At 45.0% G+C, this 115,343-nt stretch carries 86 protein-coding genes and 1 pseudogene (2 of these 87 only partly in view); 80 read left to right on the plus strand and 7 right to left on the minus strand.

Annotated features, from left to right (window positions below; translation table 11 throughout):
• The 29 genes from C558_RS0107195 to glnA form a co-directional block, all read left to right on the plus strand.
• Positions 1–1,457 carry the 3' portion of a response regulator gene (locus C558_RS0107195; protein WP_018755577.1) on the plus strand. Its footprint begins 160 nt before the window's first position, so only the last 1,457 of its 1,617 coding nucleotides appear in the window; its start codon lies off the left edge, out of view; the stop codon is at positions 1,455–1,457.
• Between the two features lie 118 nt (positions 1,458–1,575).
• Positions 1,576–2,919 (plus strand): ABC transporter substrate-binding protein, encoded by a 1,344-nt coding sequence (locus C558_RS30600; protein ID WP_018755578.1) that lies wholly within the window; start codon positions 1,576–1,578, stop codon positions 2,917–2,919.
• Positions 2,920–3,007: 88 nt separating this feature from the next.
• Positions 3,008–3,898 carry a carbohydrate ABC transporter permease gene (locus C558_RS0107205; protein WP_018755579.1) on the plus strand — a complete coding sequence of 297 codons (891 nt, stop codon included), beginning with the start codon at positions 3,008–3,010 and terminating at the stop codon, positions 3,896–3,898.
• Positions 3,895–4,731, plus strand: a complete 837-nt coding sequence (locus C558_RS0107210) for a carbohydrate ABC transporter permease (protein WP_018755580.1) — start codon at positions 3,895–3,897, stop codon at positions 4,729–4,731. The genes C558_RS0107205 and C558_RS0107210 overlap by 4 nt, the downstream gene beginning before the upstream one ends.
• 214 nt (positions 4,732–4,945) lie before the next feature.
• A complete protein-coding gene (locus C558_RS32440) occupies positions 4,946–9,379 on the plus strand; it encodes a glycoside hydrolase family 2 (protein WP_018755581.1) in 4,434 nt (1,477 codons plus the stop codon).
• A 368-nt stretch (positions 9,380–9,747) separates the two neighbouring features.
• Positions 9,748–14,178 carry a discoidin domain-containing protein gene (locus C558_RS32445; protein ID WP_018755582.1) on the plus strand — a complete coding sequence of 1,477 codons (4,431 nt, stop codon included), beginning with the start codon at positions 9,748–9,750 and terminating at the stop codon, positions 14,176–14,178.
• A 437-nt stretch (positions 14,179–14,615) separates the two neighbouring features.
• Positions 14,616–20,123: an endo-alpha-N-acetylgalactosaminidase family protein gene (locus C558_RS32450; protein ID WP_245583742.1), complete on the plus strand. Its 5,508-nt coding sequence runs from the start codon at positions 14,616–14,618 to the stop codon at positions 20,121–20,123.
• A 512-nt stretch (positions 20,124–20,635) separates the two neighbouring features.
• Positions 20,636–26,248 (plus strand): endo-alpha-N-acetylgalactosaminidase family protein, encoded by a 5,613-nt coding sequence (locus tag C558_RS32455; RefSeq protein WP_018755584.1) that lies wholly within the window; start codon positions 20,636–20,638, stop codon positions 26,246–26,248.
• 197 nt (positions 26,249–26,445) lie between these two features.
• Entirely contained in the window at positions 26,446–30,843 is a 4,398-nt protein-coding gene (locus C558_RS32460; protein ID WP_245583760.1) for a discoidin domain-containing protein, read from the plus strand.
• 126 nt (positions 30,844–30,969) lie between these two features.
• Positions 30,970–35,868 (plus strand): glycosyl hydrolase family 95 catalytic domain-containing protein, encoded by a 4,899-nt coding sequence (locus tag C558_RS32465; protein ID WP_018755586.1) that lies wholly within the window; start codon positions 30,970–30,972, stop codon positions 35,866–35,868.
• 271 nt (positions 35,869–36,139) lie between these two features.
• Positions 36,140–37,138, plus strand: a complete 999-nt coding sequence (locus C558_RS0107245; RefSeq protein ID WP_018755587.1) for an ABC transporter substrate-binding protein — start codon at positions 36,140–36,142, stop codon at positions 37,136–37,138.
• An 18-nt stretch (positions 37,139–37,156) separates the two neighbouring features.
• On the plus strand, positions 37,157–37,942 hold the full coding sequence (locus tag C558_RS0107250; RefSeq protein WP_018755588.1) for an ABC transporter ATP-binding protein: 786 nt from the start codon (positions 37,157–37,159) through the stop codon (positions 37,940–37,942).
• Positions 37,942–38,751 carry an ABC transporter permease gene (locus C558_RS0107255; protein ID WP_018755589.1) on the plus strand — a complete coding sequence of 270 codons (810 nt, stop codon included), beginning with the start codon at positions 37,942–37,944 and terminating at the stop codon, positions 38,749–38,751. The genes C558_RS0107250 and C558_RS0107255 overlap by 1 nt, the downstream gene beginning before the upstream one ends.
• Before the next feature lie 80 nt (positions 38,752–38,831).
• Positions 38,832–39,779 (plus strand): aromatic acid exporter family protein, encoded by a 948-nt coding sequence (locus tag C558_RS0107260; protein ID WP_018755590.1) that lies wholly within the window; start codon positions 38,832–38,834, stop codon positions 39,777–39,779.
• 112 nt (positions 39,780–39,891) lie between these two features.
• Complete coding sequence (locus tag C558_RS0107265) at positions 39,892–40,452, plus strand: outer spore coat protein CotE (protein WP_018755591.1); 561 nt, start codon at positions 39,892–39,894, stop codon at positions 40,450–40,452.
• Positions 40,453–40,645: 193 nt separating this feature from the next.
• Positions 40,646–42,172, plus strand: a complete 1,527-nt coding sequence (locus C558_RS30635; RefSeq protein WP_018755592.1) for a putative amidoligase domain-containing protein — start codon at positions 40,646–40,648, stop codon at positions 42,170–42,172.
• Between the two features lie 57 nt (positions 42,173–42,229).
• Complete coding sequence (gene mutS, locus C558_RS0107275; protein WP_018755593.1) at positions 42,230–44,941, plus strand: DNA mismatch repair protein MutS; 2,712 nt, start codon at positions 42,230–42,232, stop codon at positions 44,939–44,941.
• A 25-nt stretch (positions 44,942–44,966) separates the two neighbouring features.
• A complete protein-coding gene (gene mutL, locus C558_RS0107280; protein WP_018755594.1) occupies positions 44,967–46,958 on the plus strand; it encodes a DNA mismatch repair endonuclease MutL in 1,992 nt (663 codons plus the stop codon).
• 43 nt (positions 46,959–47,001) lie between these two features.
• Positions 47,002–47,790, plus strand: coding sequence for a class I SAM-dependent methyltransferase (locus C558_RS0107285; RefSeq protein ID WP_018755595.1), 789 nt, complete (start codon positions 47,002–47,004; stop codon positions 47,788–47,790).
• Positions 47,771–48,754 (plus strand): tRNA (adenosine(37)-N6)-dimethylallyltransferase MiaA, encoded by a 984-nt coding sequence (gene miaA, locus C558_RS0107290; protein ID WP_018755596.1) that lies wholly within the window; start codon positions 47,771–47,773, stop codon positions 48,752–48,754. The genes C558_RS0107285 and miaA overlap by 20 nt, the downstream gene beginning before the upstream one ends.
• A gap of 18 nt (positions 48,755–48,772) precedes the next feature.
• Positions 48,773–49,012: an RNA chaperone Hfq gene (hfq, locus tag C558_RS0107295; protein ID WP_018755597.1), complete on the plus strand. Its 240-nt coding sequence runs from the start codon at positions 48,773–48,775 to the stop codon at positions 49,010–49,012.
• Positions 49,013–49,168: 156 nt separating this feature from the next.
• Positions 49,169–51,757 (plus strand): PBP1A family penicillin-binding protein, encoded by a 2,589-nt coding sequence (locus tag C558_RS0107300; protein WP_018755598.1) that lies wholly within the window; start codon positions 49,169–49,171, stop codon positions 51,755–51,757.
• A gap of 28 nt (positions 51,758–51,785) precedes the next feature.
• Positions 51,786–52,454, plus strand: coding sequence for a peptidylprolyl isomerase (locus C558_RS0107305; protein ID WP_018755599.1), 669 nt, complete (start codon positions 51,786–51,788; stop codon positions 52,452–52,454).
• A 172-nt stretch (positions 52,455–52,626) separates the two neighbouring features.
• Positions 52,627–53,211 carry a ribonuclease FAU-1 family protein gene (locus tag C558_RS0107310; RefSeq protein WP_018755600.1) on the plus strand — a complete coding sequence of 195 codons (585 nt, stop codon included), beginning with the start codon at positions 52,627–52,629 and terminating at the stop codon, positions 53,209–53,211.
• 26 nt (positions 53,212–53,237) lie between these two features.
• Positions 53,238–53,834 carry a YdcF family protein gene (locus C558_RS0107315; RefSeq protein ID WP_245583743.1) on the plus strand — a complete coding sequence of 199 codons (597 nt, stop codon included), beginning with the start codon at positions 53,238–53,240 and terminating at the stop codon, positions 53,832–53,834.
• Positions 53,835–53,915: 81 nt separating this feature from the next.
• Positions 53,916–54,917, plus strand: coding sequence for a stage V sporulation protein K (spoVK, locus tag C558_RS0107320; RefSeq protein WP_018755602.1), 1,002 nt, complete (start codon positions 53,916–53,918; stop codon positions 54,915–54,917).
• Positions 54,918–54,969: 52 nt separating this feature from the next.
• Entirely contained in the window at positions 54,970–56,223 is a 1,254-nt protein-coding gene (locus tag C558_RS0107325) for a methionine gamma-lyase family protein (protein ID WP_018755603.1), read from the plus strand.
• An 80-nt stretch (positions 56,224–56,303) separates the two neighbouring features.
• On the plus strand, positions 56,304–56,714 hold the full coding sequence (locus tag C558_RS0107330; protein ID WP_018755604.1) for a MerR family transcriptional regulator: 411 nt from the start codon (positions 56,304–56,306) through the stop codon (positions 56,712–56,714).
• 34 nt (positions 56,715–56,748) lie between these two features.
• Positions 56,749–58,077 (plus strand): type I glutamate--ammonia ligase, encoded by a 1,329-nt coding sequence (glnA, locus tag C558_RS0107335; RefSeq protein ID WP_018755605.1) that lies wholly within the window; start codon positions 56,749–56,751, stop codon positions 58,075–58,077.
• 439 nt (positions 58,078–58,516) lie between these two features.
• Here the strand turns inward: glnA and lexA are convergent, their stop codons facing one another.
• Entirely contained in the window at positions 58,517–59,143 is a 627-nt protein-coding gene (lexA, locus tag C558_RS0107340; RefSeq protein ID WP_018755606.1) for a transcriptional repressor LexA, read from the minus strand.
• Between the two features lie 208 nt (positions 59,144–59,351).
• Between lexA and C558_RS0107345 the strand changes: the two genes are divergently transcribed.
• The 6 genes from C558_RS0107345 (at position 59,352) to C558_RS0107370 (ending at position 62,612) form a co-directional block, all read left to right on the plus strand.
• Positions 59,352–59,681: a LysM peptidoglycan-binding domain-containing protein gene (locus C558_RS0107345; protein ID WP_169445318.1), complete on the plus strand. Its 330-nt coding sequence runs from the start codon at positions 59,352–59,354 to the stop codon at positions 59,679–59,681.
• 114 nt (positions 59,682–59,795) lie between these two features.
• A complete protein-coding gene (locus tag C558_RS0107350; RefSeq protein ID WP_018755608.1) occupies positions 59,796–59,996 on the plus strand; it encodes a DUF896 domain-containing protein in 201 nt (66 codons plus the stop codon).
• Positions 59,997–60,044: 48 nt separating this feature from the next.
• Complete coding sequence (locus tag C558_RS0107355; protein WP_018755609.1) at positions 60,045–60,563, plus strand: hypothetical protein; 519 nt, start codon at positions 60,045–60,047, stop codon at positions 60,561–60,563.
• Positions 60,564–60,601: 38 nt separating this feature from the next.
• Positions 60,602–61,399, plus strand: a complete 798-nt coding sequence (locus tag C558_RS0107360) for an HAD family hydrolase (RefSeq protein ID WP_018755610.1) — start codon at positions 60,602–60,604, stop codon at positions 61,397–61,399.
• Between the two features lie 178 nt (positions 61,400–61,577).
• On the plus strand, positions 61,578–62,141 hold the full coding sequence (locus tag C558_RS0107365) for an SCO family protein (protein WP_018755611.1): 564 nt from the start codon (positions 61,578–61,580) through the stop codon (positions 62,139–62,141).
• A 36-nt stretch (positions 62,142–62,177) separates the two neighbouring features.
• Positions 62,178–62,612, plus strand: a complete 435-nt coding sequence (locus C558_RS0107370; protein ID WP_040674607.1) for a FixH family protein — start codon at positions 62,178–62,180, stop codon at positions 62,610–62,612.
• A gap of 70 nt (positions 62,613–62,682) precedes the next feature.
• On the opposite strand, the gene C558_RS0107375 is transcribed toward C558_RS0107370, so the two are convergent.
• Positions 62,683–63,225 (minus strand): 1,2-dihydroxy-3-keto-5-methylthiopentene dioxygenase, encoded by a 543-nt coding sequence (locus C558_RS0107375; RefSeq protein WP_018755613.1) that lies wholly within the window; start codon positions 63,223–63,225, stop codon positions 62,683–62,685.
• 155 nt (positions 63,226–63,380) lie between these two features.
• Between C558_RS0107375 and metH the strand changes: the two genes are divergently transcribed.
• The 26 genes and pseudogenes from metH (at position 63,381) to C558_RS0107500 (ending at position 91,593) form a co-directional block, all read left to right on the plus strand.
• Positions 63,381–66,818 (plus strand): methionine synthase, encoded by a 3,438-nt coding sequence (gene metH / locus C558_RS0107380; RefSeq protein ID WP_018755614.1) that lies wholly within the window; start codon positions 63,381–63,383, stop codon positions 66,816–66,818.
• 68 nt (positions 66,819–66,886) lie between these two features.
• On the plus strand, positions 66,887–67,819 hold the full coding sequence (gene rnz / locus C558_RS0107385; protein WP_018755615.1) for a ribonuclease Z: 933 nt from the start codon (positions 66,887–66,889) through the stop codon (positions 67,817–67,819).
• A gap of 26 nt (positions 67,820–67,845) precedes the next feature.
• Positions 67,846–67,977 carry a hypothetical protein gene (locus tag C558_RS34945; protein ID WP_018755616.1) on the plus strand — a complete coding sequence of 44 codons (132 nt, stop codon included), beginning with the start codon at positions 67,846–67,848 and terminating at the stop codon, positions 67,975–67,977.
• A 173-nt stretch (positions 67,978–68,150) separates the two neighbouring features.
• Positions 68,151–69,236, plus strand: a complete 1,086-nt coding sequence (locus C558_RS0107395; RefSeq protein WP_018755617.1) for a Gfo/Idh/MocA family protein — start codon at positions 68,151–68,153, stop codon at positions 69,234–69,236.
• Positions 69,237–69,326: 90 nt separating this feature from the next.
• On the plus strand, positions 69,327–70,133 hold the full coding sequence (locus C558_RS0107400; RefSeq protein WP_018755618.1) for a TIGR01457 family HAD-type hydrolase: 807 nt from the start codon (positions 69,327–69,329) through the stop codon (positions 70,131–70,133).
• A gap of 60 nt (positions 70,134–70,193) precedes the next feature.
• A complete protein-coding gene (locus C558_RS0107405) occupies positions 70,194–71,021 on the plus strand; it encodes an Fpg/Nei family DNA glycosylase (RefSeq protein ID WP_018755619.1) in 828 nt (275 codons plus the stop codon).
• 24 nt (positions 71,022–71,045) lie between these two features.
• The gene (locus C558_RS0107410) at positions 71,046–71,396 is read left to right on the plus strand and encodes a cyclic-phosphate processing receiver domain-containing protein (RefSeq protein ID WP_018755620.1); all 351 of its coding nucleotides are present in this window, start codon (positions 71,046–71,048) and stop codon (positions 71,394–71,396) included.
• On the plus strand, positions 71,380–71,706 hold the full coding sequence (locus C558_RS0107415) for a thioredoxin family protein (protein WP_018755621.1): 327 nt from the start codon (positions 71,380–71,382) through the stop codon (positions 71,704–71,706). The genes C558_RS0107410 and C558_RS0107415 overlap by 17 nt, the downstream gene beginning before the upstream one ends.
• The gene (locus C558_RS0107420; protein ID WP_018755622.1) at positions 71,703–72,479 is read left to right on the plus strand and encodes an ABC transporter ATP-binding protein; all 777 of its coding nucleotides are present in this window, start codon (positions 71,703–71,705) and stop codon (positions 72,477–72,479) included. The genes C558_RS0107415 and C558_RS0107420 overlap by 4 nt, the downstream gene beginning before the upstream one ends.
• 3 nt (positions 72,480–72,482) lie before the next feature.
• The gene (locus C558_RS0107425) at positions 72,483–73,547 is read left to right on the plus strand and encodes a 23S rRNA (cytidine(2498)-2'-O)-methyltransferase RlmM (RefSeq protein ID WP_018755623.1); all 1,065 of its coding nucleotides are present in this window, start codon (positions 72,483–72,485) and stop codon (positions 73,545–73,547) included.
• Positions 73,548–73,731: 184 nt separating this feature from the next.
• Positions 73,732–75,249 carry a serine/threonine protein kinase gene (locus tag C558_RS30640; RefSeq protein ID WP_018755624.1) on the plus strand — a complete coding sequence of 506 codons (1,518 nt, stop codon included), beginning with the start codon at positions 73,732–73,734 and terminating at the stop codon, positions 75,247–75,249.
• Positions 75,236–76,234 (plus strand): SAF domain-containing protein, encoded by a 999-nt coding sequence (locus tag C558_RS30645; RefSeq protein WP_018755625.1) that lies wholly within the window; start codon positions 75,236–75,238, stop codon positions 76,232–76,234. Before C558_RS30640 ends, C558_RS30645 begins: the two co-directional genes overlap by 14 nt.
• Positions 76,234–76,929, plus strand: a complete 696-nt coding sequence (locus C558_RS0107440) for a hypothetical protein (protein ID WP_018755626.1) — start codon at positions 76,234–76,236, stop codon at positions 76,927–76,929. The genes C558_RS30645 and C558_RS0107440 overlap by 1 nt, the downstream gene beginning before the upstream one ends.
• 4 nt (positions 76,930–76,933) lie before the next feature.
• Positions 76,934–77,767: a hypothetical protein gene (locus C558_RS0107445; RefSeq protein WP_018755627.1), complete on the plus strand. Its 834-nt coding sequence runs from the start codon at positions 76,934–76,936 to the stop codon at positions 77,765–77,767.
• Positions 77,768–77,770: 3 nt separating this feature from the next.
• Positions 77,771–79,597 (plus strand): Flp pilus assembly complex ATPase component TadA, encoded by a 1,827-nt coding sequence (locus tag C558_RS0107450; RefSeq protein WP_018755628.1) that lies wholly within the window; start codon positions 77,771–77,773, stop codon positions 79,595–79,597.
• Positions 79,587–81,671, plus strand: a complete 2,085-nt coding sequence (locus tag C558_RS0107455; RefSeq protein WP_018755629.1) for a hypothetical protein — start codon at positions 79,587–79,589, stop codon at positions 81,669–81,671. Before C558_RS0107450 ends, C558_RS0107455 begins: the two co-directional genes overlap by 11 nt.
• Before the next feature lie 12 nt (positions 81,672–81,683).
• Entirely contained in the window at positions 81,684–82,169 is a 486-nt protein-coding gene (locus C558_RS0107460) for a hypothetical protein (protein WP_018755630.1), read from the plus strand.
• An 83-nt stretch (positions 82,170–82,252) separates the two neighbouring features.
• Positions 82,253–82,615, plus strand: coding sequence for a hypothetical protein (locus C558_RS0107465; RefSeq protein ID WP_156826013.1), 363 nt, complete (start codon positions 82,253–82,255; stop codon positions 82,613–82,615).
• A gap of 14 nt (positions 82,616–82,629) precedes the next feature.
• Entirely contained in the window at positions 82,630–83,181 is a 552-nt protein-coding gene (locus C558_RS0107470; RefSeq protein ID WP_018755632.1) for a hypothetical protein, read from the plus strand.
• On the plus strand, positions 83,168–84,133 hold the full coding sequence (locus C558_RS0107475) for a hypothetical protein (protein ID WP_018755633.1): 966 nt from the start codon (positions 83,168–83,170) through the stop codon (positions 84,131–84,133). The genes C558_RS0107470 and C558_RS0107475 overlap by 14 nt, the downstream gene beginning before the upstream one ends.
• Positions 84,134–84,356: 223 nt before the next feature.
• Positions 84,357–85,643: an S-layer homology domain-containing protein gene (locus C558_RS0107480; protein WP_018755634.1), complete on the plus strand. Its 1,287-nt coding sequence runs from the start codon at positions 84,357–84,359 to the stop codon at positions 85,641–85,643.
• A 20-nt stretch (positions 85,644–85,663) separates the two neighbouring features.
• Positions 85,664–86,365: a hypothetical protein gene (locus tag C558_RS32470; RefSeq protein ID WP_018755635.1), complete on the plus strand. Its 702-nt coding sequence runs from the start codon at positions 85,664–85,666 to the stop codon at positions 86,363–86,365.
• A 96-nt stretch (positions 86,366–86,461) separates the two neighbouring features.
• A pseudogene (locus tag C558_RS34620) lies at positions 86,462–87,310 on the plus strand (DUF5704 domain-containing protein); the annotation flags it as partial.
• A 12-nt stretch (positions 87,311–87,322) separates the two neighbouring features.
• Entirely contained in the window at positions 87,323–89,035 is a 1,713-nt protein-coding gene (locus C558_RS30650; RefSeq protein WP_245583745.1) for a hypothetical protein, read from the plus strand.
• Between the two features lie 169 nt (positions 89,036–89,204).
• Entirely contained in the window at positions 89,205–90,764 is a 1,560-nt protein-coding gene (locus tag C558_RS0107495; RefSeq protein WP_018755637.1) for an ABC-F family ATP-binding cassette domain-containing protein, read from the plus strand.
• A gap of 109 nt (positions 90,765–90,873) precedes the next feature.
• On the plus strand, positions 90,874–91,593 hold the full coding sequence (locus C558_RS0107500) for a response regulator transcription factor (protein WP_018755638.1): 720 nt from the start codon (positions 90,874–90,876) through the stop codon (positions 91,591–91,593).
• 47 nt (positions 91,594–91,640) lie between these two features.
• Here C558_RS0107500 and C558_RS0107505 read toward each other — a convergent pair whose 3' ends face one another.
• Complete coding sequence (locus C558_RS0107505; RefSeq protein WP_018755639.1) at positions 91,641–92,171, minus strand: C40 family peptidase; 531 nt, start codon at positions 92,169–92,171, stop codon at positions 91,641–91,643.
• Positions 92,172–92,529: 358 nt separating this feature from the next.
• On the opposite strand from C558_RS0107505, the gene C558_RS0107510 reads away from it, so the two are divergent.
• A complete protein-coding gene (locus tag C558_RS0107510) occupies positions 92,530–92,985 on the plus strand; it encodes a hypothetical protein (protein ID WP_018755640.1) in 456 nt (151 codons plus the stop codon).
• Between the two features lie 65 nt (positions 92,986–93,050).
• Here the strand turns inward: C558_RS0107510 and C558_RS0107515 are convergent, their stop codons facing one another.
• Positions 93,051–93,704: a thiamine diphosphokinase gene (locus tag C558_RS0107515; protein ID WP_018755641.1), complete on the minus strand. Its 654-nt coding sequence runs from the start codon at positions 93,702–93,704 to the stop codon at positions 93,051–93,053.
• Between the two features lie 178 nt (positions 93,705–93,882).
• On the opposite strand from C558_RS0107515, the gene C558_RS0107520 reads away from it, so the two are divergent.
• On the plus strand, positions 93,883–94,521 hold the full coding sequence (locus tag C558_RS0107520; protein WP_040674614.1) for a trimeric intracellular cation channel family protein: 639 nt from the start codon (positions 93,883–93,885) through the stop codon (positions 94,519–94,521).
• 31 nt (positions 94,522–94,552) lie between these two features.
• Positions 94,553–95,026: a low molecular weight protein-tyrosine-phosphatase gene (locus C558_RS0107525; RefSeq protein WP_018755643.1), complete on the plus strand. Its 474-nt coding sequence runs from the start codon at positions 94,553–94,555 to the stop codon at positions 95,024–95,026.
• A 91-nt stretch (positions 95,027–95,117) separates the two neighbouring features.
• Here the strand turns inward: C558_RS0107525 and C558_RS0107530 are convergent, their stop codons facing one another.
• On the minus strand, positions 95,118–95,846 hold the full coding sequence (locus C558_RS0107530) for an alpha/beta hydrolase (RefSeq protein ID WP_018755644.1): 729 nt from the start codon (positions 95,844–95,846) through the stop codon (positions 95,118–95,120).
• A 249-nt stretch (positions 95,847–96,095) separates the two neighbouring features.
• Between C558_RS0107530 and pdhA the strand changes: the two genes are divergently transcribed.
• From pdhA to C558_RS0107580, 10 genes are all read left to right on the plus strand, one after another.
• Entirely contained in the window at positions 96,096–97,163 is a 1,068-nt protein-coding gene (gene pdhA / locus C558_RS0107535; RefSeq protein WP_018755645.1) for a pyruvate dehydrogenase (acetyl-transferring) E1 component subunit alpha, read from the plus strand.
• A gap of 90 nt (positions 97,164–97,253) precedes the next feature.
• A complete protein-coding gene (locus C558_RS0107540; RefSeq protein WP_018755646.1) occupies positions 97,254–98,231 on the plus strand; it encodes an alpha-ketoacid dehydrogenase subunit beta in 978 nt (325 codons plus the stop codon).
• Positions 98,232–98,265: 34 nt separating this feature from the next.
• Positions 98,266–99,546, plus strand: a complete 1,281-nt coding sequence (locus C558_RS0107545) for a dihydrolipoamide acetyltransferase family protein (protein ID WP_018755647.1) — start codon at positions 98,266–98,268, stop codon at positions 99,544–99,546.
• Positions 99,547–99,549: 3 nt separating this feature from the next.
• Positions 99,550–100,965: a dihydrolipoyl dehydrogenase gene (lpdA, locus tag C558_RS0107550; protein ID WP_018755648.1), complete on the plus strand. Its 1,416-nt coding sequence runs from the start codon at positions 99,550–99,552 to the stop codon at positions 100,963–100,965.
• 98 nt (positions 100,966–101,063) lie between these two features.
• Positions 101,064–101,537: an acyl-CoA thioesterase gene (locus C558_RS0107555; protein WP_018755649.1), complete on the plus strand. Its 474-nt coding sequence runs from the start codon at positions 101,064–101,066 to the stop codon at positions 101,535–101,537.
• A gap of 113 nt (positions 101,538–101,650) precedes the next feature.
• Complete coding sequence (gene thyA, locus C558_RS0107560) at positions 101,651–102,445, plus strand: thymidylate synthase (protein ID WP_018755650.1); 795 nt, start codon at positions 101,651–101,653, stop codon at positions 102,443–102,445.
• 13 nt (positions 102,446–102,458) lie between these two features.
• Positions 102,459–102,950: a dihydrofolate reductase gene (locus C558_RS0107565; protein ID WP_018755651.1), complete on the plus strand. Its 492-nt coding sequence runs from the start codon at positions 102,459–102,461 to the stop codon at positions 102,948–102,950.
• A 117-nt stretch (positions 102,951–103,067) separates the two neighbouring features.
• A complete protein-coding gene (locus tag C558_RS0107570; protein ID WP_018755652.1) occupies positions 103,068–104,555 on the plus strand; it encodes a glutamate synthase subunit beta in 1,488 nt (495 codons plus the stop codon).
• Positions 104,556–104,683: 128 nt separating this feature from the next.
• Positions 104,684–106,951, plus strand: coding sequence for a type IA DNA topoisomerase (locus C558_RS0107575; protein WP_018755653.1), 2,268 nt, complete (start codon positions 104,684–104,686; stop codon positions 106,949–106,951).
• Positions 106,952–106,964: 13 nt separating this feature from the next.
• On the plus strand, positions 106,965–107,480 hold the full coding sequence (locus C558_RS0107580; RefSeq protein ID WP_018755654.1) for a DUF1648 domain-containing protein: 516 nt from the start codon (positions 106,965–106,967) through the stop codon (positions 107,478–107,480).
• A 24-nt stretch (positions 107,481–107,504) separates the two neighbouring features.
• Here C558_RS0107580 and C558_RS0107585 read toward each other — a convergent pair whose 3' ends face one another.
• Together C558_RS0107585 and C558_RS0107590 are read right to left on the minus strand one after the other, a co-directional pair.
• Positions 107,505–108,251, minus strand: a complete 747-nt coding sequence (locus C558_RS0107585) for an HAD family hydrolase (protein ID WP_018755655.1) — start codon at positions 108,249–108,251, stop codon at positions 107,505–107,507.
• A 52-nt stretch (positions 108,252–108,303) separates the two neighbouring features.
• Positions 108,304–109,218 carry an ArsR/SmtB family transcription factor gene (locus C558_RS0107590; RefSeq protein WP_018755656.1) on the minus strand — a complete coding sequence of 305 codons (915 nt, stop codon included), beginning with the start codon at positions 109,216–109,218 and terminating at the stop codon, positions 108,304–108,306.
• A gap of 126 nt (positions 109,219–109,344) precedes the next feature.
• Between C558_RS0107590 and C558_RS0107595 the strand changes: the two genes are divergently transcribed.
• The 6 genes from C558_RS0107595 to C558_RS0107620 form a co-directional block, all read left to right on the plus strand.
• Positions 109,345–110,073, plus strand: coding sequence for a phosphonate ABC transporter ATP-binding protein (locus C558_RS0107595; protein ID WP_018755657.1), 729 nt, complete (start codon positions 109,345–109,347; stop codon positions 110,071–110,073).
• A gap of 153 nt (positions 110,074–110,226) precedes the next feature.
• Positions 110,227–111,195, plus strand: coding sequence for a polysaccharide deacetylase family protein (locus tag C558_RS32475; protein ID WP_018755658.1), 969 nt, complete (start codon positions 110,227–110,229; stop codon positions 111,193–111,195).
• A gap of 32 nt (positions 111,196–111,227) precedes the next feature.
• Positions 111,228–112,508, plus strand: a complete 1,281-nt coding sequence (locus C558_RS30660; RefSeq protein ID WP_040674431.1) for a hypothetical protein — start codon at positions 111,228–111,230, stop codon at positions 112,506–112,508.
• A 6-nt stretch (positions 112,509–112,514) separates the two neighbouring features.
• A complete protein-coding gene (locus tag C558_RS0107610) occupies positions 112,515–113,216 on the plus strand; it encodes a response regulator transcription factor (RefSeq protein ID WP_018755660.1) in 702 nt (233 codons plus the stop codon).
• Positions 113,209–114,648 carry a sensor histidine kinase gene (locus C558_RS30665; protein ID WP_018755661.1) on the plus strand — a complete coding sequence of 480 codons (1,440 nt, stop codon included), beginning with the start codon at positions 113,209–113,211 and terminating at the stop codon, positions 114,646–114,648. The genes C558_RS0107610 and C558_RS30665 overlap by 8 nt, the downstream gene beginning before the upstream one ends.
• Before the next feature lie 375 nt (positions 114,649–115,023).
• Positions 115,024–115,343, plus strand: the start of a protein-coding gene (locus tag C558_RS0107620; protein WP_018755662.1) for an ABC transporter substrate-binding protein/permease. Its footprint extends 1,126 nt past the window's final position; 320 of the gene's 1,446 nt are visible here — the first part of the coding sequence; the start codon lies at positions 115,024–115,026; the stop codon falls past the right edge of the window.

Below are 115,343 nucleotides of genomic sequence, written 5' to 3' on the forward strand. Positions count from 1 at the left end.
TTACGGATTTGAAGATGCCTGTGATGGATGGTCTAGAGCTGATTGATGAGCTTAATCAGTTGAATGGAACTTCTCCGCATGTCGTCATTTTGAGCGCGTATGATGATTTTGAATTCGTAAGGAAGGCGTTCAAGAGGGGGGTTCAGGACTATATTCTAAAATCGGAGATGGATCCGAATATTGTACTGGATCTCTTTAATCGGATCAAGCATGACTGCGAAGTGAAACAGAACATGTCAAGGAAATCGATAGAAATTCGCAATGGGGAAAGGATGCGGCTGAAACAGCAAACCATTCGTGAATGGCTTGAAATTGGCGTAAATTCGCAGTTCGATCCTTTTGTTCTAGAAGATTTGAAAATGAGGCTGGAATGGACGCATATAACCGTTTCAATGATTCGAGTAGAGGGCTTTGCTGAGGTTCAGGAGCGGTATGGTTCGGCTATTGGGGATTTTGTAAGTTCAGTATTAAAGTCTATCGATCAGGTGCTCGCGGAGGCCGGAACAGGTGAAGTCATTAGCTGGAACACGTATGAATACGTGGTGCTCTTATCGTTTGCAACAAACAGTTTAATGTATGTCAGGCAGAGTATTTCGCAGATCATGGATCAAATCATATTTGTACTGAAGGAATACATCAATATTCAAGTCACGATCGGAGTGAGTGAGCTGTGTGAAGAATTAAAGCAAATCCCGGCGTTTTATCTTCAAGCTCGCAAAAATGCGGATTTGCGCTTTGTAATTAATAAGCATCGAGTCATTTACCCAGAGGATGCTAACCATTTCTTGAAGCAGTCGGGAGAGAGCCTGATCGGGAAAGAGCAAGCCTTGCTGGATGCATTGAAGGAGCGTGAAGAGCAAGCGGTTCTGCAAGAACTAGACCATATGTTTGCATTGATCAAGCGTTCTGCTTCGATGGGAAATGAGGTGCTGCGCGCCCGGTATATGGAACTGTTAATGATATTGGTAAAGTTCATGTATGATAACGAGTTCGTCAATAGCCTGGAAATGGACAAAATCGAAGATGTGTATCGCATGGCTTGGCAGGTTGACTCAGCTGATAGCTTGCAAGACTCGATTTCAAATTTTGTACTTCAGCTTCTGCAAGAGAGTGATAAAAAGGCGGGCCAGATGAATCGGGTTGTGGCCATTGCGCAAGCTTATATCATGGAACACTATCGGGAAGAAATCACGCTAGGGAAAGTAAGTGAAATGGTACATTTAAGTGAAAGTCATTTCAGTACATTGTTCTCGAAGGCAGTAGGAGAGACGTTTAAGGAATTTGTTACCAAAGTACGCATGGAAAAGGCCATGGAAAGCATGAAGAAGGAGCCTTATCTCAAGATCTATGAGATTGCAGAGCGTACTGGATATGCGAGTACGGAGCACTTTAGCCGGGTTTTTAAAAAGGCGACTGGCATAAGTCCCAATCAGTTCATAAGATCGGTTGCCAAATAGCCTAAAACTTTATCATGATTTCGAATGTTTTATCATTCTGACCGCTTTTTGGAAGCGCTATAATAGAGACAGCAAATGAGCAATAGCTTATATCCAATAAGTATAGGAGGAATGTTATATGCAACAAGTTCGACCACGTATAACACGCATTTTATGTACGCTAATGATCACAGCCCTAATGGTGCCAATGTTTTCCGCTTGTGGATCTAAAGGGAGTTCAGACGAGGGGAAAACTGCTCAGCCAGATACGAAGCAACAGGAGCAGAAAGTAGATGAGAAGGAACCTGTAACGTTAAAATTCCCAATTTGGTCTACGATTACAGAGGATTTATTTACGAAGCTGGATCTTGTAAACGAATACAAAAAGGAACATCCGAATGTCACCATTGAATTGGAGCTGTTAAAGGACACAGAGTATGAAAATACGATGAAGATCCGGAATTCAGCGAACGAATTGCCGGATATTCTGCCTCTGAAATCGTCTTGGTTGATTAATTTCAAGGATAATATCTTACCTCTTGATGACTTGGATGCAGCCAAGAACAATATGTTCGCAGCTGATTTCAAGGTGGGTGATCATATTTATGGTGTACCCGAAAGCCAATTCAATGAGTTCGTCTGGTATCGGAAGAGTATCTTCCAGGAATATGGACTTGAGATTCCTAAGACCTGGGGAGAGTTCGTAAGTGCAGCTAAAAAGATTAAAGACGGCGGCAAATATATGCCGTTCGCCATGGGCGGTAAAGACGCTTGGCCGAATTATCCTTTCAACGAATTTATGCCTTCACTTGTAGCAGGAGATGGGGATTACTGGTCAACGATGGCGACGATGGATGAACCTTTTACGAAAGGTCAAGCCTTCTATGATGCTTATGTTAAAATTCAGGAACTGTATGATGGTAAATTGATGGGTCCTGATCCCCTCGGTGTTGGCTTTGACCAATCCAAGTTGATGTTCGGTTCCAAGCAGGCGGCGATGATTGCACTTGGTCAATGGTTCGGCAGTGATTTGAAATCGATGAAAGATGTGGATCTGAATGATGTAGGTGCTTTCTTGTTACCTGTTCGTAATTCCGAAAGTGATCCGTTTAATACGATTTCGATGGTAGATACGTTCTTCACGATTCCAAAAACGTCGAAGTATCCAGACGAAGCGAAAGAATTCATTAACTGGTTCTTCAGTGATAAATGGTATTCGAAATATTTGACTGAGGCTCAGCTTCAATCGACGATGAAGGATGTTAAGATTGATCTAGGTACAATGTTCAAGGGTGCTTTTGACGTGTCCAATCTGAATTATGTGCTGTATAAAGGCGGCAGTGAGGGTTATAAGAAGATTGAATCGGCCATTAAGTTCGATGTGAAGAAGATGGGTCAGGATATGATGGCAGGCAAAGATTTCAATAAGATGATGCAGGATATGAATAACAGCTGGAAAAATGCCCGTTCCAAATTAAAATAAATCTCAATGTGAAAGTTGAGTAATGAGGAAGGTGGCTACCATTTGGATTAGCCACTTTCCTTATATATAAAGAAATGGAGGGGTAGGAATGAAAACGATTTCTATGCAAAGAAACATACTGTTATTCAGCTTTTTGTTTGTTCCTGTATTGCTGCTTTTGATGTTCGTGTTGTACCCGCTATTCGAACTTATTCGATTAAGTTTTACCGATTGGAATGGAATGGATGCGAAGCAAGTGTACATTGGTTTCGACAATTACATCAAGATGTTTACCGATTCATCCGATGTATGGCTGTCCCTTCGCAATAACGGATTCTACTTCCTCTTTCATTTCATTATGATTCCGCTTGAATTAGCGATTGCGGTTGTATTGGACAGTAAGATTCGTGCCAGCAAGTTTTTTAAGACAATCGTATTCATGCCTTATATTATTAACGGGGTTGCTATTTCGTATATGTTTGCCTTCTTTTATAGTCCTATTAATGGTGGGTTAAATGGCATTCTTGAAGCGCTGGGGCTAGAGTCGCTCATACAGAACTGGTTGACGAATGAATCCATCGTGAACCTTAGCTTGGTGTTTGTATCGATCTGGCGATTCTCAGGCTTCCATGTCATCTTATTCCTAGCAGGCTTGCAAGCCATTCCTCAGGATCAATTCGAGGCAGCCAAAATCGATGGCGCGAACAGCATTCAGAATTTTTGGTATATTATCGTTCCAGGTGTGAAAAAGGTACTAGAGGTTCTTTTGTTCTTAAATGTCGTTGGGGCGCTGCAAGTGTTCGATATTCCATATATTATGACACAGGGCGGCCCGGGTCATGCGAGTAGTACATTCACATTATATACCTTGGAGACAGCCTTCAAATTTAACAACTTCGGTATGGCTTCAGCGATGGGGATTACGATGTTAGTTCTCATTATTGTCCTGAATAGTATACAGAAGAGGCTGTTCAACCTGAAGGGAGTTGATGAGGAATGACGCCTCGATTGGGAGTAGCAGTGAAGAAGCTCGCCGTGTATGTCATTCTAATTGCGATTTGTCTAATCGTCTTCCTCCCCTTACTCATAACGTTATTCGCTTCATTTAAAACTTCAATGGAGATTGGCTCTGAATTTTCGCTCAAGCTGCCAGCAAGTTTTAATTTCGATAACTACGGCGTTGTATTGGAGAAAGGGAAGTTTCTACAGGGGTTTGGTAATTCGATGTTCCTGGTTGCAGTCAGTGTTGTCATTAATGCTTTAATAGGAACAATGACAGCCTACGCGATTAATCGATTTGATTTTCGCTTGAAGAAGATCATTCTCGGTCTTTTTGTAGCCGGTATGATCATGCCCGGTATGATTACTGAAATTTCACGATTTACAGTTATTAAAAATCTTGGACTTTATAATACGATTTGGGCCCCAATCGTAATTTACGCAGCAGCGAATTTGGTTCAACTCTACATTTATACACAGTTCATCAATGGTATTCCCAAAGAATTAGATGAGAGTGCAATGCTCGATGGATGCTCATACTTTTCAGTCTTCAATAAAATGATCTTCCCGCTTCTGTTACCGGCAACGGCAACACTCGGTATTATTAAAGCGGTTGATGTGATGAACGATATGTATGTTCCATATCTGTACATGCCTTCAAGCAGCCTTAGAACGTTGACGACGACCTTGATGTATTTCAGTAGTTCAAAGTTTGGAAGTTGGGATTATCTCAGTGCTGCGATTATCTTGGTCATGCTGCCGACACTTTTGATTTATCTTCTATTTTCAAAGTATATCTTCAAAGGGATCGTTGCAGGTGCAGTGAAAGGATAAGAAGGATAACAGTTGGGCAGCTAACAAAAACGGATACCGTCTCAAAGGATGGTATCCGTTTCTACTTATATAGGGCATAAGTGCATGGCTATTCACCCATTTATACACACCCTAATGTGGAGGTGAAGTAATATAAGAACCTAATTAGATGGCCAGAGGCTGCAACGGCATCCTAATTCCTAAAGCTTATATTATATGTTAAAGAGGTGTAGTGATGAAGAGAATAATGATATGCCTTCTAGCTTTCTCATTTATTTTCGGAATGGAATACCCAAACACAGTTGCACACGCGCAGAATGGGAGTCGTGATCAGACAACCGAGAATACAAATGGCAGAACAGTCCTGAATTTTAATAGTGATTGGGGCTTTTACAGAGGCGAGTTAGCAGGGGCAGAGGCCGTTGACTATGATGATCAGGCATTTGCTAATATTACGATTCCACACACCATGAGACTGGAGAAGAAGCATGCGAATGGTGGGCGAGCCGTATATCAAGGAATAGGCTGGTACAGACGTTATTTTACGATTGACGAGATGTACAGAGGAAATACAATCAATATTGACTTTGAAGGTGTCATGATTGACAGTGATATCTATTTGAATGGAGAAAAAATTTATACGCGTAATGGTGGTTATGTCGGATTTTCTGTAGATATTACAGATAAAGTGAAATTCGGTGAAACAAATGTTTTAGCTGTAAAGGTATCTAGCAATGATAGTCCAGATACTCCGCCAGGAAAGCCAATAGCAAATCTTGATTTCCATTATTACGGTGGTATTTACAGAGATGTAACCATGAGAATTACGAATAATTTACATATTTCAGATGCATTACAGACTGACAAAACAGCTAGTGGCGGAGTTTTTGTAACTTATCCAGAAGTGAGCAAAACTCATGCCAAGGTGAATGTAAAAACGCATGTTGTAAACCAAAATAATACGTCAGCAGATACGAAGGTTGTAACTAAGCTTGTAGACAAGAAAGGAAATACAGTTGCGCAGGGTGAAGCTGATGCTGCAAGTATCCCAGCAGGTGGGGATAAGCAGTTTACTCAGGATTTAACGGTAACCAATCCCAATTTGTGGCATCCCGATTCACCTTATCTTTATTCCTTGGTTAGTGAAGTGTACAATGGGCCAACTTTAGTGGATTCGGTTACGACTAAGATCGGGATCCGAACTATAGAGTACAAGGCTGATGGATTCTATATCAATGGTGAGAGATTATATTTACGCGGAGCCAACCGTCATCAGGCATATCAGAATATTGGAGATGCAGCCCCTAACGCGATGCAATACCGTGATGTCATGCAAATCAAGGAAAATGGATTTAATGCGGTTCGTGCTACGCATTATCCTAATGATCCGGCCTTTTTAGATGCAGCTGATGAATTAGGGTTATTAGTTATTGAATGTCAGCCCGGCTGGCAGAACTTCACCAAAAGTCAAAAGTTCTATGATCTCACATTAAGAGATACCCGTGAAATGATCCGACGTGACAGAAACAGACCGTCCGTCATCCTATGGGAAACTTCACTGAACGAGACGGGCTATTCAGCCCAATGGGCAAAAGAAGCTACTGCGATCGCTCATGCAGAGTATCCTGGCAATCAGATGTATACAGCAGCGGACCACGGGCTTCAGGGATCTTTTTATGATGTGAACTACAAAGCCGTTGATACCAATTGGCAAGCAGATCCTAGCAAATGGACGGATTTTGATCCCAAAAAGCCGTTCTTTACTCGTGAATGGGGCGATTTTGAAGAATCGAGCAAGGCGCTGAGAAAAGAAGGCGAAGGCGCGATGAATACTCAGATTTTGACACGTCAGAGATATTTAAATGGAGATGGTTACTCGGACTGGGGTGGCCTAGATGCAAATGACAGAATCGGTGGATACTTCTTATGGAGCTGGAATGACTACGCACGCGGATCAACAACGAAAACGTTAGGAAGTGGAACGGTCGATATCGACAGATATGAAAAATATGATTACTACTGGCTGCAGTCCATGCAATCGGCTAGAAATTCGGCTGTTGGTCCAATGGTGTTTATCGCAAGCACATATTCGCAGGCCTCGAGCCTCAATATTAACGTATTCAGTAACTGTGACCTTATTAAGCTGTATCAGAATAATGAACTGGTGAAAGAAATGACGAGGGAAGAGGCTCTGAAGTCTGTTCCGAATATCGCTAAAAAAGGCGGCAGCCCTATATTTACATTTACATTAAACAAGTTTGCAGCTGGCGAGCTTCGAGCCGAAGCGATTTTAGATGGAAAAGTTGTCAAAACGCATACGGTTAAAACACCGGGTCAAGCTGCTAGAATCGAAATAGAAGTACGTGACAAGGGAATCATGCCAGTCGCAGATGGATCAGATGTAATCCCTGTATACTTCAAAGTGGTTGATGAGAATGGAACAGTCGTACCGAACTACGAGGGAAAGGTTATAGTTTCTGTAACAGGTGATGGGGAACTCGTTGGTAAAAATATTGAAAGAATCGGTGTTGAAGAACAGAGTGTTGAAGGTGGTATAGGTTTTGCATTTGTAAGAACTGCACATGTCAGTGGAGATATCAACATTCATGCTGTGGCAGAAGGACTCCAAGCTGGAGATAAGACAGTAAGTACACAACCCTACGAAGGCCAGTTTGTTCCTGATGGACAGCATCGGCCATGGGTTGGTGGCGTTGATAAACTAGAAACCACAGAACAGACCTATAAAAATATTGCAGTGGGTAAACCCATTACAAGTTCTTCGGAACAATCAGGTAACTATGCAAAAAATGCAGTAGATAATGACGAAGGTACAAGATGGTGTGCCAATGGATCATCCTTACCGCAGTGGATACAGGTTGATTTACAACAGAGCAGCTCTATAGCTGGGTTTCAGATCATGTGGGAGCGAAGTACAAATGTTTACAAGCATGATATTGAAGTATCAGAAGATGGGACCCATTGGCAAAAAGTGATTGATAGAACATCGAACACCACACCTAATGGATATGAAGAGACGATGTTGACGGAGACAAAAGGGAGATATGTAAGATTAACGATTGTTGATCGGATTACCAATGGAGATTGGGCTTCTTTATATGAATTTAAAATCATCCCTTCGGACAATGAAGAACCTGGTGACATCATTACGGATGCAAAAATTGAATCCATCACATCATCTTCAGCAAGTGAAACTGACAGAGGTACCGATAAGCTTAGAGATGGTATAACGACAATAGGAACAGGCTGGTTGTCCAAGGAACTAACTCTTCCTCAGTCCGTTACAGTCAAATTTAACAAACCTCAATCGGTTGTTGGAAGCCGCATTTTCTGGGAGAAGGACAGTAACTGGTACACGTATGATTTAGAAGTATCTAGCGATGGTAAAGCATGGCAAAAGGCGCTCGATAATCGTTACGTCGGTGGACAGCATTTCACACCCGAAAAATTTGCTAAGCCGTATGACAACATCAAATATGTTCGTATAACGATGAAGGACATCACTGCCGGCGGCGGGTTCAGAATTGGTATGGCGGAACTGGTGTTATATGGTCAGGACTATACAGAACCAGAGAAAAAAGAGTATGACTATGCTAGCGATCTGGAATGGGTTTCGGCGCACAGTGATTATAATGCGGTACTTAAGGATAAGCCACAATATGGCGGTTCCACCCTTGACTTGAACGCTGCAACAGGAGTTAAGACCTTTACCAAAGGATTATCAGCAGATACCAATTCAGAAGTCGTCTATCAAGTCGATGGTCGTGGTTATGCAAGATTTCAAGCCTATGTGGGCATTGACAAGAAAGCCCCTAAAATGGGTGGAGAAGCGATATTCAAAGTATTTAAAGATAATGAGCTCATCTACACAAGCCCAGTAAAGATGAGAGATAACAACTGTGAATGGATCGATCTAGATATCACAGGCGCCATGCAGATTAAGCTTGTTGCTGAATGGAATAACAATCCTGGCAATCCAGAAGCGAGGTACAATACGCACGTTGACTGGGCAGATGCCAAATTCATCTATGGTGTAACCGTAACAACACCGTCTGGCACCATATCGGCGCCGGCTACAGCGACTGCTGGCAAAACGTTCAACGTGCAAGTCGGTATCAGCAGCGTAACGCAAGGGGTATATGCGCAGGATCTATCGGTCGAGTTCGATCCGGCTACGCTCGAGTTCTTGTCTGCGAGATCTCTCGTTTCAGGGGTTAGCATCATCGATAAGAAGACGACGCCGGATGGCAAGCTGCGGTTCATCGTCGCAAGCGTTGGTCCAGGCAATGCCGTAACAGGCACGAAGCATGTCCTTGAACTGACATTCAAAGCAAAGGAAGTCGCTGAAGCGACGGTAAATAGTGCCATCTCGATCACGAAGGCGATGATTTCGGATGCCGCAGGAGCAGAGATGACCATCGGAAATGCGAGCTCTACCGTACAAGTCGTGAAGGAGCAACCGCCGGTTGCGAGTGGCGACTTGAACGGCGACGGCAAAGTAACGATCGGTGACCTTGCGATTGCTGCTGCGAACTATGGCGCAACCAAGGATAGCCCGAACTGGAGTAAGCTGCGCATGGCTGACTTTGACAACAATGGTGTCATTGATATCAGCGACTTGGCGGCGATCGCGCAGAAGATTATTCAATAATGAAATAACGTCACTGTAAATTTGTAATGGATGACGAGATGAGAGCAGTTCGAGGAGATCTTGGGCTGCTCTATTTTCGATATAGCTATCTTTCCGTAAATTTGATCATGAAATCCAAATTATCATCATTAACCGTTCCATGGCTTGAGAGTAAGATGTAGACATAAATCGTTTTTTTATTATCTTTCCTCATTTATGAATCACACTTAAATAGGGGAATAAGATGATACCCCAATTTTACATATCAACCAGTGACCAGTGACTTACTTCAACTATATATTCAGTTTCTAGAGGAAATAAGCAGTTCTCTTATTCCGGGATTATAGTTTTTTATAATCATATATCTAGTTTGAAGGAGGTAATTTATATTGTTTAGTTCCAGACAAAAAGCAAGAAAAGCAATCATTCTGGCAGCATTAATTGCACTACTTGTCAATTTTCCAAGCTATTCCAGGGCTGCAGACAATGGGAACGGTACGTACACAAATCCGATCATGTGGGGAGATTATCCAGATAACGACGTGATCAGGGTGGGAGACACCTATTATATGTCATCCACGAGTATGCATCTCTTTCCCGGTAGTCCCATCATGAGTTCCAAAGATTTGGTGAGCTGGAAATACGAGAGTTACGCTGTCGACAGAATGGAAGGAGACATGTACGATCTCAAGAATGGACAGAATGCCTACGACGAAGGCCCATGGGCGACAAGCTTAAGGTATCATAATGGGAAATATTACTTGATGTATAACATTAATCGTGACGCAGCATTTGTAAGCGTTGCCAATAGCGCGGAGGGCCCTTGGACAATTTACAAGCTGGAGGATGAACTCTACGATCCCGGTCTATTTTTTGACGACAATGGTAAGGTGTACGTTGTACATGGTCAAGGTCAACTCTACCTAAGCGAATTGAAAATCGTGAATGAAGAAACGGGTCAACTTTCTATTACTTCCAAAAGAGCCCCCGGCGCATCAAGAAATGGAAAGATGATCTACGATTATAAGGGCGGTTATTACAACGAAGGATCACATGTTTATAAAATTGGAGAGTATTATTACATCCTCAGCACGCCTACCTGGAATAAAGGCTCGAAGAAGGAAATTGCCATCCGCACGAAAGACTTGGCTAACGGTCCGTATGAAGTAAAGGATATTATGACCAGCTTTATGAATTTTACGGGCAATGGCATTCATCAGGGTGGGATTGTAGATGTCCCTCAAGGTGAAGGCAAGGCATCGGAGTGGTGGTCGGTCATATTCCAGGATCGAGGGAAGCTGGGACGTGTTCCAACCTTGCAGCCCGTGAACTGGAAAGATGGATGGCCGTATATGGGAGAGCTGGATGGAGAAAAAGCGGTTGTTACTTTGAAGAAACCTAATATACCAGGTTTGGGTACAACGGAGCCAAAGGCGCCTGCAACATCAGATGATTTCAGCGGCAGTGCGTTAGGTCTGCAATGGCAGTGGAACCACAATCCTGACGATGCAAAGTGGAGTCTTGCAGAAAGACCAGGCTTTATAAGACTTAAGACATCCAGCGTAACCAATGCTCTGGCCTATGCAAGAAATACACTGACGCAGCGAATCATTGGTCCGGATAGCACGGCAACTGTAAAGATGGATATCAGTCATATGGCGGATGGAGATCAAGCTGGGTTGTCTGTCATCCAACGAGATTCCAATTTCATTGGCATTAAGAATGAAGATGGAAAGAAGAGAATCGTTGTGCAAGACTTATGGACAGAACAGGCATCCATTGATCTTCCAGATGGAACTTCGAATATCTGGTTCAGAGCTGAAACTCCAAGATTTGAGTATCGAACGGAATTCTCATACAGCTTAGACGGCGTAAACTTCACGAGATTAGGCGGAAGATATGACATGCGTTACGGAACCTATGTTGGGATGAGGTTTGGTATTTTCAACTACGCAACAAAGGCTCTAGGCGGATATATTGATGTGGATTCATTTGAACTGACAACGACGGAAAATCAAGGGAATTTATTTAGCATAAATAAGAAGATTGATGCTGAACGTTATGATGATCAGAACTATGTTACAGATAAGAATCTAACGATCAACGCAAAAACAGAGTGGACAAATGATGATGTAAACGACGGATATGACCAAAGTATGGCGAATATCAAGAATGGCGATTGGCTGCGTTACGACCAGGTAGATTTCGGGAACAGTGAAGCAAAATGGTTTAACGCTAGAATAGCGAGCAACAAAACGGGCGGCAAGATCGAGGTTAAACTGGCTGATGCGGAAGGAAATCCTGCTCAGACGATTGCGACGCTGCAAATTCCGAATTCAGGGGATATGAATGGGTATGTAAATGCCAAATCAGAGCTTACCCAAATCGTGACAGGAAAGCAAAAAATATTCCTGGTATTTAACGGTGCAGATAAGGAAATATGCAAGCTCAACTGGTTTATGTTTGGGTCAGGCGATTATCCAGCGATTGCAGCAGTTCCAGCTCATGTTCAAGTGGGTTCACCAAAGAGCTCAACGATCGATATCGCATGGGATGCCGTACCTGGGGCATTGCAGTACGACATTAAAATTGATAATAAGATCATAAGCAATGCGACAAGCTCATTTTCGGAAACAGGCTTACTTCCTGGAGCAACGTATACCGTACAGGTTCGGTCCAAGAACTTTGCGGGGTTCAGTGAATGGAGTGAGGGTGTAAAGATAACAACCAAAGCTGACCCGGAAATGATTCCTTCCAGTGGCATGACAGTAACTGCTTCAAGTGAGGAAACGCAAGCCGAAGATAATAAGGCAGCAAATGTCTTAGATGGAAACCTAGATACGATCTGGCATACCAAGTGGAATGGTGGAAATACGCCTCCTCATACATTGGATTTCAACTTGGGCCAAACCTATGACGTTTATAAGCTTAAATATATTCCAAGACAGTCCGGCGGAGATAACGGTATTGTAACCAAGTACAACGTCTACACAAGCCTGGATGGTGTTAACTATACTTTGGTCAAAGAACAAGGAACATTTGTAAACGATTCCATGCCGAAGACAGTAACATTTAGACCCACTCAGGCTCATTACCTGAGATTTGAAGTAATGGCTGGTCATAATGGTTTCGGTTCCGCCGCTGAGATCAATATTTATCAAAATGCAGACTCCATGCCAGTCGTGTCTGGCAAGAAGCCAGCTGCAGCAAGCAGTGAACTAACAGGATATGAGGCTTCGAAGGCTAATGATGGTGATCTAGCTACCGCATGGAAAGCTACCATTGAAGATCCGAAGAAGTCTTGGATGGTAGACTTGGAAGAAAAGTATGATTTGACTGGGATTGAGCTCGAATGGGCTGCAGAAAATACAAGCAAGTACAAGGTTGAAGTGTCGAGTGATAACAAGATTTGGACGCAAGCCGTTGACAGAACGGCGGATACAGTATCCAGCAAGGTCAAAAAGGACAGCGTTTCAAGTAATGCAGTAAGGTATGTAAAGGTAACATTTACAGAAGGGATCGCAACCATTGATGAAATTAGAATTCGCGGTACCAAGAGTGTAATCGTACCGGAATCTAACAACGTTGTATTAAACAAACCTGTTGTTTCTGACAGCCAGCAGAGCAGCAATCCCGCATCCGCAGGTAACGATGGGGATGAGTCGACGCGTTGGTGTGTTGCGGATGATAAGCGTCCGCACTACTGGCAGGTGAATCTTGGCGACAAATATGATGTAACGGGCTCGAAAATCATCTTTGAAAAAGCCGGTAAGGCGATGATGTATAAAATCGAGGTGTCAAGCGACGCTGCAACGTGGACGACAGTGCTTGACCATATGAGTAATACGACGAACACGGAACAAGTCAGAACAGATAACTGGACGGCGAAGGGTGCCCAACAGATCAAGGTAACGGTCATGGGATACCCGGAACTATGGGGAGGTTTCCGTGAGTTTGAAGCTTACGGTGCTAAATCTCCGGTCGTGGATACAACTGCGCTGACAGCAGCGATTGCAGCCGCTCAGGTCAAAGTTGACCATGCCGTCGTCGGTGATCAGCCAGGACAATATCCGCAGGCTTCAGTAGATGCACTGAAAACAGCGATCGCAGCAGCAGAGCTTGTTGTAGGTACAGCAACCACACAAGCAGAAGTGACAGAAGCGATCGAAGCGCTTCAAGCCGCGGTTCAAGCTTTCGAGAAGGCCGCAACGGCTGCGCCGTCAGGCTCCATCACAGCGCCAGCTACAGTAACTGCTGGTAAAGGGTTCAACGTGCAAGTCGGTCTTAGCAGCGTAACGCAAGCGGTATATGCGCAGGATCTATCGGTTGAGTTCGATCCGGCTGCACTCGAGTTCTTGTCTGTAAGATCCCTCATTCCAGGGGTTAGCATCATCGATAAGAAGACAACACCGGATGGCAAGCTGCGGTTTATCGTTGCAAGTGAAGGTCCAGGCCATGCCGTAACAGGCACGAAGAATGTCCTTGAACTAACGTTCAAAGCGAAGGAAGTAGCTGAAGCGGCGGTAAATCGTGTCATCTCGCTGACGAAGGTTATGATTTCGGATGCCGAAGGGACAGAGATGACGATCGGAAATGCGAGCTCTACCGTACAAGTAGTGAAGGAGCAACCGCCGGTTGCGACGGGCGACTTGAACGGCGACGGCAAAGTCACGATCGGTGACCTTGCGATTGCTGCTGCGAACTATGGCGCAACCAAGGATAGCCCGAACTGGAGTAAGCTGCGCATGGCTGACTTTGACAACAATGGTGTCATCGATATCAGCGATATGGCGGCGATCGCGCAGAAGATTATTAGTTAGAGAAGAGTCGCTAGTATAGTTTAATAGATTAATCCCCTTCAAGCACATAACGCGAATGCAGCTTTTTGAACGCATGAGCTGAGAGTGCGCTGGAGGGGGTTTTTCATGTTCTACGATACATAAGAATCGATTTAGGCTTACCTTAAAATATATCAAAAAACCGAAAATTACATCATTAACCTACAATTAACGGGAGAGTAAGATGTAATCATAATATAAATCGATTGATTCATCGATCTTCACACCAAAGATTTGTCGTGTTTTGTCAAATCTTCCTTCCCATCAATATCCCGTAAAATTGTAAGCGATTCCAGTTAAATGAACGAATAAGGAGGTGATGCTGATTAATAGCTATTGTGCACGAAAGTTAATTCATAGTATTTGGTAAGAAGCAGACTGCACTCGAAGGGAGTACAAAAATGTCACTATCAAAGGTAATGAAAAACGTAGCAATCGTGGTAGCCTCTGCTCAGCTGATTAGCATTGCAATTCCTACATTTTCTGGGAATGCGAATGCTGCTGCAGCTAATGATGGAATCATTGAATCCAATCAAATGAAAGTTCAAGTCGATCCGAATTTCCCAAGAATCATAAAGTATACGTTAAACAATAACGTGTTGAATGGCTCTGAAGACGTAATAAACACAATAAGAATTAATGGAACAGACTATATACCAAAAGTAGAGTATTTTGAAAGCGATAACAAGGCTGATTATACACTAACGATTGACGAATTAAAGGTAGTCATAAAGCTGTCAATAACCATTAAAGACAATACACTTGATTTCGAAGTAACAAAGGTAGAAGAAAATGGTACAGCAAGAATACATACCATTGAATTTCCGAACCATAGCTTGGTGTCCGTAAGAAGTACAGATTCGGTTGCCAAATTTGCCGGTTCCCGAATGGAAACCGCTGTTTATAGAAAAGGTGACGTGTATCAAGATGTATCAGGTACGCCTACGGTAGATAGTACACCCAAAAACTATATGTACGCGTTCATCAACAATGATCAACTGGCAGCAGGTGTTTGGTCGAATGCATTCGGTGATACCGGTGCTGATGCAGACAATGACAACCACCGTATTGTGAAGCAGACGACCAAGAAAGCGGATTACTCCCGTACAGCTCTGTGGAGTGCTTCATGGGTATATCGTGGTAATAATATGCCAGATAACATAACAGAATCATTACCACATAGTAAGGTCGTTATTACAGCGGATGCAAATGCGGACGCTAAAATAGATTGGCAGGATGCAGCTGTTGCATTCCGTGATATCATGAACAATCCTGTAGGCAGCGATCGCATGTCCGAACTTGTTGTTCACCGTATACCGATGAACTTTGGCAGCCAGGCAACCAACCCATTCTTGAAATCACTCGATGAAACAAAGCGAATTTATCTCTCAACGGATGGGCTCGGACAGTGGGTGGAATTAAAGGGTTACCAGGCTGAAGGGCATGACTCTGCACATCCGGATTATGGCGGGCATATCGGTGTACGTCAGGGCGGACAGAAGGATATGGATACGCTTGTAAGAGAAGCGCAGAACTACAATGCTTTCATGGGTGTACATATTAGCGGAACAGGTGCTCATCCGGAAGCAAAGGCATTTGATGATCAGTTGGTTAATATCAACAAAGGCGGTTGGGACTGGCTTGATCCATCCTATGATTTTGATGATCCGACATACCGTAGAGAAGTCTATTCTGGCAACAGAAAGAACCGTTTACAGATGTTAAAGGACGATGCGCCAACACTTGATTTTATTTATGCCGATGCATGGTATGAGCAGGGCTTTAACGGAAGAAGATTTGCAAGAGATGTGAATTCTTTTGGCTGGGCGCTTATGACGGAGTTCCCAAATGTATTAGAAGATGAAGCCGTATGGAATCACTGGTCGGTTGACTATGATTATGGCGGTAAGCATACCAAGGGTTATAGCAGTGATATCGCAAGATTTGTGCGAAATCACCAGAAAGATACATGGATTGTTCGCCATCCCATCCTAGGCGGTACGGAGGCAAATGATGCTGAAGGATGGCAGGGTAAAGTAGATTACGATGAAATGATCGATGAAGTATTCAAAACCAATCTGCCAACGAAATATCTACAAAGCTTCCCTATGACGAAGTACGATGTGAAAAATAGTGTAGGAAGAGTGGAATTTGAAGGAAATGTTGTTGCAGAGAGGGCATCAGACGGAACGAGAACATTTACGAAAGATGGTAAAAAGCTTCTTGAAGAAGATGTAACCATTCAACAAGGAACAAGTGACGGTAATGTGTATGATGACGTAAAATTCAATAATCTCAAATATTTGTTACCATGGTCGCCAAATGCCGATAAGTCATCTAGCGAGTTGGCAGGTGTCGAAGAAAAACTATATCACTACAACGAAAATGGTGGACCTACAACGTGGGAACTTCCAAATAGCTGGAACAATGTATCAACTGTGAAATTATTTGCATTAACAGATACAGGTAAGAAAGATGAAAAAGTATTAAACGTCGTTGATGGCAAAATCACAATTGATGCGAACGCAAAACAGGCTTACGTTGTTTACAAAGGAGACGTTACTCCAAAGGTTGAAGATATGAATTGGGGATTTGCAATGCCTGCCAAGGATCCAAGCTTCAACAGCGGAACATTGGATCATTGGGATGTAAAGAGCGGTGCAGCAACAGTAGAACGTAACCATCGTGGACAGTATGAATTAGTAGTCCATGATAATACAGAAGAGACTGTATTAGAGACTGGCTTATCAGGATTGAAGCCAGGAACATATTCAGCTTCTATTTATGTTCAGGTAGGGAATACACCAAACAGTACAAATGGTAGTGATCCTAACACGGCAGGAAATGCAAAACGTAAAACGGTGCTTGGTGTGAAAGATTTCGGCGGAGCAGACATCACGAACTATACGGAAAGCTCACCGCTTAAGAACTATATCTCAGCTGACTCCAAGCACAGCACCAATATGCAGAGAATGAGAGTCGTATTTGATGTAGCAGCCGGACAGGAGACTGCAACATTGTACTTGAAGGTAGCTCCAGGAACAGCGATTGTAACCTTTGACGATGTTCGCTGCGTGCCTACCCAGAGAGTTGTACCACAATCTCCAGATGTAATCGTAGCTGAAGATTTTGAACATGTTGACCAAGGGTTGACTCCATTTGTTATAGCAGATGCTGATGGCGTAAGTGATCCACGTACTCACTTATCCGAATTACACGCTCCATACACGCAAAAAGGCTGGAATGGAAAAGCTGTTGATGACGTATTAAATGGCGAATGGTCTATTAAGTCTCATAAAACAGGTGGTGGTCTCATCATGAGAACATTACCGCAAACTTTAAGATTTGATAAAGGAACAACGTATGAAGTTTCATTCAAATATGAAAGTCAGTTTGATAAGAAGATTAATTTCGTGGTTGGTAATGGTAATAAGGAAATTATGAACGTACCTATGCCACAGGCAACCGTTCCTACACCGTTTACAGTTAAATTTACAGCAAGCACCGGGGATTTCTGGATCGGAACAAGAAATACCGCTGGAGATTCAGCAGGAGACTTTATCCTTGATGATCTCGTGGTTAAAGAAGCAAAAGATGCTATCATTGAGCCACTACCAATTACACCTGTCGACTTATCTGTTATACCTGTAGATGGTATCACTGCAAGTGCAACGGGTTATGAACCAAGTGATGCACCAGAAAATGTGCTTGATGGAGACACAGGTTCATTGTGGCACACAGCTTGGGATGGAAGTGATAAATTACCACAATCCATTACGCTTGATTTAGGTAAACCTTACAATGCTAACAGAGTGGATGTAACACCAAGACAAAGTCAGCAAAATGGAATGATAACAAAATATGAGTTATATACAAGTGCCGATGGAGTGAACTTTGAGAAGGTAGCACAAGGTAATTGGGAAGTTAGTAAAGATACAAAGTCTATAAATATTAATAATCCTAAGCCAATAACTCATGTTAAGCTAACAGCGTTAGAAGGTGTTAATGGTTGGGCGAGTATAGCTGAAATGCGAGTTGCTCAAGAAGCGCCATCCATAACTGGAACCTATAAAGTTGATGTTAGTACTACAGCTGGCATGTATCCAGAAATGCCCGCAACCGTAAAGGCAACACTCAGCAATGGCACAGAAATGGATTTGCCAGTGCAATGGCCAGCCATTGCTCCTTCCCAATATGCTGAAGCAGGAACATTTGAAGTCGTAGGACACATTAATGGCGTTGAAGCTGCAGCGATTACAGCTACAGTTACAGTAACAGCTAGTGGGGCAGTAGATATCGTCGATGCCAAAGTAATGACGGTTTACACGACAGCAGGAACAGCACCGATGATGCCAGCAACGGCTAAGATGATCACTTCGACTGGTACAGTGATCAATGCACCTGTCACTTGGGATTCTATAGCTGAAGATCGCTACAAGAATGTTGGATCATTCAATGTAACGGGAACCGTAGAAGGTACGATTGTCAGAGCACAGGCGATTGTTATCGTTACAGATCCAGGGCAAGAATATGCCGTTGAAGTTGTAAATGGTGAAGGCAGCGGCAATTATGCTCCAGGAGCCACCGTTACCTTAGCAGCTTATGGAGCACCAGAAGGCCAACTATTTGACAAATGGATGACGGATAACATTAGCGTTGTATTCGAAGATGCGAGTGCACCATCTACTACATTTGTCATGCCTGATGAAGCCGTTAAAGTAACAGCAACGTATAAAGACGTAACAGATCCTGGTCAAGAATATGCCGTTGAAGTCGTAAATGGTGAGGGCAGAGGAAATTATACTCAAGGATCCACCGTTACAATAGCAGCCTATGGAGCACCAGAAGGTCAACAATTTGACAAATGGATGACGGATAAAATTAGCGTTGTATTCAAAGATGCAAGTGCTCCATCTACTACATTTGTCATGCCTGGTGAAGCCGTTAAAGTAATAGCAACTTATAAGGATGTAACACCAGTAGACACAACTGCACCAACATGGTCAGATAATAAAGCATTAACGACTTCAAATGTTGGCAGAACCAGCCTTACGCTTTCATGGACAATAGCAGCGGATGATACGGGAGTAACAAGCTATAAAGTCTTTAAGGACGGAAGCGAACTCGTTACATTAGCAGGTCATACGACGAGCTATACCGTCAGCAGCCTGTCATCTGGCACGCCGTATACCTTCAAAGTTGAAGCAGGCGATGCGGCAGGCAACTGGAGCGAGAATGGTCCAAGTGTTACGGTAACGACTGAAGGTGGCTGGACACCGCCATCAGATCCGAAGCCCACGCCAGATCCAAAGCCTACGCCAAAACCAGAAGATGGTAGTAAGCCAACTGAGCCAAAAGATCCAGTACAACCAACGAAGCCTGAACCTTCAAAAGTAAAGCTTACGGATCTAGCGGATCATTGGGCTAAGGCTTCCATTGAAAAATCGATTGAACTTGGTTTTGTAACTGGCTATGAAGATGGAACTTTCCGTCCGAATGGAACGGTAACACGTGGTGAGTTTGGAGCGATGTTAGTAAGAGCGCTGAAATTGGAACTTGGTGAAGGTGAGTTTAATTTTGCAGATCAGAAGCAAACCCCAGTATGGGCTAAGCCATTCATTCAAGCCATTGCAAAAGCTGGTTTCATGACAGGATACGAAGATGGCACATTCCGTGCGAATAAAGAAATAACACGTTCTGAATTGGTAGTCATTGCTGTTCGTGCACTGGGTCTTGAAGTAAATCCAAATGCAAAACTTGTATTTTCGGATGCTGACCAGATTCCAGTATGGGCAAAACCTTATGTGGCAACAGCTGCAGAAGCAGGCTTAATTAAGGGGAATGGGGATGGCAAATTTAATCCGAATGCCTCTTCCTCTAGAGCTGAAGCAGTCACATTGATTCTAGCGATGCTAAACGCAAAATAAAACTTCGGAGAAGATCGCCTACACGAGTATAGGCGATCTTCTTTGTTTCGCTTTTTGATACACGAACGAATAAGATCTTTTATTTGGAGATTTCCGTAAAATTTATCAAGAAATCCAAATTATCATCATTAACTTCCCAGTGGCCGGAGAGTAAGATGTAAACATATAAACTCGCTTGACTCATCTAACTTCACAATATCGATCAAGGTACTTGAAATCCTACACCCAATGACCTTGCCTCATTTAAGAATGACACCTAACAGATATTTAGCATTTTGTAATTAGAATGCTCCTTCCCATGAATACTTCCATGAATTCAACGTTATATTCAGATTCTCGAAAAATAAGTGATCTCTTCAACAGTCAGCAAGACAAGCAATGGTACCAGTAGCATTGTAAGCGTTTTCAATCATTTCGACTCAAAGGAGGTGATGCTTGATCGATGGCAATTGTACGAAAGATCAATTAAGAGTAATTGGCAAGTCATAGATTGAACTCGAAGGAGGATGAAAATGTCACTGTCTAAAGTCATTAGAAACTTAGCACTCGTGGTAGCCTCTGTACAGATGATTAGCATTACGATACCTGCATTTTCAGGAACTGCGGATGCTGCAGCATATGATGGAATCATAGAATCCAATCAAATGAAAGTTCAAGTAGATCAGAAATTCCCACGCGTCATCAAGTATGAGCTGGGCAATAAAGTGTTGAACGGCTCAGAAGATGTATTGGACAAAATAAGAATTAACGGTAAAGACTATGTACCCAAAGTAGATTACACGGAAAGCGAAAACGAGGCGGATTATACGTTAACGATTAGCGAATTGGATGTCGTCATGAAGTTATCCATCACGGTAAAAGACAATACGCTTGACTTCCTTGTTACCGATGTGAAAGAAAACGGTTCAGCAAGGATACATACCATTGAAATTCCAAACCACAGCTTGGTATCGGTGAGAAGTACGGAAGCGGGCGCCAAATTTGCTGGTTCCAGAATGGAAACCGCAGTTTATAAAAAAGGCGATGTGTATCAAGATGTGTCAGGAACTCCTGCGGTAGATACTACCCCAAGAAACTATATGTACTCGTTCATTAACAATGATCAACTGGCAGCAGGGGTTTGGTCCAATGCATATGGTGATACAAATGCGGATGGAGACAATGACAACCACCGTATTGTGAAGCAGACGACAGCGAAAACGGGTTACTCCCGTACGGCTTTATGGAGTGCTTCGTGGGTATACCGCGGGAATAACATGCCAAATGATATTACGGAGCCGTTACCTCATACGAAAGTCATAATCACAGCGGACGCCAATGGCGATGCAAAGTTGGATTGGCAGGATGCAGCCGTTGCATATCGCGAGATCATGAACAATCCCGTAGGAAGCGATCGGATGTCTGAACTTGTTGTACACCGTATACCGATGAACTTTGGCAGCCAGGCAACCAACCCATTCTTAAAGACATTAGATGAAACAAAGCGAATCTATCAATCGACAGACGGGATTGGACAGTGGGTGGAGTTAAAGGGTTACCAAGCAGAAGGGCACGACTCCGCACATCCGGATTACGGCGGGCATATCGGTGTGCGTCAGGGCGGACAGAAGGATATGGATACGCTCGTAAGAGAAGCGCAGAAATATAATGCGTTTATGGGGGTACATATTAGCGGCACAGGGGCACACCCAGAAGCAAAGGCTTTTGATAATGAACTGGTTAATCTTAACAAGGGCGGTTGGGACTGGCTTGACCAATCTTATGACTTTGATGATCCGACTTACCGTAGAGAAGTCACCACCGGAAATCGTAAGAACCGGTTGCAAATGTTAAAGGACGATGCGCCGACGCTTGATTTTATCTATGCTGACGCATGGTATGAACAGGGCTTTAATGGAAGAAGATTTGCTAGAGAAGTGAATTCCTTGGGATGGACGCTTACTACGGAGTTTCCAAATGTATTGGAAGATGAAGCTGTGTGGAATCACTGGTCGGTTGACTATGATTACGGAGGTAAGGGCACCAAGGGCTATAGCAGTGATATCGCAAGATTCTTAAGAAATCATCAGAAAGACACTTGGATCGCTCGTCATCCGATCCTTGGCGGTACGGAGGCAAATGATGCGGAAGGATGGCAGGGTAGAGTAGATTACGATGAAATGATCAATATTGTATTCAAAACAAACCTGCCAACGAAATATCTACAAAGCTTCCCAATGACGAAATACGATGTCAAAAACAATGTTGGAAGAGTTGAATTTGCAGGAAATGTTGTTGCCGAAAGAACATCAGACGGAAAGAGAACATTTACGAAAGATGGTAAAAAGCTTCTTGAAGAAAATGTAACAATTACACAAGCTTCTGAGGGCGGTAACATTTACGATAAGGTCACTTATTCAAACCTTAAATATTTGTTGCCATGGTCGCCAAATACCGATAAGACAGCTAGCGAATTGGCTGGTGCTGAAGAAAAACTGTATCACTATAATGAGGTTGGCGGATCATCGACTTGGGAGCTTCCAAATAGCTGGAACAATGTATCAACAGTAAAGTTGTATACATTAACAGATACGGGTAAGAAAGAAGAGAAAGTCATCAACGTCGTTGACGGCAAAATCACGATTGATGCGAAAGTAAAACAGGGTTATGTTGTTTACAAAGGTGCTGTTACGCCAAAGGTTGAAGAGATGAATTGGGGATTCGCCATGCCAGCCAAGGACCCTAGCTTCAACAGTGGAAAGCTGGATAACTGGAACGTAAAGAGCGGTGCAGCAGCAGTAGAACGCAACCATCGTGGACAGTACGAATTAGTAGTCAAAGAAAATACGGAAGAAACGGTACTTGAGACTGGGTTATCAGGATTGAATCCTGGAACCTACTCAGCATCCATATATGTGCAGGTAGGAAATACACCAAACGGTCCAAATGCAAGTGATCCAAACACAGCAGGAAATGCAAAACGTAAAACGACGATTGGCGTGAAAGATTTCGGCGGAGCAGACATCACGAATTATACGGAAAGCTCACCGCTTAAAAACTATATCTCAGCAGACTCCAAGCACAGCACCAATATGCAGAGAATGAGAGTCGTATTTGATGTAGCAGCAGGACAGGATACAGCGAAATTGTACTTGAAAGTAGCTCCAGGAACAGCAGCTGTAACATTTGACGATGTTCGCTGTGTTCCGACCAAGCGAGTTGTACCGCAATCTCCAGATGTCGTCGTAGCTGAAGATTTTGAGAATGTGGACCAAGGTTTGACGCCATTTGTTATCGCAGATGCTGACGGCGTAAGTGATCCACGTACGCACTTATCTGAATTACACGCGCCATACACGCAAAAAGGATGGAATGGCAACCAAACGGATGACGTATTAAACGGCAACTGGTCCATTAAGACCCATAAATCTGGCGGCGGTCTTATCATGAGAACATTACCGCAGACTTTAAGATTCGATAAAGGAACAACGTACGAAGTAACTTTCAAGTATGAGAGCCAGTTCGATAAGAAGATTAACTTCGTTGTAGGCAACGGCACGAAGGAAGTGTTGAATGTACCGATGCCGCAGGCAACCGTTCCTACGCCGTTTACGGTTAAATTTACAGCAAGCACTGAAGATTTCTGGATCGGAACAAGAAATACGGTTGGCAGTTCGGCAGGGGACTTCATCCTTGATGATCTCGTTGTGAAAGAAGCGAAGGATGCTACCATCGAACCGCCGCAAATTTCACCTGTTGACTTAACCATTATCCCTGTAGAGGGGATCAAAGCAAGTGCAACTGGTTATCAAGAAGGTGATAACCCTGAAAATGTTCTTGATGGAAACACAGGTTCATTGTGGCACACAGCTTGGGATGGAAGTGATAAATTACCACAATCCATTACGCTTGATTTAGGTAAAGCTTACAATGTAAACAGAGTAGATGTTACACCAAGACAGCAGACGAATAGTAGTGGTGTAGCTAATGGTAATGGTTTTATTACAAAATATGAATTATATGTGAAGTATGCAGATGCGGCAGATTTTGTGAAAGTTGCAGATGGAACATGGGAAAAGACTATTGCAACGAAACAAATTGCTGTTGATAGTTCAAAGCCAATAACTCATGTGAAGTTAACAGCATTAGAAGGTATTAATGGTTGGGCGAGTGTCGCTGAGATGAGAGTTGCTCAACAAGCTCCTTCCATCACTGGACCAAAGACAGCAGAAGTCAGCACGACAGTTGGCATGCATCCGGAAATGCCTTCAACAGTAAACGCAACAATGAGCAATGGTACAGTCATGGAATTGCCAGTTCAATGGCCAGCAATTGCCCCTTCCAAATATGCCGAGGTAGGAACCTTTGAAGTTACAGGCCACATTAATGGCGTTCAGGATGCAGCGATTACAGCGACTGTAACCGTTACAGCTGGTGGAGCAGCAGAGATCGTAGATGCCAAAGTAATGAATGTTTACACTTCGGTAGGAACTGCACCTGTTATGCCAGAAAAGGCTAAGATGGTCACTTCAAACGGTACAGTTATCCAAGTGCCTGTCACTTGGGATGCAATTGCTGACAACAGCTATAAAAATGTTGGATCATTCAGCGTAGCGGGCACAGTAACAGGAACGAATATTAAGGCTCAGGCCATTGTTATCGTTACAAATTCAAGAGCTGTAATTGTTGTAATTCCTACAACAAAAATGAGCACGGTTATTGGCGTAAAACCGGTGTTACCAAGTACGATCGAAGTAACGATGAGCGATCAATCGAAGCGATTTGTATCGGTTGCGTGGGATCTCATTACAGATGAGCAGATCAGCAAAGTAGGTCAGTTTACTGTAAATGGTACGATTGAGGGTACTGAGAAGAAAACTATTGCTGAAATTACAGTCAAAGAAGATCCGAACATTGCACTCAGAAAACCTGCAACGGCAAGCAGTCAGCAGTCAGGCAATACGGCAGCGATGGGTAATGACGGCCAAACATCAACGCGTTGGTGCGTAAGCAATCCAAGTACTGAACACTGGTGGAAGGTTGACCTCGGAGCACAGTACGATGTTACGGGTTCCAAGATAACTTGGGAATCAGCAACAGGCACGATGAAGTACAGAATTGAAGTCTCTTCGGATGGAGAAACCTGGAACAAAACGGTGGATAAGTGGAGTACTCCAGTAACTGAAAGTGTTACAGAAGATACTTGGTCTGCTAAGAATGTTAAATTTATTAAAGTGACTGCTTTGGGTATTGATCCAACATGGGCAGGGTTCCGTGAGTTTGAAGCTTACGGCGCTAAATCAACGGTGGTGGATACAACAGCGCTGAAGGCAGCGATTGCAGCTGCTCAAGTCAAAGTGGATCATGCCGTAGTTGGTAATCAGCCTGGCCAATATCCGCAAGCAGCTGTAGATGCGTTGAAAACAGCGATTGCAGCAGCAGAGCGCGTTGCCGATACAGCAGCAACGCAGGCAGACGTGACAGCCGGAATCGCAGCGCTTCAATCCGCGGTTAAAGCTTTCGATGATGCGGCAGCAACGGCTGCGCCGTCCAGCTTCATCACGGCGCCAGCTACCGTAACTGCTGGCAAAACGTTCAACGTGCAGGTCGGTCTCAGCGGCGTAACGCAAGCGGTATATGCGCAAGATCTATCAGTCGAGTTTGATCCGGCTAAGCTCGAGTTCTTGTCTGCGAAATCCCTCATTCTAGGGGTTAGCATCATCGATAAGAAGACGACGCCGGATGGCAAGCTGCGGTTTATTGTCGCAAGCGAAGGTCCAGGCCATGCCGTAACAGGCACGAAGAATGTCCTAGAACTGACGTTCAAAGCGAAGGAAGTAGCTGAGGCGGTAAATAGTGTCATCTCGATGACGAAGGTCATGATTTCGGATGCCGAAGGAGCAGAGATGACCATCGGAAATGCAAGCTCCACCGTACAAGTGGTGAAGGAGCAACCGCCGGTTGCAACGGGCGACTTGAACGGCGACGGCAAAGTAACGATCGGTGACCTTGCGATTGCTGCTGCGAACTATGGCGCAACCAAGGATAGCCCGAACTGGAGTAAACTGCGCATGGCTGACTTTGACAACAATGGCGTCATTGATATTAGTGACTTGGCAGCAATTGCGCAGAAGATTATTCAATAATGAAATAACATCACTGTAAATTTATAATGGCATGACGAGATGAGAGCAGCTCAAGGGGATCTTGGGCTGCTCTAGAAATATAAATTATCGTCATTAACCAATACTCTGTTCTGCAATTTTAGTCCTCTATAACCCATTTCTAGTTCGAAGGGTGGAGATTTAAAATGTTTAGTTTTAGACAAAAGGCAAGGAAAGCAATGGTACTGATCGCAATAATTACAGTGTTCGCCAATTTTCCAACCTTTGCTAGAGCTGCAGACAATGGAAATGGTACATACACAAATCCCATTATGTGGGGGGATTATCCGGATAATGACGTGATCAGAGTAGGAGATACATACTATATGGCATCAACAAGTATGCATGTCTTCCCAGGAGCTCCGATTATGAGTTCAAAAGATTTAGTTAACTGGCAATATGAGAGTTATGCGGTTGAAAGAATGGAAGGTGACATGTATGACCTTGAGAATGGGTTACAAGCTTATGATGAGGGTGTGTGGGGAGCAAGTCTGAGATACAACAAGAATAATGGCAAATTTTATTACCTATTTAGTGTCAATAGGGATACTGCATATATGTGCATTGCAGATAATATAAAAGGTCCTTGGACTAAATATAAGTTATCAGATGAATTATATGATGCAGGGCTATTATTTGATGATAATGGAAAAATATACGTTACGCATGGTCAATCAGAAATATGGCTGAGTGAACTAGAAATAGTAAATGAAGAAACAGGTGAAGTTGCAATTGTATCTAAGAAAGAACAAGGTGCTAGTAGAAACGGCAAGATGATATACAACTATGGAGGGTATGCTGAAGGTTTGCACCCATATAAAATTGATGACTACTATTATATATTAAGCACTCCTGTTTGGAATAAAGGTTCAAAGAAGGAAATAGCCATACGAACAAAAGACTTGGCGAATGGTCCTTATGAAGTAAAGGATATCATGACTAGCTTTATGAATTTTACCGGCAATGGTGTACACCAAGGTGGTATGGTTGATGTTCCTCAAGAAGATGGAACTTCAGAATGGTGGATGATCATATTCCAGGATAGAGGGAAACTTGGACGTGTTCCTACCTTACAGCCGGTTAACTGGAAAGATGGATGGCCATATCTGGGACAATTTGATGGAGAAAAGGCAGTTGTTACATTGAAAAAGCCTAATATTCCTGGCTTGGGAACAACTGAACCAACGGTTCCAGCGACTTCAGATGATTTTAATAGTGATAAGTTAGGTCTTCAATGGCAATGGAATCACAATCCTGATATTGATAAGTGGAGCTTAACTGAAAACCCGGGACATATGAGAATTAAAACATCAAGTGTGACAAATTCATTAACATTTGCAAGAAACACACTTACTCAAAGAGTTATTGGTCCGGACAGTACGGGTACTGTAAAGATGGACATCAGCCATATGGCTGACGGTGATCAAGCTGGGTTATCTGTCATACAACGAAATTCGAACTACATCGGCATTAAGAATGAAGATGGAAAGAAGAGAATCGTTGTGCAAGACTTATGGACAGAACAGGCATCGATTGATCTTCCGGAAGGAACAACGAATATCTGGTTTAGAGCTACAACCCCAAGATTTGAATATCGAACGGAGTTCTCATATAGCCTTGATGGAGTGAGCTTTACCAGATTGGGCGGAAGATATGACATGCGTTACGGAACCTACGTTGGTATGAGGTTTGGTATTTTCAATTATGCAACAAAAGCCCTTGGCGGGTATATTGATGTTGATTCGTTTGAACTGACAACGACTGAGAATCAAGGGAATTTATTTAGCATAAATAAGAAGATTGATGCTGAACGTTATGATGATCAGAACTATGTTACAGATAAGAATCTAACGATCAACGCAAAAACAGAGTGGACAAATGATGATGTAAACGACGGATATGACCAAAGTATGGCGAATATCAAGAACGGTGACTGGTTGCGTTACGATCAAGTAGATTTTGGCGATGGTGCGGCGAAATGGTTCAATGCTAGAGTAGCAAGCAACAAACAGGGTGGCAAGATCGAGGTTAAACTGGCTGATGCGCAAGGCAATCCGGCTCAGACGATCGCGACGCTGCAAATTCCGAATACAGGGGATATGAATGGGTATGTAAATGCCAAAGCAGAGCTTACCCAAATCGTGACAGGAAAGCAAAAAATATTCCTGGTATTTAACGGTGCGGATAAGGAAATATGCAAGCTCAACTGGTTTATGTTCGGATCAGCCGATTATCCAGCGATTGCAGCAGCTCCGGCTCATGTTCAAGTGGGTTCAACAAACAGCTCAACGATTGATATCACATGGGATGTCGTACCTGGGGCACTGCAATATGACATTAAAATGGATAATAAGATTATAAGCAATGCGACAAGCTCATTTTCAGAAACAGGCTTACTTCCTGGAGCAACGTATACCGTTCAGGTTCGATCCAAGAACTTTGCGGGATTCAGTGAATGGAGTGAGGGTGTAAAGATCACAACCAAAGCCGACCCGGAAATGATTCCTTCGAGCAGCATGACGGTAACTGCTTCAAGCGAAGAAACTCAAGCCGAAGATAATAAGGCAGCAAATGTCTTGGATGGAAACCTAGACACGATCTGGCATACCAAGTGGAATGGTGGAAATATGCCTCCTCATACGTTGGATTTCAACTTAGGACAGACGTATGACGTATATAAGCTGAAATATATTCCAAGACAGTCCGGTGGAGATAACGGTGTTGTAACCAAATACAACATCTACACAAGTATGGATGGAGTAAACTACACCTTGGTCAAGGAAAAAGGAACATTTGCAAGCGATTCTGCGCCAAAGACAGTAACATTTAGACCTACGCAGGCTCATTACTTGAGATTTGAAGTATTGGCTGGTCATAATGGCTTTGGTTCTGCTGCTGAAATGAACATTTATCAAAATGCTGACTCCATACCGGTCATATCTGACAACAAACCAGCTGCAGCAAGTAGTGCAGAAGCAGGATATGAGGCATCAAAAGCTAACGATGGTAATCTAGTTACGGCATGGAAGGCTGCAACTGAAGATACGAAGAAGAATTGGACTGTAGATTTAGAAGAAATGTACGACTTGACAGGGATCGAGCTTGAATGGGCTGCTGAAAACGCAAGCAAGTATAAGGTTGAAGTGTCAAGCGATAACAAGGTGTGGACGCAAGCCGTTGACAGAACGGTAGATACAGTATCCAGCAAGGTTAAAAAAGACAACGTTTCAAACAATGCAGTAAGGTATGTAAAGGTAACCTTTACGGAAGGGACCGCTACCATTGATGAAATTAGAATTCGTGGTACCAAGAGCGTAATCGTACCGGAATCACGGAATGTCGTACTCAACAAACCTGCTATTTCAGATAGCCAGCAGAACAGCAATCCAGCATCGGCAGGCAACGATGGGGATGAGTCAACGCGTTGGTGTGTATCTGATGATAAGAAACCACACTACTGGCAGGTGAATCTCGGCGGGAAATACGATTTAACAGGTTCAAAGATCATATTTGAAAACGGCGGTAAGGCCATGATGTATAAGATCGAGGTTTCTAGTGATGCTGCAACTTGGACCACCGTAATTGACCATATGAATAACATAACTAACATTGAAAAAGTTAGAACAGATCACTGGACGGCGAAGGGTGCCCAATATATCAAGGTCACTGTCATGGGATATCCGGAACTTTGGGCAGGCTTCCGTGAGTTTGAAGCTTACGGCGCTAAATCAACGGTGGTGGATACAACAGCGCTGAAGGCAGCGATTGCAACTGCTCAAGTCAAAGTGGATCATGCCGTCGTTGGTAATCAGCCTGGCCAATATCCGCAAGCAGCTGTAGATGCGTTGAAAACAGCGATTGCAGCAGCAGAGCGCGTTGTCGATACAGCAGCAACGCAGGCAGACGTGACAGCTGGAATCGAAGCGCTTCAATCCGCAGTTAAAGCTTTCGATGATGCCGCAGTAACGGCTTCACCGTCCAGCTCCATCACGGCTCCAGCTACCGTAACTGCTGGTAAAGAGTTCAACGTGCAAGTCGGGCTCAGCGGCGTAACGCAAGTGGTATATGCGCAGGATCTATCGGTCGATTTTGATCCGGCTAAGCTCGAGTTCTTGTCTGCGAAATCCCTCATTCCAGGGGTTAGCATCATCGATAAGAAGACGACACCGGATGGCAAGCTTCGGTTCATCGTTGTTAGCGAAGGACCAGGAAATACTGTAACAGGCACGAAGAATGTCCTTGAGCTGACATTCAAAGCGAAGGAAGTAGCTGAAGCGGCCGTAAATAGTGTCATCTCGATGACAAAAACAATCATTTCGGATGCCGAAGGAACAGAGATGACCATCGGAAATGCGAGCTCCACCGTACAAGTGGTGAAGGAGCAACCGCCGGTTGCGACGGGTGACTTGAACGGAGACGGAAAAGTAACGATCGGTGACCTTGCGATTGCTGCTGCGAACTACGGCGCAACGAAGGATAGCCCGAACTGGAATAAGCTGCGAGTGGCTGACTTTGACAACAATGGCGTCATTGATATTAGCGACTTGGCGGCGATTGCGCAGAAGATTATTCAATAATGCGATAAGCAAAAGAATAGAAAGTTCCTTCGAAGAAGATCGTCAGCACTCGTGCAGGCGGTCTTCTTCGCTAATGATGCAATCCTAATATTCAATTTCCAATCGAGTCGGGAGGATGAATAATAAATGAGGACAAACAAGTTGCGTATATGGTTTGCTGCCTTTTTAGCTTCGGCAGTGATGGTTACGTCTGCACCAGTGATGGCTTATCAAAGCCTTCCATCAGATGGACCGGAGACAAGAGTCGGAGATACAAATTCTTCAGCTAATAACAGTAATGCGATGAAGCTATGGTATCAGACGCCTGGTAGCAATTGGTTGTACGATGGATTGCCCATCGGCAACGGAAATTTGGGTGCCATGATACTAGGTAGGACGGAAACAGAAAAAGTTCAGTTGAATGAAATCACGTTATGGACGGGCGGCCCCAATACTCCAGGTTATACGGGAGGCATTGTAAAGGATGCGTATAAGGCTTTACCTGAAGTAAGAGAATCTTTGTTTGCAGGGAAATTGGATGAAGCTTATGAGCGATCGAAGAAATTACTTGGAACAGGGAGAGGCTTGGAGGCTTATCAAAATCTAGGCGATTTTACGCTTGACTTTACAGGTAACGCACGTACCCCAAATCCAACGAATTATCGGCGTGAATTGGATCTGAATGAGGGAATTGCAAGGGTTGCTTATGAGAACAATGGTATCAAATTTACACGTGAATATCTGGCAAGCAATCCAGGCAATGTGATGGCTGTTCACTTAACATCTGACAAGGATAATGCAATCGGGTTTAAGTTGAAATTAACGCCTGATGCAAGTGCCAATCCCTATTCTCAAGTAGGGAAAACCTATACAACAACAGCTCGAAATGGTGTTATTAGCTGCCAGGGTACGGTTGCGGGAAGTCAAATGAAGTTTGCTGTTCAAATGAAGGTCGTTGCTCCCAATGCAGACATTACGACGAATTCGGATGGGACAGTAACTGTCGCAAATGGTGAAGATGTTACGTTGTATATGACTGCCGGAACAAACTATGATCAAACAGAAAGTAAGCTGATACAAAGTATAGATTCATTTAAGAAGGTTGATTATCTTGATGATCACGACCCGAATGGTGATGTGGCCATGAGCAAAGCTGCTGCTAGAATTGACACCGTTTCGCAAATGAGCTACTCCGATTTTAAAGCAATTCATATGCAAGATTACCAACACCTATTCAATACGGTCAGCTTAAACTTAGGTGGTATTGAAGATGCGAATAGACCTACCAATGAATTAATGAGAGACTATCAGACAGGTAAAAAGGAAAGCAGATATATTGAAACGCTGTTATTCCAGTTTGGACGTTATTTATTAATTTCATCATCCAGAAATTCATTGCCTGCTAACCTGCAGGGGATATGGAATAACAGTAATAAACCGATGTGGGCAAGCGATTACCACTTGAACGTAAATATGCAAATGATTTACTGGCCTGCATTTGTAACTAATATCGATGAAACGGCTAATCCAGTGATTCCATTCCTTCGTTCTTTAATGGCTCCTGGTAAAGTCGCTGCCAAAGAACATTTTGGTGTAGATAATGGCAGTTGGGTCGTCAACCATACGACGAATATTTTTGGTATGACAGCTCCAGGAGAAAGCATTGACTGGGGGCTAGCGCCAGGTTCTGCAGCATGGGTTAGCATGATCCTCTGGGATTACTATCAGTACACGCAAGATGGAGAGATATTGAAGCAAATATACCCGATCCTTCGAGATCAGGCGAAATTCTGGAAAGGTTTCTTAGTTCTAGATCCGAACACAGGTGAGTATGTTACAGCTCCTTCAACTTCGCCCGAACATGGTCCCGTAGGAGTTGGTACGACATATGATATGTCTCTCGCATATATGCTGTTGGAAGATGTAGTAGAAGCTAGTAAGGTCATGGGACAGGATGATGATTTAAGAGCTGAACTTGAAGCCATTTTAGCCAAAATGGATCCTATTAAAATCGGTAAATCAGGTCAGATCAAAGAATGGCGTGAAGAGGATGAATACAACAAACGTACCGACGGAACATCCATAGGTGACCCGACACACAGACATTTAAGCCAATTAATGGGGCTTTACAATGGGGATATGATAACGAAAGAAGATAAAGAGCAGATGGATGCAGCGATAAAGTCATTAGAACTAAGAGGTGACATGGGCTGGGATGCCAACGGTTGGAGTATGGCATTGAGAATGCTGTTATGGTCACGGATCGGAGATGGCGATAGAGCATTAACACTTTACCAGGATGCGATTAAATATGCCATGCTGCAGAACCTAATGAGCAGTGCTTTGGGCTTTGTGTATCAGATGGATGCTAACGGTGGTGTGACCGCAGGTGTAGCCGAAATGCTGATCCAGAGCTACGCAGGATATATCAAGCCATTACCAGCATTGCCGCAAGATTGGGCTGCAGGGTCATATACAGGGCTTAAAGCCATTGGCAACTTTGAATGTGATGCGGTCTGGTCAGACAACAATTTGAATCAATTCACGGTTCGTTCTCGTTCTGGCAAGCCTTTAAAAGTAAGATACCCTGGAATTGGTCACGCATCGGTAAAGTCAAACGGGGCAAATGTTGATTTTACTGTCATTGATGCGAATACGATTGAATTGAACACAATAAAGGATGCAGAATATGTAATTAACAACATTCCAATGAGGCTAACTGCACCAACGAATTTAGAAGCATACCGCTTGGATGACCACAAGGTTGATGTGACATGGAATGCTGTTGCAGATTCAGGTGTAACCTACAACTTGTACCATATGGTTGAGGGCGGAGTTTATGAATTATATGCTTCCAATTTAACTGCTGCCAAATATCAGGATATCGGTGCGGATGCCTCCTTGGGAAATATTTATTATAAGGTTGCCGCTGTCAAAGATCATAAAGAAGGTATGCAGTCAAAGCCGATAAAGGCAATCAAGCGAAATATCGCTTTGAAAAAGCCAGTAACAACGAACAGTGAGCAAGGAAATAACTTAGCTGTATATGGCAATGATGGCAGTGAACAAAGCAGATGGTGTGGTAATACGCCTTCTCAAGTGCAGTGGTGGAAGGTTGACCTACAAGACACCTATAATATTGCAGGTTCCAAGTTGATTTGGGAATCTGATAATCAAGAAATGTATTACAAAATGGAAGTATCTGATGATGGTAATACTTGGGAGACGGTAGTGAACCGGTATGACAGTCATTCTGTAACTGAAAAAGCAACTGAAGATAAATGGTCGGCTCAACATGTCAGATTTATAAAAATAACATTCCCAGGAAGTCCTAAGGTGCCAGGCAATCCGGCCGTGTGGTCGGGTTTTCGTGAGTTTGAAGTTTATGCAGATTCCACACCGGTTGTATCTGACAATAAGCCAGCTGCAGCAAGCAGTGAACAAGCAGGCCATGAGGCTTCGAAGGCTAACGATGGCGATCTAGCTACCGTATGGAAGGCTGCAGATCATGATCCGATGAAGACTTGGACGGTAGACTTGGAAGAGAAGTATGACGTAACTGAAATCGAGCTTGAATGGGCTGCAGAAAATGCAAGCAAGTACAAGGTTGAAATTTCGAGTGATAACAAGGTGTGGACGCAAGCAGTGGATAGAACGAAGGATGCAGAATCCAGCAAGGTGAAAACGGATCGAGTCTCAAATCAAGAAGTAAGGTATGTAAAGGTAACATTTACAGAAGGAATCGCTTCGATGAATGAAATAAGAGTTCGTGGGACGAAGAGTGTAATCTTACCGGAATCAAGCAATGTTGTACTCAACAAACCTGCTACTTCAGATAGCCAGCAGGGCAACAATCCAGCATCAGCAGGCAACGATGGGAATGAGTCAACGCGTTGGTGTGTAGCGGATGATAAGAATCCACACTACTGGCTGGTGAATCTTGGCGGGAAATATGATGTAACAGGTTCAAAGGTCATATTTGAAAACGGCGGGAAGGCCATGTTGTATAAAATTGAGGTTTCAAGCGACGCTGCAACTTGGACCACCGTAATTGACCATATGAATAACACAACCAACATCGAAAAAGTTAGAAAAGATAACTGGACGGCAAAGGGTGCCCAATATATCAAGGTAACGGTTATGGGATATCCGGAACTGTGGGCAGGTTTCCGTGAGTTTGAAGCTTACGGCGCTAAATCAACGGTGGTGGATACAACAGCGCTGAAGGCAGCGATTGCAGCAGCTCAAGTCAAAGTGGATCATGCCGTCGTTGGTAATCAGCCTGGCCAATATCCGCAAGCAGCTGTAGATGCGTTGAAAACAGCGATTGCAGTAGCAGAGCGCGTTGTCGATACAGCAGCAACGCAGGCAGACGTGACAGCCGGAATCGCAGCGCTTCAATCCGCGGTTAAAGCTTTCGATGATGCCGCAGCAACGGCTGCGCCGTCCAGCTCCATCACGGCGCCAGCTACCGTAACTGCTGGCAAAACATTCAACGTGCAAGTCGGTCTCAGCGGCGTAACGCAAGGGGTATATGCGCAAGATCTATCAGTCGAGTTCGATCCGGCTAAGCTCGAGTTCTTGTCTGCGAAATCCCTCATTCTAGGGGTTAGCATCATCGATAAGAAGACGACGCCGGATGGCAAGCTGCGGTTTATCGTCGCAAGCGAAGGTCCGAGCAATGCCGTAACAGGCACGAAGAATGTCCTAGAACTGACGTTCAAAGCGAAGGAAGTAGCTGAGGCGTCGGTAAATAGTGTCATTTCGATGACGAAGGTCATGATTTCGGATGCCGAAGGAGCAGAGATGACCATCGGAAATGCGAGCTCTACCGTACAAGTGGTGAAGGAGCAACAGCCGGTTGCGAATGGCGACTTGAACGGCGACGGCAAAGTCACGATCGGTGACCTTGCGATTGCTGCTGCAAACTATGGCGCAACTAAGGATAGCCCGAACTGGAATAAACTGCGCATGGCTGACTTTGACAACAATGGCGTAATTGATATTAGCGACTTGGCGGCAATTGCGCAGAAGATTATTCAATAATGAAATAATATCCCGATTGGGGTAGAGAGTCCGTTGTCTAGAACAGCGGGCTCTTTTTTTACCACATCAGAAAGTATAAGTTTTCGCATATGTAGCGAAAACTTCTTTTTGATTGGCGATAAAAACAACCGCTGAACGCGGTCGCTCATCTTCGAGAATACATCGATAGAAGTTTTTCTCATCTCCGATTATTCGCTATTGGTCAATTAACCCTTTCCTAGGCGAGTGCATACATTGTTAATACCAAAGTATGTGTCAGGGAGGGGTTTATTTGAAACGGAAATCATGGATTGGCTTGCTGCTGGTCGTGATGCTCAGCGGTATGGTGCTGTCGGCATGCTCAGGCTCGAAAGGCGAATCAGTGAAGGTCAAAGTCGGTGAAGTGACGCGCTCCATGTTCTACGCGCCGGAATATGTTGCGCTGGCCAAAGGCTTTTTCAAGGATGAAGGGCTGGATGTGGACCTGCAGACGACAGCAGGCGGAGATAAGACGATGACAGCGCTGCTATCGGGCGTCATTGACGTTGCACTCGTCGGTTCGGAGACATCAGTATATGTTGCGCAGCAAGGGGCGGATGATCCTGTTATCAATTTCGCGCAGCTTACGCAGACGGACGGTACGTTCCTGGTCTCCAGAAAACCGGTCGATTCGTTTAACTGGGATCAGTTGAAGAATTCTACTTTTCTCGGTCAAAGAAAGGGCGGTATGCCGCAAATGGCGGGAGAATTTACGCTTAAGAAGCACGGAATCAACCCACAAGCGGATCTCAATTTGATTCAAAACATTGATTTCGCGAATATTGCTACGGCTTTCGCTTCCGGTACTGGAGATTATGTGCAGCTGTTCGAGCCGCAGGCATCGATTTTTGAGAAGGAAGGCAAGGGGCATGTCATCGCTTCATTCGGTGTAGAGAGCGGTAAATTGCCATATACCGTATTCATGACGAAGAAGAGCTTCATCGATAAGAACAGCGATACCGTTCAGAAATTCACGAATGCGGTGCACAAAGCGCAAATGTGGGTGCAGGAGAATAGTCCGGAAGCGATTGCGGATACGATTCTTCCGTATTTCAAGGATACGGATCGGGACATTGCCGTCTCGGTTGTGAAGCGCTATAAGGAACAGGGCTCTTATGCAACGGATCCGATACTGGATGAGTCCGAATGGAATAACTTGATGGATGTCATGTCGACCGCAGGGGAATTGAAATCCAAGGTCGAGTACAAGAGCATTGTAGATACGTCATTTGCAGCAAAGTCCATGAAGTAATGAGGAGGGGGAGATACCATGTCAGATGTTCCCGTGGTCGGTCTTGAAGACGTTACACAGGTATATGTTACAGATCGGGAGGCAACGCTTGCGATTGACAGGTTCTCCCTCACGGTACAAACCGGTGAATTCGTCAGTCTCGTAGGGCCGAGTGGGTGTGGCAAGACGACAATCCTCTCAATGATAGCAGGTCTCCTGCTGCCTTCTTCGGGTCAGGTGCATGTGCTCGGAAGAGCCGTACAAGGTCCGACGCCCGTCGTCGGATATATGCTCCAGCAAGATTATCTGTTCCCATGGCGTACGATTCTGGAGAATGCGATGATCGGACTGGAACTCACGGGACAGAAGGATGATGCTTCTCGCGCCTATACCTTACATCTATTAGAAGAGATGGGTCTGCAGCATACGGCCAATTTGTATCCGCATCAATTATCTGGCGGCATGCGTCAGCGGGTGGCCTTGGTTCGAACGCTCGCGACCAAGCCGGATATTCTGCTGCTCGATGAACCTTTCTCAGCACTTGATTATCAGACGAAGCTGCAGCTTGAAGATCTCGTGGCCTTCACGATGAAGCAGCATAAGAAAACGGCGATTCTTGTCACGCATGACCTCTCGGAAGCCGTCGCGATCAGTGATCGTGTGATCGTACTCGAGTCTCATCCAGGCCGATTCCGGAAGGAATTCCAGATTCCGGATGCCATTCGGAATGCCGAACCTTTCTATGCACGCGAGCAGGAAGGCTTCAATGCCTTATTCCATGAAGTCTGGAAAGAGCTTGAATCGACGGAAAGGAGGACGACGTAATGGAATCGACTTCAGCGGGTAACGGCCAGATTCAAGAGCTTCATCAAGCGCATTTGCTTCGCAAGCGGAAAATTCAGCGGAAGGTATTGGGTACACAATTGCTGATTCTAATCGTATTTTTTGCTATTTGGGAAGTCGCTGGCCGCAATAAATGGATTGATGTGCTTCTATTTAGTTATCCAAGCAAAGTGTTTACCCAAATTTATCATGATATGTTAGATGGATCGATTTGGGTGCACTTAGGCGCAACGGTAGGCGAGACCATTGTCGGATTTGTGCTCGGGACACTGCTAGGAACGGCGCTTGCTGCGATGATCTGGTGGTGGGATTTTGCTGCGAAAGTACTCGACCCCTATATGGTCGTCTTCAACAGTATGCCGAAAGTTGCGCTCGGACCGTTATTTATTGTAGGTTTCGGACCGGGTTTTATGGCAATCGTTGCTACAACCTTGTCCATTACTGTCATGATTACAACATTAACGGTCTATCAGAGCTTTCGCGAGGTTGATCCGAATTACGTCAAAGTGATCCGTGTCTTCGGAGGGAGCAAACGGGATGTCTTCTATAAAGTGATCCTGCGGGCATCATTCCCAGCTATCGTATCGACATTGAAGGTCAATGTCGGCTTGGCCTGGGTTGGTGTGATCGTGGGGGAATTCCTTGTCTCGAAGGTAGGGCTTGGCTATCTTATTATTTATGGGTTCCAGGTATTCAACTTCACCTTGGTCCTCTCCACGTTAGTCCTGATTGCCGTCGTCGCAACGGTGATGTATCAATTCGTCGCTTATCTGGAACGGAAGCTAACCTGAGAGATGTCCCCAAGTTGTTCCTTCGCGCGAAATAGAGTACCATAGAGTTCAATGATCTTTTGTAAAGTGGGTTGACTTGAATGGGATTTCGTGTAGTAAAAACAGCCATTGCCACGTTGCTTGCGATTCTTATCGCGCAGTGGATTGGATTACCAGCTCCGCTGTCAGCGGGGCTGCTTGCAATTCTAGGTGTCGATGTGACACGGAAACGGAGCATCCGGGTCGTCACGGAGCGTTTCTGCGCTTCCATCATTGCTCTACTGTTGGGCAGTCTCATATTTTACATACTCGGTTTCAAAATATTTGCTCTAGCGGTCTATATTTTAATCGCATTTCCACTTTTATCTCGCTTCGGGATGAAGGATGGCATTATTCCGAGTACGGTGGCCGTATTCCATATTTTTGGCGCGGAATCGTTGACGCTTCATACACTAGGGTATGAGCTGTTGTCCGTAGGCATTGGACTTGGATCTGCGACGCTCGTGAACTTGCTCTATATGCCGAATATGGAAAAGCAGTTGATCGTTTTACGGACGCAAGTGGACCAGTTGTTCTCCGATATTTTTGTGCAAATCGAACGGAATCTGCGCGATGTGAACTATGCCTGGGATGGTCAAGAGCTTCTCGCGGTGGAGCGGGTTGTAGCGAAAGGAATTGCGCTCTCGAAGCGTGGACTTGACAATCAGATGCTTCGTACCGATGAAGGCTGGTATATCTATTTCTATATGCGACAGCAGCAGCTGAACTCGGTAGAACGAATGCTCGATCTGCTCTCCCATGTATATCAGAATCTCCCGCAAGGCGATCAGGCAGCAGATCTCTTTCATTTGCTCAGTGATGACGTCAAAATCAGCTATTATACTGGATTGTCGGAGACGAAATTAAATCAATTCATTGATGAAGCGAAGCAAATGCCGCTTCCTGTAACGCGTTCGGAATTCGAGGTGCGCTCTGCCATTCTTCAATTATGCCGCGAGTTACAACAGTTTCTGGCGATTGCACGGAAGGATAAGCAACGTCAATCATGATCCTATTTAATTAGATGAGAATCATATAAAATTATGTTTGACCATTTTATCAACATTCGCCTATATCCTGCATACACTTTAAATGAATGATTGTATGGAGGAGGTTAAAAGGATGGCATTAGCAGATAAACATCAATGTAGAGAGATTATTACGAAAGCAATCTGCGGCAAGGGTCGTAAGTTCTCTACCGTAACACATACCGTGACTCCGCCTCATAATCCAACCAGCATCCTGGGGGCATGGGTTATAAACCATCAGTACGAAGCAGTTCGTGCAGGCGACGGCATTGAAGTTATTGGTACTTACGATATCAACATTTGGTATTCATACGACAAAAACTCGCAAACTGATGTAGCCAAAGAAACGGTATCATATGTAGAACACGTTCCACTGTCGTATCTGGATCCGAAACATAGAGCGTCGACGCAAGAGGTTGCTGCGGAGGCAACGCAAGAACCGAACTGCGTCGAGGCGAGCGTGTCTTCTAACAAGTCGAGTGTATCGATCCGTGTGGAACGCGAGTTTGCCGTTGAGATGATCGCTGAGACCAAAGTCTGCGTCAAGGTCTGCCCGAATGGTTGCGCGGATCATGATGACAAAGATTACGATTTCAGCTACGAAGACGGCGATTATGATGATCTGGATCCGGATTTGCTCGATGATGAAGTGTAAGGGACTCGTTAGTCTAATATATGCATCTAGAGGGGCGGTGTAGAGGGCAGGAGCCCTCCTTTTTTTTGAAATATAAAAATCAGTTACACGAATCAATGAAATTCACGGGTTGAATGCGAATGGCGTTGTATGTGGGTTTCGGGGCAGCTGCTTGCCAGAAGCTTTGGTGTGCGTGAGACGGGGTGGTGGCTTGATGAATACTTGGATATGGACAGACGGAGAAGGAATGGCTCTCGAATTTGCCAGTATGCATCCGCCAAATGAACTGATACACGCGCTTCGACAGGTTAGCGGCATGGAGGGAAAAGTGACAAGACAACCAGATGATCCGGTGCCCCGCATGAGGTCGTCTCAAGCAACGAAAACCTTGATGTGGGTTCGTTGGGAAGGAACGGATGCGACAACCTCCAAATGGCTTGCACGGTTCCATGAACCGCAATCCTTCATTTACCGAACGAACTGTGATGCATCACAATTACAACGCCGGCAGGACGTGGATCTAAGCACAATATTAGCTCGGCATGGAGTACCTATCTCGCAAGAGAAGGGCATACGGCGTTATAAAGTACATGTCTATCATTTGCGTGTGCTCGCTGTTTTTCGTTGTGTCCTTTTAGGGCCAAGTGGCCTATCTTCGGATCAGCCTATCGATTTAGACCGCTCAGATGCTGTCATTCGTCGTATTTGCCGATTGGCAATTCGCGCACTCTATTGCGTTGGTTGGGATATTGGGGAAGTTCATATTGAGCAGCAGCAGAGCGGTGGGATGGTAGTGGTAGAGTCATTGCTATCCCCGCCAGAGCTCAGTTCCAAGGAACTAGCAAGGCATTATGCCCAAGCGATGCTTCATGATCGCGATCGATTTCGTGATGAAGCAGAGCGATCAACACCTGCCATGCTGGGGATGGACCCTGAGTTTATACTATATGATGCGGACCAAGGCAAGGCCGTATCTGCATCGAAATTTCTGCCAAAGGAAGGGCCTGTCGGCTGTGATGCCGTCTGGGTTCGAAGCAACGGAAATCGCTTGGATGATGAAGGGATAGAGCAGACGGTGACCGTGAATTCACCGATCTATCCATTGGTTGAGCTCAGGCCTGAACCGCGTGAAGAGCCGCGGGATTTGATCATTCAATTAATGCGCACCATGCAATTGGCGGCAAGAACGATTCCAGATTCCAATCTACGCTGGCTGGCTGGCGGCATGCCGCTGCCTGGACTTGCAATTGGTGGTCATATTCATTTTAGCGGTTTGTGGTTAAATGCACAGCTGCTTCGTGTGCTAGACAATTATATTGCACTCCCAATTGCGATCATTGAAGCCAAAACGTCGGCGAGACGAAGACCAAGGTATGGTATACTTGGGGATTTTCGCGTTCAACCGCATAGTGGCTTCGAATACCGAACCTTACCGAGCTGGTTGGTCTCACCTGTTGTGACCAAAGGGGTTATTGCCCTTGCGCAGCTCGTCGCATTGGAATATCGCCTTCTAACGCGTCGATATACGAATGACGACCGTGTCGTAGAGGCTTTTTATGAAGGCAATTCACAGTTCCTTGCCGATTATTTCGAACCGTTATATGATGATTTATCTCACCTCCCGTCCTACGGGAAATATGCCCGTTATATTGAACCGCTCATGGATCGGATTAGACAACGTGTTCCATGGGATGAGCAGCAGGATATTCGCAAGCTGTGGAAAATCCCTCCCTTTCAATGATCTGTCTCGTCATTTCTGTTATAATGAGACGGTAATGAAAGAGGTGGAGGTTCGGACATGGCCAAATATACGCCAATGATTGAGCAATATTTATCGATTAAAGCTGACGCTAAGGATGCGTTTTTATTTTTCCGTTTGGGCGATTTTTATGAAATGTTCTTCGATGACGCGATTCTTGCTTCGAAAGAATTAGAGATCACATTGACGGGCCGTGAAGGCGGCGCAACAGAGCGAATTCCGATGTGCGGGATTCCTTATCATTCTGCTGAAAACTACATTCACCGATTAATTGAAAAAGGATATAAAGTGGCGATTTGCGAGCAGGTGGAAGATCCTTCGGTCGCGAAAGGCGTCGTGCGCAGGGAGATTGTGCGTGTGGTGACGCCGGGGACGGTCATGGACAGCCGAACTTCGAATGAATCTGCCAATAACTATATGGTCTGTCTATCTGTGCTGGATGGACAACTTGGCTTATCCGCATGTGACTTATCAACGGGTGAGTTATATGTGACTTCGTTCCCTTATTCCAATGAGCGATTACTCGATGAAATGAACATATATACCCCTTCCGAAATTTTATGTGACGAGGAATTGTTATCACATGTCAGACAAGAATTTACGTTAGCGGGGAAGCCGGTGCTCACAACGTCGTGGCTGAAGAGCGACGATGCTCTTGTCGTGCGCCAATTTGGCGATTCGGCATGGTCCAGACTGGAGACGGTGCGTCGGCGTGTCGTGTCGCGGATGGTTGCTTATTTGAATGAGACGCAGAAGCGGTCTCTCGGGCAGCTGACGCAGATTCGCAGTTATGAGCCGGAGCATTTCTTGATTCTGGATCCGTTCACAAGGCGGAATCTCGAATTGGTGGAGACCGTACGCGAACGAGCGAAGAAGGGATCTCTACTCTGGCTATTGGATCAGACGGAGACGTCAATGGGTGCGAGATTATTGCGCAGATGGATTGATAAGCCATTAATGCAGCGGGCGGCGATTGAATCCCGTCTCGAGGCGGTAGACAAGCTGTTCCATCAATTTATCGTGCGAGAAGATATACGAAAGCAATTGAAAGAAATCTATGATCTTGAACGTCTTGTAGGTCGCGTTGCCTTCGGGAATGCCAATGGTAGAGATATGGTTGCACTGCGGACCTCGCTGCAGCAGATTCCGGCTTTGCTAGAATTGTGCTTGAATTCGCCTTCGACAACTTTGCGGGAGTTGGCGGCCGATGTGGATAGTTGTTCCGATGTGCTCTCCTGGATCGAGGCCGCTGTGATGGATGAGCCCCCGATTTCTGTACGAGATGGTGGATTGATTCGGGCGGGCTATGATGAACATTTGGATCAACTGCGCGAAGCGAATGTGAACGGCAAACGGTGGATTGCGGATTTGGAGCGCCGTGAGCGGGAAGCAACAGGTATCAAATCGCTGAAAATCGGGTTTAACAAAGTGTTCGGTTATTATATTGAAGTAACGAAATCGCAGATTGGTTCCTTGCCGGAAGGCCGCTATGAGCGGAAGCAGACACTAGCTAATGCAGAACGGTATGTGACTCCAGAGCTGAAGTCGAAGGAATCACTGATTCTGGAAGCAGAAGAGAAAATGGTGGATCTGGAATATAGTCTATTCGTACAGCTTCGGGACCGGATAGCGAGCGAAATTACACGATTGCAGAAGCTTGCTGAGAAAGTTGCTGAGGTCGATGTTTATCAATCGCTTGCAACCGTAAGCGCACAGCACCGTATGGTGAAGCCGGTATTGACCGATAGCGGAGATCTTATTGTAAAGGCAGGCCGACACCCTGTCGTTGAAGCCGTCATGAACGGTGGAACATTTATCGCCAATAATACGAAGCTGATTCGTGACCAAGAGCAGATTCTATTGATTACAGGGCCGAATATGGCGGGTAAAAGTACTTACATGCGTCAAGTCGCACTCATCTGCATTATGGCTCAGATGGGATGTTTCGTTCCTGCAGAGCACGCGGAGATCCCGATGATCGATCGGATATTCACACGAATTGGCGCGGCTGATGATCTGATTGGCGGTCAGAGTACGTTCATGGTGGAAATGATGGACATTCAAGTGATGACGGAGAAAGCTACGCCGCGCAGTCTCGTCATCATTGATGAATTAGGACGCGGCACGTCAACGAGCGAAGGGATGTCCATTGCGCAAGCCGTCATCGAATATGTGCATGATCGGATTGGCTGTAAAGCACTCGTGTCGACACATTTCCATGAACTGGCGCATCTGGAGAGCAGTCTAGGTGGACTCCGCAATTATTGTATGGCGGTTCAAGAGAATGGCAATGATGTGACCTTCTTGAGAAAATTGATTCCCGGTGCAGCGAGTACAAGTTACGGGATTTATTGTGCGCGGCTTGCTGGGTTGCCTGAATTGATTATTGATCGGGCGTATACCCTGCTGCAAGGGTTCGAATATGCAGAAGCAACGCAAGAGATGAGAGAAGTAGCCGTACGTGAGACGGCGTCAGCTGCTGAAGTACCGGCACAGACGGACCCAACGATTAATGTGGTTGATCCGGTCAAGGAGGAGCAACTCCAGGAAGTTGAGCGGAGTGAGGGCGTTGTGCAATTGTCCATTTTCGGCGATGAAGATTTCGCTTCATCGAAGCCTGTGAAGAAGGCGGATGCACGTGCGGAACGTGTCATCGCGAGTCTGCAAGCTGCGGATATCATGAATATGACGCCGCTGCAAGCGATGCAGTTGTTGAATGAACTGAAGCAGCAAGCAAAAGGTTTATCGTAACGGACGAGGGAAGAGGGGATGAAGGATGTCGAGAATTCATGTATTGGACGAGCATATAGCCAACCAAATTGCTGCCGGTGAAGTCGTCGAACGACCTGCATCAGTCATCAAGGAGCTTGTCGAGAATGCGATCGATGCGGGCAGTACGCGAGTCGATGTCACCGTAGAAGAGGGCGGTCTTCAGATGATTCGGGTCACGGATAACGGCTTGGGCATTGATGCGGAGGATTGCGAGAGAGCATTCTATCGTCATGCAACCAGTAAAATTGCAAATGGTCGCGATCTATTCCAAATTCGAAGCCTAGGGTTTCGCGGAGAGGCCTTGCCGAGTATTGCGGCGGTATCGAAGGTGGAATGTACGTCTTCCTCCGAAGATAGTGGACTTGGGCGTCGTATTGTCATCGAAGGCGGTACGCTGAAGATGAACGGTGACGCCAATGCTTCACGCGGGACTGATTTTACCGTGAAGGAATTGTTCTATAATACGCCAGCTCGATTGAAATATATGAAGACGATCCAGACGGAACTCGGGCATATATCGGATACGATGCATCGTATGGCGCTTGCGCATCCGCAGATTGCTTTTACCTTACGACATAATGGGAATATACTGCTGCAATCGTTAGGTAATGGGGATTTACTCCAAGTCATCGCTGCAATCTATGGGACTTCCGTCGCGAAATCGATGATCCCCGTGGAAGGGGAGCAGCTGGATTATCGGTTGACAGGGTATATATGCAAACCAGAGCAGACACGTTCGAATCGGAACGCGATATCAACGGTCGTGAATGGCCGGTTTATTCGGAATTATGCGCTGAATCAAGCAATTCAACAGGCCTACCATACCTTATTGCCAATCAATCGTTATCCGCTTGTTGTCCTGCATCTTGAAATGCACCCTACATTGGTCGATGTGAATGTGCATCCGGCGAAGCTCGAGGTGCGATTCAGCAAAGAAGCCGAACTATGCCAGTTCGTGCAGCATACCCTTGGACAAGCCTTGCAAGATCAAGTTCTAATCCCGGCTGCGGCGAAACCGAAGAGCGGGGAGAAGAGTGCGTATATTCAGGAGCAGCTGCAATTTGTGAGGAGAGATACGGGGATGGGGATGCAGGCAGAAGCATCATCTTCGCAATCGACGCTTACTCCATCGCCATTTCCGGTACATTCCGAAGATTTAGGATCGAGAAGCGCGGCCCAGGTACGTGTAAACACGGGAATGCCTGAGGTAGAATCGGATCGTACGCCGTTCTATGCAGATCGCAGAAGCCAGCAGGAACCGATTCCGACGTTAAGAGAGCGCGGTCCCTATACAAGCGGTGGCAATACAAACCCAAGATTGTACGCGGGTGTGAATCCAGGAGCATCGAATCAATTATCATCTCCGATGATGGAGCAATTATATCAGGCGCCAGAGACGAGCACGTCATTGCCAGCATTCCCAGAACTCTCGATGATTGGTCAAATGCATGGCACGTATTTGATCGCTCAGAATGATAACGGATTGTATCTGATCGATCAGCATGCGGCACATGAACGCATCAACTATGAGTTTTACTATGAGAAATTCGGCAATCCAGCGGCAGCTTCGCAAGAATTGCTGCTCCCGATTACGCTTGAATTTACACCCACGGAATCGGAGATGATTAAAGCACGGATTCCACTCTTTGAGCAGGCGGGTGTATTGCTCGAGCATTTCGGAGGTCAGACCTTCCTCGTGCGGGCCTATCCGCACTGGTTCCCAGAAGGCGAAGCTGAATCGCTTATTCAAGAAATGTCAGATTGGGTCTTACAGGAGAAATCTGTAGATATTGCAAAGCTGCGTGAAAAATCAGCCATTATGTGCTCCTGTAAAGCATCCATCAAAGCTAATCAGAAGCTTACGACGTTAGAAGCAGAGGTCCTTATCGAGCGGCTTGCAGCATGCAAACAGCCGTATACATGTCCGCATGGACGACCGATTGTCATTAGTTTTTCTACCTATGAATTGGAAAAAATGTTCAAACGGGTGATGTAAATTTGAGAATACCCGTTGTTAGACTTATAATAAGGGTGAGGTTATGATCATTACGACGGCAGATTCGTCTTCCGAGCAATCCGTGGCACGGGCTCAAATGCTTGCGCAAGAGCTCCAATGTCGCTATGTTACGAGACAGAGGCATTCAGTCTCGAAGCTCTATTCCATTTACAAGGACTCTGATATGATCATCATTACGGATCAAGAAATTCGGTATGTTCATCCAGAGAAGCCCGCGATGCATTTCCATCCGAGCATGTCGTTCGTCAGAGTCAAACGTCTACTACGCGGTGAGAATGATCCCATGCTTGACATTGCGGACATTCAACCAGGAGATACGGTACTCGATTGTACGGCAGGCCTCGGCTCAGATTCCATCGTGTTCTCTTATGGTGTTGGCATACGTGGGCGGGTCATATCGCTTGAAAGCCAGCTCCCTCTATTCGCACTCGTGAGAGAAGGGCTTCAGACGTATCAGACAGAGGTTGAGGCGATGAACGAGGCGATGCGCCGGATTCAGATGAAGCATGTGAGCCATGATGCATATCTGAGAGAACTTCCGGATCGTAGTGTGGATGTTGTCTATTTCGACCCGATGTTCAGGGAACCATTAATGGATTCAAGTGCTCTCAATTCGCTGCGAGATCTTGCGAATCATGCAGCGTTGACAGAGGAGAGCATTGAGCATGCGAAGCGCGTTGCACGCAAGTCAGTCGTATTAAAGGAACAGCGGGACAGTTCAGAGTTTGAACGGTTAGGGTTCTCTTGTGTTCACCGCAACCCGTCCAAAATTACTTACGGAGTGATACACATTGACAACAACGAATCATAAACCGCGCTTACTCGTGTTGATCGGGCCGACTGCGGTGGGCAAGACGGCGTTAAGTCTTGACCTCGCTAGAATGTTCAATTGCGAGATTATCTCAGGCGATTCCATGCAAGTCTATCGACAGATGGATATCGGGACGGCAAAGCTCTCGCCTGCGGAGCAGGAAGGTATCGAACATCATATGATCGATATTCATGAGCCGGACGAGCCGTTCTCCGTTGCGGAATTTCAGGAACGCTGTACGACGCTCATAGCAGAGATTGAGGGGCGCGGCAAGCTTCCATTCATCGTCGGGGGTACGGGGCTCTACGTGGAGTCGGTATGCTACGGCTTCGAGTTTACAGAGAGCGGGGCTGACGAAGCATTCCGGCTAGAGCAAGTTCAATATGCCGAGAAGCACGGCGCCGAAGCGCTCCATGACAAGTTAAGAGCAGTTGATGCGGTCTCTGCCGATCGATTGCATCCGAATGATCAACGCCGTATTATCCGTGCGCTTGAGGTGTACCACCTTACAGGTAATCCATTGTCCGAGCAGCTTGCGGGACAGACCAAGACTTCGCCATTTGAATTGTGTATTATTGGACTCACAATGGATCGCGCGCTTCTGTATCAACGGATCGAAGCACGTGTTGATCAAATGATTGAGCAAGGGCTCGTTCAGGAAGTGGAGCGTCTATTGAATCAAGGGTATTCGAGGCAGCTCGTTTCAATGCAAGGGCTTGGATACAAGGAGATTGCTGCCTTTATCGAAGGGGAATGTTCGTTCGAAGAAGCGGTCACATTACTCAAACGAGATACCCGAAGATTTGCTAAGAGACAGCTCTCCTGGTTCCATCATATGCAAGAGATTAACTGGGTCGATGTAACGAATCCAGAAAATTTTTCTGAGAAGAAGGAACTAATTCGTGATATAATAGCAGGAAAGTTTCACATCGATCTTGAATATATTTCAAAACAATCTAAATGATATGTGGGGGTACGGCTAATGAACAAATCCATTAATATTCAGGATACATTCTTGAACCAATTGCGTAAGGATAATATTCCCGTTACGGTATATTTAACAAATGGCTTTCAAATTCGCGGCGTGATCAAAGCATTCGATAATTTTACGATTGTGATTGATAGTGAAGGGCGTCAGCAAATGGTGTACAAACATGCGATTTCCACGTTTACACCGCAGCGAAATGTATCGTTAGTACAGGATAATAGCTCGAACGAATAATCTTTTTTGAAACTTTTTCATAATGAGTTTCGTTAAATGAAATAGTCATGGATTGGATGAGCAACCCTGAGACGGGTTGTTCTTTTCATTCATGCGACAAAAATCAATAACATCATACTACTTAGAGAGAAATAGGCTGAAAGGGAGTCGGTAGAGATGCCTAATGAACCAAGCAATAGCCGTTCATCGCGCACGGCGGCTAAAAAGCCAAAGAGTAAGAGTAAAGGGAGAAAACCGTTCACTTGGAAAAAGGGATTGCTGCTCTTATTCTTTACGATTGCGATTGCTGTATTTTGCGCAATTGCGGGGTATTTATGGATTATTCTTAATGGGGAACGAATTCTGAAAGAGAATGGCGATAAATACGAGGTCATGGATGAAGCTTCAATTATCTATGACGTGAATAAGAAAGAAGTTACGAAGCTCTATGTAGAAAACCGTGAGCCTGTGACATTTGATGAAATTCCAGAAATGGTGCGCAACGCATTTATTGCGACGGAAGATCGTCGTTTTAATGAACACCAAGGTGTGGACTTATGGTCCATCGGACGTGCGGCTGTGAAGGATGTTATTGCTCGCAGTAAGGTCGAGGGTGGTAGTACGATTACTCAACAGTTAGCGAAGAACTTGTTCTTGTCGCACGATAAGACGTTCTTCCGGAAAGCGACGGAAGTGTCGATTGCCCTTGCGCTAGAGAATCATAAGACCAAAGATGAGATTCTCGAAATGTATTTGAATCGGATTTTCTTCGGTAAAGGTGCATATGGGATTAAGGCGGCAAGTAAACGGTATTTCGGGAAAAGCGACTTGAAGGATCTAGAGATCTGGGAGATTGCAACACTCGCGGCGATGCCGAAGGCGCCATCTTCGTACAACCCATTATCCAATCCGGAAAAGTCTAAGGAACGTCGGGGCGTGGTCTTGAAGCTGATGGCGGATCAAGGCTACATCACGCAGGCACAAATGAATGAAGCGGCGAAAGCGGATTATAATCCAGATGCACAGACCGAAACGAAGCGTGTGTCATCTGCCTTTATTGATTATGCTATTGATGAAGCCGGCGATAAGACGGGATTAACAGAGGATGAACTTTATCGTGGTGGATACAAGATCTATACGACACTCGTTCCTGAAGCTCAGAATGCCGTAGAGGAAGAGTTCGCGAATGATGATAACTTCGAGAAAAGTAAGGACGATCAGCAGATGCAAGGCTCGATGGTCATCATGGACCAACACACCGGTGGTCTCGTTGCGATGGCCGGAGGTCGCGATTACATCCGTAAGGGGTTAAACCGTGCGAAAGTACCTCGTCAGCCAGGTTCAACGTTTAAACCGATTGCAAGTTATGGTCCAGCTCTAGATACTGGGAATTACTTCCCGTGGTCGACGCTGCGTGATGACAAACAGAGCTTTGGTGACTACAGTCCATCTGACTTAGGAAGCAATAAGTATATTGGTCCTGTGAGTTTCACGTATGCTTTGCAGAAATCGATTAACTTGCCTTCGGTATGGCTATTGAATGAGATTGGCGTGAAGACAGGATTTGATTTTGCTAAGAAATTAGGTATTCCATTAGTACCTGAAGATCGCAACTTGACGATTGCATTAGGTGGATTAACATACGGTGCTTCACCAATTCAAATGGCGACAGCCTACAGCGCATTTGCAAATGGCGGATATTATGATCCTGCACACTCGGTCCTTGAGGTTGTCGATCGGGATAATAAATCGGTATATTCCTTCGATGAAGGTAAAGGCGAGCGCGTCATGAAAGAGCAGACCTCATATTACATGACCAATGTCTTGCAAGAGGTCGTTAATAACGGGACAGGGAAATCCGCTAAAATCAGCGGACGACCTACAGCAGGGAAAACAGGAACAACACAGCATGGGATTAAAGGATTCAAGAGCAGTGGCAACCGGGATGTCTGGTTTGTTGGATATACACCTGAATGGACAGGTGCCGTATGGATGGGATATGATAAAACAGATCGTGACCATCTTGTGAAGAAGGGCTCAAGTCAAGCGGCTTCACTCTTTAAGAAAGTCATGACTAAGGCGCTCGCGAACAAGAAAAAAGGTGAATTCTCAAAGCCGACCGGAGTCGTTGAAGAGAAGGTGAAGCAGGATAGAGTAAATGGCCTGGTTGCTTCTTATGCTGCGGCTACACAGTCCGTGACCTTGAACTGGTCTGCGCTTAGTGGAGATAATCAGCCAACTTATCGGATTTACCGCAAGGAGTCTACGGAGTCGAAGTTCTCCATGGTTGGTGAGGTTACATCCAATAGTTATGAAGATATTCAGGTTGTGCCGAATGCGCAATATGAGTACTATGTCACAGCGTTTTTAGCAAATGTAAATCTAGAGACAGATCCGTCTGCTAAGGTCAGTATCAAAATCGATAATGATTTACCTGACATCGAGCAGCCGCCCGTAGATCCGAATAATCCAGTAACGGATCCGAATGAAAATGGGGGAATCGGAGATGGATCGGATCCATCCACTGAGAACCCAGACGGTGGCAATGGTAATGTGACACCGGACCCAGGAACACCGGATAACTCGAATGGCGGATGGGTAGATCAGGGTACAGGGACAACTGACCAAGGGACGATCGTTCCAGATAATAATGGGAATGGCAACGGTGATAATCAGGGCCATGGCAAAGGTAAAGATAAAAACAAAGACAAAGGCAAGGATAAGCAAGCAAATACGGCTACAATGGATACATTACAAATCCCATAATATGATCGAATTTGGAGCGTGTTAACAGATGCAGAAACCGTTGAACCGTTGGATGCTTCCGCTGGTCGTGGTACTAACCACGGTGCTCATGTTGAGTGCTTGTGGGGGTAAAAATACGGTTGAGGAGAAGCCGCAGCCAACACCTGAGACACAGCAGTCGAAGTCGTGGAAAGAAGCTCCAGCAATGGCGATTGATACGAATAAGAAATATACGGCGAAAGTGTCGACATCGAAAGGCGAGTTCACCATCGAATTGTTCGCGAAGGATGCGCCAATCACCGTGAATAACTTCGTGTTCTTAGCGAAGGAAGGCTTCTATAATGGAATTACGTTCCATCGGATTATTGAGTCCTTTATGGTTCAGACAGGTGACCCGCAAGGGACTGGCGCTGGCGGCCCGGGATATACAATTCAAGATGAATTAGGCGGTCCGCATAAGTATGAAGTTGGTACCGTGGCGATGGCGAAGACTAGGGCTCCGAATTCTGCTGGCAGTCAGTTCTTCATTGGAACAGGTGCAGATATCGATTCATTGAATGGCACACCTAATTATCCCATCTTCGGTAAAGTGTCCGAGGGAATGGATACGGTGAAGAAAATTGCTGCTACGCCGACGGAGCTCGATGATTCTGGTCGGGAAAAAAGTAAGCCGATGGAGTCAGTGACCATTAAATCGATAGAAATAACGGAACAATAATTCCTAAAAAAACGTGCCTCTGGCACGTTTTTTTATTTGCTCTGACGCATTACTTTTGAACATGAATTCGATTGACATGAATGTTTTTTGTATGTGGCTGTAGGGGATGACTGGTGTAGGCTTACTAATTGTGGTAAGATTTTTAGTAGAACGTATGGAGAGGGTCATTCCCATGAAACGTAAATTTTCGGATCGCGCCAATTGGCGAAGAATTATCAGTAAGCACTTTACATCGAAATTTGTGGATAAACCGGAGTTTACTGGCTTTGTGACTTTATATACGATCGAGCGGCTTCGGGACCCACTCTGGAAAGAATACGACGGCAAGAAGCTGTGTCTTGCTGATGCAGGTTATTCGTGGCTGCAATACTTTCCGCAGAATGAGAATTTTATTGTGACGGCGATGTTTGATGACAAACAGCGTATTGTTCAATGGTACATTGACATCTGCAAGTCGCAAGGCGTAACGGAACAAGGGGTTCCGTGGTTTGATGATTTGTTCTTAGATATTGTAGTGCTGCCTACCGGGGCTGTTTTTTTGATGGATGAAGATGAACTGGACGATGCGCTTATCGATGGCGATATTACGCAAGAGGATTACGAGCTGGCGACAGATACGGCAAGACAATTGCTGCGGATTATTACGGCACATTTATTCCCTTACTTCGTCATGTCAGAACGTGATTTAAGGTCCGAGTTCGGTATTGGTCATGATGCTCATCCTGGAGACGCTTCGGCGCCGGGGCCTATATGTTGAGAACGGGATCAAAGATGAAGGGGAGCATGATTTTCAGAGTTATGCTCCTTTTCGTCGTTTGCGGACTTATTTGGTTTGTGTATACGCAATGGGTTATCCATAACAAATCATCTGGACGCGAATTGTCTCATGCCGATGTTGGTATCGTTCTTGGGGCAGTATTATGGGATAATAAGCCGAGTCCGGCACTCGTAGAACGGTTGGATCATGCATTATCACTGTATCAAGCAGGTCATTTCGATACGTTTATCGTCACGGGCGGATTGGATCATCCTTCTCTTCGGTTGACGGAGGCACAAGGTATGGCGGCGTATTTGATAGAGCGAGGCGTGCCCTCTGACCACATTCTGCTAGAAAATCAAGCGACGAGCACCTATGAGAATTTGCTCTTTAGTCGTGAGATCATGAAAGATCATGGCTACAAATCGGCTGTTATCATCACGCATCGCTATCATGGGGCAAGATCACTAGAAATAGCGAATTTCCTAGGGTATCAGAGCCCAGTTGTATCGACCACGGAATCGAAAGTGCTGAATATGGCGTGGCACCAGATGCGGGAGTCGCTAGCGTATACGAAATGGAAGCTGGACCAACTGTGGATAACGATAGGAATGAAAGGTTGACCAAAACTGCTAATATCGTGGACGAAGATAGAATACATTGATTAAAGGGTCAGCACCTAGACTAAAATGAGGTGATGAAGCATGAATGGGCGAGTAGTGGCTTCAACAAATGGACGGAGCGAGACAAGACCATCAAGACAGATCAGTGTTATTCTACGAAACCAAGAACCAAATGCTGCAGTTCAGTCAACGACAGAAGCAGAGAGTACGGGGCAACAAGCGGCCAAAGCAGCTGTGCATAACAGTCATTTTGCAGAAATGCAGAAGGAATTGGACCAATTGATTGGTCTGGATAATATTAAAGAGTTAGTCTATGAAATATATGCGCTGCTGCAAATCTCACAAATGAGATCGGATGCTGGGCTTCTAAGCAGTACGCATGTCTATCATATGGTGTTCAAAGGCAACCCAGGTACCGGGAAGACAACAGTAGCACGGATTGTGGCCAAACTATTTCAACAGATGGGTGTGCTCAGCAAAGGGCATTTGATTGAGGTTGAACGAGCTGATTTGGTGGGCGAATACATCGGGCATACAGCGCAGAAGACGAGGGACCTCGTCAAGAAGGCGATTGGCGGTGTTCTGTTCATTGATGAAGCGTATAGTCTTGCGCGCGGCGGGGAGAAGGATTTTGGAAAAGAAGCTATCGATACATTAGTTAAAGCGATGGAAGACATGAAGAATCAATTCGTGCTAATCTTGGCGGGTTATTCCAATGAGATGGAATTTTTCCTTCAGACGAATCCAGGATTGCCTTCAAGGTTCCCGATTCAAATCGAGTTTCCTGACTATTCCATTGATCAATTAATTCAAATCGCTGAGCTGATGGTCAAAGAGCGTGATTACACCTTGATGCCGCAGACGATCATGAAGTTAAGACAACATTTAATACAAGAGAAGAACGATTCGTTCCATGCATTTAGTAATGCACGATACGTTCGTAATGTGATCGAGAAGTCGATCCGCAACCAAGCCGTAAGGCTGCTCAATCAATATCAGCATCAATCACCGAGCCGATCGGAGCTCATGACGCTGAAGAACGATGACCTGAAGGTTGAGAAAGAAAAATCAGGGCGAGCATAAGAGTAGAAATCAGCAAGTGATTAAGATAGCAACAGGGAGAGACGAAAGAATCATGACAATCTTTTCAGAACGATTAACGACAATGCAGGCGCAAGTGGAAGAACTTATAGCTGGTCGTATTCATGCGATTGACCGCATTGTGGATGCGAATCAGTGGAAAGTAATTCGTGCATTTCAGCAATATCAAGTAAGTGACTTTCATTTCGCGGGATCGACGGGCTATGGCTATAATGATCGCGGGCGCGAAGTGTTGGATGAAGTATATGCCAAGGTGTTTGGAGCAGAGGCGGCACTCGTGCGGCCTCATTTTGTGTCCGGAACGCATACGATTGGAACAGCATTATTTGGGGTGCTGCGACCTAGCGATAAGCTCCTTTACATTACAGGGAAGCCTTACGATACATTGCACAAAGTCATTGGCAAACCGCAAGACGGTGCAGGGTCACTGCAGGATTTTGGGATCGAATATGATGAAGTCGATCTGCTATCGGATGGTGGAGTAGATTGGGAACTTGTGCGTGAACGAATGACACCGAATACGAAAGTCATCGGCATACAACGTTCACGTGGGTATTCCTGGCGATCTTCGTTTACGGTTGCAGAGATCGGTGAGATGGTTCGCCGGGTGAAGGAGATTAATCCATCCGTCATTGTATTCGTGGATAACTGCTACGGTGAATTCACGGAAATGCAGGAGCCGACCGAAGTTGGCGTTGATATGATGGCGGGATCGCTGATTAAGAATCCCGGCGGAGGCATTGCGGAGACGGGTGGATACATCGTTGGTCGACGTGATCTTGTGGAGAAAGCGGCTTATCGACTAACCGCGCCAGGGATTGGCGGTGAAGTAGGGGCCATGCTCGGAACGACGCGAGCCATCTACCAAGGCTTGTTCCTTGCGCCGACGCTCGTTGGACAGGCTGTCAAAGGAAGTGTATTCGCGGCAGCGATGTTCGAGCAGCTAGGATTTATTACCAAACCAAGCTGGAACGATCCGCGTACGGATTTGATTCAGGCGATCCAATTTACAAGTGCAGATCATTTGATTCGATTTGTTCAGGGTATTCAGCTAGCAGCTGCCGTGGATTCTCATGTCGTACCAGAACCATGGGACATGCCTGGGTATGAGCATCCCGTTATTATGGCAGCTGGTACATTTATTCAGGGCGGAAGCTTGGAATTGTCCGCCGATGCGCCAATCCGAGAACCTTATATTGCATACATGCAAGGTGGTCTGACGTATTCTCATGTCAAGTTTGGTGTGTTAACGGCACTAGATCAGATGATTAACAGTCATCTTTTGTGAAGTTATCTAACATCTTATTGACACGACGTGAGGATGGAGCTATGATATTAACATATCCATGAGAGAAAGGGATGCGTAGAATGGGCGATGATATTCGCAGAAACATGGCTCTATTCCCGATAGGCATCGTAATGAAGCTGACGGACTTAACAGCCAGGCAAATTCGTTACTATGAACAACATGAGTTGATTGTTCCTGCTCGGACCTCTGGTAACCAGCGTTTATTTTCTTTCAATGATGTTGAGCGATTGCTCGAGATTAAGTCGTTGATCGAGAAGGGCGTGAACATTGCTGGAATTAAGCAGGTGATGGTTCCGATGTCGAAGGAGTCGGAAGAAGCGACTGTCCTTACACCGGATACAGAAGTGAAACGGAAAGAACTATCGGATTCTCAATTGCACCGATTACTCAAGCAGCAGCTGCTTAACGGTAAGAGACCGGGACAAGTATCCTTGATTCAAGGTGAATTGTCTCGATTTTATAATAAATAATAATCAATTATGATTAACAAAGGAGAGGAATACCGTGAGTTTTACAAAAGATGATATTATGCGCATTGCCAAGGAAAAAAATGTTAGATTTATTCGTCTACAGTTCACTGATTTGCTAGGAACGATCAAGAACGTAGAAATTCCAGTGAGTCAGTTGGAGAAGGCGCTTGATAACAAAATGATGTTTGACGGTTCCTCGATTGAAGGTTATGTACGTATTGAAGAGTCGGATATGTACTTGTTCCCGGATTTGGACACATGGTTGATCTACCCATGGGTGACTGAAGATCGCATCGCTCGTCTGATCTGTGATGTGTACATGCCAGACGGCACGCCATTCCAAGGGGATCCACGCGGTATTCTGAAGCGTGCGCTGAAAGAAGCGGAAGAAATGGGCTACACGACGATGAATGTTGGTCCAGAACCGGAATTCTTCCTCTTCAAGACGGATGAGAAAGGCAACCCTACACTTGAACTGAATGACCAAGGCGGATACTTCGACCTTGCGCCAACAGATCTTGGTGAGAACTGCCGTCGTGAGATCGTATTGACGCTGGAAGATATGGGATTTGAAATCGAAGCTTCCCACCATGAGGTTGCTCCGGGACAACATGAGATTGATTTTAAATATGCAAATGCGATTAAAGCTGCTGACCAAATTCAGACCTTTAAGCTTGTTGTTAAGACCATTGCTAGACAGCATGGACTACATGCAACATTTATGGCGAAACCGTTATATGGCGTGAATGGTTCGGGTATGCACTGTCATCAGTCGCTATTCAATGGCAAAACAAATATGTTCTATGATGAGAGTGACAAGCTGGGTCTAAGCGAAACAGCTCGTCAATACATGGCAGGTATTTTGAAACATGCCCGTGGATTCGCAGCGATTACGAATCCAACGGTGAACTCCTACAAACGGTTGGTTCCAGGTTATGAAGCGCCTTGCTATGTAGCATGGTCCGCTAGTAATCGTAGCCCGATGATTCGTATTCCTGCATCTCGTGGTCTCGGAACACGCGTTGAAGTACGTAACCCGGATCCGGCTGCGAATCCGTATCTATCGCTTGCAGTGATGCTCAAAGCAGGTCTGGATGGCATTAAGAACAAAATGGAGCTTCCAGCACCTACGGACCGTAACATCTATGTCATGTCCGAAGAAGAGCGTATCGCTGAAGGTATTCCTAGCTTGCCGTCCGATCTTCGTGAAGCCTTAACAGAGCTTGTGAATGACGAAGTCATCTGCAGTGCACTAGGTGAGCACGCATTGACTCACTTCTATGAGTTGAAAGAAATCGAGTGGGATATGTACCGTACGCAAGTTCACCAATGGGAACGCGATCAATACATTACGCTTTACTAAAATGATGAAACCCCTAGCACTGTAAGTGTTAGGGGTTTTTGTTTGAAATATTTGTAACCTAACAGCCCTCGTTGTAGCGGCTGTTTTTGTTTGTTCCAGCGATTTGAGGTCATATGGGCAGCAAAGCCGAATTCTCTTATCGTTGGATCGAATGGTCAGCTATACAAATGCAGTGTTGCAATCATGATGATATGAACCAGGTTGGTAAACTATCTGTGGACGGCTCCGTTGAGTTTATTATGACAAAACGGATGAAACATGTATAGAATGCAAGTTCACCAATGGGTATTTGAGCACTCATGTGACAGAAAAAATGTTAAACACTAACGCTGATTTCATCTACATAAAAGCATAAAAGAGTCCCTCGATCGCTCGGGAGACTCTTCATAATAAATTAGCATCTCGTTGGGATAACCAGCGAAGCTAATATGTATAGCAATTAGTGCATATTGCGGAACAAGCCAATAACTTTACCAAGAATGGTAACGTGATTCAATCGAATCGGTTCCATCGTTGAATTCTCAGGTTGTAATCGAATATGATCTTTTTCTTTATAGAAAGTCTTGACAGTAGCTTCGTCATCTTCTGTCATCGCTACGACGATATCGCCGTTATTCGCTGTCTGCTGCTGGCGGACGATAACAAAATCTCCATTATGAATACCTGCCTCGATCATACTTTCCCCCATAACGGACAGCATGAACACGTTCTGGTCATGTACGAATTGCTCTGGAAGCGGGAAATAATCTTCAATGTTCTCCGTCGCAGTAATTGGCGCACCTGCAGTAACTTTCCCCACGATCGGTACCTTCGCAATCATCTGCGTATAGAGATGCGTATGTTCGGATTCTTCCTGACTCAGGAGTTCGATGGCCCGCGGTTTGGTAGGGTCGCGGCGTATTAAACCCTTCTTCTCTAATCGATCCAAGTGGCCGTGCACAGTGGAGCTGGAAGCTAGACCGACAGCTTCTCCAATCTCACGAACAGAAGGAGGGTAACCTTTAGATCGTACTTCATTCCTTATAAATTCTAAAATAGCTTGTTGTCTATTGGATATTTTAGACATGAGGTTCAACTCCATTAGTAGACTTTTACAAAATTATAGCATAGAACTACCGTTCGTACAAACATTAGTTCTAAAATGTAAGAACGAGGGGAACTAACGTTCTAAAATAGTGTTGACACAAACGAATGTTCGTGTTAAATTATGGACATAGAAAACAGAACAAACGTTTGGGGTGCTGATTATGCTAAAGTATAGCTCATATCAAAGTGTGTATAATAACCGTTCCGAGGTCGTGAATAGAGACTCTTTTCTTAAGAAGAAGGTTGTTCAGGTTGTATTGTTCTTAGTCCTTGTATGCAGTTTGACGAGTATGGGATTATTGAATGCATTTGCTGCAGATACGCGTGAAGGGGAACGTAATGCGAACGTTCCGTTGCAGGTTGTTGTATCTTCAGGTGATACATTGTGGGCGATTGCGAATGAACATAAGCCAGCTGGGATGGATGTTCGTAATTATATTGAAATGATCAAAGACCTGAATGGTAAACGGAACAGTTCCATTCAATCAGGTGAAGTGATTAAATTACCAGTTCTTTAAAAGGTTAATTCGTATGCTCGATAGGGCATAGGCCCTGCTGAGAGTGGAGGGGTTACCCTTGACAACCTCTATTGTAAATGTCAAAGTAATATAGACAGAATAGGGGGGATAGTGATGAATTTCGACAAGATTGTAGAGCGAATTAATGAATTGGCTCGTAAACATAAAACGGTAGGCTTGACACCGGAAGAGACGGTTGAACGGGACGCGCTTCGTCAACAATATATTGATGGGTTCAAACGTTCCTTGAAGCAGCAGCTGGATAATATCGAGTTAGTTGATGAGGATGATAATAATCCAACAATTAAACATTAGATGAAGCAAGTTTTCTTTCGGGAAAACTTCCAAGGAGGAAGAATTTCGATGGCCCGTTCATGGGAAAGAATGGTACGCAAGAACACGAAGAATGTGAATAAAGTTCGCAAGAAGCAAGGGCAGCAGGTGATCGGTGCGAGTAGAGATGCGAAATCGGGTGTGGATCGTTATGTTGGGCGAAACTTGATCCTACCTCTTACATTAGTAGCATTCGGATTATTGTATGCACTACTATATTCCGCTGTAGATCAGAAGACCTCGCCAGCCCTGTTCTGGGCAACGGTGGGGTTATACATATTCCTTGGCGTTGTAATCTTCCTGCGTAGACCTTATATCAGCGTAGATAAATCTTCTGTAGGGACACGTCGTTTCAATCGAGACGTTCGTCTAGATGCTAGCCAAATCAAAGATATCACCGTGCAAAAAGGTTACGTCGTCATTGGTACGAAGGCTAAAGGTTCCAATTGGGTGTTCTCAAGATTGATGAATCGTTACGATACGGTAGTGATCGGTGAGCGGTTGAAAGAGTATGCACGCGTCAATAATGTTCCTTTTGAAGAGCGTTAATTATATAGAGCACTGTAAAAGTATGGGGGAGAAGAGAGATGACGATTAAGGCCGTATTATTCGATCTGGACGATACTTTATTATGGGATGATCGCAGTGTGAAGGAAGCGTTTGAAGCTACTTGTGTTGCTGCAACTCAAGCATATCCTCAAATTCAGCCTGTTGCGTTGGAAGAAGCGGTAAGACGTGAAGCTAGAGCACTCTATGAATCTTTTCCGACATTCCCGTTCACACAGATGATTGGAATTAATCCTTTTGAAGGTCTGTGGGCGAATTTCACGCATGGGGAACAACAAGAGTTTCGACAATTACAAGCCTTAGCGCCTAGTTACAGAACAGAAGCGTGGACACGTGGTCTGAAGTCGTTAGGGGTTGAAGATGCGGAGCTTGGCGAACGATTGGGTCTATTATTCGCGACAGAACGTCGAGCGCGTCCTTACGTATATGAAGAGACGTTTCAGATTCTTGATGAATTGAAAGGGAACGTGAAGCTTCTATTATTAACGAATGGATCGCCTGACTTGCAACAGGAGAAGCTTAACGGAGTACCTAATATCATTTCTTATTTTGATCATATCGTGATCTCTGGTGCATTCGGAGAAGGTAAGCCAGCGTCATCTATATTTAGACATGCGATGGCTGCACTTGAGATTGAGCCTCATGAGGGGCTTATGGTGGGCGACAAGCTTACAACCGATATTAAAGGCGCTCTAGGTGTTGGGATGCATGCTGTCTGGGTCAATCGACATGATGCACAGCGCTCGACTGAAATTGTTCCTGATTATGAAATCACACATCTCTCTGAACTACACAAAATTATTGAACAACATGCATAAAAAGAGGGTTGCCCTTGTTCCGGATGCGGAACAAGGGTTTTCTATATTCTGCTATGACATATGATACAAAATCGTCACAAAGAATTGACAAAGATAGCCCGAATGAGTCATTCTTCTCGTGTACAATCATTTTATAATGAAAAAGGAATTTGTTGGCTATATAGAGGAGAGGGTTATGATGAAGAAGTTAATGGTAATAATGCTTGGGGTAGTAGTGTTATTAACAGCGTGTGGTGGAGCGAAGCAGACAAGCTCCATGAAAGTCGGAGATTTCGCGTATACCGATCAGGCTGGGCAAGCGTTCGGACTTGCAGATGTGAAAGGTAAAGTGTGGCTTGCCGATTTCGTATTTACGAATTGTACGTCAGTCTGTCAGCCGATGACGTTCAATTTGACAGATCTTCAGAAGAGAATCAAAGCGGAAAATCTGGATGTCACGTTCGTATCCTTCAGTGTAGATCCAGACCGTGATAAACCTGAGGTTATGAAAGCGTTCGCTGACAAATTCGGCGTGGACTTTGCGAGCTGGCACTTTTTGACGAATTATAAACTTGAAGATATTAAGGCTTTCGCGAAGTCATCATTTAAGACGATTGTAGAGAAGGAACCGAGTTCAGATCAGATGATTCATGGCACATCGTTCTACCTGGTGAGCAAAGAAGGATATATTATGAAGAAGTATGACGGTGTTGAAGATGTTCCTTATGATCAGATCATTAAGGATATTAAAGATTTAGCCTAACCGATGATGGAAGCAGACAAGAAAGGAATGCAAATAATGAGATTAAAAAATTGGAGTACTCTGGCTGTTGCTTGTATCCTCCTGATTGCCTTAATATCGGGTTGTTCAGGATCTAAATCAGCTATGAATCACGATGGAATGAACATGGATATGGACATGAACGAGGATGCAATGAATCCGATCAAAGTAGAGATTATTCTGCCGGAGCAGATTGATGCGAATAAAGATCTTGTGCTTCAAGCGAAAGTGACGCAAAGCGATAAACCTGTCGATGATGCACAGAAAGTCATGTTCGAGGTATGGCGTGGAGACGAGCAGGAGCATGAGAAGACAGAAGCAAAACTTACGAATGATGGGGTTTATCAAATTGAAAAACAATTCGCTGAACCTGGGGAATATACGATGATTGCGCATGTCACAGCTAGAGAAATGCATTCGATGCCTTCGAAGAAATTCGAAGTAACGAAATAACAAGAAAAAGCCCGCTTGTGTCTGAAGAAGACGAAGCGGGCTTTGATTATTCGGCGTAAGATCGATTGAATTATGCCTTTTGGAACGCAGGGTCATTGTAGGAAGATGCAATCCAGCCATCTTTCTCAATGAAGAGGCGAACGGCAACGATTTGACGATTATCCATCAAAGTAAAGAAGTGAGGTGTATGCTCAGGAACGGAGATCACATCACCAGCTTCTAATTCGACGTTGAAGTAACCTACGTCGTCTTTTCCCTTGATGATGAAAATTCCCTTTCCCGCAGTAATAGCACGGATCTCATCTTCTGTATGTGTGTGGACGTCTTCGAACTTCGTAAGCAGTTCTTCAAGATTAGGTGTCGCATCCGATAATGTGATGATATCCCAGATCTGATAGCCGCGACGTGCAGCTAGATCACGAATCTCTGCGTCATAGGTAGCGAGAACTTCGGCCTTCTCTTCATCGGAGAGGACGAAACGCTCGCGAAGGTTTTCTGGCAACTTCGTTGCATCCCAATGTTCATATAATACTTCTTGGTTCGCTAGAAATGCACGAACTTCTTCTTCGCCTGAAATGCGCTCCCCAGTATTGCGAATGTAAATTTCAGCCAAAATAATCCCTTCTTTCCTATAAATTAACTTGATATTGATTGTATTATAGTGGATTTATCGCTGGCTGTCGACTTTTAATGCATAGACACTTTTCTAAAGTTTGGTATTCTGTTAAACTAATTCTTAACGTTTTTGCAGTAGGAAGGGGATTAGGCATGAGTAAGCTGAGCATACAAGAACAAATGAAACATAAAATCCTTATCCTTGACGGCGCAATGGGAACGATGATTCAGCGTGAAGACTTAACAGAGGATGATTTCGGAAGCGAGGAACTTGATGGTTGTAATGAAATTCTTGTTCTAACGCGTCCGGATGTGATCCAGAAGATTCATGAAGAATATCTTGAGGCTGGCGCGGATATTTTGGAGACGAATACGTTTGGTGCCACCAGTGTGGTACTTGCCGAATATGATTTGCAGGACCGAGCAAGAGAACTTAATTTGGCTGCTGCCAAGCTCGCCGTAGATGCTGCGAACAAATATTCTACGCCGGAGTGGCCGCGTTATGTTGCAGGTGCATTAGGCCCAACGACGAAAACCTTGTCCGTAACGGGTGGTGTCACGTTCGATGAGCTTGTAGATTCCTATTATGAGCAAACACTAGCATTAATCGAGGCCGGTGTTGACACAATATTGCTTGAGACGTCGCAAGATACATTGAATGTGAAAGCGGGCAGTATCGGAATTAGACGTGCATTTGAGACCGCGGGGAAGACACTACCATTGATGATCTCTGGGACGATCGAACCGATGGGTACAACGCTTGCCGGGCAGAACATTGAATCTTTATATATCTCGTTAGAGCATTTGAAGCCGATCTCGGTTGGACTCAACTGTGCAACAGGCCCAGAATTTATGCGTGACCATATTCGTTCATTGTCTGAAATTGCAGATACGGCAATTAGTTGTTACCCTAATGCGGGGTTACCAGATGAGAATGGTCACTATCATGAATCCCCGGATTCATTAGCGAAGAAAATGGCAGGATTCGCGGAACAAGGTTGGCTTAATATTGCAGGTGGATGCTGCGGAACTACACCGGATCATATTCGCGCATTAGCGGAGACGATGAGCCAATTCAAACCACGGAGCGCATTTGGAACACATCCTCCTGCTGTATCCGGAATTGAGACAGTATACATTGAATCGGAGAACCGACCCTACATGGTTGGAGAACGGACGAACGTATTAGGCTCCCGGAAGTTCAAACGACTGATTGCAGAAGGAAAGTATGAGGAAGCATCCGAGATCGCACGTGCGCAAGTGAAAAGCGGTGCACACGTCATTGACGTCTGTGTACAGGACCCGGATCGTGAAGAATCCGAGGATATGATGAAATTCTTGGAACTCGTTGTAAAGAAGGTCAAAGTACCTCTCGTCATCGATACAACGGATGCGAAGGTTATCGATCTGGCACTGAAGTATTCGCAAGGGAAAGCAATTATTAACTCCATTAATTTAGAGGATGGCGAAGAGAAATTCGAACATGTCGTCCCATTGATTCATAAGTATGGTGCAGCAGCGGTTGTCGGAACGATAGATGAGCGCGGACAAGCAATCACGCGGGAAGATAAGCTGGAAGTTGCTAAGCGCTCCCGAGATCTTCTTGTGAACAAATACGGAATGCAGCCAGAAGACATTATTTTCGACCCGCTCGTCTTCCCAGTTGGAACAGGGGATGAACAATATATCGGCTCGGCAAAAGAGACAATTGAAGGGATTCGCCTCATTAAGGAAGCGATGCCGGAATGTCAGACGATTCTAGGAATTAGTAACATTTCGTTCGGATTACCGGAAGCAGGGCGTGAGGTGCTGAACTCTGTCTTCTTGTATGAGTGTACGAAGGCAGGACTTGATTACGCTATTGTAAACACGGAAAAGTTAGAACGTTATGCATCGATCCCTGAACACGAGCGTCGTCTGTCCGAGGAATTGCTGTACGATACGAATGATGCGACACTTTCTGCTTTTGTAGCGGCGTTCCGGGATAAGAAAGTCGTGAAGAAAGAGAAAGCTTCGAACCTAACATTAGAAGAGCGTTTGGCATCTTACGTTGTCGAAGGAACGAAAGAAGGCCTTATTCCAGATTTGGACGAGGCACTTAAGAAGTACACTGCGCTTGAAGTCATTAATGGACCGCTGATGGAAGGGATGTCTGAAGTCGGTCGATTGTTCAATAATAACGAGTTGATCGTTGCTGAAGTGTTACAGAGTGCGGAAGTGATGAAAGCGTCTGTCGCACATCTGGAGCAATTTATGGAGAAGAATGAATCCTCTGTCAAAGGGAAGATCATGCTCGCAACGGTAAAAGGCGACGTGCACGATATCGGAAAGAACTTGGTTGAGATCATTCTATCGAATAATGGATTTCAAATCGTTAATCTAGGAATTAAAGTTCCGCCTGAACAGATTATCGAAGCCTATCGCAAAGAGAAGCCGGATGCCATTGGCCTATCGGGTCTACTCGTGAAATCAGCGCAACAGATGGTACTAACCGCGCAAGATTTACGCAATGCGAATATTGATGTTCCAATTATGGTTGGCGGTGCAGCGCTGACACGGAAGTTCACCAAAACGCGTATTTTGCCCGAATATAATGGGCTCGTTCTCTATGCGAAAGATGCGATGGACGGCCTAGATCTTGCGAATAAACTGATGGATCCGACGCATCGTCAACGCATGGTTGAAGAAACGGCGGCAATATTGGAAAGTGCAGGAGAGGAGGAAGAGAAGAAGCCTCTGCCGAAGCTAACGCGGGCAGTACGTTCCAACATTTCTCAAGATGCACCGGTATTTATACCGCCTGATCTCGATCGTCATATTCTTCGCGACTATCCATTAGGACATATCATTCCGTATGTGAACATGCAGATGCTGCTTGGGCATCATCTCGGTCTACGAGGTTCAGTAGAACAGTTGCTTGCGGAGAAAAATCCGAAAGCGGTCGAGCTTAAAGCGACGGTCGATGAAATATTGCAGAATGCAATCTCGGATGGTACGATCAAAGCGCAAGGCATGTATCGGTTCTTCCCTGCACAATCGTCAGGCGATAGCATTATAATCTATGATCCACAGGATACAACGAAAGTTCTTCACACTTTCACATTCCCAAGGCAGCAAGTGGAGCCATTCCTGTGTCTAGCAGATTATTTGAAGTCGGTTGAGAGTGGAATCATGGATTACGTCGGATTTTTAGTCGTGACGGCCGGTAACGGTGTCCGTGAGCTAGCGACGAAGTATAAGGATGAGGGCGACTATCTGAAATCCCATGCGATTCAAGCGACAGCGCTAGAAGTGGCAGAAGGTCTGGCAGAGCGGGTTCATCATATGATGCGTGATATTTGGGGTTACCCGGATCCGCAGGAGATGACGATGAAGCAGCGTCATGGGGCAAGATATCAAGGCATTCGGGTATCCTTTGGATATCCTGCATGTCCGGATCTTGAAGATCAAGGACCACTGTTCGAGCTCATGAAACCAGAGGATATTGGCATTGAACTGACAGAAGGGTTTATGATGGAACCAGAGGCATCTGTATCTGCGATGGTATTTGCTCATCCGCAAGCGCAATATTTTAACGTTGAGAAAGTATAATATAGATTAAAGACACAAGAGCCTCCGCCCTAGTTGGAGGCTCTTGGTGCAGGATGGAGGGATTGCCAATGGAGCTCTATTTCTTAGGGACAGGTGCAGGAATGCCGACGACAGAGCGGAATGTCACGTCCATAGCACTTCGAAAGTTCGACGAGCGCGGTACATTCTGGTTGTTCGATGCCGGAGAAGCAACGCAGCATCAAATATTAAAGTCGCCGCTTAAACCGAGTAAACTTGAGAAAATATTCGTTACCCATTTGCATGGAGATCACATCTTTGGGCTCCCGGGGTTATTATCTAGTCGCTCTCACCAAGGTGGAACGGAGACACTTGAAATCTATGGACCTGTAGGGCTTCGACAATATATTGAAACGTCGTTACAATTAAGTCAGTCTCATCTCAATTATGACATCCATATCACAGAGATTGATGAAGGCATTGTTTTTGAAGATGGGCAGTGCAAGGTCGAGGCCTCACGATTGGACCATCGGATTGAATCCTTCGGTTATCGGGTGGTGGAGAAAGATCGCCAAGGACGGATCGACGTCGAAGCCTTAACAAAGGCAGGCATTCCGCCGGGGCCGATCTATGGCAAGTTGAAGCAGGGGGAAGATGTCGTTCTTGAAGATGGTTCTGTGATCTATGCACAGCAGTACATCAGTGAGCCAATCCCTGGAACGATCATTACGATTCTGGGGGATACAAGGCCGTGTGAGGGCTCAAGATACCTGGCGCAGCGTGCGGATGTACTCGTTCATGAAGCGACATTCATGGAAGGACTCGAGTCGTTAGCCGAGTCCTTCTACCACAGTACAACAAGACAAGCTGCCGAGACGGCGCGAGACGCAGGTGTTGGACAACTCATCTTGACCCATTTCAGTGCACGATATAGTGATGTCGAGCCGCTTATGGAAGAAGCCAAACAGATTTTTCCCAATACTCTTGCAGCGAAACAACTGGAGTTAATTCCAGTTCGTAAGCGTCGTGACACCACAACCTGAAGAAGAATGAAAAGGAGGCTATACCGATGTCAGACTTTGATGATCGCCGCAGAAATCGCTTCGATACCCCAGGCAACAGACGGAATTTCCTAAATGTCATTGCGATATTGTTGATCCTCTTGAGTATAGTAGGTTACGTTATTTATATGTTTCGCTAAGTTCCAATGAAGCTTGATGCGGCCTGGGTTCATTTGATCGCATACAAGCTTTCAGTCTTTTACAAGGCAATACTTTCCCGGGAAAGCGCAGGATTTGACAAGGATTGATGCCTTGCAACATCGTTTGCGCATCTTTTACAATAGGAAATACTTGATAGAGAGAGGGATATCCAATGAAACCGATACATTTTGCTTTTACGGGGTTGGGTGCCATTGCCAAAACCCATATTGTTGCACTACGCGCTATGCCAGTTATTCAGAAAGCTTCTTTTGTACCCGTATTAGATACGTTAATTACAAGAAATCCGGATGCCAATCGTGAACAAGCGCTTGCGATGGGTTTTCAGAAGGTGACCAATGATCTCAGTGAGGCGCTCGAGAATCCTTCCGTACATATTGTTGATATCTGCACGCCTAATGCGATGCATTTTGCAGAAGGGACGGCTGCTTCGGCCGCAGGCAAGGCCATTTATTTTGAAAAACCCCTGACGGAGACATATAGCAGAACGGAAGAGCTGGTTAGCCACATTTCAGCAAACACGCTGCAGCAAGTTGCGCTTGTCTATCGGTATCACCCTGCTGTCATGAGGATGAAGGCCATTTTGCAGGAAGGAATTATTGGAGATATTCTTCAATGCAACTGTTCCTATCTGCGTTCAGGATATCTGAATGCTGAGCGTCCTGTCTCATGGCGATTAAATGATATGTTATCTGGCGGTGGCGCAATTACGGATTTGGGCATCCATGTGATCGATTTGATCGCACATTTGTTCGGGGAACTAACGGATGTGCACGGAGAGACGAATATTTTTGTGAAAGAGCGTCCAAAAACACTAGGATCCGATGAGCGTGTGCAAATGACGGTAGACGATTGGGCGAGCTTCTTCTATACGACGAAGAGTGGTGTCAGGGGGACGGGCGAAGTGTCTCGTATCGCTTGGGGATCGGATCGTTTCAGTGTGCAGATCGTTGGAACCCGGGGAAGTATCACTTGTGATCTTGAAAAGGATATTACACCGAAAGTATCCATGTTGTCGGGTGCGACACCAGCGCTACCTGTGCCATCGAGTCTGCAGCTTATTCCAAATGACAAAACAACCATGGGCGTATTCGTCGATAGTCACTTTGGAGCCTTAAACCATTTCCTGCACCGTTATATTGGTGAAGATCTATGGGTGAATGAGGGGCTTGCTCCGACGATGAAGGATGCAGCGCATGCTGAAATGTGGATCGATCAGATTCTTCGTTCGAAGGCCTAATGGATTGCAGCCTTGCATGGAATTCGCTATGATAGAGGCACTGTGTACAAGGAGTTTTTTAGATAGGCAGAGGAAAGGGAATATACCGATATGCGGAATTCAAATAAAGCACTACTAATTGATTTGGATGGTACATTATATCACGGGAAGCATCGTATCGACGGTGCAGACTTATGGATTCAAGAATTGCAATCACTTCATATACCTTATTTGTTCGTAACGAATAATTCATCGCGCACCCCTGAAGATGTTGCTGCGCATTTGGTTGAGATGGGTATCCCTGCAACGCAAGAGGATGTCTACACGTCCGCATTGGCTGCAGCACAATATGTAAAAGAACATTATCCGAAGGGTGTAAGAGCGGCGGTTATCGGAGAATATGGTTTAGAGACGGCATTGCGCGATATTGGGGTTCAGATTACTGAGGATCAGCCGGAAATTGTCGTGCAAGGGATAGATCGATCTTTTGACTATGCCAAATTAACACAAGCTGTTCAATGGATTCGTGAAGGTGCAGCGTATATTCTGACCAACCCCGATCTTCTCTTGCCTTCGGATACAGGTATTATGCCGGGTGCAGGGACATTGTCAGCTGCCATTCAAGCTGCAACACAGAGGGAGCCGATTGTCATGGGCAAACCCTCCAATATTATTATGAATTACGCGCTCGCAAGGCTTGATTGTGAACCTCAAAATGCGATCGTGGTGGGTGATAACCCGCTTACGGATTTGCGGGCGGGACAGGCTGCAGGTTGCGATACAATCCTTGTATTGACCGGACTAGCAACAGAAGCGAACAAGGACCAATTGTTGGCGCTAGCGGGTGTACAGCCATCGATGATCTGTAAGGATTTGTACGAGGCTGCTGCTGTCACATCGGGCAGAAAATCGCAATAGAATACATACATACCTACCTATAGGATTCATCATCTCGTACGCAACATGGAGGGAATATACGTGTTAGAACTACCGGAATTAGAAACCTACAAAAAATTGCTCTCTGAGCAAATCATCAATAAACGGATGACAGATGTGACTGTAAAGGAAGAGAAGCTGTTGAATTGCGAAGTTTCCGAATGGTCCAAGGAATTGCAGGGACGAGAAGTCTTATATATTGAGCGTCGCGGGAAACAATTGCTCTTTCACTTGGATAATGGGAAAAGACTGCTGCTAAACCTTGGTGTTGCAGGGCAGATTCAATATGATACGGAAGGGACGGAAGATGGGGGTGGAACAGCATCGGACGCGCAAGTGATGATTCATTTTGGTCAACAAGTGCTTCGTTTACATGGTATTCGACAAGGGTATGTCCATCTTCTCAGTGCGAAAGAAGCAGATCAGCTTCTAAGCGATCTAGGCCCGGAATTGTTGGATCGTAAAATGAACCTGGAGAAATTCCGGATGTTGTTCGCCCGTAAACGTGGCATGCTGAAATCAGCGCTTGTCCAGCAGTCGTTCATTGCAGGAATCGGGAACGGTTATGCGGATGAAATTGCGTTCGAAGCAGCGTTGCTGCCATCGGCGAAATTACAGGAATTAACGGAGGAAAGCGTTGAAAGACTGTATCACAGTACGTTGACCGTACTGCATGATGCGATTGCGTATGGGGGCTTGGGAGAGCAGCCGCTGAATACGCAGGATCACCTTACAGGTGGCTATAAATCGCACGTACGTGTGATTGAACGTGAAGGGCAAGCTTGTGAGCGATGCGGGTCATTGATTCAGAAATCCGAAGTCGGTTCTCGAAAAACGTTTTATTGCGCGAACTGTCAAAAAGAACAGTAGACTCGAATCTGAGGGGGAATGAGCATGATACATGTATTTTTAGATGACATTCGCCGTTGCCCGGAGGGATTCGTCTATGCGCGATCGGCTGAAGAATGCCTCATACTGCTGGAAGAAGAGGAAGTAGATATACTATCATTGGATCATGATCTGGGCATTAATCAGCCCAATGGGACTCAGCTTGTGAAGCAAATGGTACTTCGGGGCTTATATCCGCGGGAAATTTATTTACATACCTCCAGTTTATCCGGTCAGAGAACGATGTATGAATTGTTCTATCAGAACAAACCCGATCATGTCATCCTGCATAATGGTCCGATGCCGCAAGCAGTGTTGACGCGCATTCGAGAGGCTTCCCATGAAAGAAATCAATGAGCAAGCGCTATTCGAACGACTCGAACATGTAGAGGTGTACAGGCCGTTTGGATTGTATCTATATACGCCGCTGTGTGGCACATGTAAGGCGGGCATGCGGATGATGCACGTGGTCGAAGCCATGTTGCCGGATATCGAGCTATTGCAGATCAATTTGAATTTTTCCCCTCGTCTTGTGGCGAGATATCAAGTACGGAGTGTGCCTGGGCTGTTCTTATTCGACCCGAAGAGGAGAGGCGAACCGGTGCAAGTCTACGAGATGCGATCCGTAGAACATTTATTCAACATCATTAAGGATGTGATTCGATGATTTCGATGCAGCATATTAAGCTAAGACGCGAAGAGCGGCAAATTCTAGATGATATTACACTTCAGATGAATGAAGGGGAGCACTGGGTGATCCTTGGGCGGAATGGTTCAGGGAAAACGACGCTGCTCGAGATGATGACAGGTTATATGTTCCCAAGCTCGGGGCAAATTGATGTCATGGGCAATCGTTATGGACAATGCGATATTCGAGAGGTTCGTAAGAAGATAGGCTATATCAGCCAATCATTAATGGAGAAATTAACCCTACGTGATCCCGTCTGGGAAGTGGTCGCTACAGGAGAATATGGTTTTCTGCGGTTCTATCAGGAGATTCCTGAAGAGGTTGTCGCTAAGGCGCACAGCCTGATTGAGGAAATGAATCTTGGTCATGTCGCGAACAATCTACTCGGCACATTATCGCAAGGCGAGCGGAAGAAAATTATGCTGGCGCGCGCATTGATGGCTGATCCGCAAATTCTCATTTTGGACGAGCCCTGTGCAGGACTTGATCTGTATGAGCGAGAGAAATTCCTTGATCAGATTAATATTTTGAAGAATCGAGATATTGCACTTGTCTATGTTACACATCATCTGGAAGAAATCGTACCGTTATTTACACACGTCGCATTAATTCATCAAGGAAAACTGGTGGCTGCCGGGACGAAAGAATCGGTGCTCACCCCTGAAATATTAAAACAAGCATACGAAGTGCCGCTCTCGCTCGAATGGGTAGATGGACGGCCATGGATTCGGGTGCACGCTGGAGGTCAATAAACGTTGAAGGAACAACACGAACAACAAGAACAACAGCACGATATCACATCCAAATGGATTTGTACGGCCAATCATGGCTTTATTGCCTATGCACAAGAGGAGCTTCGTCGCCGTTTTGGACAAGTAAAGGCGATGGTTCTCATGCCTAGCGAAGTCATTCTTGTTACATTGCCAGCGGATGGAGGGCAGGTCTTGCATGAGTTGCAGACCGACCCGCTTATTTTCTTACGTCATATTCAGCCGGTACAGCAAGAATTTAATCTCTCGGAAGCTGGTCTGGAGGAATTGAACACTGCGATCGTCAGTTTCGTTCAATCCCATCATGAACTCCAGAGCGGTCAATCGGTAGCGATTCAAATTCGTAAAGGTTCGAATGAAGCGGGTCCTATAGACTTAGGCCTTATGAAATCTGCGATTGAGGCAGGTCTTAACGATGCTGGCTTGGAGACGGTAACGCGTGACTCCGATTGGATTGTATCGATTTTTGTGGGAAAAGATTCCGTCTACGTCGGCGTCTCGACGCCAGCAGCCAATCTAAGTGATTGGTCCGGCGGTGCGCTGCGATTCCAGCGGGAAGAAGGTCAAATTTCTCGGGCCAAATTCAAGTTGTTAGAAGCGGAGCGATCGTTTGGCCTAGATCTGGCAACATTCTCGGAAGGGCTTGATATCGGCGCAGCTCCTGGTGGTTGGACTTCGCTGCTGCTAGAGCGGGGATTGAAGGTGACCGCAATCGATCCTGCAGAGATGCATCCATCTTTGACTGCGAATCGTAGACTGACTGTGTTGAAGAAAAATGCGTCTGAGGTGAAATTCCACGAATCGCAATTCGACCTTATTGTTTGTGACATGAGCTGGAGTCCAATGCAAATGGTACGTCTCGTGATGGAATTGTTATATGCGCTCAGATCGGGCGGTACAGCCATTATTACAGTGAAGCTGATGCACAAAAAGCCGCTGCAAACCATTCGTGATATCACGGAAAAATTCAGCGAACATATGGAAATTCGACGCATGAAGCAGCTGGTGCATAATCGCGATGAGATCACACTGTATATGGTGAAATATTAATTAGGTGTATAAAAATGAATTTGCATATGGACAATCCTGGAATAGATGATATATAATGTGACCAATGCAATCTAATATGAAATGGATAGGGAAAGCATCCCGAAACCATGTCGTTCGACCGTAGCGTCGATCGTCATGATTCGAGAGGCTTTCCCTTTTTGTTGTTCCAAAAGGAGGTGGGCTCATGAAATGGATGTCTAAGGTGAGCGTACATCAGGTGCTGGGAGGGCGTTATCGGGTCATCAAGCAAATTGGCGAAGGGGGGATGAGTTATGTCTATCTGGTTGAAGACTTAAAGCTTGTCGGTAAACGTTGGGCTGCAAAGGAAACGAAGCTATTGCAGCCTGATGATGCGGTGGGGGTAGCGGCGGAAGCGGCCATGCTGATTCGGCTGAATCATCCAAACTTGCCGCAAATTGTTGATTTTATCGGGCCAGACGCAGAGGGTTACATTTATTTGTTTATGGATTATATCGAAGGGGAGACGCTTGCTGCAGACTTTGAGAGACGTGGACGATCGCTAACGTTCGATCATATCCTTCGACTTGGTATTCAGCTCTGCGAAGTACTCCAATATCTCCATCAATGCCAGCCGCCAATTGTATATCGGGATTTGAAGCCATCGAATGTCATGATGGATGTGCATGGTCAGATCCGGCTGATTGATTTTGGGATTGCAAGACATTTCAAGCCGAATCAGGAGGAAGACACCGTTTGTCTAGGTACGGTTGGCTTCGCAGCTCCGGAGCAGTATGCAGGCAAGCAAAGCGACACACGCAGTGATCTCTATGGACTTGGCGCATTATTGATGCATTTCGTAACGGGAGGGAGGACGAGCCAATTTGGGAAGGCAGGGATGGACGCTATTCCGCAAGAGGTGCCAGCGGCATTCCGACAGTTGTTGCAGAAGTTGTTAGAACGAGATCCGAATCTACGAATCCAGACGGCTAGTGAAGTCCGAGAGAAGCTGGAGCAGATTCATGTGGAATTGGCCAAAGCTTGGAAAGGAAACCAACCAGCCTCAAGCACGCTACGATGGCGAGGGACAGGCACGATTGCACTGATGGGGGTTCATTCCGGGGTAGGGACGACACATACGGCGATTATGATGGCGCATTACTTAGCTCATTCCAAGCAAAGAGTTGCCCTTGTGGAATGTATGCGGTCTGAAGCATTTTACCGTATTCGGTCAATTTTTGACGGGGAACCCATGAGGAGAACGGGAGAACGATTCACGATTCATGGTGTAGACTATTATCCTTTTCTCGAGTCGCGCAGCCTCATCCCTTTACTCCACGCAGATTATGATGCCATCGTTCTGGATCTGGGTGTTTATGGAGAATCGTCCATGTACGCTGAGTTTCTAAGGGCGAATTTATCGTTTGTCGTCGCTTCTGGTGCGGATTGGAGGCAAGAAGATTTATCCGAATTTATTCGGCAAGCAGGATTCACTCACACCGCAGCAAGTTTTATGGGGCTAATTCCTCTCGCAACGCAGCAGGTGATTCGTGATATGGAACAGGCAACAGCGATTCCTCAGCTGCATGCCATCCCCTATCATGTAGATCCGTTCCACATCGATGAAGATGCGCGGTTAGCATTTCAGGCCGTCTTGCCGATTGAACAGACCCCTACGAAGTGGCGGCAAGGGATCGGTAAGCTTTTATTCTCAAGAAGGAGCAGAAGGGATGTCAAAAATTAGACAACGGACGAAAAACTTATGGATCGCGGGACTCATTGGCGCTGCCATTATGGGCTGTTTGTTCCTCAGTTATGCCGTCTACTGGCAATTACACGTTCAGAAAATAAAGCGGGATACAGAGCTGCAATACGAACAGCAAATATCCGCGCTGCAAGCGGCTCAGCAGGAGCAGCAAGCTAAGAAGCGCAGCGTGTGGGTTCTGAAAGCCAACGTGCCTGCTGGCACACGAATTTCAGCGCAACATATTGAGTCGCAAGAGATTGACCTCAATCATCTTCCTGCGAATTTGATAAGCAGCAAAGAGAAGGTCGTCGGTAAAATATCTAAAATCGACTTGTCCGTGAATACCGTTCTTATTCCATCCATGTTCTATGATGGACAAGCAACACCGAATGATCTTCGTAATGAACAATTTGCTCAGATCCAATTACCTTTGAATTTGCGTGATCAGGATGTCGTCGATGTCCGAATTCAGTTCCCAACAGGCCAAGACTATATTGTTCTGTCCAAGAAACGCGTGAAACAAATCGCAGCGAATACAATCAGTATGCAATTGACGGAACAAGAAATCTTGATGATGTCGAGTGCGATGGTCGATGCATTGATCCATCGCGGTTCAATCTACAGCTTAACGTATGTTGATCCAGGCATGCAGTCCGGCGCGATTGTGAATTATCCGTCGAATGCCGAAGTTCTAGAGTTGATCGAGACCAACCCCAATATTGTGGAGGTAGCGAAGACCGCGCTCGCGAAGGTGGCTCGTAAGAAGCTGGAGGCGGCGCTAGCCGAGAAACAAGTGCTCTATGGGGATGTTGCCATTAGATCATCTGTGACACCACAACCGGCAGTAGGCAATCCGCAACCAGCATCACCGGGGGCACCAACCATCGACAAGTTGGAAGATGGAGCACTGACCAATGAAGAGCAGACACACCTATTCGAGCAATCACCGATATCTAGTGATGATGCAGGGAGTGGTCAGTGATGCGCAAAATTATGGTCATCGGCAGCTGTGAACAGAGTGACTTCCTATTGCTCGTGTGCAAGGTGCTATCCCATGCAGATGGGCGCGTACTCTTCATCGATGGATCGAGATCTCGTAGCACGACGCATTATATTTCATCCCTCCTCCATGTCGGGGAGATCGTCGAATTTGAAGGTTTTGATATCGCAGTTCACTTTTCGACCTATGCGGATGTGATGAAATGGTTGGAGGACCAAGATCAAGGTGGTTATGATTTCGTTATTATTCAATCGGATGATCGAAATTTTTATGATCGATGTTCTCTAGAAGCGATGGACGTCCATGTTATCCTGACGCAATTCGATAAAGGAAGCATCCAGCGAAATGAGCAGATTCTTACAGATTTATGTCTTACAGAGAGAGCTGTGGTTCCTTTTGTCGGGCTGTACGTGCCGTATGTGGTGTGCAGTATTCATGAAGAGTACATCGAAGAACGATACAATAAGCTCGCTGTTCAATGGTCAGATGATAAGCTTCGAATTCATTATGATGAGCGATTGTATGAGCGGTTTATTGATGGACAGTTCGCTGAGCGATTGAACCTGAAACGACTATCAAGAAGTTACAGACGCCAAATCATTGCATTTGTGCATCGTATTTCCATGCTAGAGATGAATCAAGTAAAACGAGCTTTTCGCATAGCAAGGAGGAGATGATGGAATGGGCAAACAAGTAGTCTTTTGGGGGCCAGTTCATGGACAGATGGGAACGACTTCAAATTGTATTTCGGCAGCCTGCATGATCGGTTTCGAATCACCGATCCGAACACTGATTGGTAGTACGCAGGGAGCCTTCTCGACGATGGAATCGGTTGTGTTGAAGCCCTCGGAACGTCTTAGAAGAGAACCTTTTCAACGGTCAGGATTGGATGCGCTCGAGCGACTGGCCCTTAATCAACGGTTAACCGCGATGAATTTATCCGATTACACGATTCCACTATTGTATGAAAGATTGGACATCCTTCGAGGTTCACAGCGCAAGAATTCTCAGGAGGGGCTCATTGATGTTGAGTTGTGGGAAATGATTCTAGGACATGCGAAGCAAGCCTATGATCTGGTTATGCTTGATGAGAATAGTGGTATTCGCCAGTCTGGAACGATGCAAATGCTCCAAGCATCAGATGTGATTGTGATTAATTTGAACCAGAATGCAGCCATTCTGGAGCAATTCAGTGCAAATCAGGAGCTAATTGAGCTCCTTCAGACGAAATCATGTGTCTTTGTCCTGGGCCAATACGAGCCAGGATCAAAATATACGGTACGTAATATCGCACGAAAATATAAGTTTGTTGAAGAATTATGTACGATCCCACGCTGTGTGGATTTTATGGATGCATGTAATGATCACAGTGTACTTGAATTCGTGCTTCGCCATCGTAATGTCGGGTCACGTCACCCGAATTATACATTTATTCAAGAAACTCGGCGGTTTGCGAATACCATTCTGAAGCACGCTGGGGTGGACTCGGAGTTCTTTTGCGAGAAAGGGGCTTGATGGATGGATGTATCGTATGTGATGAATCTTGGGCTGATCCTGCTCATCATCGCAATCGTAGGTGTATTGCTGAAATTGAAGCTGTCGAGCCCTGATGTCAAGCAGCTCTCGCAGCAGCAATCTGTCCAGACGATGCAGGATCAACAATTTACGATCGTTCAGATGACTGCTTATGTTCGAGAGTATCTTCATGAACATGTAAATGAAAATATTTATGCATTAGGATTATCGGGTGAGGAGCTCAGGCGTCGGAACAATAAGCGTCTGGAGCTGCGCCGGGCACTGAAAGGCTGTGTATACGGGGATCTTCAAGATAAGCAGTTCGTGAAGGATTTGATCTATGATTTGCTCGTGACAACCTATGGACTGAATGAACGCAATATTAACCAGGTGATCCCTTTTGAAGAAATAGAACGTTGTACGGATCAGGACTTATTCGAAATTATTCTATATTGGTATAAAGGAAATTATGGTCTTAATGCACTATCTACGCTAATTCAGACCTATCAATTGGATGGGCTGAGATTGCTGAATGAAGAACAAGATACGGAAGGATATCGGATTACGGCAGAAGATATACGATTCATTTACATCAATGAGTATCGGCCGTTAACGTTCGAACAGAAGTTACATATTATCGTCCAACGCATTTATCAATCTTACAAAGGGTTCAGTGTCGTGGATGAAATTCGGGATATGCGGATTGATGGCGTGTCTGGAGGGGTATCTGGGGTCCCGGGATCCATTTCATTCATGCATTTACAAGAACAAATGATGACGGGTAGAAGGTCGGGATTATCTTCAATCGATGCACCTAAATCCTATGATAGTGTATGGATTTTCTATCGTGGGAAATCGATTCATATGTCCTTTCTCAGCTTTGGATCAGAAATCGAGTTGAAACGGGTATGCCAGAACATCTATAAGTACAACAATCCGGGGCAGTTATCAGAGACTGTTGGTTATAAAGTGAACGAAATGAAAGACGGGTCACGTATCGTGGTCGTTCGCCCGCACTTCGCAGAATCATGGGCATTCTTCGTCAGGAAGTTCGATATTCCGAATGCATCCCTTGAATCCTTAATTCAGGATCAGAATGCGGAGATTGTGATCAATTTGCTCAAATATTTGATGAAAGGGGCAAGGATCACCGCGGTTACAGGGCAACAGGGGAGTGGCAAAACAACGCTGCTCATGGCGCTTGTTCGCCATATCTATGGGACGTTGACGCTTCGTGTTCAGGAAATGGCGTTCGAGCTGCATCTTCGGAAAATTTATCCGTATCGTAATATTCTCAGCTTCCGTGAGACAGATCATATACGAGGACAGGATGGGTTAGATGTGCAGAAAAAGACGGACGGCGCGGTTAATATTATTGGCGAAGCAGCGACCGACCCCGTAGCAGCGTGGGTGATTCAATCTTCCCAGGTGGCGAGTTTGTTCACCTTGTTCACACACCATGCGAAGACCTTCAATGATCTTATCTTCTCACTGCGAAATTCATTGCTTAAAATCGGGGTCTTCTCCAATGAACGGATTGCGGAGCAGCAAGTGGTTCGTGTTATTGGATTCGATGTGCATCTTCGGATGGATCGAAATGGTCATCGGTATATTGAGCGGATTACAGAATGTGTTCCTTCAGGAGATTTAGCGTGTGAGAACACATACGAAGCATTCAATATTGTGGAGTACCGAGAAGGTGCTTATGTTGCCGTAAATCGGCTTTCCGCCCGGAGTATAACAGAGATGTCAGAACAGATGTCAGAACAGGATGCTGTAAAACTTGCTGCTTTCGTGGAGAAACATTGGGGGGAACGTTGTGGAGCTTAAATCGATCCTTCTTCTTGTCGTAGGGTGTTCCATATTGCTGGCCTCTTTCCTTTTTATTGTCTACCGTATTGTCGAGCGCAGGCAGCGAAGTACGATCCATGGGCAACTTCAATCTAGGCAATTATGGGAGCGGCTGCATACGAAGAAATGGGGGGAGCGGCTGAGTCAACTTTACCAGCGTTGTTACTTCATTTTCGGTCGAATCCCTGTGCTGCGTCAGTATGTGCACAAAATCCGTCGGCGAATAGCAAGTATTCATGCTTATGATGAACTGACGATGCGGCGTGAGACGGTCCATATCGTACTAATTACGCTTTTGTTAGTGATGGTTACGTTTGGGTTACTCATCATGATGCATCAGAGCTTAACATCATTGGTCGTGGTGGGGCTAACTTTCTTAATACTCAACAATATGATGATTGATATGTTCGTTCATCGGGTGGAGAACCGACTATTGAAGCGATTTGTCCATTTTCTTGGGGATGTCAGGCATTACTATCATGCACATGGAATGATCGAAGAGGCAATCTGGGACGCGTCCGAGCATGCGACACACGAGGCAGAACAGCATGGTAAGAAGATTTATGACATTCTAACCTCTGCTGAGGCAGAAGTTCTATTGGAACATTATTATGAAGTCGCACCGAATCGCTTCCTAAAAGGGTTCGCAGGGATTTCACATCTCATTTCAGAGTATGGAGACAAGGTTCTGAAATCGGGCTCACTTTATCTGAATGCACTTTCGCAATTGACCCAAGAAGTCCAGATGGAGCTGCTTCGAAGGGAGAAGCTGAGTTATCTGCTACGAAGCTTGACAATTATTGCTGTGGCACCCGTATTATTTACCGATCCTATCGAGCGTTGGGCAAGAGATCATTTTGCCGTTATGGGACAATTCTATGATTCGAAGTTCGGGCTGATGATGAAAGCCGTTGTCTATCTTACGATTATCGTCGCGTACGTCCTGTTGCGTAAAATTCAGGAGAATGATGAAGGGAAATTTGCTAGGTCCAAGCGGAAGAGAAAATGGGAGAAGGTGCTGTATGAGCTTCCTTGGATTCGGATACTCGTCGATAGGCTTGTCCCCCCACTATTCTCGAAGACTTATGAACGCATTAAAAATCTTCTCAAAGACGGTAATTCTCCGCTCCCAATGGAATGGTTGTATTTGCATCGATTGGTCTATGCGGTTGGAAGCGGAATTGTTGTGTTGATTCTATGCATATATCTGCACATCGTTGGAAGTCAACAGATTATTAATGTGACGAACAATCCAGCCATGATGTTAGGACGTGTAGATGCACAGGAACAGATTAAAGCGGATGAGGGGCTAAAGATCGAACGCGAGATCACATTACAAATGCAAAGCCAGCGTGAATCGTTGCATGAGAAGGTTGCTGAGGCTGTGGAACGCAGTACAATACAATTCAAGAATGCAGTAGATCAGAAAAGCACCGTGAAGCGTATCGTAGCGAAGATCGAACGACTGCGTGATGAATATTTGAAGTGGTGGGAATTACTGGTGAGTCTACTCATTGGATGGATCGCTTACTCTATTCCGATCGGGCTGCTCTACTTCCAGAAGCGAATGCGTCAAATGGATATGAAGAACGAAGTAGATCAATTCCATACAATGATTGGAATTTTGTGTGAAATGGACCGCACTTCAGTTGAGAGCATACTGGAATGGCTTGAACGATTCTCTTCAATATTCAAAGAACCGCTTCAGCGATGCCTTCTGCACTATGAAGCAGGCGCTGAGCAAGCGCTAGAAGATTTGAAAGAAGAGGTGTCGTATGTTCCATTCTTGCGAACGATTGAGAAATTACAGCTTGCAGTGGATAAGATCCCTGTCCGAGAAGCTTTTGATGATCTTGAATCGGAGCAATCTTACTATCGAGAATTGCGCAAGCAAGAGATGGAGCGAGTGCTCAATGCGAAAGCCAATTGGGGTCAAATGATCGGCTTCACACCGCTTTATGCACTGATCTTCTTATATCTCGTTATTCCGCTCGTCTATACGAGCATGAATCAAATGCAGAACTATTACGATCAAATTCAAAAAATAAATTAGGAGTTGGGAATTATGGGTAATGCACAAAAAGCACTAGTGATGGCAGCGGGTATTTTTTTGGCGATTGCATTGATTACGATAGCGGTGGTCCTATTCATTTCCGCACAGGAAGCAACAAAGACAGCACAGAACAATTTCTCGAATATCCAAACGGAGCTCTCGCAGACTGCTTTTACTGTGTATGACAATACCGTTGTTAGTGGCTCTCAAGTGGTTAATGCACTAAGGAAATTTTCAGATAAGGATCAATTCGGGATTCAAATTATGACAGGGAAGAATCGCTCAGGTTCCTGGTATGGTAAGACAATTGATACAGCGAGCAAAATAGATGACCCTAATTATGGATCAGTAGTTGATAATATCCCACCTACAGGGAAAATGGCCGAGGCGATCAATGAAGCGAAGCCGGATTATGTGAACCCGAGCGGGAAATTCCGTTCGAGGATCATCATGGACAGCAGTAATGTCATTCGAGGCATCGTATTTGAACAGAATTAACGGTTTTGAGCAAAAAAGGGGGTCTTAAAGACTCCCCATTTGGTTAGAGAGGGTGCCTATCTATGGATGAACGCGTCAGGCACATGTTGGAGTTATCTGTTGCGGTAATCATTTTTCTCGTCGCCATGGATTTATTCTTTGCATCGACTGGGATAACTAAAAAGGGACTGCAGCAAGTGTATGAAGTGAATGCTTCCAGTGATCGAGATCTGAAGACAACGGTTGAAATCGAAGGGCAATATCAGGTGACGGGTGCAGACATTGTAGCGATGATAGGATTACTTGAGCATTTAGATGCTCCTATCTTTGTTGATGGAATCAGATATAGTCCTGGGATTCATGTAGATGATGTGGACTTGTCACACATCGAAGTAAAGATGCAGTATACCGAGAAGGTTGAACGAAGCGCATATGGCGCGGTTAGGTTGATTATTTATGAATCTTGAGAGGGGAAGCGATAATGATCAATTCGATAGCGAAGGTTGCGGGGTTAATATTAGCCGTATTATTGTTATTCGTTTTTCCTAATCAAGATTTATACCAAAGGCAGGATGAAATATCTTCCATGCTGGTCTATAAGAGTGTTACGAACTTTGTAGATGCAGCGAGAGACATCGGTTATGTTACACCACAAATGTATAATGACTTTTTCAATGAATTGGCTATGACAGGGAATTCTTATGATATTCAAATGGAACATCGACAAAAGCGTTATGACCCTGTCTATCTCGATCCTACGGATGTGAGTACTTTTCAGGATGATGTTCTGCTGAATTATGAATACCATGGTCGCGTGGATATACTAGCAATCCTATTTCCGGATAACACGAAAGTCATGGACGATAAATCGAGGCAGTATGAAATGAATATTGGAGATTATTTCGGTGTGACCGTAACAAATACCAATCGAACAGCTGCAACGGTCATGATGGATGCGCTAACCGGGGGGATATCTGCAAATCATAACATTGTGGTTCCATACGGAGGTTTAGTGCGCAATGAAGATCACTAAATTGGCTATTATTTTTGTGCTTATTGCATTCCCTTTTACATGGCTGAATAGGCTCCATGCCTCAGAACAGTCTAATAATTTACGAACGGAGACGGCATATAATTCGATGCTGGATACGGCTGTGGATGATGCAGCTTATGCACTTCACTCTAAGCTTAAGCAATCCGAGCAATATTCTGGATACGATTCGGATAAAAGGTATAGCCTAGATGTTCAACTCGCTGTGAGTACATTTTTTAATACCATTTTCATCAATATGAATGCTGTTGAAGATCAAGTGATTCAAGAGTCCATTAAACATTACATCCCTGCTGTAGGTGTCATTGGATATGATGGGTTCACCTTGTATACGGAAGAAGAGTATCAGGCTTCCGGACAGAGCTACTACAAGCATCTTATGAGGCCACTCAAGCCGTATACGCATGTGGATGACAAAGGAAATGTGCTTCAATTCACGCTCGATGATTATGTGGTCGTCTATAATCCGAGCACAAAGCAGTGGTCTCGTGGGTACAGGCAGGAATTGGAGGATAGGATTGATATCCCTCTGTTAAGGGATGCTGCGTTATTCGATTCAGTTCGTCGGCAGACGATCATCGTACATATTCAGAATGAGCTTGCTTATGCCATCAATAAGCACAATGAGAGAGCTAGAAGGAATGGAATTAGTTATACGTTTACACTTCCTACCATACCGGATGAAGAATGGCAGAACAGTATTAATGATGTGGGTGTTATTGCTTTTATTCAAGGTCTTCCGATGGGTAGTGGGGTGTATAACAACTATGCGCTGGGTGGATCTCGTATTCTCAAAGCGTCTCTCTATTATGGAGTTACTCTGAATGGCATCAAATATGTTTATCCTAGTAAATGCACATCTGTTAATCCTGAGAAAGTCTTCTCTTCACAAAGGGAAGCTGCGGCGGAAGGGTACATTCTGAAGCGGTGCTAGCGGATAGTGACAAATTGTAACAAGAATGGAGTTTGTTTATGTCATATTATGGTATAATTTATAGGTTATAAAATGAAATAATGGGAAATATGTGCATAATAATATCGGGTGAATGTACCGATATTATTTTGTATGCTGAAGAAATTTCGTGCATTCTAGCGTTATTTAATGATAGAATCCGAGATTTTCTTCATAAACCCATCGACGCTTAGGAGGAGAAATAATGAAAAAGGTAATGATCTCAACAATGGCCGCAGCTATTCTTTTGGCTGGAAATATGGCAGAACCAGCTTTGAAAGCGGAAGCGGGTGTTCTAGATAACACAATAAGTTATAACGGTCTAACATTTAAGGATGTTCCGGCTGCACATTGGGCTGCTTCTGCTATCGCATCAGCTGTCCAAGATGGCTACTTCAAAGGGTACACCGATCGAACATTTAAACCAAGTGCTCCAGTGACGAAGGCTGAAATGGCTACGATCCTTGGACGGTTAACTGAGCAACCTGTTGTAACAACAGGGAACAGTGCGAGTTTTACGGATATTCCTGACTGGGCAACCGAAGGCGTTCTAGCAGCCGTAGAAAAGGGATTTATTGATCCATCTAAATATGCTGGGAAGTTAGATGCGAAGGCAGCTTTAACCCGTGGTGAGATGGCTATTTGGTTAGCGCAAGGACTGGCTGCGGTGAGTCCTGACTATAAGCAGGCACTTTCCGATGTGACGAATACAGTTATCCCTGCAAAGGAATATTTCACAGGAAAACTACCTGAAACACAAAAAAATAGCGTTGCTGTAGCAATGGGAACTGGATTAATGAGTGTCGGTAGCGATAAAAACTTTGGAACGGATCGGACCACAACACGAGCGGAGGTTGCAACTTTAATTGCACGTTATACTTCTGTTGCAAAGAAACAACCGGATGACTTTAAAGGTTTGCAAGAACTACGCGCTGTAGGATTGACCGGCACAAACTTGAATGTAGCCGCGCCTTCTTATGTAAAATGGCCTAAAGAGAGATTGCCAGAAAGCTACGACTACAGCAAAATAACCGACGACTTTTCTAAAGTTCGAAATAAAGAATTGGTTACGCGCGCGGATTATGCAACAGTAAAAGTGAAAAACTGGATTGTCGTAAGTCCATATGCAAAAGGTGACCAGCGTAGTATTTACTATCCCGTCTTTATGGATGAGGGAGATACCGCCTTACATGGATCGTATTATTCCTTCGCAGAGTTTGATATGAAAATTAAGGGGGACTCTATGAGTCAAACACAAGCTGGTAATCTGATGAATTCCCCTACCATTGATGCATTACAATCACCTAAGTCGAAAGCTTATAAAGAATATTCGTTACCTCATACCCATGATATTACTAAGAGTAGAGGTGTTTTTACAGTAAATAATCCTCATTATTGGGGAATCGGCTTATTACATTTTGATAAATCATTATATCCTGAGGTAGAACTCAAAGCTACAGATGGTACTGTATATTATCTCGCCCCGAACTAATTGATTAAGGATGATAATAATTGAGCAATCCCCAAAAAAATAAAAAGTCTTTCTCAATTTTGTTAGCCATAAGTTTAATATTATTGCCTATACTTATTTACTCCAATGTTGTCTTTGCTGTTGGAGGACCAGGTTCAAAACCCCTATTAAATCCTCCTCACTTTGAACCGGCGGTTCCAGCAAAATCACAAAAAAAAATAAGTCCGGTTCAAGGTGTTGCAGAAACTAGTCCAGGCACTTACATTTATCAACAGGATGACTTGAGATGGAAAGTGGATGGGTCATGTAATGGACAACTTCTAGATAACAATCCATCAACAAACAAACCTGTTTCATCCGTGGTTTGTGAAATTATTGATTTAGATCATCCAATCTATATGCCCACCAAGTATCAAGATAGTCTTAACGAAGTGCACCCTAAAAGTGAGTTTACTGATGTCTCATTACGTCCTATATATATGGATAATACGAGACACTACAAACCTGGAACACCAATTTTGGTTAGTGTAGATTCTTTCATTGGCAGAAAAGCAAAATTCACTATACAAATCGGGGGAGCCATTGAACCATCGGATTATAGACAATATAATCTCGATCACCCAAAAGATCACCCAAAATTTGAGGCCGATTATCTATTTCATACTGATGTATATTGGGTAGCTCTTGCGGAAGTGACTAAAGAAATCAACCTAACCGGTGGGGGAACATTAACAAAAGGGTAGACTAAACAACTCAATGCCACTGTAAAAACTAAAACCGGGGATGGAAGTTTCGGACCTGAAACAAATGTTAATACCGGTAGTGGAGGTACATCTACTTGGAGATCCTCTGACGAGTCAGTTGCTACTGTAAGTGCTTCTGGTTTAGTGACTGCTGTAAACAAGGGCACTACAACCATTACAATACTTTGGGAAAAAGACGGATATCAATTAACAACTACAGCTAATATTGGTGTAGGTACTGAACCAGATGATCCCGGCTGTGGCGGTAAACCATGCGGAAGTGGGCAATGTACCTTTACGATAGGAAGCCCTATGCAATCCTCTGCGGTCAATTTGAGTGACATGGACCCAAATGCAAATGGAGTTATTAAAGCGGACAATAGAGACTCTGAAAAGTTCGATGTTTTAAAAGGAATTCCCACTTCGGAATCTTTATTTACCAATGCATTCGCAGATAACTATCTATTTAAGCATATTTGGGCAAAAATGTCCGGGAAGATCGATTATAATTGTTCGGCTGATGTAACTTATAAAAGAGAATGGACGGTTCCAGGACCGGAAGTGTGTGATGACAAAGGCAAATGTAAACCTGGACCAGCTGTTCCTGAAAGCGATACACAATCTAAAACTTATTCATTTTCATTTACTCGCGACTACTCGTATTGGCAAATCAATAATTTAGAGGTATATAAGATCAATCGGGCGTCAATGAGCAACTATGCTTTGCCGGGTGGAATCGTAACGATGAACCCTTCTGGGTACTCACCTCCTAGTCTAGAATCTAAACATGATGATTCTGTTAACAGTCATGTGAGACCAGGAGAAACCGCATCGTTCGAATTTACTCCTCCTGTTCGAACGGGTGGTTTGAATTCTCCGCCATCCTTACCGAATGATACGGATATGTTAAAAGGTATGGCACAATCGAACACTCCCGAAAGCAAAGTAAATAACGACATGGTTAAATTTAATAATAATACGATCATGGATCATTCCGAAGTGACGAAAGACGGCCCTACGCCAGCGAATATCCCTAATCCAACGACCATAATGCGCGATGTGCTCTACAAGCCGAATAATATGATCAGTAGCACGTTGTTGAATAGAGCTGATACGCCCAGCACCGGGACAATCTATTACGATTTATTGCCGAATAATATTAACGGCGGTTCAAATACACAATTCCCAATTAACGGCATTAATACCGTAACCGTACACACCCCAACCGTCATCTATGCTGGTGTAAGCGATGATCAAGAGCATAACCAGAAGACCAAGCCGAATCCAGCAAGGTCCGCGATCATCTTGGACCGTCCATTTACGATCATGATGCCAACGAAGGGTCAGCACAGGAGTATACCCGGCTACGGAAACCGAGATTATCAGAAATATATTAAATTGAAGGAAGTCTGGTTTCCTTTTGATGTGAAGACAGAATCGGGCACGTTCATTCCGAAGAAAACATGGTACAGCATACCGGTAAGCGATCAATCATCCAATTTCTACCTACCTGTATGGGTGGACGAGGGCGATTATACGGTACTATTCCGCACTTTTGCAGAGAATTCACCTGGAACTGGATTTACGACGCAAACGAATGCCAATCTCAATCTCGTGAACCATGTAGCAACATATACCGTAGATGTCGAAGTTATAGGCAGAGTTTATGATTTCCGAGTTACGGATGTAGAAGATTACCTCTGGGAAGGAGTATTTCGGACGGGTAAGGGCAATCAGGCGCATACGGGGAAATACTACTGGGTTGGAACCAATGGGATTGATGGCGCTCTGCGAGGGAATCAAGAACCCTTCGTACTCCCAATATTAAAGGGAAGCAATCCGCTCCAAGGTCACTCTAATATTACCGTCAAGCAGGGATATAAATTCAAATTTGATCTGAAAACCAAAGGGAATATGTTCGAAGGACAAGATACCATTCGAATTACACCAACCTTCTATTTCGCTGATGCGAAAGGGAAAAATCGGCAAGAGGTTGATCTTTATTATCACACCAAGAACAAGTATTTCGTGAAAGTCGGCTCCAAGGACGATGTCTTTCCAATCAAAGCCACTCTTGATACAAGGCTTCGAAATGTACCGCAAAACGAAATATCGATGACAGCAGGAACACTCTTCGATTTAGGTCTAGCACAAGGGGGTGCAAATGACCGCTTAGCGTTTATTCAAAGGTATTTACAATTGGCACAGCGAGAAGTGGGAATCGGTGGATTCCATGGATTAGATCTCTCCCAACCCATGCGGACATTCTTCGGACCAATGCAAGTCCCGGCTGGCGTCAGTGTTCCTCGAGCTCATGCAGCGGAACAGAAATGGTATGGAGAGTACAGTGTTCCTACGAAATCGTACATTGTTCCGAAAGGGTTGAATGTATATCAACAAGGTCGTTTCAATGACAAAGCTTCGTTTTTCTTGAAAAACGGATATCTCATCGTGAACTTCAATATAGAGACGCTGCGTAAGGGCGATCGGAAAAATCCGCACTTGCAGTACATCTACGCACCGCTTACGAATCAATGGAAACGTGAAGGGTTCAGATATACTGTAACGGATTCCTACGGCGGTATCTTCAAGCTCAAGGATGGAGACGTCATGTTCTATGATGGCGATAAATCGATGTTAGATGATTTCAAGTCTACAGGCATTATGTAATATCCCCCGGTTCGGCTCCTAACAGGTTCCCTTTCTGTTAGGATTTTTTTTATCTATGTAGAATTGGGATAAAAAATAGCTATGGAAACACGACATGATATGTTACAATGTGTTGTTGTAATTTCAAGTAAAGTTAGTATCGACCTGGATAAGGAGCTTTGATTCAAATATGAGTTTATTAACGGTTGAAGACGTTGCACATAATTTTGGAGGACGACAGCTATTTAAGAATGTAACATTCCGCCTGTTAGCTGGCGAGCGTGTGGGACTTGTCGGCGCGAATGGCGTAGGGAAGTCAACACTCATGAATATTCTGACAGGTAAATTGTTGAAAGACGAAGGCCGCGTCGAGTGGATGCCAAAGGTGCGTTATGGGTACTTGGATCAGCATACGGTGTTAACACCTGGCAAGACCATTCGTGATGTGCTGAAGGATGCTTTTCTACCGCTTCTAGAACTAGAACAAGAAATGATGGCAATCACCGAGAAAATGTCGGATGCCAGTCCGGAAGAGCTTGAATTATTACTTGAGCAAATGGGTGAAATTCAAGAGCAGCTCGAAATCGGTGACTTCTATATGTTGGATGTTAAAGTGGAAGAGATGGCGAATGGCCTTGGCCTGGATGTGATTGGTCTAGAACGCGATGTCGCTGCACTCAGTGGGGGACAACGCACGAAGGTTCTTCTCGCCAAGTTATTACTTGAGAAGCCAACGGTACTGCTACTCGATGAGCCAACCAACTATTTGGATGTCGAACATATTAACTGGCTTACGAACTATCTCAAGGAATATCCGTATTCTTTTATGTTGATTTCCCATGATACGGAGTTCATGAATCAGGTCGTTAACGTGATCTATCATCTTGAGTTTGCGAAGTTAACACGCTATTCCGCGAACTACGAGAAGTTCTTGACCATGGCGGATATGAACAAGAACCAACATATCGAAGCCTATGAGAAGCAGCAAGAGTACATTAAGAAACAAGAGGATTTCATCCAACGGAATAAAGCGCGCTATTCCACATCCAGTCGTGCGAAGAGCCGTGAGAAGCAGCTCGAACGGATTGAACGGATTGACCGTCCGGAAGAAGCAGTGAAGCCGACGTTCCAATTCAAGGAATCCCGAGCAAGTGGCCGAATCGTATTCGAGGGGATTGACTTTGAGATAGGATACTCTCACGCACTGCTGCCTAAAATGTCCATGACGATTGAGCGCGGTGAAAAGATTGCGATTGTTGGGTGTAATGGCGTTGGTAAATCAACGCTGCTTAAGACGATCCTTGGCAAAATTCCAGCGATCAGCGGGAAGACCTATTTAGGCGACTACTTGCAGCCTGCATATTTCGAACAAGAAGTTAAAGCGGGTAACTTAACGCCAATTGATGATGTATGGGATGAATTCCCTTCCATGAACCAACATGAAGTGCGTGCTGCCCTTGCCCGTTGCGGCTTGAAGAATGAGCACATCACAAGACCGTTAAGTATGCTGAGCGGGGGAGAGCAAGCAAAAGTTCGCCTCTGTAAATTGCTAATGCGGGAGAGTAATTGGATTTTATTCGATGAGCCGACGAACCATTTGGATGTGGTGGCAAAGGAAGAACTCAAACGTGCCCTCACAGAATATAAAGGGACCGTCCTCCTCGTATCGCACGAGCCTGAATTCTATGAAGATTGGGTAACGAAGACGTGGAACGTGGAACAATGGTCTATGCATCCTACTTCTAAATAATACACATAGCCACTCTGATGCTCGATGCACGGGGTGGTTTTTGCATGCATGGAATGAAAATGAATATGACACACTATGAAAAACTACGGATTGACAGGTGGAGTCTCAGGTGTCGGAGCGGATATTAATTATTGAAGATGATCAAGATATTTCATCTTGTATTCAAGAGCTAATCAATTCAAGTGGTTACGAGGCGGAAGTGGCTAGCGATGGAGAACAAGGATTATCGATCGCATTACAAGGAAATTGGCATTTGATTCTACTCGATTTGAGTTTGCCGGGTCTTAGTGGTCTTGAAGTCCTTGAGGCTTATAGAGCTCAAGGGAGGAAGACACCTGTTATTATTATTACGGCATTGGATCGGACAGAGAGCATTGTTGAGAGTTTCCAGATTGGTGCCAATGATTATATCACGAAGCCCTTTCACTCCGATGTATTGCTTGTGCGTGTACGCAACCTGCTGGATATTTTCCGCCATGTTGGGTTGGAAGGGGCAGAGGATGCAACCATTATAATCGATGATTTACAAATTGAGCCCGATTCGCGAAAGGTGATACGAGGGGGCGATATGATTGATCTTACGCCCAAAGAATTCGATCTCCTCCTCTATCTAGCGAAGAATAAGAACAAAGTCTGTTCCCGTGAAAATATTCTAAATGCGGTGTGGGGTTACGATTTTATGGCGGATACGAACGTGATTGATGTATTTATCCGTTATGTACGTCAGAAAATTGATAAAGGACGTAAAAAGAAGTTGATTCAGACGATCCGAGGAATAGGGTATTCTCTGCAAGAGAGTGATCAGGACCCCATTGAGCGTGATGAATAGAGAAGGACAAGCCTTTAGACGGGTTCCAAAGGGCTTGTCCATTTTTATTACAAGACTCGCTTAGCAACTACATAACTACTCTTCCATATACCTGTGTTCATATTGGAATATGTTACACCGGGTGATCCATAAGTATGAAGGAGTCGACCATTCCCTGCATAAATCGCGACATGGTTTACTTTCCCTTTGCCGTTCCGATTCGTTGTCGAGAAAAATACCAAATCTCCGGGTTTCAAATTCGATTTGGATACCGTTTTGCCAACTTTAGATTGATTGATCGAAGTCCTAGGCAGATTAACGCCGTATTGTTTATATAAGTAGAGTGTGAAGGATGAGCAATCAAATGTTCTGGTCGAAGTGGTTGGTGCGCCAAATTGATATTTGCGTCCCATAAACTTCTCACCTTGTTTAATGATGTTTGCAGCCTTCGCACTTGAAGATAGTGCAGATGTAATGGCAGTGCTTGTCTCTGCTGCATAGGCATGATTCGTTGGTTGGAATGTCAATGATCCAGCCAATCCGATGGTGGCGCATAGTCCAAGTACGATTATTTTGTTGATGAATTTGTTGTTTTTCATTGTGACCTCCGTCATGTCGTAGTGGTGTTGTCTGGTATGATGGGAGTATAGCACTTCATGGATTACCTAATATTTACCTCATATAGTACAAATCTAGGACTGGTAAGGCTTTCCGCCCAATTATTAAAAAATGATGAAAATTTAGTCATAATTTCTTTCTTGACAACGATTACAAGGTTGCAAATCATCTTTAAGTCATTGATATATAAGGATTTTTTGCGTTCTAATTGATGACAGAATTGTCATTATATTTTTATCTTTTTTTAAGCTTGTACTCATATTAATTTCTTCACATTGGTCGACACTGATAATGTCAGTGTGCATGAAGCACACAAGAGATGAAGGAGGTTGACAGGTAATGAAGAAGAATTGGATTCGAGTGGCTGTGTTCACGATGTTCGTGCTCGCCGTTCCAGCAAGTGCATATGCATCCGCGGGACAAGAGTCAGAAGCGAATAGCGCTGAACCGACGGTAATACAATCAGCATTAATCGCACATCCGCATGAGGGGCATTCCAAACGGGGACATCGATTACAGAAATCCGTTAGTGAGAAGCTGTTAACACTGCTCAAGCTTGATGAGAGGACATTCCGCCAAAAGTTGAAGGAAGGAAAGACGTTAGCTCAGATTGCCGCTGCGCAAGGGGTTTCGCGTGATGAATTGAAGAAGACGATGATCGAGGCGCATAGTGAAGCATTGGATAAAATGAAGAAGAACTTTGCGGATCATATTGATCAAATGATTGATTCGCAGCGGAAAGATATGCGTCAAGTTAAAGCATTACATAAGACGCTAATCACCCAATCAGAGTAGCATCCACGTGATACGCCAAATAAAAAAGGTTGCCGAAGGAAGCTTCGACAACCTTTTTCTATGAACTAGTCTCTTGTCAACATCACTAACAGCAACCCATCCGTGATGGTAATGGTCCCTAACTCTTTCTCCAGTTCATTGCTAACAGATAGGGACTTCCCAATCGTCAAGGTTGCTTGGTGAAGCGGGTACCTAAATCCTTCTAATGTAACGCCAGTCACTTGCAGGGATAATGGAAGCAAGGATACATATGTAAATGATGTTTTCTTTACATGATAAGGACGACTCGCATCCATGATACAAATTTCATTATGTGGATCGATAAGTGTACAATGGACTCCGGCTTCGAGCGTTCTACGCAAGAGGTGGATGTTCGAGAGTGAATGATCTATGCGTGTCCCAAGAGCGCCATGAATCACGATCTCGCTTGGATTCTGCTCAAGCGCAAGCTCCAAAGCCATCTCTGTATCCGTCAAGTCTTTGTAGATGGGATCACAATCGATAAATCGTTCACTGCATAATGCAATCTGATCCTTTACTTCCTTCGTAACCGAATCGAAATCGCCAACGGCAATATGCATGGGGATCTGGTGTTCCATTAGGAATGCCGATCCTCGGTCCACACCTATTATGAAATCTCCCGGCTTGATATCATTTAGAGCAGTTGGAGTAAGTTCTCCGCCTGAGAAAATTATAATTCTAGATTGATGATCTAACATAGCGATCGTTTGCCTCCGATTCTTCTAACAATTCACCCAAAAAGTACATGGGACTAGCTTACCAATCTCACTCCATTATCGCAATATTCTATGGTTGTATTTTGCTTATTTTATTTGTTGGCATTTGTCAAATTAGCATATAAAATAGGGAATGCGCAATTATGAAATTTCATCATCGATGGAGAGAGGATGCTTGACGTTGGATTTGGAAGTGTTTGAACTATTCAGCATTATCGGTACGATTGCATTTGCGATGAGCGGCGCAGTTGTAGCAATGGAAGAGAAGTATGATATTCTTGGTGTGTTCATCCTTGCTCTTGTCACCGCATTTGGTGGTGGAGTCATTAGGAATGTATTGATCGGTATCCCTGTGGCGACGCTCTGGAATCAAGGACTATTCTTGAAAATCGGTGTCATCGCAGCAGCTGTTGCGTTCATCCTTCCTCTGAAATGGATTCGCCATTGGCGAAGAATGGAAGCGTTTTTTGATGCAATCGGCTTATCCGCCTTTGCGATCCAAGGTGCACTCTATGCAACACATATGAATCACCCGGTTACCGTCGTTATGGTCGCTGCATGTCTTACAGGAATGGGAGGCGGGATGATTCGAGACTTGCTCGCAGGTCGCAAGCCACTTGTCCTTCATGATGAAATCTATGCGGTCTGGGCGATGCTCGCCGGATTGGTAATTGGTCTTGGGTGGTTTACATCCTCGATCGAATTGTTAGCTTTGTTCTTTATCGTCATTATTCTAAGAATGTTCTCGGTTTATTATAAATGGAAGCTGCCTCGTCGCACGCTGCAGAAAATGAACTGATCTATTGGTCTATAGAAGAGGAGAGAAAAATATGAGCCAAATTAAAGTAGAGTTTGTTTGTCTTGGGAACATCTGTCGTTCACCGATGGCGGAAGCGGTCTTTCGTCATATGGTGAATGCAAGAGGGTATAGCGATAAGATCGTTATTGATTCATCGGGAACGGGGGATTGGCATATTGGTCGTCCGCCGCATGAAGGGACAAGAAGCATTCTAGATACGAATCATATTTCTTATGAAGGAATGGTGGCACGTCAGTTCACGGAACAAGATTTCGAGAACTTTGACTATATTGTCTGCATGGACTCGAACAATCTTCGCGACGTACATGCACTACCAGGTAGCGATCAGCATTCCAAACTCATACGGTTTATGGACTTACTGCCGGATGAGAAAGAAGAGAATGTACCCGACCCGTATTATACCGGCAATTTTGAAGAAGTGTATCGCTTAGTTCAGGCCGGATGTAAAGCCTTGTTGGATCGTATTGAACGAGAAGAATTATAATAGAAGAGTATTCTTAATAAAGAAAAGCGACATCCGTCATGGCATGTCGCTTTCATTTTGGCTACTTTAGATAAAGTGATGCGTGGTCCACTTACTTCAAGAAATGTTTCAATCCATCAGGGATATATTGCTGCCAGAAACCCCAAACGTGCTGGCCGTCGCGCTCCAAATAATGGACGTCAGACGATTTTGCGAGGAAGATGTCTCTTGTATCGCGGTTGAACGTTACAAAGTCGAATGTACCGTGATCTGTAACGACTACATCTTCTTGAAGCCCAACGATCATGTACAGCCGCAGCCAAGATAAATCTGGTTCTGCTGCAATAATGGATTGAGAATCGGGATAATACGCACCTGATAAAGAAATGACGTTCTGGAATAAGTTCGGGTATTGTAGTGCAATATGAACGGAGACACTACCACCGAGGGAGTCGCCCGCCAGAATTCTGGAATCCAGATCCGAACGAATCGGATATTTACCTTCTATATAAGGAATCAATTCATGAGCGAAAAATTGTACATATAACTGATGCCGCTCGCCAACGGGAGAATATTCCGAGGTCCTCACTTTTTTATCCACTTCAACGCCTACAATAATGAAGGGCTCTAGCTCCTCATCAAGAATGAGTTGATTTGCGAGCGTTGCGACTCTTCCGAAGTTAAAGAAATCTTCGCCGTCTTGGCAGTAGACGACAGGATAGCTGATCCAAGCTTGATAACCCGGAGGTAGGTACACGCGCAGCGTTCTTTTTTCATTTAAGTAGTTACTTTCAATTTCTTCTTTGACGATCGTTCTTTTCAAATATCTGGCATCTGTCATGGAGAATCACCTTTTTCGTAGTAGTATGCAACTAATTTGTAAATAATAGGGGTGTATGGGTAAAGATTTTTACAAAATATTCACGATTGTATTAATCTGTACTATAAAAATCATTCAACTGTTATACATACAAAACAACAAAATATGTCGTATTAAGCGATATTTTTTGACCAAACACATATAACAGGTGTATAATAAATTCTATAACAGAGGAAAATGATTTTCAAACTTTTTGTTGAGGTGAAGAAAATGAGTAAGCTTTCTTTCGAAGTAAAGTCAGAAGATGTTCAAGCATTATCTGTACTTTCTCCTGATGGTGAAATTATTAACGAAGAAATGATGCCTTCTCTTACAGATGAGCAGTTAAAAGAAATTATGTACCGTATGGTATTTACTCGTACTTGGGACGAGCGTGCAGTTAACCTTGGTCGTCAAGGACGCCTAGGATTCTATGCTCCAGTATCCGGTCAAGAAGCTTCGATGGTAGGTAGTGTATACCCATTGCAAAAAGAAGACTTCGTTGTACCAGCATATCGTGATATGCCGCAAATCGTATGGCACGGTCTTCCGCTATACCAAGCATTCCTATATTCCCGTGGTCATCAACACGGTGGTCAAATCCCAGCTGGCGTTAACGTATTAATGCCGCAAATCATCATCGGTGCGCAAATTTTGCATGCGATGGGTATTGCTATGGGCTACAAATTGAAAAAACAACCACAAGTTGCAATCACGTACACAGGTGACGGCGGTTCGTCGGAAGGTGACTTCTACGAAGGTCTGAACTATGCAGGTGCATTCAAATTGCCGGTTATTTTCTTCGTGCAAAATAACGGTTATGCGATCACGACGCCATTTGCAAAACAAACAGCAGCACAATCGATCGCTCATAAAGCGCTTGCAGCAGGTATTCGCGGTTTGCAAGTTGACGGTATGGACGTTCTTGCTGTTATCAAAGCGGTTCAACTCTCCGCTGAACGTGCTCGTCAAGGCGAAGGCGCAACATTGATCGAAGCATTAACTTACCGTTTCCGTCCGCATTCCATGGCGGATGATACAACGAAATATCGTACGAAAGAAGAAGAAGCTGAATGGGCTATCAAAGATCCGCTCGTTCGTTTCGGTAAATACCTTGAGAAAAAAGGTCTTTGGAGCGACGAAGAAACAGCTCGCGTGAAAGAAGAAGCAAAAGCAAAAGTGAACGAAGAAATCAAACGCGCAGAGCAAACAGAGAAAATGACGGTTTCCGGCTTGATCGACAGCATGTTCGAGACAACGCCACAGCACTTGGAAGAGCAAAAAGCTGATTTCCAATAAACTCGATTGAAATGATTCGACATATAGAACGCATGACAACCAAGTTCTCGGCAAATTGCTGCGAACACGTTTAAGGGAGGAAACGAAGCAATGGCACAGATGAATATGAAAGAAGCAATTCGCGACGCGATTCGCGTTGAGTTAAAACGTGACCCGAATGTGTTAGTATTCGGTGAGGACGTAGGTCATGTTGGCGGCGTGTTCCGTACAACAGAAGGATTACAAAAAGAGTTCGGTGAAGAGCGTGTATTCGATACACCACTGGCTGAATCCGCAATCGGCGGTATGGCTGTAGGTCTTGGTATCCAAGGTTTCCGTCCAGTCGCAGAAATCCAATTCGTTGGATTTATCTATGAAGCACTCGATCAAATCTGCATTCAAGCAGCGCGCATGCGTTTCCGTTCTGGCGGTCGTTACAACTCGCCAATCGTATTCCGTACGCCATTTGGCGGCGGCGTTAAAGCAGCTGAGCTTCACACAGATTCACTTGAAGGTTTGCTCGTTCAAACCCCTGGTATCAAAGTGGTTGTTCCTTCGAACCCTTACGATGCGAAAGGTCTTATGATCGCTGCAATCCGTGATAATGATCCTGTATTCTACATGGAACACTTGAACCTCTACCATGCATTCCGTGACGAAGTACCAGAAGGTGAATACACGGTTGAGCTTGGTAAAGCGAACGTTGTTCGTGAAGGTAAAGACGTAACAATTATTGCTTACGGTTTAATGGTTCGTACAGCGATGAAAGCTGCGGAAGAGCTTGAGAAATCCGGCATCTCTGCTGAAATCATCGACTTGCGCACATTAATGCCGCTTGATATCGATACGATCGTGGCATCCATTAAGAAAACTAACCGTGCGATTGTGGTTCAAGAAGCACAAAAAACTTCCGGTGTAGCCGCTGAAGTTATCGCACAAATCAACGAAAAAGCGATTTTGCACTTGGAAGCTCCGGTTCTCCGTATTTCTGGTCCGGATACTGTATTCCCATTTGCACAAATCGAAGATCAATGGCTTCCTAACCCAGCGCGTATTATCGCAGGTGTAAATAACGTACTTAACTTTTAACTAACGTAGAAGATCGATAAGGGAGGTTTCTCGCGTGGCTAGATTTGAATATTTGTTCCCAGAATTGGGCGAAGGCTTACACGAAGGCGAAATTATTAAAATGCACATTAAACCAGGTGATATCATCACAGATGAAGATATCATCATGGAAGTTCAGAACGATAAAGCAATTGTAGAAGTACCAAGCCCGGTTAACGGTAAAGTACTTGAAGTTCTTACTAAAGACGGTCAAGTATGCCACATGGGTCAAGTGGTAGCAATCATCGATGCAGAAGGGGATATCCCTGAGCAAGCGGCTCCAGCTGAATCTGCAGCAGCACCTGCACCGGCAGCAGCTGAAGCACCAGCAACAGCGGCACCTCAAGCGGCAGCAGCTCCTGTAGCGGCGCCAAATAAAGAAGTTCTTGCAACACCTAGCGTTCGCAAATTCGCTCGTGAGCAAGGCGTTGACATTGCAACAGTGAACGGAACAGGTAAGAACGGCAAAGTGTCACGTGAAGATGTTCAAGCATTTGCAAACGGTGGCGCACCTGCAGCAGCTCCAGCGGCAGCGGCGGCAACAGAAGCAGCGGCACCAGCGGCTGCAGCAGCTAATGTAGCTGTAACAGCAAACGGCGAAGAAGAGCGCGTACCATTCAAAGGTATCCGTAAAGCAATCTCGAATGCGATGGTTAAATCGGCTTACACAGCTCCGCACGTTACAATCATGGACGAAGTGGACGTTACTGAATTGGTTGCATTCCGTACTCGCATGAAACCAGTCTTTGAGAAGAAAGGCGTTAAAGTAACTTACTTGCCATTCATCGTGAAGGCTCTAGTTGCAGCTTGCCGTCAGTTCCCAGCGATGAACGCAATGATCGACGAAGCGAACAACGAAATCGTCTACAAAAAATACTACAACATCGGTATCGCAACAGATACAGACAATGGCTTGATCGTGCCTGTCATCAAAGACGCAGATCGTCGCAACATCTGGACTGTAGCTAGCGACATTAAAGACCTTGCAACACGCGGTCGTGACGGTAAATTGGGTCCGAACGAGTTGAAAGGTAGCACAATTACAATTACGAACATCGGTTCCGCTGGCGGTATGTTCTTCACACCGATCATCAACTTCCCAGAAGTTGCGATCCTTGGTACTGGACGTATTTCCGAGAAAGCCGTTGTTAAAAATGGAGAAATCGTTGCTGCACCAGTGATGGCATTGTCCTTAAGCTTCGACCATCGTCTAATCGACGGCGCGACAGCACAAAACTTCATGAACTACATCAAGATGTTGCTCGCTAACCCAGATCTATTAGTTATGGAGGTGTAATCAATGGTAGTAGGAGATGCTTCTTTAGAAATTGATACAGTCGTAATCGGTGCAGGTCCTGGTGGTTATGTTGCTGCGATTCGCGCGGCACAATTAGGACAAAGCGTATTGATCGTGGATAAATCCGAGTGGGGCGGCGTGTGCTTGAACCGCGGATGTATTCCTTCCAAAGCGTTGATCTCTGCAGCGCATCAATATGAGACCGTTCAAAATGCTTCTTCCATGGGTATCACAATGGAAAATGTAAAAGTGGACTACTCGAAAGTTCAAGAATTCAAACGCGGTGTCGTTAGTAAACTGACTGGCGGCGTAGCAGGACTTCTAAAAGGTAACAAAGTACAAATGTTCAAAGGTGAAGCAATGTTCATCAATGAGAACGAAGTACGCGTGTTCAACGATCAAGAAGCTCCACGTTACAAATTCAAGAACTGTATTATTGCAACAGGTTCCCGTCCAATCGAGCTTAAGCCATTCCCTTACGGTGGCCGCATCTTGTCTTCGACAGAAGCGTTGGAATTGCCTGAAATTCCAAAAAGCTTGATCGTTATCGGCGGTGGGTACATCGGTGCTGAGCTTAGCCAAATGTTCTCGAAATTCGGTACGAAAGTAACGATCATCGAGGGTGCAGATATGGTATTGCCTGGCTTCGATAAAGACTTGACGCAACTTGTGTCGAAGAACATGAAGAAACACGGTTTCGAAATCTTCACAAAAGCACAAGCACAAAGCGCAACTCAAACAGACAAAGACGTAACTGTGAAATTCACAGTGGATGGCAAAGAACAAGAAGTTACAGCTGACTACTTGCTCGTTACCGTGGGACGTCGTCCAAATACAGACGGAGAGCTTGGCCTTGACATGATCGGCGTGAAAATGACAGATCGTGGCTTGATCGAAGTTGACCACCAAGGTCGCACAAGCGTTCCGCACATCTTCGCAATCGGGGACATCGTTCCTGGCTTAGCTCTTGCGCACAAAGCTTCTTATGAAGGTAAAGTGGCAGCAGAAGCGATTGCAGGAATGCCTAGCGTTGTGGATTACAAATGTATCCCAGCGGTATGTTTCACAGATCCAGAATGCTCCAGCGTTGGATACAACGAGACAGAAGCAAAAGAAAAAGGCATCAATGTTAAAGTGGGTAAATTCGCATATGCAGGTAACGGCCGTGCATTGTCCTTGAATGGTGCAGAAGGTTTCGTTAAAATCGTTGCGGATGCTGAGACAGGTCTTGTTCTTGGTGGACAAATCGTTGGTATCGAAGCTTCGAACTTAATCTCGGAAGTGGCTCTTGCTATCGAGAACGCATTGACGCTTGAAGATATCGCTCTTACAATCCATGCGCATCCAACACTTGGTGAGCTTGTGATGGAAGCAGCAGAAGTGGCGCTTGGCCACCCAATCCACTCCATCGTTCGCTAATATTCCTAGAACGAGGATTGTCATCATAACATAAGGAAGAGGCTTGTCGCTCATAGCGCGAGCCTCTTTTTTTCAACAATATAGGATGGAGGAAAAAAATGGAACCCAAATATGTCCGTGAATCACGTTCAATCCTTACACAACTGGTATTTCCCTCTGACACGAATATGCATGGGACGATGTTCGGAGGCATTGTCATGGAATATATCGATAAGATCAGCGCCACCGCGAGTATGCGCCATGCCCGTAAACCTGCAGTGACGGCATCCAGTGATAGTCTTGATTTTTTGGCCCCTATACGCGTGGGAGAAGCGATTGAATTAGAAGCCTTCGTGACGTGGACACATAAAAGTTCGATGGAAGTATATGTGAAGGTCATCGCCGAGAACCTAATGACGGGGGAACGCAAATTGACGGTAACATCCTTCATGACCTTCGTTGCTGTAGATGAGAACGGGAAAGCGACGCCTGTTCCGCCGATTATTCCAGAGACCGAGGAAGAGAAGAGACTGTTCGAAACCGCACAAGAACGGTATGATCAACGTAAACTTAGAAGACATAAGTCGTTGTAGATTGAACAGAAATTGTATGTCGGGTGAGAGAAAATCTATATCAACAGCGTAGTTATTCTATGCTAAACTAGAGGAAGTATTTTTACTGATGCTTGGAAAAAGAGGTGTTTCGTTTGAGAAACTATTTAGACTTACTACAAGATATTCTAGATCATGGTGAGAAGAAAGAAGACCGTACGGGCACAGGAACGATCTCCGTGTTCGGTCGTCAACTTCGCTTCGATTTGTCGCTGGGATTTCCGCTCATGACAACGAAAAAACTTCATCTTAAATCGATTGTGCATGAACTGCTATGGTTCTTGAAAGGCGATACCAATATTCAATATTTGAAAGAAAATGGCGTTACGATCTGGGATGAATGGGCGGATGAGGAAGGTAATCTAGGTCCTGTCTATGGTTCGCAGTGGCGCAATTGGGAAGCTAAAGATGGTCGTACAATTGACCAAATCGCGAATGTTATTCATCAGATTAAGAACAATCCAGATTCACGTCGTATTCTCGTTAGCGCGTGGAACGTAGGCGAAATTGACAACATGAAGCTGCCTCCGTGTCATTTGTTGTTTCAGTTCTATGTAGCGAACGGAAAGCTGTCCTGCATGCTTACGATGCGTTCGGTTGATACGTTCTTGGGGCTTCCATTTAATATTGCGAGCTATGCGTTATTAACCCATATGATCGCTCAGCAATGTGACCTAGAAGTTGGGGAGTTCGTATGGTCAGGCGGCGATGTTCATATTTACTCGAACCACTTTGAACAAGTAGAACGCCAATTATCGCGTGAGCCTTTCGAACTGCCGAAGCTTGTCATCAAGCGCAAGCCAGATTCCATTTTCGAATATACGTACGATGACTTTGAATTCGAGGGCTATCAGCATCATCCTGGGATCAAAGCGCCGGTAGCGATCTAGGAGGTTCATTCCAATGGGATTATCTTTTGTATGGGCAATGGGCCAGAATCGCGTGATCGGGGTAGATAACAAGCTACCGTGGCGTCTACCTTCCGATATGGCTTATTTCAGACGTGTGACGACAGGAAAAACCGTGCTGATGGGACGTAAGACGTACGAGTCTATTGGCAAGCCGCTACCGAATCGTCGCAACGTTATTTTGACAAGAAATACGGATTTTGAAGCGCCAGGGTGTGAAGTGATTCATTCGTTCGATGAAGTCGTACGCCTCGCTGAGAACGAAGAGATCATGGTGATCGGTGGTGCCGAAATTTACAAGCAACTGCTCCCTATAGCCGATCGTCTGCATGTGACAGAGATTGGGGCGTCATTCGAAGGGGATGCGTTCTTTCCTATGTTTCCTATGGAGGAATGGAAGGTCGTCGAGCGTACGAAGGGCATTGTGGATGAGAAAAGTATCTATCCGCACGAGTTCGTGGTCTATGAAAGATTGTCCAAATCATAGGTAAATAGTACAAATTGTTATCTTGAAAATCCATTTCAAGAACGGAATGCCGGATGATACGATAATGAGAAATTCTTTTGGGATTGTAGAGATACAAGATCGGATGGGGGAACGAACATGTCAACACCGACAGGATTTATGGAGATTACAAGGCAGCTTCCGGCAGATCGTGATCCGGTTGAACGGATTAAAGACTGGGAAGAATTTCATTTGCACTTATCAGACGAAGAACTGCGCAGTCAAGGCGCGCGCTGTATGGACTGCGGAACGCCGTATTGTCATACAGGCATGGAGCTGAGCGGCGGGGCTTCGGGTTGTCCGGTGAACAATTTGATACCTGAGTGGAATAACTTAATCTACCGCGATCAATGGAGAGACGCACTCGATCGCTTGCATAAGACGAATAACTTTCCAGAGTTCACTGGTCGTGTATGCCCAGCACCTTGTGAAGGGGCGTGTACGGTAGGGCTCATCGGAAGTCCGGTGACGATTAAGAATATTGAGAACAGCATTATCGAGCGCGGATTTGACGAGGGCTGGGTTGTACCGCAACCACCGTTTGAGCGCACAGGGAAGCGTGTGGCGATCGTAGGATCGGGTCCTGCTGGCTTAGCTGCTGCAGCGCAGTTGAACAAAGCAGGCCATGAAGTGACGGTGTACGAGCGTGCGGATCGTATTGGCGGCCTTCTGATGTACGGCATACCGACGATGAAGCTGGACAAGAAGGTTGTGGAGCGTCGCGTTCAGATCTTGGAAGCGGAAGGCGTGAAGTTCGTAACCAATACAGAGATCGGCAAAGATATTCCTTCGCAGCAGCTTGTCGATGAATTCGATGCCGTTGTGCTCTGCGGTGGTGCAACGAAACCACGCGAATTCAATATCGAAGGTCGCGAGCTGAAGGGCGTTCACTATGCGATGGACTACTTGAACGGAACGATCAAGAGCTATCTAGATTCCAATCTAGAAGACGGTAACTACATTTCTGCAAAAGATCAAGATGTTATCGTCATCGGTGGCGGTGATACAGGAACGGACTGTGTAGCGACAGCATTAAGACATGGATGCCGCAGTGTAACACAATTCGGTACGCATACGAAGGCTCCGCTGACACGTGATTCCATCGCGAATCCTTGGCCGCAATTCCCGAACGTGTATACACTCGATTATGCACAAGAGGAAGCGAAAGCATTGTACGGCAACGATCCACGCGAATTCTCGATCATGACGACGAGGTTCGCCTCGGATGAGGAAGGCAACGTGAAGGAACTGCATACGGTTCAAATCGAGCGGATTGTCGATGAGACGGGCCGTAAAATCTATCAGCCGATTCCAGGTACAGAACGTGTATTCCCGGCGTCGCTTGTATTAATCGCAATTGGGTTTGATGGTCCGGAATCGACGCTCGTTGATCAATTGAAATTAGAGCAAGACCGCCGTTCCAATGTGAAAGCGGAATATGGAAAATACCAGACAAGCGCGGAGAAAGTATTCGCTGCCGGCGATATGCGCCGTGGTCAGAGTTTGGTCGTCTGGGCGATCAACGAAGGACGCGAAGCTGCACGTGAAGTCGACAAATTCTTGATGGGCTCTTCCCTTTTGCCTTAAATTCAGTCATAATTAGATCATGTACGTAAGTATGGAGCTGCGCAGGGCGCGGCTCTTTTTGTCCGTTATCGACCTTGCAGGAACAAGAGGGCAAGTGAAAGGCGGATTGAAAGGGGAGGCGCTGAACCGTGAAGACGTTAGTCATTGCCGAGAAGCCGGATATGGGGCGGACGATTGCCGCCGTCATCGAGCCGAAGGGCAAGAACAACCGAACGTATATTGAAGGGGAGAGATATATTATTACGTGGGCAATCGGGCATCTCGTGGGACTTGCAGAGCCTGATTTGTATGATGATAAATATAAGAAATGGAATTTTTCTGATCTGCCGATTATACCGGATCATTTCAAAATCATCGCCAATGCGAAGACGAAAGATCAATTGAAGGTGATTGGTGAGCTTGCTAAACGATGCAATCACCTGGTTAACGCATGCGATGCTGGGCGAGAAGGGCAGTATATTTTTGCGTTAATTCAGCAGTACTTGAAGCTTCACCAGCCAGTCGAACGACTCTGGATTTCGGATTTAACGGCGGAGACGATTCGCGACGGCTTTGCATCCCTTCGTGCTGGCGCGGATTTCGAGAATCTGACGCTCGCTGCAAGATCGCGGAGTGAAGCAGACTGGCTTATTGGGATGAATGCATCGCGTGCATTTACAACCAAACATCGAAATCTGTTGTCTGTAGGGCGTGTACAGACCCCTGTTCTGGCATTGATCTATGATCGACAGAAGGAGATTGAAGCCTTTGATTCTCTAACCTTCTACGATTGCATCGCGGATTTCGCTCAACCAGAATCGACGTATCAAGGGATTTGGCAAGGCGAACGAATGACCTCGAAGGAGGCCGCTGATGCACTCGCAGCAAAGGTAAAGGACAAGCCGGCGACCGTGGCAAGCTATGACGTGAAAGAAACGAAGGAATACCCATACAAGCTGTATGATTTAACGTTATTGCAACGGGATGCGAATGCGAAATTCGGCTTCTCAGCGAAGAAGACACTAGACTTGGCACAGGCGCTGTATGAGAAGCATAAAGTGATTTCGTACCCAAGAACGAATTCGAACTATGTTACCGAACAGAACATCGAACCGATGCATAAGACGCTACATATGCTCAAATCGACGGCGTACAAGGAATATGCAGAAGGTGCGAAGCCTTCTCTCGTGCATGTGAATAATAAATCCGTCTGTAATCCGAGTAAAGTCGAAGATCACCATGCGATTCTTCCGACCTTAAAGCGACCGGGCACATTAGCACCTGATGAGCAGAAGATCTATGATTTGGTTGTCCGTCGATTCCTCACGCAGTTCTATCCACCTGCTGAATATAAGCAGCATACATTGCTTACAGAGGTCGAAGGGGAGACGTTCAAGACGAATGTGAAGGAACTCCTCTTCATCGGTTGGAAAGCTGTCGTCTCAGACGAGCCCAAGGGTAAGGCGGGAGGCAAGTCGAAAGGTAAAGGATCGGCAGGGAAAGACGGTGAAGAGGAAGAAACAGAGGAATTAACGACGGAGCCTTTCCAGGTCAATCCCGATGCAGAGACGCAGTGTATCGAGGCTACGATTAAAGAAAAGAACACACAGCCTCCCAAAGCTTATACCGAAGGGACATTGCTGAAGGCGATGGAAAGCGCGGGCAAGCAAATTGAGAATGAAGAACTGCGGGATGCAATGAAGGATGCAGGACTAGGCACACCAGCAACTCGAGCGGCGACGATTGAACGACTGAAGCATGTCGGCTACATCGTGATGCAAGGCAAACGAATTACCGTCACCCAGAAAGGCAGAATGGCTATCGAGCTCATTCGTCACGCAGGGGTTGATCTTCTGACTTCGCCGGATATGACAGGTCAGTGGGAACGGCGATTGAATCAAATATCGAAAGGTGAAGCATCGAACGAGCGATTTATGGAGAACGTGAAGAAATTTACGATGTTCATTGTTGATAAAGTTCGAGTGCAGCGCCCAGTCTCGAAGGAAGCTTTCGGTGACCCGAATGACCATGCGAAGCCGACGAAGGGAAAATCAACGCAAAAGACGGAGCGCAAGGCTTCAACTGCAGCATCCAAGCCCGAATCATCGACCAAGGATTCGAATACAGCTACGGCATTGACGTTTGAACCAATCGGGCCTTGCCCGCGAACAGGCTGTGGCGGCTCCATTATTATGGGCCGGAAAGGATATGGCTGCAATCACTTTAAGGAAGGCTGCAAGTTCGTTATCTGGAAGTCGAGCCTTGGCAAGACCATGACAGATACGATGATTCGATCCCTGCTTAGTAAAGGGAGCACACAACCGCTGTCTTTCAAAGCGGAAGATGGAACGACGTACAAGGCACGAATGATACTCTCGAACCCTGAGACAGGGGAGCTGAAGTTAGAACGAACATGAGGAGGATAGTGCCGTGGCTTCACAGCGTATTCGTATTTCCATTCCTAAGACGTATTCTGAAATATGGCATGACACGATTTCCATTGCGGTCTTATGTGTCATTATTCTTTACATCGGCTTATTATGGAATAGTCTGCCGAGTCAAGTGCCAATCCACTTTAATGCAGAAGGGGACGCTGATGGATGGGGGAGCAGAACCATTCTACTGCTCTTGCCGGGAGTCAGCCTCATCTTGTACATTGCATTTTCGATTGTGAGCCGTTATCCGCATCGATTCAATTATCCCGTTGTCATTACGGCTGAGAATGTACAAGAGAAGTACACATTATCAAGACTCCTTGTCAGCTGGCTGAAGCTTGAGACGATCCTTGTGCTTAGTTATATTGAATGGAGTATGCTGCAGACCGCTGTAGGGGAAAATCACGGGGTTAGCTTCTGGCTATTGCCTGTCTGTATAGCTGTGATGCTGTGTACAATCGGATGGTGTCTGTTCCTCATGTTGCGTAACTCCAAAAAGCCTCTAGCGTAGCGAACTACGTTAGAGGCTTTTTGGTTAAGATAGCAGGTGCTGATTCAGCACCTCTGGAATATCATTTAATGACGTGACGGTGTACAAAGTAGCGTCGGGGTCAAGCGTGTAGTCCACCATATTGTATTTCCATTCATTTTGCTGCTTGAGGTAGATGACGCTGAGTCCGGCTTCAAGTGCAGGGGTGACATCCGTCCGCAACGAGTTCCCGATCATCCAAGTCTTCTGCCGATCGAATTGACCTTCGTACAAGATCGATTCGAGTGCTTCTCGATTCTTATGCTGACGAATGTAGATACGATCATGGAAGAACTCTCTCAGCTTCATCTCATCGATTTTGCGCTGTTGGATGAGGATCTCTCCGCCAGTATAGAGGGAGAGTGTATGTCCTTCTTCACGGAGATGCGACAATGTCTCGAACATCCCAGGGTAAGGCTCAACTGGCTGCTCATATACGCTGCGCCCGAGCTGCATTAGCTGCTCTTCTTCCTTCGGATGCACAGGTCTTCCGTGTAGAACACTGAAATAGCGGTACGTATCAACGAAGGACTCGGGGAAATGCTCGCTAACGAATCCGTCTCGATTTACGCGTTCGAGATCAATATCGATTTGCTTTTTCTTGATGTGTTCCGTTCTGATATCATACGTGTGAAACCACGTCTCCATAAGATCTAGGAATTGTTCGATGATGAGGTAGAAGTATTTGTTGCAATAAATAAGCGTATCGTCGAGATCGAAGATAATATTCTGCTGTGTTGTTTGCTGTGTCATCGTGATTTCACTCCTTTCTTTAAGCAGTTGCTTCTATGATGAGCGTTGATGGCTAGAGGCGCAGATACGACTCAAGGAAGAGCTGCATCTCAGCAATCCCATCTGCACGGATACTGTATTTCTCATTCTCATCATTAAGATGTGTGCGCAGCAAGCCTGCGACGCGTAGGATTCGAATATGTGAGCCGACAGCTTCGGGAGTCATCTGCATAATCTCAGCGACTTCGGATGTTGACCGCAGCTCTTGCGCAAGATAACGCAATATCAACAAACGTTTTGGGTCGGATAGTGCGCGTGTGAAGCGAGCGAGACCAATGGGAACTTGATGCTCATTCGTCTCTGGCAAGTCAATCGCATATTGAATCAGCAGCATCCCGTTCAATTTCACATAATAGTTCACAGGGCGACTATGAATCATAGGCATGAGTATGATCGTATGTAAGTGATCTAGGGGCTCAACGACGACACCATTCGTCGCATATTCGACAAGGTCGATCGGATCCATCTTGGAGATCAGCTGCTGCTTCTCCTTCGCATCTTCTTCAAGAAACGGTATTATTGTATGCTCAATCTCGGCAAAATATTGCTCGTACCATGCTTTGATTAACGGTGTATAAGAGTCGCGAATGCGTGCAACGTCCTCTTTGGCCACATGATCGACATAAGGGGTTGTCTGTGCGTACAGCTCGTCCAAATCGCAAGTCTCTAGATAATGAATACATGATGGGATATCCGTCTTCGGCTCACGTTGGATTGTCCACAAATAGAGGATATCGTAGTCTATCATTTCCGATGAACGAAATGTATCGATTTGTTCGACAATGGTTGGATCGAGTCGACAGGATACGTCATCAATCCACTCCTGACCCCAATCTAAATCATCAGTCCACTTCCGTGTCGTATATATTAAGAAGCTGCACAATAGTTCATACATTGAAGAATGATAGACTTTGATCTGATAACTCATGATACAAATTCCTCCCATACAAGTCACAGTCCGAAGAACTGCTCTTGTTATTATGGCTTGTTTTACAACCAATTGTCCACTATTATGTTCAGTATAACGATAGATCCGCAGAAGGAGAATAACGTGATGATGAAAGTTGATAAATTGTTGAAAAAAATACCCGAATCGACAATCCTTGATCATATTAGTCTAGAAGTAGAAGAAGGGGAGTTTATCGCAATTATTGGTCCGAGCGGCAGTGGTAAATCAACCTTTCTGAAATGCCTTGCTATGCGTGAGAAATGGACATCGGGAAAGTACATGGTTGATGATACGGATATTTTCGCGAACAAGTTCGCAGGAACACGTAAAATTCGACGGGAGTGCGCATATATCGAGCAGAGTCCGACGCTGCATCCGAAGAAAACGGCACTTAAGAACGTCTTGATCGGACAATATCATCAAACGCCGCTCTGGCGTATGGCGACGGGGATGGTTCGTTCTGATGATTATATGGGTGCGATGGATACGATTGAGCAAGTAGGGCTGCTAGATAAAGCGAAGCTCAAGATTGAACAATTAAGCGGCGGTGAACGTCAGCGTGTTGCGTTGGCGCGTGCGCTTGTGCATGGGGCGAAAGTTATTCTGGCCGATGAGCCTGTATTAGGTCTCGACCCGAAATCCGTGGATTCAGTCATGCAGCAGCTTCAGAAGTTATGTCGTGAGCAACGGATTACGGTTATTGCCGTTATTCAACAGGTTGAATTAGCAGAACGTTATGCGAGTCGATTGATAGGACTCTCACAAGGGAAAATTGTCGTCGATGTGAAGGGACGCCGTCTGATGCAGGCGGAGAAAAATAAGATTTTCAATTAATATGATTGATAGATGATGATGAATATTTATGTCGAAAGAGTGATCGAATTGACGAGCATTGTAATGTCTTTGTCACTCTTTTTTTGCTGTGCTACTCTATAATTTGAGAAGTGTAGTGATAGAGTAGATTACATAGAATAGGATGAGATCAATATGAAAAACAAGACGAAAATTGCGTTAGTAATCATGCTGATCGCGTGTGCCTATGTTATTTTTCAAATGACTGTTTTGGGAGATTCATCAAAGGTTCAGGTGAAAAGCAATTTAACGGAGGCGCCATCGCCGACCGTAACAACTTCTACGTATAATCCTGGTGAAGCTATGGAGCCTTCTGAGCCTTCGACACCGCAGAAGGATAGCGAGAAGAATAAAGAGGGTTCGAAAGTTCAGCCTCCGCGTTCGAAAGAGGACAAACCCGATACGAAGAAGCCGACGGATAAATCAGATCAACAGAAAGAATCTGATAAGCCGAAACAACCGGAAATGAAGCAGCCTAACAAAGCGACGAAACCACTTGTCGGTAAAATAGCTTATATAACATTTGATGATGGAGCGAGTCCGCATACGATGGGATTACTCGACGTGCTTAAAGAGTATGATGTCGAAGCAACCTTTTTCATGTTAGAACCGAATATGCGCAAGTACCCGGATGCTGTGAAGCGTCTAGTCAAAGAGGGACATATGCCCGCGATGCATGGCGTATCGCATCAAGTGAAGAAATATTATGCATCCAGGACATCTGTTGTTAGTGAGATGTCAGCAGGGCAGAAGACAATTCAGAAATTGACAGGAGAAGAGACTTGGCTTATCCGCACGCCGTATGGTAGTGCGCCATATATGACGAAAGACTATATGAAGGCTGTCAAAGATGCTGGATTTACACTATGGGATTGGAATGTCGATAGCCTTGACTGGAAATACCGGGATGCACGTTACGTGGATACCGTGAAGAAAGAAGTACTGGGACTCGAGAAGAAGAATATTTCGCCTGTTATCCTAATGCATGACCGAAAGGAAACGCTCAAGTACTTACCGCAAGTGTTGAAATTCTTGAAAGATCGCGGATATCAATTCAAGACGCTAGACGAGACGCTTAAACCGATTCAATTCAGTAAAGGCTAAGGGCAAGGTGAAATAAGGGAGTGTGATCAAGGTTGAAATGTAGGTTGTCCGTTATTCTCCTATTTAGCTGCCTGATGATCGTGCTGAGCGGCTGTGAAATTACGAAGGATCCTCGGGCATTAATGAGCATCCCCCGCTTGCCTGAAGATAAGGCAAATCTGTATAGCCTGATTATGGAAGATCTTCCCGAAGGGGGCTCCATCATCCGGCCGACGAATATTAATGATACGAGTGCCATTCGAATTACGGATCTTAATCATGATGGGATCAGCGAAGCTGTAGTATTCTATCGAACTCCAGATCAACCGGTTCGAATTCATGGCATGATCTGGGAGAATAATGGAGATACATGGCGTAAAAAATTGGATTTCGATGGAGAAGGCTTTGAACTCGATTCCTTTGATCTGGTTGATGTAACCCATGACGGGACTATCGAGATGATCGTCGGCTATTCAAGTGGTGATACAGAAGTACAGAAAGGCCTTATTGTCTATTCTTACAAAGATAATCAAATGGTTAAAATGTTGGAAAAATCATATTCCTCGTATGTCATTAATGATTTGAACGGGGATGGAAAGTTCGAGATTAGTCTCTTGAACTTCAAGCAGGGCCAGACAGCCGAGCTGACTTCGATTCAGTACAATGAAATTACAGGGAAGTTCGAACCGTTAAGTTCACTGAAGTTGGATCCAACCGTCAATACGTATTACAACGTCGTGACCGGGAAAGTATCTGAAGATGTGCAAGGGATTGTGCTCGATGCTTCCGTAGGTGCACATTCCGCGTATACGGACGTCATTATAATGAAGGATAATAAGCTTACAAAGGTGCTCTCATCGGAACAGACATATAAACCTTATGCAACTTATAGCTCCGATGAAGATAAGGACGGTATTCTGGAGATTGCCATGCTGGAGACGCCATATGGTTGGGAAGATGAGGGTCTCGCAGGTATTCCATGGTTCATAACATATCATAAATGGGATGGAGATCATGGGCTGAAGTTCGTTCTTGAGCAGTATCGGGATTTACAAGATCGGTTCTATTTCAATTTCCCGCCGGAATGGCATCATAAAGTAACGATTTCTCGAAGATCCAAATTGGAAGAATACCTCAATTTCATCAATATCGATACAGGCGAGACGATGGCAGAGATCCGATTCTTCTCGTTATCTGCATGGGAGAAGAACCATACAGGATGGAAAATGCTTGCGAGAACCGAAGAGCATATTATTGGCCTTCGCAGCAGTTATGATTTGAGTTCAGGGAAAGGCAATGTTGAACTCACGCCAATTGAAATAACAAAGAGGTGACATTTCATGAGTAAAGTTCTAATTCTTGAAGATGAAGAATCGATTCGCAGTTTTATCGTGATTAACTTAAAACGAAATGGACTAGAGGTTGTTGAAGCGGCGACCGGAGAAGAAGCGCTTGAGAAATTCAACGCCGACCCGACATTCGATATTGCACTACTCGACGTAATGGTGCCAGGCATTGACGGATTTGAGGTCTGTCGTAAAATTCGGGAGACGAACGAGCGGATCGGTATTATTTTCTTGACGGCTAAGGTTCAGGAACAGGATAAAGTCTATGCACTCTCCGTTGGTGCTGATGACCATGTGAGCAAGCCATTCAGTCCAACAGAACTAATCGCTCGGATTCAATCCTTATTGCGACGGGTCAATGTGCATAGTGAGTCCGGTGCGAAGATTAGCTTCGAATCAGGACCATTCACACTCGATCTGATCGCCAAACAATTCAAGAAAAATCATCAAATTATCGAGTTGACGCCAACGGAGTTCTCCTTGATTCAATTATTCCTGGAGCGCGAGGATGTGCCGCTTAGCCGCGATGTCTTGCTGGATCATGTCTGGGGCAAGGATTACATGGGGGATCCCAAAATTGTGGATGTAAATATTCGAAGATTGCGTCAGAAGCTGGAAGATGACCCGTCCACACCGATGTTCATTGAAACCGTATGGGGTCATGGATACAAGTGGAAGGGAAGCCGACATGTTTAAAAAAGGATTGCGGCGATCCGTCGTCATGCATTATTTCATCGTCGTATTCTTGACGATTATGATCGTCGAGGTGATCTTCATGATCTCGATCCAGTCCTATTATTACAATACAATATCGAACTACATGTCGAATCATGCGAATCAAGCCACATCGTATTACCAGAAATTCGTTGGTGTGTCCTATGCATCGGAGAATGACCCGAATTACTTGCCAGATATTCTAAAAATGTTCAATCTAGAGAATACCGAGCTGCAAGTCTTAAATACGCGGGGAGATGTGCTGATTAGTTCGTCAGGGTTCCAAGTGGAGAAAGGAATACAGACTTCCGACATCGCGCAAGCAGTCCATGGCAAACAAGAAACATGGATTGGAAGTCAGGTCGGCACGGGCGAGCATGTGATGGCTGTTTCGACACCGCTTAAGGATCAAGGCCAGACGTTGTATATTCTGAGATACGTGACGTCGCTCGAAGCCATCAACAATAAAATATCGAACATTATACTCATTTCAGTCGCTGTGGGCATCGTCGTACTCGCGGTGGTTCTGCTGATCAGCTTTGGTCTTGCGAATTCGATCGTCAAACCGATCAACAACATCACGGCGTTCTCTGCGCAGATGGCGAAGGGACGGTTTGATGTGCGAGTCGAAGGGGAGTACAGGTATGAGCTAGGTGAATTAGCCTCATCACTGAACTATATGGCTGAAGAAATCGTTCGCAGCGATCAGGTGAAGAATGATTTCGTATCTTCGATTTCCCACGAGCTCCGCACACCGTTGACAGGAATCAAAGGATGGACGGAAACGCTCGTATCTGGCAATTTCTCTGATCCTGAAGAGACGAAGCTAGGGATGACGATTATTGCTAAGGAAACAGATCGATTGATTGGGCTTGTTGAAGAACTGTTGGATTTCTCAAGATTGCAGCAGAAAGAAGTGAAGCTGCATCAAGATCCTGTTGATATAATAGGGCTCCTGACAGAGACGAAGCTTCAAGTTCGGACCAAAGCGGAACAGAAGCAGGTACGGCTTACGATTAATGTGAGCGGCGTACCGGAACCGATCATTGGTGATTTCAATCGATTGAAGCAAGTATTCTTAAATATCATCGATAATGCCCTTAAGTTCTCGCATGTCCAATCGAACATCTTCATTCATATCGAATATGAGCCGAAGGAATGTATCGTAACGGTTCGTGATACAGGTATCGGAATTACTCAAGATCACATCACCAAAGTGACGGAGAAGTTCTACCAGGTGAATCCGTTAGGCGGGGGCACAGGACTTGGTCTCGCGATTACGAGAGAATTGGTCGAGCAGCATGGAGGGACACTAACCATCACGAGTATTTCGGGGGAAGGGACGTCCGTCATCGTATCTTTGCCGAAATGCGATAAAATGCATGAGATCATTCAGGACGAGTCTGATGTGTAATCGATAACGTGTAGAAATGAATCATATACCTACCTTATATGAAAGGCGATACTTATACTTATAAGTATCGCCTTTTTGGCATGATATGGAAATTTCGCAACGGCAGTACTCACCTATTTGTCGGGGAAGCTGGGAGTCTCCAATATCACTGCCCGTTGCGTTAGCGCATGTCTTTGTCGCTGAAGGGCATCCTAAAATGACGAAGATAACCTGATAAATTCCATCTTTTTGAAAATTGACCAACGTTATATTTGTATTGAATCAGGAAAACGTTGGATTGCTCGAATTTTGTCGAATATAATGGTTGTATATTCATGCATCATAACGTATAATTCTACTTGCGCCATGATAATAAGACATAAGAGGATTGATTGAATGAAAAGAATTAACGCATTGCTAGCATGTTTATTAACAATCATGTTGATTGCCGGTTGTAGTGGAGTGAATTCCGATGCGTCTGGACAATCAACAAACAGTAAAAAATTGGTACTTGGAACAAGTGCAGATTACCCTCCTTATGAGTTTCATAAGAAAATCAACGGTACGGATGAAATTGTAGGATTTGATATTGAGATCGCGAAAGAGCTCGCGAAAGATATGGGTGCAGAACTCGTCATAGAAGATATGAAATTTGACAGTCTGCTGCTCGCGTTAAACTCCGGTAAGATTGATATCGCCATGGCGGCCATGAATCC

Source organism: Paenibacillus terrigena DSM 21567 (assembly GCF_000374845.1).
In the GTDB taxonomy this organism is placed as follows: Bacteria; Bacillota; Bacilli; order Paenibacillales; family Paenibacillaceae; genus Paenibacillus_K; species Paenibacillus_K terrigena.

Excerpts from the sequence above, each read along its gene's own strand:
- C558_RS30600 (WP_018755578.1), top strand. The coding sequence starts at position 1,576 with ATGCAACAAGTTCGACCACGTATAACACGCATTTTATGTACGCTAATG.
- C558_RS0107205 (WP_018755579.1), top strand. The coding sequence starts at position 3,008 with ATGAAAACGATTTCTATGCAAAGAAACATACTGTTATTCAGCTTTTTG.
- C558_RS0107210 (WP_018755580.1), top strand. The coding sequence starts at position 3,895 with ATGACGCCTCGATTGGGAGTAGCAGTGAAGAAGCTCGCCGTGTATGTC.
- C558_RS32440 (WP_018755581.1), top strand. The coding sequence starts at position 4,946 with ATGAAGAGAATAATGATATGCCTTCTAGCTTTCTCATTTATTTTCGGA.
- C558_RS32450 (WP_245583742.1), top strand. The coding sequence starts at position 14,616 with ATGAAAAACGTAGCAATCGTGGTAGCCTCTGCTCAGCTGATTAGCATT.
- C558_RS32455 (WP_018755584.1), top strand. The coding sequence starts at position 20,636 with ATGTCACTGTCTAAAGTCATTAGAAACTTAGCACTCGTGGTAGCCTCT.
- C558_RS32460 (WP_245583760.1), top strand. The coding sequence starts at position 26,446 with ATGGTACTGATCGCAATAATTACAGTGTTCGCCAATTTTCCAACCTTT.
- C558_RS32465 (WP_018755586.1), top strand. The coding sequence starts at position 30,970 with ATGAGGACAAACAAGTTGCGTATATGGTTTGCTGCCTTTTTAGCTTCG.
- C558_RS0107250 (WP_018755588.1), top strand. The coding sequence starts at position 37,157 with ATGTCAGATGTTCCCGTGGTCGGTCTTGAAGACGTTACACAGGTATAT.
- C558_RS0107255 (WP_018755589.1), top strand. The coding sequence starts at position 37,942 with ATGGAATCGACTTCAGCGGGTAACGGCCAGATTCAAGAGCTTCATCAA.
- C558_RS0107260 (WP_018755590.1), top strand. The coding sequence starts at position 38,832 with ATGGGATTTCGTGTAGTAAAAACAGCCATTGCCACGTTGCTTGCGATT.
- C558_RS0107265 (WP_018755591.1), top strand. The coding sequence starts at position 39,892 with ATGGCATTAGCAGATAAACATCAATGTAGAGAGATTATTACGAAAGCA.
- C558_RS30635 (WP_018755592.1), top strand. The coding sequence starts at position 40,646 with ATGAATACTTGGATATGGACAGACGGAGAAGGAATGGCTCTCGAATTT.
- mutS (WP_018755593.1), top strand. The coding sequence starts at position 42,230 with ATGGCCAAATATACGCCAATGATTGAGCAATATTTATCGATTAAAGCT.
- mutL (WP_018755594.1), top strand. The coding sequence starts at position 44,967 with ATGTCGAGAATTCATGTATTGGACGAGCATATAGCCAACCAAATTGCT.
- C558_RS0107285 (WP_018755595.1), top strand. The coding sequence starts at position 47,002 with ATGATCATTACGACGGCAGATTCGTCTTCCGAGCAATCCGTGGCACGG.
- hfq (WP_018755597.1), top strand. The coding sequence starts at position 48,773 with ATGAACAAATCCATTAATATTCAGGATACATTCTTGAACCAATTGCGT.
- C558_RS0107300 (WP_018755598.1), top strand. The coding sequence starts at position 49,169 with ATGCCTAATGAACCAAGCAATAGCCGTTCATCGCGCACGGCGGCTAAA.
- C558_RS0107305 (WP_018755599.1), top strand. The coding sequence starts at position 51,786 with ATGCAGAAACCGTTGAACCGTTGGATGCTTCCGCTGGTCGTGGTACTA.
- C558_RS0107310 (WP_018755600.1), top strand. The coding sequence starts at position 52,627 with ATGAAACGTAAATTTTCGGATCGCGCCAATTGGCGAAGAATTATCAGT.
- C558_RS0107315 (WP_245583743.1), top strand. The coding sequence starts at position 53,238 with ATGATTTTCAGAGTTATGCTCCTTTTCGTCGTTTGCGGACTTATTTGG.
- spoVK (WP_018755602.1), top strand. The coding sequence starts at position 53,916 with ATGAATGGGCGAGTAGTGGCTTCAACAAATGGACGGAGCGAGACAAGA.
- C558_RS0107325 (WP_018755603.1), top strand. The coding sequence starts at position 54,970 with ATGACAATCTTTTCAGAACGATTAACGACAATGCAGGCGCAAGTGGAA.
- C558_RS0107330 (WP_018755604.1), top strand. The coding sequence starts at position 56,304 with ATGGGCGATGATATTCGCAGAAACATGGCTCTATTCCCGATAGGCATC.
- lexA (WP_018755606.1), bottom strand. The coding sequence starts at position 59,143 with ATGTCTAAAATATCCAATAGACAACAAGCTATTTTAGAATTTATAAGG.
- C558_RS0107350 (WP_018755608.1), top strand. The coding sequence starts at position 59,796 with ATGAATTTCGACAAGATTGTAGAGCGAATTAATGAATTGGCTCGTAAA.
- C558_RS0107355 (WP_018755609.1), top strand. The coding sequence starts at position 60,045 with ATGGCCCGTTCATGGGAAAGAATGGTACGCAAGAACACGAAGAATGTG.
- C558_RS0107360 (WP_018755610.1), top strand. The coding sequence starts at position 60,602 with ATGACGATTAAGGCCGTATTATTCGATCTGGACGATACTTTATTATGG.
- C558_RS0107365 (WP_018755611.1), top strand. The coding sequence starts at position 61,578 with ATGAAGAAGTTAATGGTAATAATGCTTGGGGTAGTAGTGTTATTAACA.
- C558_RS0107370 (WP_040674607.1), top strand. The coding sequence starts at position 62,178 with ATGAGATTAAAAAATTGGAGTACTCTGGCTGTTGCTTGTATCCTCCTG.
- metH (WP_018755614.1), top strand. The coding sequence starts at position 63,381 with ATGAGTAAGCTGAGCATACAAGAACAAATGAAACATAAAATCCTTATC.
- rnz (WP_018755615.1), top strand. The coding sequence starts at position 66,887 with ATGGAGCTCTATTTCTTAGGGACAGGTGCAGGAATGCCGACGACAGAG.
- C558_RS34945 (WP_018755616.1), top strand. The coding sequence starts at position 67,846 with ATGTCAGACTTTGATGATCGCCGCAGAAATCGCTTCGATACCCCAGGC.
- C558_RS0107395 (WP_018755617.1), top strand. The coding sequence starts at position 68,151 with ATGAAACCGATACATTTTGCTTTTACGGGGTTGGGTGCCATTGCCAAA.
- C558_RS0107400 (WP_018755618.1), top strand. The coding sequence starts at position 69,327 with ATGCGGAATTCAAATAAAGCACTACTAATTGATTTGGATGGTACATTA.
- C558_RS0107410 (WP_018755620.1), top strand. The coding sequence starts at position 71,046 with ATGATACATGTATTTTTAGATGACATTCGCCGTTGCCCGGAGGGATTC.
- C558_RS0107415 (WP_018755621.1), top strand. The coding sequence starts at position 71,380 with ATGAAAGAAATCAATGAGCAAGCGCTATTCGAACGACTCGAACATGTA.
- C558_RS0107420 (WP_018755622.1), top strand. The coding sequence starts at position 71,703 with ATGATTTCGATGCAGCATATTAAGCTAAGACGCGAAGAGCGGCAAATT.
- C558_RS30640 (WP_018755624.1), top strand. The coding sequence starts at position 73,732 with ATGAAATGGATGTCTAAGGTGAGCGTACATCAGGTGCTGGGAGGGCGT.
- C558_RS30645 (WP_018755625.1), top strand. The coding sequence starts at position 75,236 with ATGTCAAAAATTAGACAACGGACGAAAAACTTATGGATCGCGGGACTC.
- C558_RS0107440 (WP_018755626.1), top strand. The coding sequence starts at position 76,234 with ATGCGCAAAATTATGGTCATCGGCAGCTGTGAACAGAGTGACTTCCTA.
- C558_RS0107445 (WP_018755627.1), top strand. The coding sequence starts at position 76,934 with ATGGGCAAACAAGTAGTCTTTTGGGGGCCAGTTCATGGACAGATGGGA.
- C558_RS0107450 (WP_018755628.1), top strand. The coding sequence starts at position 77,771 with ATGGATGTATCGTATGTGATGAATCTTGGGCTGATCCTGCTCATCATC.
- C558_RS0107460 (WP_018755630.1), top strand. The coding sequence starts at position 81,684 with ATGGGTAATGCACAAAAAGCACTAGTGATGGCAGCGGGTATTTTTTTG.
- C558_RS0107465 (WP_156826013.1), top strand. The coding sequence starts at position 82,253 with ATGTTGGAGTTATCTGTTGCGGTAATCATTTTTCTCGTCGCCATGGAT.
- C558_RS0107470 (WP_018755632.1), top strand. The coding sequence starts at position 82,630 with ATGATCAATTCGATAGCGAAGGTTGCGGGGTTAATATTAGCCGTATTA.
- C558_RS0107475 (WP_018755633.1), top strand. The coding sequence starts at position 83,168 with ATGAAGATCACTAAATTGGCTATTATTTTTGTGCTTATTGCATTCCCT.
- C558_RS0107480 (WP_018755634.1), top strand. The coding sequence starts at position 84,357 with ATGAAAAAGGTAATGATCTCAACAATGGCCGCAGCTATTCTTTTGGCT.
- C558_RS30650 (WP_245583745.1), top strand. The coding sequence starts at position 87,323 with ATGGTTAAATTTAATAATAATACGATCATGGATCATTCCGAAGTGACG.
- C558_RS0107495 (WP_018755637.1), top strand. The coding sequence starts at position 89,205 with ATGAGTTTATTAACGGTTGAAGACGTTGCACATAATTTTGGAGGACGA.
- C558_RS0107505 (WP_018755639.1), bottom strand. The coding sequence starts at position 92,171 with ATGAAAAACAACAAATTCATCAACAAAATAATCGTACTTGGACTATGC.
- C558_RS0107510 (WP_018755640.1), top strand. The coding sequence starts at position 92,530 with ATGAAGAAGAATTGGATTCGAGTGGCTGTGTTCACGATGTTCGTGCTC.
- C558_RS0107515 (WP_018755641.1), bottom strand. The coding sequence starts at position 93,704 with ATGTTAGATCATCAATCTAGAATTATAATTTTCTCAGGCGGAGAACTT.
- C558_RS0107520 (WP_040674614.1), top strand. The coding sequence starts at position 93,883 with ATGGAGAGAGGATGCTTGACGTTGGATTTGGAAGTGTTTGAACTATTC.
- C558_RS0107525 (WP_018755643.1), top strand. The coding sequence starts at position 94,553 with ATGAGCCAAATTAAAGTAGAGTTTGTTTGTCTTGGGAACATCTGTCGT.
- C558_RS0107530 (WP_018755644.1), bottom strand. The coding sequence starts at position 95,846 with ATGACAGATGCCAGATATTTGAAAAGAACGATCGTCAAAGAAGAAATT.
- pdhA (WP_018755645.1), top strand. The coding sequence starts at position 96,096 with ATGAGTAAGCTTTCTTTCGAAGTAAAGTCAGAAGATGTTCAAGCATTA.
- C558_RS0107540 (WP_018755646.1), top strand. The coding sequence starts at position 97,254 with ATGGCACAGATGAATATGAAAGAAGCAATTCGCGACGCGATTCGCGTT.
- lpdA (WP_018755648.1), top strand. The coding sequence starts at position 99,550 with ATGGTAGTAGGAGATGCTTCTTTAGAAATTGATACAGTCGTAATCGGT.
- C558_RS0107555 (WP_018755649.1), top strand. The coding sequence starts at position 101,064 with ATGGAACCCAAATATGTCCGTGAATCACGTTCAATCCTTACACAACTG.
- C558_RS0107565 (WP_018755651.1), top strand. The coding sequence starts at position 102,459 with ATGGGATTATCTTTTGTATGGGCAATGGGCCAGAATCGCGTGATCGGG.
- C558_RS0107570 (WP_018755652.1), top strand. The coding sequence starts at position 103,068 with ATGTCAACACCGACAGGATTTATGGAGATTACAAGGCAGCTTCCGGCA.
- C558_RS0107585 (WP_018755655.1), bottom strand. The coding sequence starts at position 108,251 with ATGACACAGCAAACAACACAGCAGAATATTATCTTCGATCTCGACGAT.
- C558_RS0107590 (WP_018755656.1), bottom strand. The coding sequence starts at position 109,218 with ATGAGTTATCAGATCAAAGTCTATCATTCTTCAATGTATGAACTATTG.
- C558_RS0107595 (WP_018755657.1), top strand. The coding sequence starts at position 109,345 with ATGATGAAAGTTGATAAATTGTTGAAAAAAATACCCGAATCGACAATC.
- C558_RS32475 (WP_018755658.1), top strand. The coding sequence starts at position 110,227 with ATGAAAAACAAGACGAAAATTGCGTTAGTAATCATGCTGATCGCGTGT.
- C558_RS0107610 (WP_018755660.1), top strand. The coding sequence starts at position 112,515 with ATGAGTAAAGTTCTAATTCTTGAAGATGAAGAATCGATTCGCAGTTTT.
- C558_RS30665 (WP_018755661.1), top strand. The coding sequence starts at position 113,209 with ATGTTTAAAAAAGGATTGCGGCGATCCGTCGTCATGCATTATTTCATC.